A 115,343-nucleotide genomic window follows, 5' to 3' on the forward strand; every position below is an offset into this window, starting at 1 on the left:
ACGCTTTAGTTTTTCCTTACTTGGTTGTTATATTGTATGTCAATGATCTTTTCTTCTTTCGCTTTTTAACGAAGCAATCTTTCTGTCAGTGTCGCTCCGTATTTGCGAGTGCAAAAGTAAAACTTTATTTCGTAATGACCAAATGTTTTGAAAGAAAATTTTAAAGTTTTTTAAGTAACCTTAATTCTTCCTAAACCTCAATCCCTCTACTCCTGCGCTCCCTGTAATTGGGACTGCAAAGATAGAAACTTTATTTTAACTCGCAATCTTTTTTAATAAAAAATTTAAAAGTTTTTTTTCGTCTTTATCTTAGTAGATCTTAATGTTTATGCTTATCTAAAAGCTCTTCTGCGCTTACTGAATCCCTTTCGTTTTTCAGTGGGGCAAAGATAACAACATTATACAACGCAAAACAAGTAAACTTAACATAATGTTCACGTCAGTATAGCGATTGTGCATAACTTAGTTTATTAACAAGCTGATTTAATAATATTTATATAATTACTAACACTTATCCACAATGGTGGAATTGTTTTTTGAAAGGTATAGAATCTTGTTTTGAGGAGATATAAAGGGGGTTTTATACACACATATATATATAAAATGTACTGTTAATTCTTATATCTACTATTATATATGAAATTGGCTTTTGTAAGTTTTGGCTAAAGCCAATAGAAAATACTTTATTTAAGTAAACGGGCTAAAGCCCGTTTCTATTGATGCCTTCTATTCGTTGGTTAATAATAAATAGTGCTTGTCTTTTAGATAAGGCGCTGGTGAGATCCTTACAGGATGACAAAGATTGCGTAGAGAGAGATAGGAAATAAAGAGACTATATAATATATAAGGAGAAGGATTATTATGAAAGATTCTAGGATAGATTATAAAAATGGCTAAAGGGAAGTTTTATTATTTTCCCACAGATGGCACGGATTTGCACGGATGAAGAGGAATAGCTGATGCCGGGAGATAACCACCCCGTCAAAAATTCTTTGAATTTTTGACACCCCTCCAAAGGAGGGGAATGATGGAGGTCGTTCCTTAGGGATAATTATTAATACCATTAATTAACTCCACCCTATTACCTATTACCTATTACCTATTACCTATTACCTATTACCTATTACCTATTACCTATTACCTATTACCTATTACCTATTACCTATTACCTATTACCTATTACTCATTGCTCATCATTTATAAATCTGGTCCTCTACCCTAGCCCCGATAGAAACGGTTACCCCGCAACAGGGTGCTTGCAAGTTTGAGGGTTGGAGCGGTGGGGAGCAAAGGCGTGAGGAGTATGAGTGGATAGCGGGAGAAAGCTCCTAAATAAGTTTGAGCGTCTTAGAGTGGAAGGTTTAAGTAAGAAAGCAACAAAAAGAAGGAATGGCGCTTCTAAAAAAGGGATAAGAAGAAGGCTTTACAAAAACGGGAATAAAAAAATTCCGTAAGAATCCATTATAATAAGGTCCTTACGGAATGATTGTAAAACCGAAGTTTATATTTTTAGTTCAGAACGTATGATGTTCCGTCTCTCCCATCTTTTAATTCGATACCTTCTGCAAGCAGTTTGTCTCTGATCTGGTCTGAAAGTTCGAAATTTTTGGATTTTCTTGCCTGGTTTCTCAACTCGATTAAAACTTTTAGGGTTTGATCCAATTTCTCATTGTTGTTCTCCTCTACAGTCTGTAATCCTAAAACATCAAAGATAAAGGCATTCAATGTTGACTTTAAGTCTTCAAGATCTGCTGTTGAAATCGTTTCTTTACCATCATTTAAAGCGAAAATATATTTTACAGCTTCAAATAAGTGAGCAATCAGGATTGGAGAGTTGAAATCATCTGTTAATGCATCATAACATTTGTTTTTCCACTCTGTAAGGCTGAATTCTGACTTTTTATTATCATCAGGAGTAATGGAGTTCAATACTTTCACAGCTTCCATCAATCTGATAAATCCTTTTTCACTGGCGATCATGGCATCATTGGAAATGTCTAAAACACTTCTGTAATGTGCCTGCAGAAAACAGAAACGTACAATTGACGGGTGGAAAGATTTTTCAAAGAAGTCATTATCACCTGTTACCAACTGCATTGGAAGGATATAATTTCCTGTAGACTTACTCATACGCTGAGAATTCATCGTCAACATATTGGCGTGCATCCAGTAATGTACCGGTGCAGCACCATTGCAAGCTTTCCCCTGAGCAATTTCACATTCGTGGTGAGGGAATTTCAAATCCATTCCTCCTCCGTGGATGTCAAAAGTTTCACCTAAATATTTAGTACTCATTGCAGTACATTCAAGGTGCCATCCCGGAAAACCTTCTCCCCAAGGAGAGTTCCATCTCATGATGTGAGCTGGAGATGCTTTTTTCCAAAGGGCAAAGTCCTGTGGATTCTTCTTTTCTCCTTGTCCGTCAAGATCGCGGGTATTGGCAAAAAGTTCTTCTATATTACGTTTTGAAAGTTCACCGTAGTTTAACCCTCTTTTATTGTATTCTAAAACATCAAAATATACGGAACCATTACTTTCGTAAGCGAAACCTGTATCTATTAGCTTTTGTGTAAGCTCAATCTGTTCTACAATATGGCCTGTAGCTGTAGGCTCAATATTGGGAGGAAGCAGATTAAACATCTCAAGAACTTTGTGAAAATCAACAGTGTACTTTTGCACAATTTCCATTGGCTCCAGCTTTTCAAGACGGGTTTGCTTAACGAATCTATCGTTATTTACATCTCCGTCATCGGTAAGGTGACCTGCGTCTGTAATGTTTCTTACATACCTTACTTTATACCCTAAATGCATCAGAGTACGGTAGATAAAATCGAAAGAAAGGAAAGTTCTTACATTTCCTAAATGCACATTGCTGTACACTGTAGGTCCGCAGACGTACATTCCTACGTTTCCTTCTAAAATGGGTTTGAATATTTCTTTTTCCGCTGTAAGCGAGTTGTATATTTTTAGTTGCATTTATTTTTTATTAAAAGATTCAATAGTTTTAAGATTCAAAAATTAGTTAAAATAAAGATCTGTCACAACAGATAATTGTTGTGATAAAAATTTTATGTGAAACTTTTTTAAATTTTATCATAATTAAATCGCTTTTAAATGATGCTGCAAATGATCTACGTAATCCTTAATAATAAACTCCAGGGTAAATCTCTGAAGTTCCGTTTTAGTAGTATCACAAGTTCTTTGCAACGCTTCATCGGGAATATTTTCTACAATGTGAACAACCTGGTAGTTCAAAGCTTTCCAAAGGTTGATTAACTCAGCTGTTGGAACGTTCTGATAGTTTTGGGTTTTTACCCAAGCGTTCTGATCGTATACGATATTCTCGTTCTCTTTATATTGAGTAACTACAAATCTACGGATATTTGTAAAAGCACTGTCACAAAGGTGCCCAATTATTTCTTTTTTGGACCATTTTTCTGCTGTAGCCTTGTAACTCCATTCTTCTTCAGAAATTGTCTGGAATCTCTGAAGTTCTTCATCTATAATATTTTTAAGGATCTGGTAGTTCATTGATGTTAATCTAGTTTTGCATGGCTTCCTACGTAATGTAAGAATTCCTGTCTTGTGATAGGGTTTGTCCTGAAAATTCCGCTTAGCTCTGCTGTAATGGTAGAACTTGCAGTGTCTTTAATTCCTCTGCAATTTACACAAAGGTGTTTTGCATCAATGATACAGGCTACATTTTTTGTTCCTAAAGCTTCTTTCAGAGCTTCTACGATCTGCATTGTCAGTCTTTCCTGAACCTGTGGTCTTTTTGCATAATAGTCCACAATTCTGTTAATCTTTGAAAGACCAATTACTTCTCCGTTTGAAATATAAGCAACGTGTGCTCTTCCTATAATCGGTAAAAAGTGGTGTTCACAAAAAGAATATACAGTGATATCTTTTTCCACCAACATCTGACGGTATTTATATTTATTGGAAAATGTAGAGATTCCTGGTTTGTTTTCCGGAAGAAGTCCACCGAAAATTTCGTTCACATACATTTTGGCAACACGCTTTGGTGAGTCTTTTAAAGAATCATCAGTCATATCCAGACCTAGCGTTTCCATAATCTCTCCAAAAAGCTCAGTAATTTTTTCAATTTTTTCCTGTGGCGATTTATCAAAAGCATCTTCCCTTATAGGCGTATGTTCTTTTCCAGTGAAAATATCATCGTCGTTATCAGTAAAATCAACCATTTTTATTTAATTTGCAGCAAAAATACGGATAATATTGTTTCATTTATTATCTTTTATAACCTACTCTGATTAAAACTATATGATTATTGTCGAAGAAGTACAGAACAAAGACCACAAAAGGGAATTCCTGGAATTTCCCGCACAGCTTTATCAACACGACAAAAATTATATCCGCCCTTTAGATAAGCACATTGAGGAGATTTTTGATCCTGAAAAAAATAAGTTCTTCAAGAGTGGAGAATGTAAAAGGTTCTTGTTTAAAAAAGCCCATAAAACGGTTGGAAAAGTAGCTGTTTTCATCAACAATTGTTATGAACAGAAGCAGCCTACCGGTGGTTTTGGGTTTTTCGACTGTATTCATGATCAGGAAACAGCCAATTTCATTTTTGACCATTGTAAAAACTGGCTTCAGGAAAGAGGGATGGAAGCCATGGATGGACCCATCAATTTCGGAGAACGGGATAAGTTCTGGGGACTTTTGATTGAGGGTTTCATAGAACCTTTGTATGGGATGAACTATAATTTCCCTTATTACAAAGACCTCTTTGAGAATTATGGGTTGAAGATTTATTTTGAACAGCTTTGTTTTACCAGACCAGTGTTTGCAGAAGTTTCACGTATTTTCACCATTGCTCATGAGAAAAACAGGAGAAATCCGGCTATTTCTGCCCAACCTATGAAAAAGAATAACCTTCCAAAGTTCGCCAAAGACTTTACAGAGGTTTATAATAAGGCATGGGCAGCCCACGGTGAAGGAAAGCAACTGGAAGAAGCCAAGGTTCTTAAAATGTTCAATACCATGAAGCCTATTATGAATGAACATATCTCTTGGTTTGTATATGAAAATGATAAACCTATCGCCATGTGGATCAACCTTCCGGACCTCAACCAGTGGTTTAAATACCTCAACGGAAAGTTTGGAGTTTGGGAAAAGCTTAAGTTTTTATTCTTAAAACGATTTAAGAAGAATGAAAAAATGGTTGGTCTTGTTTTCGGAGTGGTACCTGAATGGCAGAGAAAAGGGATTGACGGGTATATGATCTGGGAAGGTACACAACATTTGAGAAAACATACCGATTTTACAATTACTGAGCTTCAGTGGATTGGTGATTTTAATCCGAAAATGATTAAGATTGCGGAAACGCTTGATACTTCTGTGACGAGGAAGCTTGCTACTTACCGATATTTATTTGATCGGAATAAAGAGTTTGAAAGGCATACCATTCTTTAGTAAGGAAGATGGATGCGGGAGGCTGGGAGTTATTGATGTTGTTGATTAACTAAAGATTCAGTTTATTTTTTTGGAAGCCTGATATTATTTGACGCAAAGTTTTTTATTAGCTTGCTGTTGTATTTTTGAGGGAGCGAAGGTGGAATCAACTTTGTTGATTCTTTCTAAGCGGGTGGGTAGCTTTCGGCTTTTTTGTTTGGTTTTTATCTTTAAGAAAAATTGTATGTACATGGTATTAAAATAAAAACCCTGCCGTTTAAAGCAGGGGTCCTTCATTTTTGGTACTTTTATTAGAATAGCTCACCGGCTACTTTTTTTATGTTATCACTTTTTCCCATTGAGTAAAAGTGTAGAACTGGAACTCCGAAGTCCAGCAGTTCTTTGCATTGGGCGATGGCCCATTCGATTCCAATCTGCTTGACTGCTTCATTATTTTTTGCATTCTCTACTTCATTGATTAGCTCTTCCGGAAGATCTATTTTGAATACCTGAGGAAGAATTTTCAGGTGTTTCTTAGTGGCAATCGGCTTGATTCCCGGAATGATTGGAACGGTAATTCCTATTTCTCTTGCTTTCTGAACGAATTCAATATACTTTTTATTGTCAAAGAACATTTGGGTAACTATGTAATCTGCTCCTGCATCTACTTTTTGCTTCAGCCATTTCAGGTCATAATTCATAGAAGGAGCTTCCATATGTTTCTCAGGATAGCCTGCTACTCCGATGCAGAATTTATTAAGTTCATCACAAACCTGTTCTTCGTTATGAAGATATTTTCCTCTTCCAAGGTTATTAATCTGACCCACAAGATCCATTGCACTGGCATGGCCGCCCTGAGTAGGTTCGAAATACTGATGTCCTTTCATTGCATCTCCTCTTAATGCCATTACATTATCGATCCCCAAGTACATACAGTCTACCAAAAGATATTCTGTCTCTTCTTTGGTAAAACCTCCACATAATAAGTGTGGTACTGTATCTACATTATATTTATGCTGAATGGCTGCACAAATTCCCAGAGTTCCGGGACGCATTCTTGTGATACGGCGCTCCATCAGCCCATTTCCTTTATCAAGGTAGATGTATTCTTCTCTTGAAGTAGTAACATCAATGAATGGTGGTTTGAACTCCATCAACGGGTCTATATTCGTGTATAGGTCTTCAATACCAATTCCCTTTTGTGGTGGAACAACTTCTAAGGAGAATAAAGTTTTTCCATTTGCGTTTTTAATGTGCTCTGTTATCTTCATATCAATTTTAATCTGCTAAATTTGGTGACAACCATTTTTGCGCTTCCTGGATGCTACAACTTCTTCTGTCAGCATAATCCTTAAGCTGGTCTTCTGTAATTTTTCCTAATCCGAAATATTTGGCATGCGGGCTTCCGAAATAATATCCTGAAACGGATGCTGTTGGGAACATCGCCAAACTTTCCGTAAGATATACTCCTATATTTTCTTCTACTTTTAAAAGATCCCAGATGGTATTCTTTTCCAAATGGTCAGGACAAGCCGGATATCCTGGTGCGGGACGGATTCCTTTATATTTTTCTGCTATTAATTCTTCATTGCTTAATTCTTCCTGAACGGCATAGCCCCAATATTCTGTTCTTACTTTTTTATGTAAAAATTCTGCATAAGCTTCTGCAAAACGGTCTGCCAGTGCTTTTACCATGATGGCATTATAATCATCATGGGCTTTTTCATATTCTTCTGCCAATTCATCAGTTCCGAAACCTGTGGTCACACAAAATGCTCCCATGTAGTCTGTCTTCCCTGAGCTTTGTGGAGCAATGAAGTCGCTTAATGCCAGATAATCTTTTCCTTTTGATCTTTGAGCCTGCTGTCTTAGGGTTAAAAACTTAGCCTGCTCATTATTATTTTCATCAAAAATCAGAATATCATCGGATTCGTTTGAGTTGGCTTTGAAAATTCCGAAGATTGCTTTTGCGGTTAACAGCTTTTCGTCTAAGATTCTCTTTAAAATAACCTGTGCATCTTTGAACAGTTCTTTTGCCTGCACTCCTACCACCTCATCTTCTAAGATATTTGGATATTTCCCGTGAAGATCCCAGCTTCTGAAGAATGGAGACCAGTCGATGAAAGGTAATAGCTCTCTCAGGTCCTGGTTTTCAATTACAGTGATCCCTAAGTTATTCGGAGTGAAGATCTCTTCGTTTTTCCAGTCTATTTTAAACTTACTTTCTCTTGCTTCTTCAATGGAAACATAATCTTTATCAACCTGTCTGTTCAGGAACTTTTCTCTGAAATCTGAGTAATCATTCTTCAGATCAGAAACATATTCTTTATTTCTGTCTCCTAATAATGAGCTTACCACGTTTACGGCTCTTGAAGCATCATTAACGTGAACAACGGCATTCTTATATTTTAAATCGATTTTCACTGCAGTGTGTGCCTTTGAAGTAGTTGCACCACCAATTAATAAAGGAAAATCTAAGTTCTGTCTTTCTAATTCTGAAGCGATGTACACCATTTCATCTAAACTTGGTGTAATCAGCCCGCTTAATCCGATAACGTCCACTTTTTCTGCAATGGCAGTCTGAATAATTTTTTCAGCCGGAACCATTACGCCAAGGTCAACGATTTCATAGTTGTTACAACCTAAAACTACACTTACAATGTTCTTTCCAATATCGTGAACATCTCCTTTTACGGTAGCCATTAGGATTTTTCCATTTGCAGGTCTTGAACCATCTTTTTCAGCTTCAATATAAGGCTGTAAATAGGCTACGGCTTTTTTCATTACCCTTGCAGATTTTACTACCTGTGGCAGGAACATTTTTCCGCTTCCGAATAAGTCTCCTACTACTCCCATACCCGTCATCAGATTAATTTCGATAACGTGAAGTGGCCTTTCGGCTAATTGTCTGGCTTCTTCTACATCTTCTTCGATAAAACGGTCAATTCCTTTTACCAGAGCGTAGGTAATTCTTTCCTGTAATGGGTTGTTTCTCCATTCCAAGTCTTCAGTCTTTTCTTTTTTGACTGATTTATGCTTTTCGGAATAATCCAGAAGTCTTTCTGTAGCATCTTCTCTCTTATCAAGGATTACGTCTTCTACAAGCTCCAGCAATTCTTTATTAATCTCATCATAAACCTCCAGCATAGCAGGGTTTACAATACCGATATTCATTCCGGCTTGGATAGCATGATAAAGAAATACAGAGTGCATTGCTTCTCTTACGGTATCATTTCCACGGAATGAGAAAGAAACGTTGCTTACTCCTCCACTTACTGATGCATACGGAAGATTTTGTCTTACCCAACGTGTAGCTTCAATAAAATCGATAGCATTTTTTCTGTGCTCATCCATTCCTGTTGCTACCGGGAAGATATTTAAGTCGAAAATGATATCTTCTGCTGGAAAACCGATCTGATTCACCAGAATATCATAAGATCGTTTTGAAATTTCAATTCTTCGTTCAAGATTGTCTGCTTGCCCTACCTCATCAAACGCCATGACAATTACGGCTGCTCCATATCTTTTGATAGCTTTGGCGTGCTTGATAAATTCCTCTTCCCCTTCTTTTAAGCTGATGGAATTTACCACACATTTCCCTTGTGCCACCTGAAGACCAGCTTCCAGAATTTCCCATTTGGATGAGTCTACCATTATTGGGATTCTTGCGATATCCGGTTCTGAGGCGATTAAGTTCAGAAATTTAATCATCGATGCTTTTCCATCAATCAAACCATCATCAAAGTTAACATCCAAAATCTGGGCTCCTCCTTCTACCTGATGGCGGGCAATATCTAATGCTTCAGAGAATTTCTCCTCCTTGATAAGTCTTAAAAACTTTTTGGAACCGGCAACATTGGTTCTTTCACCAACGTTGATGAAATTACTTTCCGGCGTTATGATAAGAGGCTCGAGGCCTGATAATCTTAAATATTTCATTTTATTCTTCTAAAATATAGTAGGCATTATTTGCATTCTGCCTTAATAAATCCCTGTGCTTGCCTAAAGCGGTGAACAGCGGGAATCTTTTATATGCCAAGCCATGCTCTTTAGCAAATTCTTCTATCTCTTCTGTGATCTCATTGTAATACATATAACTGTAATTGGGGAAAAGGTGATGAGCCACATGGAAATTAAAATTCCCCAGTACATTTCTTACCAACCAGTTATTTTCTTTTAAATCATTGGTCACTTCCAATTGATGACGCAGCCAACTGAATGGAAGCCCATTATCTTTATTCAATCTTGGAAAAGCATTATCAGGTAGCGGATGGAGAGGCAATAAAACGAACAGTGCAAAAATGCTTGCTGCAATCACCTGTAAAAACCAAGCTCCTAAAGCCAGACCGATTGATACTTTAAAGAACACAACAGGAACTACAATCTGATAAAAAAAGTAAAACAGCTTATAGCTCACCATTTTTACTTTCTCCACAACAGGTATTCTTCCCTGGGTTTTCAAGATCACTCTTTCTTTATCGAAGAAGTCTCTAAAATCTCTTATGAACATCCAATTGAATAAATACAACGGATATACTAAAAAGAAAAACCTATGCTGATACTTCTGTACTCCTTTTGCCTTAATCCAAGGCACTATTAATAGCAAACCACTCTGCTCAATATCGGTATCCCAGCCATCCACATTCGGATAGGCATGATGACTTGCGATATGTCTTTTCTTCCAGATATAGGAATTAGCTCCTATGAAATCAAAAATGTGCAGCACTATACCATTCAGTCTTTTACTTTTAAAGATGTTGTTATGGGCTGCTTCGTGGATCAGATTTAAATAAATTAAAACCAAAGAAATTCCCATTAAAATAAAACTCAGGATATAGACCCAATGTTTTTCTGCATTAAGGACTGCGAAGAAATATAAACCTACATAGATCAATGGAAGAATCACCGCTTTGATCTGAATATAAATATCCCTGTTTTCAGAAATAGCTTCTACCCGTTGGTTCACTTTCTTTCTCAGTTCATTAAATAACCTGGCATCATCTGAATCTTTTAAGTAACTCGGCTTTTCCATTATAATTAAATTTTGTGGTTTACTTAAAGATAATATTTATAACCCAGCCTACATTCTTGATTTTAATTAAAAAAATCTATCTAATCACACAAATTCTTTCAATTTTCTTGGATCATATTTTTCTACCAGCTCAGCAATCGCCTTGATATGTTCCGGAGTTGTCCCACAACATCCGCCGATAATATTGATCAATCCTTTCTCTACATATTCTTTGATCTGTCTTGCCATATCTTCAGGAGTCTCATCATATTTTCCAAAAGCATTCGGTAATCCGGCATTCGGATACGCTGAAACATAGAATTCTGAATTATGAGCGAGTGTTTCCAAATATGGGGTTAACTGATCTGCTCCTAAAGCGCAGTTAAAACCAACGCTTAATAAGTTCAGATGGGAAACAGAAATCAAAAAGGCTTCTGCAGTCTGCCCGCTCAATGTTCTTCCTGAAGCATCGGTAATGGTTCCTGAAACCATGATCGGAATTTTTATTCCTCTTTCATCCTGAAGTTCATCAATGGCGAATAAAGCTGCTTTTGCATTCAAGGTATCAAAAATGGTTTCTACTAAAAGAATATCTGAACCTCCATCTAATAATGCTTCACATTGTTGCTTATAAGCCACTCTCAGTTCCTCAAAAGTGATGGCTCTGTATCCTGGATCATTCACATCTGGACTCAAGCTTGCTGTTCTGTTGGTTGGACCAATTGATCCTGCTACGAATCTCGGTTTATCCGGATTTTTTGCGGTATATTCATCACAGGCTTTTCTGGCAATTTTTGCAGACTCATAGTTCAGCTCATACACCAATTCTTCCATGTGATAATCTGCCATTGCGATGGTAGTTCCGGAGAATGTATTCGTTTCAATAATATCTGCTCCTGCTTCCAGGTATTTCTTGTGAACTTCTTCAATGGCATGAGGCTGTGTCAAAGAAAGCAGGTCATTGTTTCCTTTTACAGGATGTTCCCAGTCTTTGAAACGCTCGCCACGGTAATCTTCTTCTTCAAACTTATAGCGTTGAAGCATGGTTCCCATAGCGCCATCCAGCACCAGGATGCGTTCTTTGAGGGCTTTGTTTAGTGATTCTATATTTGTCATCTCTTTTATAGTTGTTAAGTGAGACTGATAGGTTTTGGGTTGATAGGACTTCGTTCTATCTTGGGTTAAATCGCCCCGTTGGGCTCTTTGGGTTAATCTAAGGCTTGTTTTAGGTCTGCGATGATGTCGTCTACGTTTTCTAAGCCTACTGAGCAACGAACTAATCCTGCTGTAATTCCTACTTCGTTTCTTTCTTCGTCTGACAGTTTGGAGTGCGTTGTAGATGCCGGGTGGGTTACAATCGTTCTTGTATCCCCTAAGTTTGCAGAAAGAGAGCACATTTGAATCTTATCTAGGAAGCTTCTTCCTCCTTCTATTCCACCTTTTATTTCAAAAGCAACAATGTTTCCACCGAGCTTCATCTGTTTTTTGGCTACTTCATAGTTCGGATGGGATTTCAGGAACGGATATTTTACCAGTTCTACATTAGGATGGCTTTCTAAAAATTCTGCTACTTTCAATGCATTTTCGCAGTGTTTTTCCACACGAATTGCTAATGTCTCCAAGCTTTTTGATAATACCCATGCATTAAAAGGAGACAACGCAGGTCCTGTATTTCTTGCGAAAAGGTAAATTTCTCTAATCAGGTCTTCTTTTCCTACTGCAATTCCACCTAATACTCTTCCCTGTCCGTCAATCAACTTCGTTGCAGAATGTACAACAACATCTGCACCATATTTAATAGGTTGCTGAAGATAAGGCGTTGCAAAACAGTTATCTACAATAAAGATCAAATTATGTTTCTTAGCAATCTGCCCGAAAAACTCCAGATCCAGAATTTCAATGGCCGGATTGGTAGGGGTTTCAAGATATAGGATCTTTGTATTCGGTTTTATATATTTTTCCACATTCTCTGCATCTTCTGCTTTGAAATAGGTCGTTTCAATATTCCATTTCGGGAAATACTTTGTGAACAAAGTGTGAGTAGATCCGAAAACTGACTGGCAGCTCACGATATGATCTCCGGCACTTAATAATGCTGCAAATGTAGAGTAGATAGCTGCCATTCCTGTTGCAAAAGCATATCCAGCTTCTGCACCTTCCATTTTTGCAATCTTTTCTGTAAACTCAGAGACATTCGGGTTAGAGAAACGGCTGTACAGGTTTTTAGGTTTTTCTTCAGCAAAACTGGCTCTCATATCTTCAGCATCCTGAAAAATAAAGCTGGATGTAAGATATAGTGGCGTGGAGTGCTCGTCAAACTGAGATCTCTCAGTCTGGGTTCTTATTGCTGATGTTTCGAAATTTTCCATATAGTTTTAATTTGTCAATTTACCAATGTATCAATCTAACAGTGTAATAATGATATTCTTTGCTTTGCTCAGAATGGCAATAACCAATATTGGCAAACTGTTACATTGCTAGATTGTTACATTAATTTTATTTTGTTTCACTTAGTCTTAAAATATCACCGAATACACCTCTTGCAGTCACCTGTGCTCCGGCTCCGGCTCCCATAATTACGATTGGGTTTTCACCGTAACTTTCTGTGTAGATCTCAAAAATAGAATCTGAACCTTTCAACTGTCCTAATGCTGAACTTCCTGGTACAGAAACCAGTTTTACATCAAGCTGCCCTTTTTCTTCCTGTAAATTTCCGTGAAGATCTCCTACGTAACGTAATACATGACCAGGCTCCTGACTATCTTTAATTTTTTGATATTCCTCATCCAATTCTTCTAATCTTGAAAGGAATTCTGATTTTGAAACTGACAATAAGTTTTCCGGAACCAGATTTTGGATGTTGATATCTTCAAATTCATTGATTAAGTCTAATTCTCTAGCTAAAATCAATAGCTTTCTCGCTACGTCATTTCCTGATAGGTCTTCTCTTGGATCCGGTTCTGTGTATCCTTTCTCTAAAGCTTCGTTTACAATTGTTGAGAATTTATCATCTCTCAAAGAGAAATTGTTGAAAACATAACTTAATGTTCCAGAGAAAACTCCTTTAATTCTTGTGATATTTTCTCCTGAAAGGTGTAATAATTTAATAGTATCAATTAATGGAAGACCCGCTCCTACATTGGTTTCATACAGATAACGTCTGTTATTTTTACTCAACGTATATCTTAGTTTTCTATATTCTTCGATGGGAAGGGTGTTGAAAATTTTGTTGGAAGAAACCAGATCAAATCCATTTTCTGCTAAAGCATGGTAGTTCTTCACAAAATCTTTGCTTGCTGTGTTATCTACAACAATCAGGTTCTCCAGTTGGTTTTCATTAGAGAAATTAATTAACTCTTCAACATTGGATGGCTGCTCTGCTGTTAAAACCTCATCAGACCAGTTCGCATCAAAACCTTTTTTGTTGAAAGCAATTTTCTTTGAATTGGCTACAGCAACTACTTTAAGATCTATTTTTTTACGTCTTTTGATTTCTTCTGAAGATTCAAGAACCTGCTCAATTAATGTTTTCCCTACATTTCCATGGCCAATAATTGCAAGATGAACGGTCTTTGGCTTTTTGAAGATCTCAGATTCTATGATGTTTCTTGTTTTTTCATCTTGTGAAGAAGTGACTACGATATTGACTCTGTTATCACCTGCAACTTTGTTCAAAAGCAATGGAAAAACATTGTTTCTCGCTAGCTCTGCAAAAACTTTATTGGAATCTTCTGCTACAAAACCGATCACAGAAACATTGTTGATACTATATATTTGGGATACTTTTCCTGATTTTCTTTCTCCTTCAAATTCATCAATAAGACAAGCTACTGCTTTCTCCGCATCATTTTCGTGAACTAAAATAGAAATTCCGTTTTCTATGGCTTGCTGAGAGATTACTCCCACGCTGATACGCGCTAAAGTAAGCGCTTTAAAAATTCGTCCGTCAATTCCGATTTCCCCTAAGAAATCTTCTCCTTCAAATTTGACAATTGATCTGTTCTTTAAAAATTTTATTTCGTTAGCATTTTTCATGACTCTATAAAATGTTTTTTATGATATTATTTAATTGTTGATATTCCATTAGGAAGGCATCATGCCCGTGTATAGATTGGATCTCGTGATATGAGATATTCTCCTTTTTCTTTTTCAGCTTTTCAAAACACATTCGGATTTCAGAAGCTGGGAAGAATAAATCTGTATCTACGGAGATCATGTGCATTCGTGCCTCTATCCTCTCCAGAGCTGTTTCATCAGTATTTATATTCATCAGCAAATGATTCATCAGTTTGTATGCCTGTAAACTAAATCTTTCGTTTAATGCATTGCCGTGATAAATCAGCCAGTCTTCTGAGTCCAGACGTTGTTTATCCTGATTGTATTTATTTTGAAATCTGTCGTTAAGTGATTCCGGAGTTCTATAACACAGCATGGCATGGATTCTCGCTTTCTGTAAAGGTTCATCTTTATCATTCAATAAAAATTTCTGAACCACACATTGTGCATGAAGCCAATCATGGGTTCTGTAATCACAGGCAATAGGAATAAAAATTTCTGCCAGTTTGGGTTGTTTTACTAACATTTCCCATGCAATTCCTCCTCCGAGAGAACCTCCAATAATGGCGTATAGGTTTGTAATATGTAAAGCTTCCAGTCCTTTCAGAAATATATTGGCTATATCTGAAGGAGTGAAGTCTTCATAGTCTTCAATTAAAAAATGATCGTATCCGTTTCCGGGAATGTTGAAACACAGAACAGTGTATTTATTCGTATCCACAATCTGATTTTCGCCCACCAATTGTTTCCACCAGCCTTTTTCTCCGGATACGTTTGAATTTCCGGTAAGGGCATGGTTGATTAAAATAATTGGGGCTGTAAACAGGTCTTTCCCGAAAAGCTCATAGCTTAACGAGATATTGTATTCCTTGTGGGAATTGGTTTGATACGAAAGATTAATATAGTTTAGTTCTGTTTTCAATTCTATTAAATTTTAATACAATTGAAAATGCCACAGGAAATGGCTGAAAAGAACTTCAGTAAGTTATCTGTCCAAAATTACTTTGGTAGAACGTAGCACCTTCTTTGCTTGCGCAAAGGGTTGCTAAGGTTTCATAGGGTCTAATCCCTCAACCTTTCTTGATAACATTTTCAATATTTGAATGAACGAATGGTGCAAAGGTAGTTCTTTTCTTTTAAAATCAAAAAAAAATTAATTTAATATTTAAAAAAGCCCTTAAACACAAGTCTTTCAAAGGCATATTAATTATTATTCAGATAAAATGAATTGGAATTATTTTACAAAAAAACTAACTTCGTATTGAAAAATGATGAAATATGATCGCCGAAAAAGAAAGATTACAAGATACCAAATGGAAAAACTGGGGACCTTATGTAAGCAACCGGCAATGGGGAAATGTACGGGAAGACTATAGCCCGGACGGGAATGCATGGAACTTCACCAATCATAATAATGCAGAAAGCTATACCTACCGTTGGGGAGAAGAAGGTATTGCTGGAATTTCTGATGTAAAGCAGCTGTTCTGCTTTGCTCTTTCGTTCTGGAATAAAAGAGATAAAATCGTTAAGGAGCGTTTCTTTGGATTGAGTAACCCTCAGGGAAACCATGGTGAAGATATTAAGGAAATTTTCTACTATCTGGATAATACGCCTACTCATAGTTATATGAAAATGGTTTACAAATATCCGATCAATGAATTTCCTTACGATGAACTTGTTGCCGTAAACGGAAGCCGCAGTAAACAGGAACCGGAATATGAGATTTTTGATACCGGAGTCTTTGATAATGATTCTTATTTTGATATTTTCATTGAATACTGTAAAGCGGACCACAATGATATTCTGGTAAGAGTAACCGTTTGTAACCGAAGTCAACAGGATGCACCAATAGTAGTAGCACCCACCGCATGGTTTCGAAATAACTGGAAATGGGGTTACAATACCTATAAAGCTGAAATGAATGTTTCTCACGACGGAAGCATCAATATTGGGCATGACAGTATTTCTATTAAGAAGTTTTATTCAAGAAATAAAAATGCCCAAAGTGTTTTCTGTGAGAATGAAACCAATAATCCAAAGCTGTATGGAACTCCGCAAGCAGAAAACACATATTATAAAGACGGGATTAATGACTATATTATTTACAGCAGCAATACTGTAAATCCTGAGCAAAAGGGAACTAAAGCTTCTTTTTTAATTGATGAAGTCATCGGATCCGGAGAATCATCAACTTTTGAATTCAGATTGTGTCCTCATGAAAGTGATGAGCCTTTTGAAAATTTTGATGAGATTTTTAATAACAGACAAGCTGAAGCAGAGGAGTTTTATAATGAAATTCAAAATGATACGACCAATGAGGATGAAAGGAATGTTCAAAGACAGGCTTTTGCCGGACTTCTTTGGAATAAACAGTTTTATCATTACAATATCGGAAAATGGCTGAAAGGCGATCCGAACTTTGAAGCTCCGAGAAACTTTCATAATTATGTAAGAAATACAGAATGGAATCATCTTCACAATAAGGATATCATCTCCATGCCTGATAAATGGGAATATCCATGGTATGCAACCTGGGACCTTGCTTTTCACTGTGTCCCTTTATCCATTATTGATGCTGAATTTGCCAAAGGACAGCTTTTACTTTTGACTAAAGAATGGTATATGCATCCTAACGGACAGCTGCCAGCCTATGAATGGAATATGAGTGATGTGAATCCTCCTGTACATGCATGGTCTTGCTTCAGAGTTTTTAAAATTGATGAAAAAAGCAACGGAAAACCTGATTTATTATTCCTTGAAAAAGTCTTCCAAAAGCTTCTTCTGAATTTCACCTGGTGGGTGAACCGAAAGGATAAAAATGGTAAAAATATTTTCGGAGGTGGTTTCCTTGGGTTAGATAATATCGGGGCTTTTGACCGAAACACAGTTTTAGAAGATGGACAACATTTGGAACAGGCTGATGGAACAAGCTGGATGGCTATGTATGCTCTGAACATGATGCGAATTGCTATGGAACTGGCTCAGTATTATCAGGTTTATGAAGATATGGCCATCAAATTCTTTGAGCATTACCTTTATATCGCAGAAGCCATGGAAAATCTGGGTGAAGGAACAAAAGGTCTATGGAACGAGGAAGACGGATTTTTCTATGATGTTCTCCAGCTTGGAAACGGAAACAGTGTTTCTTTACGATTAAGAAGTATTGTAGGATTAATTCCTCTTTTTGCAGTGGAAATTGTAGATCACAGACTTCTGGAAAAGATGCCGAACTTTAAAACCAGAATGGAATGGATCTTAAAAAATAAGCCTGAACTTACCAAACTGGTTTCTCACTGGGATGAGGAAGGGCATGGCAGAAAACACCTGATGAGTATTCTCCGCAAGAACAGATTAACAAAAGTATTATCAAGAATGCTTGATGAAAAGGAATTTTTAAGTTCCTATGGAATCCGGGCCATGTCTAAGATATATGAAGAAAATCCTTTTGTATTTTCTGTTCATGGTCATGAAAATGTTGTCTATTATACTCCTGCGGAAAGTGACAGCAGAATGTTCGGCGGAAACAGTAACTGGCGTGGACCCATCTGGTTTCCTATCAATTTCCTGATCGTAGAAAGTTTACAGCGTTTCCATTATTACTACGGAAACAGCTTGAAAGTTGAATTGCCAACCGGAAGTGGTGAAAAGAAAAACCTTGATGAAGTGGCTCAGAATATAAGTAAAAGACTTTGTTCTATTTTCTTAAAGGATGAACACGGACAACGTGCCTTCAATGGCGGGAATCCGAAGTTCAATTATGATGAACATTTCAGAGACTATATTACTTTCTTTGAATACTTCCATGGTGACAACGGGCGCGGTGTAGGTGCATCTCACCAAACGGGTTGGACGGCTACTGTAGCAAAACTGATAAAACCAAGACTTACCTTCTAATGAGCAATCAGTAATAGGTAATGAGTAATAAAAAAACCGGATGTTTCATCCGGTTTCTTTTTTGTACACTATCTTTTTTTGCCACTAATGCACGAATAATATAATTGATGAATGGTATGCAACCATGAATTTCATGCCTAAATGGTTTAAAAATCTCTTACCACATAGATACATAAGCATTATGCAAATAAAATTATTCGTGAATTCGTGGCAGAATAAAAAATGAGGCTTTTAAGCCTCATGTATCATTTTAAATTTTTTCTCCGTTCACATATACTTCGTATCCGATTTCTACGTTGGGTTCTAACGTTTTTGATACTGAACAGTATTTTTCAAAAGATAGTTCTGCTGCCTTTAAAGCTTTCTTAGGATCAATTTCTCCTTCTAACAGAAATTTCACTTTAATGGATTTGAAAGGTTTTGCATCATCTACCTGTACTCTCTCCCCTTCTACTTCTGCCTGGAAACTTTTAATTTCCTGACGCTGCTTCTTCAAAATAGAAACTACGTCTATTCCGCTGCATCCTGCTACTGCCATCAATACGCTTTCCATTGGAGAAACTCCTTTTGCGCCCGGCTGTGAAGTATTGTCTAAAAGGATAGAATTGCCCTGTCCGTTTGTACATTCAAATAAAAAATCGTCGTTGATTCTATTAAGTGTTATTTTCATTGTTGCTTATTATTCTTGCAAAATTATAAAATTCCTCTGGCTTTTATCTCCAAATATTTATTGATAACGTCGATATTCAAATTCTCAGGAAGGGTATATACTGTATAAATTCCGTATTTACGGAGTTCCTGAATAATCAGTTTCTTTTCAAATTCAAATTTTTCGGCCACAATTTCATCATAAATTTCCTGCATACTTTCAGGATTCTTGTTAATGAGGGTCTGTAGCTCCGAATTTTTGAAGAAAACCACTACCAGTAGGTGATTTTTAGCAATTCCGCGCAGATATTTTAACTGGCGGTTTAGTCCATCCAGCGTTTCAAAATTGGTAAATAGCAGAATTAAACTTCTCTGATTGATGGAGTATTTTATATCCTGATACAATCGGTTGAAATCACTTTCAAAAAAATCTGTTTTAATATTATAAAGTGATTCTGATATTTTCTTCAGCTGTCCTGATTTATTCTCGGCGGCAATTTTATTTTCAGCTTTTTTGGAAAAGGTCATCATTCCTGCTCTATCTCCTTTCCTTAAAATAATATGAGACAAAGCCATGGTTGCATTGATGGAGTAATCCAAAAGACTTAACCCTTTAAAAGGCATCTTCATGGTTCTTCCTTTATCAATCAGCATAAAAATACGCTGTGATTTTTCATCCTGGAATTGGTTTACCATTAAACGATTGGCTTTGGATGTTGCTTTCCAGTTGATGGTTCTGATATCATCTCCGGGAACATATTCTTTAATCTGTTCAAATTCCATGGTATGTCCCAACTTTCTCACCTTTTTAATTCCGCCCAACAGAAATTCGCTTTGCAAAGCCATCAGCTCATATTTTCTAAGATGAATAAATGATGGATAAGAGGGTAACATGGCATCTTTCTGAAAACTGAATCTTTTCGAAACAAATCCTAATGGTGATGAAACATAAATGTTCAGCCCTCCGAAATGATATTCTCCTCTTTCCTTAGGTTCTAAACTATATTGAAAGAAAGTATTGGCGCCTGCATTAATAGACTTTTCAATTAAAAAATCTCTTTTCTGGAACTGAAACGGTATCTCATCAATGATCTTAGTGGAGATCTTAAAGTTGTAATTATTTTTAATATCAATTTTTACAAAATTTTCATCGCCATTGGACAATTTTTCCGGTAATATCCTTTGTGCCTGTAGCGCATTTTTTTGATTAAAGATCAGTAAATAATCCACCATCACAGCAAGAAAACAAATCAAAAGAGCAATGTGGCCAACCCACATCAACACTGGAAAGAAAAATGCCAGCACATACAGTATCCCCACTCCAATGAGTGTAAAGAAGAAACGGGTATTGATGTATAAGTTTTTCATTGTTTAGGTTGCAGGTTATAGGAATTAGTGATTATCACCCTATCTCTTATTTCTACCATCTATCTTGGGATCTCTATTCCTTCTAAAATCTGTCGGATAATTTCATCTGCAGTAAGTCCTTCCATTTCTCTTTCCGGAGAAACGATCACTCTGTGTCTTAATACTGCATAGCTTGCTTCCTTAATATCTTCAGGAGTTACGAAGTCTCTTCCTCTTAATGCAGCAAAAGCTTTGGAAGCAGTAAGAAGTGCTAATGAAGCTCTAGGTGAAGCTCCCAGATACAGGAATTGGTTTTCTCTGGTATTGATGATAATCTTAGCAATATATTCCATCAGATGAGTTTCTACAATGATTTCTTTAACCAAATGTTGATAACTCTTCAGTTGTTCTGCCGTAATAACATGATTTACCCCTTCTGTTTTATCTTCTTTTTTACTTTCGTGCTGATTTTTAATGATCGCAATTTCCTGCTCAAGGTTAGGATAGCCTACATTAATTTTGAATAAGAAACGGTCTAGCTGCGCTTCAGGAAGCCTGTACGTTCCTTCATGCTCTATCGGGTTTTGAGTAGCTACCACCAGGAATGGTTCCTCCATAATGTAGCGGGTACCATCCATTGTGATCTGCCTTTCCTCCATCACTTCAAATAATGCGGCCTGAGTTTTTGCCGGAGACCTGTTGATCTCATCAATTAATATAAAGTTGGAGAAAATGGGACCTTTTTTAAATTCAAATTCAGAATTTTTAACACTGAATACTGAAGTTCCAAGGATATCTGAAGGCATTAAATCCGGTGTAAACTGAATTCTACTGAAGCCTACATCAATAGTTTTTGCTAATAGTTTTGCAGTAATAGTTTTTGCTACTCCCGGGACACCTTCAATTAAAACGTGACCGTTTGAAAGTAATGCAGCCAGAAGGTGTTCTATCATGTTCTCTTGCCCCACAATTACTTTTCCTATTTCTGCTTTTACCTTATCCAGGCTTGCACGAAGCTCTATCATATCAATTCTTGACTGAAATTGATCTTCGTTTTTATTTAGATTGATAGAAGGTTGATTTTCTATGTTTGGGTTATCTGGATTTTCCATAATTTTTATTTTTTGGTTGGATAGGACTTCGTTCTATCTTTGGCTAAATCGTCCCTTTGGGACTCTTATTTTAATATCTCGTCTAGAAGTTTATTGATTTTTGCCAGATCTTCTTTCATTACACTTGCGTATGGATCTTGTGCCTTTCTGATAAGATGAATTGCGTCATTAATCATTTCAATAGGCTTTCCTGTTTTCAGCTGTAGCTTCTTGGCAAATTCTTCGTCTATATTTTGAGTGTCAATCAAAAGATCCATTCTTACTTTATTCAGGAAATATTGGGCTTTTTTGGCCATCATATCATGAAAATCACCTTCCTGAAGATAAAGATTTCCGATGCTTTTCACAAAATCTAGTGAAGTATTTCTCAATGGTTCTATCACAGGTACAATTCTCTGTTTTCTTTTTGCATTAAAGAAAATAAAGAGGATGAGTCCCCCCAGAAATACCCACCAAGCATATTTCAAGGCTGGATTCCCCAATACGAATCTCATAAAGAAACTTGAAGCTTTGGTATTACTTTCCACAAACCAAATGGTTTCACGATCCGGAAGATAAGAGAAGACATCCTGTGTATATCTTACATTTCCGGGTTTCAACAGGTAATAGTTGGTCAAGAAAAGTGGCTCACTATGAACATAGAAGTTTCCTTTTCCGAATTTTACTTTGATAAAGTTAGCCTGATCCGTATTTTTATTCTCTACCGTTTTCCCAAGCACTTCAACTCCAGGTTTGATAAATGAAAATCCTCTTCCTGATGGAAACTTATCCAACTGAATGAAGTCATTCTTATATTTTTTATCTGTAAACTTCAGCACATTCTCTTCTTCAAAAGAAATTTCTGAATCATAAAACCCTATACTGTCTGAAACTTCTTTAGGCATACGGCTTATCACCAGCATGGCTTCAGATCCTTTTGATACCTGATCTATAATTTTCTTCCAGGATTCTGTATCAATCTCAGTTTCTATAACCACAATATTGTGGTTTTCTTTTTTATGTTGGTTATAATATTCGTAAGGAGCCTGATTGATCTTCTTCAGATTATTTTTAAAAAGATCTTTAGCTTCGTTATCAAAAACAAATAGGCCAAACGGTGACTTTTTGTTGACATCAAAGTTTTTACGCCAGTCAGTCGTCTCTTTTTTATTTACTTCAAGCAACGCCAAAATAACCATCACAACGATGAAGATCACAGCATATATTCTGAAAGTCTTATTCATGGTTAATTAGGTTATGGTTTAAATGCCTGGAATTGATTTTTAAATTTCTGATAGCTCTGTTCATCAATATTGAACTCTCCGTACCATACATAATCGAAGATATAGGACAGATCAAAGAATTCATTTTTAAGATGGACTGCTCTTAATTCTGCTACATAATCTTTATTGGTCTTTTCAGGATTCCAGTTAATCAGTTTTTTATCACTTAATTTTTTAAGAATGAATAAGAATTGATAGCGAACGGCAGAACGATAATCTCCTGCATGTTCAAATTTTGCAATACTTTCAGGGAAGTTGATTTCATGGATATTTTCATGAAGTTCTTCTACATTCAGGTTCATCTTCTTGTTCTTTTTACCGAAAATAAAATTCCCGTCTTTTCCAAGAATATACTTAATGATAATATACAAAAGAAAGCCTACCAAAATAATTGCGAAAAGTCTTACAAGTGCTACCGTTACTTTGGAAGATTTTTCAAAGACCGTTTTTCCAAAAATACTTCTGAAAATTTGGTCTATTTTTCTCATCAGTTTCTCCCAAAAGGATTCTCTGGGTTTTGACACGCTATAATCAAATTCATTTCCTTTATATCTTGACGGAACGTTCTTCTTAAATTCTTTAGGATATACTGTATTTTCCGAAACCGGGTTCTTTGCCAGCACAGAATCTGCCCGCAGCATATTATGATAATGCCCGGTTGTATACAGTGAATCTGTCATATAATCATCGTCCTGAGCTTTCACAAAGCTTAGGGAGCAGATTAATACTATGAAAAAAAGAATCTTATTCATTAATTCCGATCGTATCTATTTCTTCCAGTTCTACTTTCTGATGAAGATCTGTTCTGCTGTCGTAATACATCAATCCAGAGTTCACATACAACAGATTGGAAAGGAAAAATGAAAGCAGCATTGATATTCCATAGAAAACAAAAAATGCAATCCCAAAAGCCCCTGTGAAAGGGTTTTGCTCAAAATTTCCATCAGGTGTGGTTGTAAGTACTGAACCATAGAAAAAGATCATCGGAATATAAGTAAATACAGAACTCACCATAGACATTATAATAAACATCACAAAAGCAGCCCCCCAATATTTCCAGTAAGGAGATTTTTCGCTCCCGTTAGGATAAGAAAACTGTGAACGGATAGAGTAGCTTAAACTTTCTATAAATCCTCTGTTTGAATTAAAATAATCATACATCAGAAATGTAATCACATTAAATAATGTAGGATAAACAATCATGACAAGAAAAATCCCGATAAGGATAAAAATCAGAAGATAGGAGAACCCTATAAGAAATAATGATAAAGGGATTACAATAAATGTCATCCCAAGACATAATTTAGCAATTCTGCCTATATTTTCTTTAAAATCACCTAAAATCTCATCTGTCTTTATATTCTTTGCTCCATTAGCAATTCTTTTCAGATAAAAGACCGGATAAAGGTAATTGATAATCGCCAGAATCATAAAAAGCAGAAATGTAAGCACTCCTACCCCTATCAGCATTCCGGCATTCTCTGAGAAGTACCTTTCAAAGTAATAGGTATCTCCTCCCATATTGGATCCGAAAATTTGAGAAAAAAGTTCTTTATATCCGAAAATAAAAACCGTTACCATTAAAATCAACAGCAAACCATTGATCAGGATGTAGTTTTTAAAGTAATTCTTTCCATATAATTTGAAAAAGTTGAAACTGTCACTGATGAAAGTTCCAAAGTCTCTTTTTTTATAAAATTGTATCATTGATGTGTTTATTAGTTTTTTTATAAACAATGGAAGGGTATATAAAATAATAAAAACCTATCATTGCCAGTGAACCGAAAATAATAATCAAATTCAAAATCAGGGGCATCCTCAATGCATGCCTTGTTACGTATCCTTCTATAATCCCTGCACAAATAGTAAAGGGAACAGTACTTAAAAATATTTTAAATGAGTCTTTAAATCCTTTTTTAAAAGAATTAAACCTTGAAAATGTTCTCGGAAATAAAATAGAAGCCCCCAGAATTAATCCGCACATGGCTTCCACTACCATCGCAAAGATCTCAAAAACACCATGCAGCCATATTCCTCTTGCGCTGTCCTTCAAAGCTCCATAGTCGTAGAAAAAATATTGAAATGCTCCCAGCATAACACTGTTTGAAAGTAACGCAAACAATGTTCCTACCCCCCCAAAGATTCCAAAAATATAGAGTTTAGCACCTACCTGAATATTATTGAAAATAATCCCAATAGTACTTCCCCATGTGGAACCACTTTCGTACACTGCAACAGCATTTCCTTTTTTGATATTCTCAATCGTTTCATTCATATATGCTTCTCCATTGGGTATTGCAACCGCTAAGAAGGTTTTATCATAAATGGCAGAAAGTACCCCTATTAAAGTAAATAAAATGAAAAAAGCAAAAGCATACATAAGGTATCTCCGATACTGATGCATCAGCAATGGAACTTCTGTTTTGAAAAAATAAACGAATCTGTTCTCCTCTACTCTTTTTGTTTTATAAATCTTCTGGAAAATCTGAGCAGACAAGTGATTCAGGTAAACAGTAGTATTACTTTTGGGATAATACGTCTGGGCAAAAGAAAGATCATTGATCAGATTGATATACAACGAAGACAGGTCATCAGGATTTTTTTTAATTTTCCCTTGAATAACCTGTTCTATTCCCAACCATTTTTCTTTATTTTGTTTAATGAAATAAACTTCTCTCATAATTGTTAAGGCTAAAATAATAAAAAATATGTCTCAAATTGCGATAAATACCTCACAAAATGTAAATATTAATTTTACCATTGCAGGCGTAGGAGAAAGAATGCTTGCCTTCATTATCGACCTTCTGATCAGGATTGCTTATGTAGTGATTATCCTGTATTTGTTCTTTAATATTTTCGATTTAGGGTATCTATTAGACGGTCTTGATGAATGGTCTATAAAAGCAGTGTATATCATTCTTACCTTTCCTACTTATATTTATCCTCTTGTTCTGGAAAGCCTGATGGAAGGCCAGACTCCCGGAAAAAAACTTATGAAAATAAAAGTAGTAAAAATTGATGGCTACCAGGCAAGTTTTGCTGATTATATGATCCGCTGGGTTTTCAGGATTGTAGATGTTTCATTTGCCGGAGTGATAGGGTTTATTTCGATGATTGTTTCCAAAAACAACCAGCGTCTGGGAGATATTGCTTCCGGAACTGCAGTGATTTCTTTAAAAAACAACATCAACATTTCCCATACAATCCTTGAGAATATTAATGAAGACTATATCCCTTCTTTTCCTCAGGTAATTGCTTTGAGTGATAACGATATGAGAATAATCAAAGATAATTATACTAAAGCCGTAAAAATGGATGACCGCCAGATTATCAATAAGCTTTCTAACAAGATTAAAAGTATTCTGAAACTGGAAATAGACCCGACAAAAATGACGGAAAAACAGTTTATTAATGTAATTATTAAAGACTATAACTATTACACCGGAAAGGATAATTAAGAGACGATTGAAACGAATACGTTATATCAGTCCTTATAATTTTCGTATCTTTATTAGCAATAAAGCACTTTATCATGAAATTTGAAAACAACAGATCCGGAAACGGCGGAGTTCTTACCCTTAATAATGAGATAAAAGAAGTAGGAAGATTAACCTATACTATTTTCCCGGAAGATCAAAAACTGATTATCTCTTTTGTTTTGGTACATCCTGAGTTTGAAGGAAGAGGAATGGGAAAATATCTGGTAGAAGAAGCCATTAAGTTTGCAAGGGAAAATAACTGGAACGTTTATCCTCACTGTTCTTATGCCAGAGCTGTCATGATGAGAATGAAAGATGTAGAGGATATTTTCTTAAAGAGCTAAGACATCCTTCACTAAAATTTCTTCAATATTATCCGGATAATCTACTTTCAGATGATGATCCGAAGCCACCCACTCCATAATTTCCTGCAGGTTTAGTACCTTGGAATTTGGAATTCCCATCTTATCGAGAGCACAAGCATTACATTCCTGTTCATACTGGTTATGAATAGGAATTACAAATAGTTTTTTATCCATAAAAAGTGCTTCAGCAGGAGTTTCGAAACCGGCATTGCACAGAATACCATCACATCCTTCAAAATATTTCAGATATTGAGTTTCATCAATAGGAAATACTTCAACATTTTTCACTTTAACCTGTACTTTACTGTATTTTGAAAACACTTTCCATTCTACCGGAATTTTCCTAAGAACTTTAATTATATTTTCATCTGCGAAACTTGGAAGATAAACAAGATAATAGCCTTGTTTGTATGGATTAAGATTTCTGATCTTTCTTCGGATAACAGGTTTTTTGATCTGTGGATGATAATTTTCAAAATGGAAACCAATCTTTCTTTCGCTGGGAACATAATATTTTAAAATCATTTCTCCCAGAAAATCTTTCTTTTCAGGCTTAGGGGTTTCTGCAAAACTCATAGATGCCTGATGACTCAGTTCAATCATGGGCAGTTTCTTTAATTTTGAAGCCCAGCCTGTCAATGGTTCATAATCATTAATGATTAAATCGTATTGAGAAAGTTCTAAACTTCTTATTGTTTTTGCTGCATCAATGAATTTATTGTCTGTAAATGTTTTTCGGTAGGATAAACCGCCTGTTTTGTTATAAAGAAGGGAAATACCTCTATGCTGGAAATTAATATCAAAATCAGCCTTTAATTGCGATTGATGTCCACTGATGAGGGTATCCACCGAAGCATACTTTTTAAGTATCGGAATAATCTCCTGTGCCCTGGCCACATGTCCGTTTCCGGTACCCTGAAATGCATACAAAATTTTCATTAAGTAAAATTAGTTACAATTTTTAAAAGTTCAGAATTATCCATCTCCTGGATTTCTTCTGCTTCATCATCTTTTAATAAATGTTTATGATCATCATAATAAAAGATCTTCCATTCCTTATCATGATATTCCAATGCTGACAGATTTTCAATCCAATCCCCGGAATTTAAATATGTACAGGATCCTTTTTTATTAACAACCTCCCGAATCTGTGGTTGGTGAATGTGTCCGCAAACAACATAATCATATTGGTTATCAATAGCCAGTTCAGAAGCAGTGAGTTCAAAGTCACCAATGTACTTTACCGCTTTCTTCACATTATTTTTAATTTTTTTTGAAAATGAATATTTTTCTTTACCCATTTTCTCCAAAAACCAATTCACTACATTATTGATGATAATTAAAAGGTCGTATCCCTTGCCGCCAAGTTTGGCGATCCATTTGGAATGCTGGACTGATGCATCGAAAACATCTCCGTGAAAGATCCAGGTTTTCTTCTGGTCAATAGTCAGGCAGATTTTATTACATACTTTAAGTTTTCCCAATTCGAAATCGGTAAACTTACGGAACATTTCATCATGATTTCCTGTAATATAATAGACATCTGTATTCTTGGTAGCAAATGAAAGGATCTTTCTGATCACTTTCAAATGAGGTTTAGGGAAGTAAGACTTTTTGAATTGCCAGATATCAATGATATCACCATTCAAAACCAAAGTTTTAGGCTGAATAGAATTGAGGTATCTCAGCAATTCCTTAGCCTTACATCCATAAGTTCCCAAATGAACATCCGATATGACAACTAACTCTACGTTTCTTTTCATCCGTATATTTTTCAGCTTTTTAATTTGCCGGACGGAACGCCTATTATTTCCGAATCGAAAATATGCTAAGGCATTTCATAGTTTTTTACAAAGAAACTAATTGAAAGTTAACTGTATATGAATGCTATATTATTTTTTATAGAGAGTTCATGAGCTCTTCTGTGATTTCCATGTTGTGGTAAACGTTTTGCACATCATCGTCATCCTCGAAGCGCTCAAGCATTTTCATATTTGCTTTGAACTGTTCTACATTCACCTCCTTAGTATTGTTTGGAATTCTTTGTAGTTCAGCACTCTTCGCTTCAATTCCAAGCTCATCTAATTTGTGAGATAAAGAACCGAAATCTTCAAAAGCAGTAGTAATCATTACTTCTTCTTCATCTTTTTCTACATCTTCAGCTCCACCATCAATCATTTCCATTTCAAAATCATCCCACTCCATTTTCACTTGCGCTAAATCGATTGTAAAAATTCCTTTTCTGTCGAAGATAAATGCAAGTTCACCATTTTTACCAAGGTTTCCGTCAAACTTGTTGAAAACAGCTCTTACGTTAGCTACCGTTCTTGTAGTGTTATTTGTAGTACATTCTACAAAGAAAGCAACACCTCCCTGTCCGTATCCTTCGTAAGTAATTTCTTCATAGTTTTCAGCATCTGCACCACTTGCTTTTTTAATTGCTCTTTCTACGTTATCTTTAGGCATGTTTGCCCCTTTAGCGTTTTGGATACATCTTCTCAATGCCGGGTTAGCTTCCGGATCTGTTCCGCCAGCTTTTACTGCCAATGCAATATCCTTACCTATTTTAGAGAAAGTTTTGGCCATTTTATCCCATCTGGCCATTTTAGAAGCTTTTCTATATTCAAATGCTCTTCCCATTTTTAAATTTTAAATTTTCAACAAAATTACTCAAAAGTCAACAAAAAAAAATACCTCCAAAAAAATTGGAGGTATTCATTATTTAGAAAAATTAATTATTTTTTCTTTTTAGCAACAGCTTTTTTCTTAGCTGGAGCTTTTTTAGTTGCTTTTTTAGCAGTAGCTTTCTTAACTGGAGCATCAGCGTAGTCTTTCTTAGCGATAGCATTCCACTCAGCTTCGTTTTCGATAGCTTTAACAACTACTTTTCTGTCTACTTGTCTTTCAGCATCTGTAGCTTTAGCAGAAACTGTAGCTTTAGTAGCACCTACACCAACAGATTTAAGAGCGTTAGCATCTACACCTCTTGAATCTAAAGCAGCAACTACAGAAGCAGCTCTTTCTCTAGATAATTTCAAGTTGTAAGCAGCAGCACCTTTAGCATCAGTTCTACCTTCTAATAGATAGTTACCTCCGTCTTTCTTGATGATAGTAGCAGCAGCATCTAAAGCATCTTTAGATTCAGCTTTGATAGTAGCTTTGTTGAAATCGAAGTAAACGCTCTTCAATTTAGTTTCAACATCGATAGCAGTTTGACCTTTTGGTTTAGGACATCCGTTGTATTCTGGAAGACCTGGAACAGTAGGACAAGCATCGTCTTTATCAAGGATACCGTCACCGTCTGTATCTGGCCAAGGACAACCTTTGTTTTCAGCAGGACCTGCTACTGTAGGACAAGCATCGTCTTTGTCGATAACACCATCACCGTCAGTATCTGGCCAAGGGCAACCGTTGTTTTCAACTGGACCAGCTACATCTGGACATTGATCGTCTTTATCTGGAACTCCGTCACCGTCAGTATCAGGACATCCTTGGAATTCAGGTAAACCTGGAGTATCTGGACAAAGATCATCTTTATCTAGGATACCATCCTTATCTCTATCTCTGTTTCCGAATCTGAATAAGATAGAAGCAGAAGCTTGCCAGAAGTTAGCAACAGTAGATTTATCACCTGGAGTTGATACATAATCTCCTTGGATACCAAGACCGAAGTTTTTAGTTACCCAGAAGTTAGCACCAGCACCTGTAGCTACTGCAAAGTGGTTAGCTTTACCGTTCTCGTTACCGTCTTTTCCGTTTGGTACGTTAGCGTCTAATACATTTCCATTAGCATCAAGACCATTCTTAGGGAATGATTGTCCTGTATAGTCATGTCTTAGGTAGTTAGCACCAACTCTTAAATATGGATCAAACCAAGATTCTTCGTTCCATAAAAGACCTGCACCGTGAGCCTGGAAACCTAGACCTGTCATTAGGAAAAATTCTTTCCCCATGTTGAATCTTTTGTTTTCAACATTTCCAACAGAAGTTTGCCAGTCAATTACTAAACCTTTACCAACGTTTCTAGCAACTGTTAACTTAGATAATGGAGGTGTAATAGAATAGCTGTTCATATTGAACAGATTCTTCGTTAAATTTTTCGCAGAGAACGTATTACTGAAACCTGCACGTGCAGCTACATGGTTTTCAGCGTGAGCACCAACTCCGATCAACCACGGATTGTTGGTAGTCTGTGCGAAAACAGTAGAGGCAACAGTAAGCGCCAATGCTGAAATTCCTAATTTTAGATTTTTCATAGAATTAAATGATTAAATAATTGATAATGCAAAATAAATATAATTTTTCTTTATATACAAAGTTTTTCAAATGATTTTTAACTTTTCTTTAATATTCTGTCCAGGTTCCGCTTATTTTCTCTATCTTTAATGGCCTCTCTTTTATCGAAAAGCTTTTTCCCTCTACCCAGTGCTATCAGCACTTTTGCTTTCCCTCGATCAGTGATATATAATTTCAAAGGTATAATCGTGTTCCCTGCATCTTTTAACTTTTTTTCAAGTTTTTGCAATTCTTTTTTGTGCAAGAGCAATTTTCGTTCCCTTTTTGTTTTATGGTTGTAAAAAGTTCCCAATTTATACTCATCAATCATCATGTTGATGATGTATAACTCCCCATCAATAAACTGACAGAAGGATTCTGTGATGGATGCTTTGGAAGAACGTAAAGATTTTATTTCTGTACCCGTCAAAACCATTCCGGCTTCGTATTCTTCAAGAATTTCATATTCAAAACGGGCTCTCCTATTTAATATATTAACTGTTTTCTCAATCTTCATCATTTTAAAATTTCGTTAATGAAATATATAAAAAATACCATACATTTAAAAACTTGACTATTATATTATTACAAAATACCCAAATTCTTTTCGTATTTTTGCGCCAAATTTACAAAACTATATGTTAACAGTATCTAACTTATCTTTACAATTCGGGAAAAGAGTTCTTTTTGACGAGGTAAATATTATGTTTACCAAAGGAAACTGCTACGGGATTATCGGAGCAAACGGGGCGGGAAAGTCTACATTCCTTAAAATATTAACAGGAAAGCAGGATCCTACAACAGGTCACGTATCTCTGGAACCAGGGAAGAGAATGTCTGTTTTAGAGCAGGATCACTTTGCTTTTGATCAGTATACTGTTCTTGAAGCTGTATTAAGAGGTAATAAAAAATTATTTGAGATAAAGGAGGAAATGGATGCGTTATACGCAAAAGAAGATTTCTCCGATGAAGACGGAATTAAAGCAGGCGAACTAGGTGTAATCTATGATGAAATGGGAGGATGGACTGCAGAATCTGATGCACAAACCATGCTTTCAAATGTAGGTATCAAAGATGACATGCATTGGCAAATGATGAGTGAACTTGAGAACAAGGACAAAGTAAAAGTTCTTTTGGCTCAGGCTCTTTTTGGTAATCCTGATGTATTGATTCTGGATGAACCTACCAATGACCTTGATATTGACACCATCTCTTGGTTAGAGGATTTCCTTGCTGATTATGAAAACACAGTTATCGTAGTATCTCACGACCGTCACTTCTTAGACACGGTTTGTACGCACATCGGTGACTTAGATTATGCTAAACTTAACCTTTATACGGGTAACTACTCTTTCTGGTACCAGGCATCTCAATTAGCGACAAGACAAAGAGCTCAGGCTAACAAGAAAGCTGAAGAAAAGAAAAAAGAACTTCAGGATTTCATTGCCAGATTCAGCTCTAACGTTGCTAAGGCTAAACAGGCTACTGCAAGAAAGAAAATGATCGACAAATTAAATATTGACGATATTAAACCTTCTTCAAGAAGGTATCCGGCTATCATTTTTGAAATGGAAAGAGAAGCAGGAGACCAGATCCTTGATGTAAAAGGTCTTGAAAAAACGAAAGACGGAGAATTATTATTCTCTAATGTTGACTTAAACCTTAAAAAGGGAGATAAAGTAGCAGTACTTTCTAAAAACTCTTTAGCAATCACTGAATTCTTTGAAATTCTGGCTGGAAATGTTGAAGCAGATAAAGGAACTGTTGCTTGGGGAGTTACTACAAACCAGTCTCACATGCCTTTAGATAACACTAATTTCTTCCAGGAAGATTTAAGCCTAGTTGATTGGTTAAGACAATTCACTAAAAACGATGAAGAGCGTCACGAAGAATTCGTAAGAGGATTCTTAGGAAGAATGTTATTCTCTGGTGATGAAGCGTTGAAATCTTGTAAAGTACTTTCCGGAGGTGAAAAAATGAGATGTATGTTCAGTAGAATGATGCTTCAGAAAGCTAACGTTCTTTTATTAGATGAGCCTACCAACCACTTAGACCTTGAAAGTATTACAACTTTGAACAACTCATTGTCTAACTTCAAAGGAAATCTTTTACTGGCTTCTCATGACCACGAAATGTTGTCAACTGTCTGTAACAGAATCATCGAATTGACTCCTAACGGAATCATTGACAGAGAGATGACCTACGACGAGTACCTTGCTGATAAAAAAGTAAAAGAATTAAGAGAAAAAATGTATTCTTAATCATTAAAGCTTTTATCTATAAAAACAAATAGCTACTCTTTTCAGGGTAGCTATTTTCATAGAAACACTTAAAGAAGCTTATTAACTTTTAATAAACTTATGGCTAGAGAATGTTCCATCCGCATTTTTTATTGAAAGAATATACACTCCTTTGATTAACTTGGAAACATCTATTTTTTGATCAATTTTATCGTGTGATAAAATTATTTTACCTGAAGCATCATATATTTTGGCTTCTGTGATTTTCTTTTTACTTCTTATGTGTAAATAGTCTGATGCCGGATTAGGATAAATATTCACATTATTATTTTGAAATTCATCATCCTGAGTACTTAAATTAGATTGTGTAACCGAAATATTATCCAATATAATCGCTCCGGACATATTAACATTAGCAGCAGGTGTATAATTATGGAATCCAAAATAATAAACACCCGTAGATATGGGAGTAACTGTAAACGTTGCATTTGTTGCTGATGTTACATTTACATCAGGGTAGTCAGCAATAATATTGATCATAGATGTATCAACAGGTGATTCACCATATGCTACCTTTAAGCTTTGTGGACTTTGATAATTAGCATAAATAAAGCTGAATGTATAGCTTATTCCTGCCTGCAAATTCACACCTTGTGTATAAAACCAAGTATCAGCATCAGCCATATCATACGAACTGTTAAAAACAGCATTAGAATCAAATCCAGGAACAATACCAGTAATATCAGACACTCCCCAGTTTCCTAAAAAACTTATTGACTGCATTGAAGTACACGCAGGAATAGTATAATTATTCACAGCATTAAAATCCTCTAAATAAGGCACATCTACAGTACTGCAAGCCGTTGTAAAATTAACCAAAGAACTCCAATCACTTATACTTCCGCCGCCGCAATTATTTCTTACCCAGACATAGTATGAAGTATTCGGAGAAAGACCTGGAATATTTGTTGATACCCCCGTAATCCCAGTAATTGTAGGCACAGTTGAAAAGATTGGAGGCGTATTGGTTGTACTCCTATAGATTTCATAAGAAGAGCTTCCTGGTACCGGGCTCCATGAAATGGAAGCAGAATTTGAAGTTACATTCGACGAAGTTACATTATCTGGCGTTACACAACTGTTTGCAGCCAGATAAGAAAAACCAAGCACATTCAATATTTCTGATCCTGATGAAGTTTTAGTTACTTTAACGTTTGCAATATTTTTAGTCTGATTAGCCACACTTATTGGCAAAGTAATCTCATACAATCGTGGATTAAATGTATCATTTTCAATATTATCATTAATACGGCTTACTCTACCAATTCCCTTTATTGCAGTGGGACTTCCCCAGTACCAGTCATTCACAGAATTATCAACAAAAGTTTGAGATGTACCGTCTGTAAAAGTGACCAGGATATCTGCTGTAGAAAAACCACTTCCTGTTGTAGCTAACATATAAAGCTTTGAAGCCGCCGGTGTAGAATTAAAAGATAAAGTCCCAAAATCATTAGCGTTTAAAAGTCTTAAAGAATTATTGCTACTATAAGATGCTAATTGAAACGTAAGTCCTGGTGTATTTTCAGAATTGATTAATCCATTAGCCGGAAGTCCTGATGTAGGACTAACTCCTGAAGCATTGACAAAATCTGTTGACATAAATACAAATCCGTTAGCCGGATCATCTATACTTTGAGTTGTACTTGATGAAGCAACACCCGCACCATTTGCAATCAAATCTTCGTTATAGCCACTTGTAATATTTAAAGGTTGATAGTTTTGGGCATTGATTTTACTGCAAAGAAAAGCAGCCATGAAGCCCAATAGGCAAAATGTAATTTTTTTATTCATTATTTATATTTTTATGCAATACAAATATAAATTTAAAAACCAAATAAACAACATTTTAACTATTATTAACACATTAAAATCAATAAAACATAATAAAAATAATATTATAATAATCAATATTTTAAATATTCCGAATCTGATATTTTATATTTTAATTAATATTTTTTTCTTTTTTCTTGATTTACCTTATTTAAAAAAATTACAGGTTTTATAATTCTATTTATCAAACAGTTATATATATTGAACAAAAAAAATACCTCAAAGCAATGTTTTGAGGTATTTTCGTTTAAACAATAAATAAAATAATTATTTTGTAAGTTTTGTTGTGGGTAGAGCTACAGTCCCGGGATCTTTCCATAAACCGTCTTTTTCTGCTCTCTTTTTGATTGCCTGAGCTCTTTTTTCACTGTCCGGGTGAGAGTTGAACATTTTTTCAAAACCGGATTGTGCACTTCCTTCTGATAATAAGGCTAGTTTTTTGAAAGCACTATAAGCTCCTACAACATCATATTTGTTAGCTTTCATAAAATCATAAGAATAAGTATCTGCTTCAGACTCCTGTTTTTTGCTGTGAGAAGCATCTAAAAATGCATTCGCCATTTTCCCTATCTGACTGTCATTAAGAGTTGCTACCGTACCAGACGCTGATGAAGCGGCATCTAATGCTGCTGCTTTTAAATAAGCAGATTTCATGGCATCTTTTGTATCCTGATTTTTAACGTGACCGATTTCGTGACCAATTACTGCCAATAGCTCATTATCCGTCATAATATCCATCAGAGAAGAGAATACACGAACACTTCCGTCTGCACAGGCAAAAGCATTAATATCTTTTACTTTATATACTTTATAGTTTAAATTCAGACCGTCTTGTGTTTTGTGCTTCCCAAACAGTTTATTCAATCTTACTGTGTACGGATCTTTCGGTCCTGCTACAGGATTGTTTTTATCCATCCAATCTACAGATTCTTTGGATAATTTGATGGCATCTTCATTTGTAAAAGTTAAAGCTTTTGCACCCTTTGTAACAACCCCGGCAGCTTTTCCGAGATTAAATTGTGCATTCATCGAACTCATTGCGCCTAAAATGGTAAGGCATACGATAATTTTTTTCATAGTCATTTAAATTTGGAGCACGAAGGTAATCAATTTTTAACAATTTTTAAATCAAAACTTCGTTCCCCATCCCATTAAAATGCTATTTTTTTTCCTTATTTTTGTGAACATGAGTCAAAAATGGATTTATAAGCCCGAACCTGATGAGGAAATTGTGGACGGACTAAGTTCGTCACTTGGTTTTGGTACTTTTGAATCTAAACTTCTCGTTCTAAGAGGAATTGACAATTATCAGAAGGCGAGAGAATTTTTCAAACCAAACCTTAACGATATACACAGTCCGTTTTTAATGGCAGATATGCAAAAAGCTGTTGAGCGTATTGCCACTGCAATTGAAAATGGCGAAAAAATATTGGTATATGGAGATTATGATGTGGATGGAACCACAGCAGTGGCTTTAATGTACCTTTATCTCAGCAAAATTGTTGAGAAAAAATACCTGGATTATTATATCCCGGACAGAAACTCTGAAGGATACGGAATTTCTACTGAGGGAATTGATTTTGCTAAAGAGAATGGTTTTTCATTAATCATTGCTCTGGATTGCGGAATCAAGGCTCTGGATATGATCAATTACGCTTCTGGCCTTGAAATAGATTTTATTATCTGTGATCACCACCTTCCCGGTGAAGAAATCCCTAATGCAGCCGCTGTACTTGACCCTAAAAGAAGTGACTGCCGTTACCCATTCAAAGAACTTTCCGGATGTGGTGTAGGTTTTAAACTTTGCCAGGGACTGAATACTATTTACAAACTTCCGGATGCCGAATTGTTTGAACTTACGGATCTTCTGGCTATATCTATCGCTGCTGATATCGTTTCGATGACCGGTGAAAACAGGGTTCTTGCTAAAATGGGACTGAAAACCCTCAGAAAAACAAGAAACCTTGGGTTAAGATTATTAATTCCGGAGGATAAACTGTCTCATTTTGAAATTTCAAATATTGTTTTTGAAATTGCTCCTAAAATAAATGCTGCAGGAAGAATTTCCCATGGAAAAGCAGCCGTAGAGCTTATGGTTTCTGAAAACCTGAAGCATGCTAACCAGATTGTGAGTGATATCATGAACCTCAACGATGAAAGACGTGAGCTGGATATGAACTCTACCCTTTCTGCTTTGAACCAGATTATAGAATCTCAGCAGGAAACGAAACATACTACCATTGTTTATCATCCTGAGTGGAACAAAGGGGTAATCGGAATTGTGGCTTCAAGACTTATTGAAACCTATTATAAACCTACCCTGGTATTTACAGACGGAAATAATGGTGAAATGGTGGCTTCAGCGAGATCGGTTTCAGATTTTGATGTTCATGAAGCACTTGATATGTGTTCAGAATACTTCCTTAAATTCGGTGGGCATCATGCTGCAGCCGGATTATCAATGGAAAAGGAAAAGTTTGAAGCTTTCAAAGTAAAGTTTGAACAGATTGTTTCTGAAAAAATCCAGAATCACCAAAAGGAACCTTCCATTACAATTGATTCTGAAATTAAAGTTGATGACATCAACAGAGAGTTTATTAATTTCCACCGAAAACTGGCTCCTTTCGGACCTCAGAATATGAAGCCTATCTTCACTCTATCCGATCAGAAACTTTCGGGTTATGTAAAAACAATGGGGAAAGATAATAATCACCTGAAGTTTTATATTAAACAGGAAACCACAGGAAGAAATATTGAATGTGTTGGCTTTAAGCTGGGACAGTTTGTAGAAGATTTTAAAAATAAAAATTTTGATCTTGCTTTTACTCTGGAAGAAAATCACTGGAAAGGCAACGTGACTCATTATCTTAATATTAAAGATGTAAAATTTAGAGAGTAAGTAAGGTTGCAGGTAAAATCAGAACCAACAGGAAATTCTATCAATCTAAAAAACTTAATTTCCTTATTTATATTCTAAAGTACTGTCTCACCTATTATCAGCTACCTACTACCTAACAAAAATGAAAAAAATCGGCCTATTTTTCGGTTCTTTTAACCCGATCCATATCGGGCACCTTATTCTGGCAAACTATATCCTGGAAAATACGGATATGGACGAACTGTGGTTTGTAGTAAGTCCGCAAAATCCTTTTAAAGACAAAAAATCTTTACTGAAAGACCACAACCGGTTGGATATGGTACAGCTTGCAGTAAAAAACTATCCCAATATGCGTGCTTCCAATGTAGAATTTTCTCTCCCGAAGCCAAGCTATACTATTGATACGCTTACTTATCTTCATGAAAAATATCCTGATTATTCTTTCAGCCTGATTATGGGAGAAGATAATCTGGGCAGCCTTCACAAATGGAAAAATGCTGATGCTCTGATTAAAAATCACCATATCATTGTTTACCCAAGGGTATTTGAAGGAGAAAAGAAAGATTCTGAATATCTTCAACATGAAAATATCTCTATGATAAAAGCCCCGGTGATTGAACTTTCTGCCACCGAAATCCGTAATATGATCAAAGAGGAAAAGAATGTAAGACCTATGCTACCACCTGAAGTTTTTGAATATTTGGATGGTAGTAATTTTTATAAGTAATTTTGCAAAATCAGAAATCAGAGGTTAGAAATTGAAAACTAAAGTCTTTTAGCTTTTAACGCTCTATTTATACTACAAAAAATGGATTTCATCGAAAAATTTTTCTCAAAATATTCCCAGGAAAAGCTCATCAAATGGTTTAAACAGATTTGTCTTGCAGAGGCAATTTCATGTGTTTTATTGTATTGTGTGGCGATGATCTGGATTCGATACGATGAAAACCTATATTCTATTATTTTCATTAGCGTAATTGGTAGCTTACATGGATTATTTTTCACCATTTATCTTTTACTCTGCATTCCCGCCAGAAAAATTTACAATTGGGATGATGAAGATTTTGTGTTCGCTTTATTAGCTGCGTTTTTCCCTTTTGCTACGGTATGGGTAGATAAAAAACTGGCTCAATTCGATAGAGAATAAAATCATTTTTCATAAAATTTCACATTTTGCTGTAACAAAATTATTGTTACAGTTGTCTTATTATACAGAAAGGTCAAGCAATTCATTTTTTAAACATAATTTTTATTAACTGAAAATCAATAAGTTAAAATTAATTACAAATATTTTTCAGTACTTTGTATTGCATGATACTAAATTTATTATATATCTTTGTAATGTAAAATAACAAACCATACAAGCTATTAATTAAAAAATAATAATCATGAAAACTCAAATTCTCATTGCAGCACTATTCTTCAGCGGACTTATTACCGCTCAGCAGAAAAAAGATAGTTTGAAAGTAAATGCTATTGAGTCCGTCAATATCAAGAAACAGGTTTTCAAAAAACAGGGAGACCGTCTTGTTTACGATGTAGCAGCCTCTCCTATTGCAAAAGGTACCAATACTTTTAACCTTTTGAAACAAACTCCCATGATTTCAAGCATTGATGGTAAAACATTAAAGATTCTTGGAAAATCGGATGCAATTATTTACATCAATAATAAAAAAAGCAATATGGATGCTGAGGCTTTAATTGAAATGCTGAAGTCTACTCCATCAGAAGATATCCAGAAAATTGAAGTCATTACGGTTCCCGGAAGTGAGTTCCAGGTGGAATCTAAGGAAGGGGTTATCAATATTGTGATGAAGAAGAACAAAAATAATGGCTACAATGGGACTTTGAAAATGCAGAATGAGCAGGCTTATTATAACAACCCTAATGCAGGGGGATCTTTTAACTTCAGACAGGGAAAATGGTCGGGAAATTCTAATTTCAGAATGGGCAGCTGGACAGAAAGACAAAGATATACGCTTTCTAACGGAGATCCAACCTTCAGAAATGAGTCTTATGGTTTCAATGATGATCCAAATAAAAACTTCGGTGGTGGATTTAATATTGATTATGAAATCAGCAAGAAGCAAAGTTTGGGACTTTCTTATAATATGAGATACAATAAGAGTTTCAATTCTATTCTGGATATGACGAACTGGCAAAACGGAAAATTATCTGACAGAACAGTGAACCATGAAGATGCCCAGACCAGAAATCATTCTTTCAATTTAAATTATGAAATAAAGACAGATTCTATAGGCAGCAAACTTACTTCTAATGTTTCTTATTTATGGTTTAACAGGGATAAAGTAAGTTTTAATGAGAGTATCCCACTAGGTCTTGATCCTTCGAGTGAAGAGTATAAAAAGGGATATTCAGCTTTACAACAGTCTGTACCACAAATCATCAACAATTATGCTGCTAACATAGACTTCCTGAAAAAAACAACCAAAGGAGCAACATGGTTAATGGGAGTAAGTTATAATTATACTAATACAGATAATGATACTCAACAGGATAAATTAATTGGTGGTGAATTTGTAATGGATCCAAAACAAACCAATCATTTTATATACAAAGAAAACATTTTAGGTATTTACCTGAACTATGAGAGAAAGCTGACTGAAAAGTTATCCGGAAAGATTGGAGCCCGATATGAAATGACAAGAAGTACCGGAGATATCCTTGGAAAAACAGGATTTGAAAGAAATTACAATAACCTGCTTCCTTATCTGAACTTAAACTATGCAATCAACTCAGATCACAATTTAAGTTACACTTTCTCCAGCAGAATCAGAAGACCAAGATTCTGGGAACTGAATCCATCCAGAACGTATTTTACTCCAACCAATTATACTCAGAATAATCCATTTGTGCTTGCTGCTAAGTTCTATAATCAGGAGTTGAACTATATGTTCAAAAATGCATTCTATGCCAATTTGAGTTATACAATGGTAGATGATGCCGCAGCTTCTGACCTGCTTCCTTTACAGGGAATATTAACCACTCCACAAAAGGATGAAAATGGTAATTACATATACGATGGAGCAGGTAATATGCTTATGGATAAAATAAGATTTCTGAGATACATCAGAACCAATTACGGTAAGAATAGAGAAATCGCTTTAACGCTTGGAATGAATAAATCCTGGTTTAAAGATATCTGGACCACTAACTATTCTGTAAACCTGGCTTACAATACTTACACCGGTGGAGTATGGCAAGACCCTACTTCTCAGCTGGGACCATATGAAAGTGAAGAACTGGAACCTTATATCGTAGATGTTAAAAACTACAATATGTCTGCAACCCTTAATAATACTATCCGTCTTTCTTCTAAAAAGGACTGGTTTTTAGGAGTTAACTACTATTTCGGAAGCAAAGTAGCGATGGAAGGCGGAACAGTAGGAGTAAGACAAAGCTTTGATATCAGTGTGAAAAAAATTATTGGTGACTGGACCATCGTTGCAGAGGGTAATGATTTATTTAATCAGAGTTTCTACAGAGTTAACGGAATACAACCTAACGGGAAATACAATAATATCACCAACTTCAATTATCCACGATTAATAAGCATTGGAGTAACCTACAATTTCGGAAATCAGAAACTTAAAAAAGCAAGGGAAATGAAATCAGCGAATGATGCTGTAAAATCAAGAACCTAATCTATAAAAACTTCACGCTCTAACCACTCTAAAAAAACAAACATGAAACGTATACTTTTGTCAATAGCTGTCATATTCGGGACTTGTGCTTTTGCTCAGGAAAAGAAATCTGACTCAACGAAGACTAAAAATATAGAAGGTGTTACCATTACAAAACAGGTTTTTAAAAAACAAAGTGACCGTCTGGTATATGATGTTGCTGCTTCTCCTATTGCGAAAGGAAATACTACTTTCGACATTCTGAAACAGACTCCATTATTGTCTTCAACAGATGATAAAACCTTAAAGATTGCAGGAAAGAATAATGTATTAATCTACATCAACGGAAGGAAATCCAATATGGATGCAGAATCTCTGGCTCAGTTCCTGAAAAATACACCGGCAGAAAACATTCAGAAAATTGAAGTGATTACGGTTCCCGGAAGTGAATACCAGGTGGAATCTTCGGATGGGATTATCAACATCGTTTTAAAGAAAAAAATGAGTGATGGTCTTAACGGAAACATGAGATTTTCTAATACCCAAGCTAAATACAACGGCAGCCAAGCTAGCTTCTCTGCCAACTACAGAAAAGATAAACTGGGAATAAGTGCCAGCCTTAGTGGCGGAGAGAATATTGAAGCTCAGACTTACACTCTGAAAAATAGCAGTGACAATTCATCCAATGAATCTACCGGTGATATTGATGATCCAAATAAGAATATTGGGGGCTATCTGAATATAGATTATCAATTAAATGATAAAAGTAACTTAGCATTATCCTGGAATACATGGGCTAATAAGAGTTATAATTCTACAGTAAATCTTTTCAATACGATTATTACTCCAAAAAATGACACAAAATATACCTGGTCTAAAAACAAAGAGGATTCAAGAAGTTACAATAATTCACTGAACTTAAATTACGAATTAAAAACTGATTCTTTAGGGAGTAAATTGAATGTAAATGCATCTTATCTGAACTATAAAAAATTCCAGTATATCAATAATATGACATACAACTCTAATATCAATAGAGAGGTATTAGGATGGAGTACACAATTGATACAGGATCTTCCACAAGTCATCAATAATTTCTCAGGAATGGTAGATTACATTCAGAAATTCAAGAATGATCTGACCATTTCTGTGGGTGGGAATTATAATAAAACTAAAACAGACAACGATACGAAAAATGATTCGTATATTTTTGATACACCACCCATATTTGATCCTAGGCCTAATCATTTTGTCTATAATGAAAACATTTACGGATTTTATATTACTGCTGAGAAGAAGTTCTCGGATAAATTCTCAGGAAAACTGGGAACAAGGTATGAAATTACCAACAGTTTAGGAACATCAGATAATCCCCCTTCAGATGCAGAAGCTCTTAAAAGAATTGAAAGAAATTACAATAATTTACTTCCTTACCTAAGTCTTAATTATTCGATCAATGATAAAAATAATATCTCTTATTCATTTTCAAGCAGAATGAGAAGACCCAGCTTTTGGGAATTAAATCCAGTAAAAAATAAACTGACAGATAATAATTATACTCAAAACAACCCTTTCGTAAAAGCTTCCTCCACTTATAATCAGGAACTGATGTATATGTATAAGAATTCTTATTTTGTTGTTTTAAACCATTCTTATATTAAAGATGCTATTACTCAGGTTCCTTTACAGGGATATCCTGTGAAACCAAATGGAGATGTGGGCCAAGATCTTGCCTTAAGATATATCAGAACGAATTTTGGAGACCGTCAGGAAATGTCTGCAATGGTGGGAATCCAAAAATCATTCTTTAAACAGTACTGGACTACTAATTTTAGCATTGGTGTTCAACATAACAGAAATAACGGAAGTCTAGATATGGATCCTACTACTGGAGATCGTTTCAAAAATGAGCTTGGAGAATTTGTAACTTATGTAAATGATATAAAATCTACCAGTCTTTTGATTCAAACTAATAATACCATCCGTCTTGATAAGGCTAAAACATGGTTCCTTGGGGTAAACTTCTTCTACATAGACAAACAACAGATAGAACTGGGTATGCTACGAAGTTTATCAAGTTTAGATCTTAGTATCAAGAAAAACTGGAACGACTGGACGTTTGCCCTGAATGTAAATGATGTTTTAAGAACCAATATTGTAGTAATTGATGATTATCAAAGCAATGGAAACTACAATTATGTTCATCAGAACAGATATCAGAGAAATATTACATTAAGTCTTACTTACAACTTCGGAAATAAAAAACTGAAAAAAGTAAGAGATATTGAAGGGGCTTCCGATTCTATCAAGAGCAGAACAAGATAAAAACTATCTTTCTTCATATTCAATCAAATTATTTTGTACACAAACCTGTTGAAAAGTCAACAGGTTTTTTATCTTTAATTGTATGAAAAAGAGTTTAGTATTTGTCATCTGCTTTATTTCCTTTTTGTTGATCGGATGTAAAGAGAGTAAATTCAATCTTGGAAATAATATCCGCTTTAATAAAGAGGAAAATATTCATTATGGAGATAATCCGGAACAGGTTATGGATCTTTACATACCCGACAAAAAAGCATCTGAAGAAAAAGAAGTTTTCATCATTATTCATGGAGGTGGCTGGCGCAGCGGAAATAAGTCTCAGCTTACCTTCTTTACGCTTTCTATGATGCAAAAGTTTCCGGATCATGTTTTTGTCAACATGAATTACAGACTGGCTTCTGCTACCCAGTATGCTCTACCCAATCAGACGGATGATATTAAAAAGGTTATTACTTTTCTGAAAAAGAAACTCAACTATAAGCCTAGGTTTATTCTTATGGGAAATAGTGCCGGTGGGCATTTATCAATGCTTTATGCTTATCATTTTGATGCTGATAAAGATGTGAAGGCAGTGATCAATATCGTAGGCCCTGCTGACCTTTCGGATGAAGGTTTCAAGAACTATGAAGAATATTCTTTTGTAGAAAAGCATCTGATTGATGCTAAAACTCTGCCTGTAAAAACCTCAGCAATCAGTTTCGTAAGTCCGGTACATTGGATTAATATCACTTCTTCCCCTACTCTTTCCTACTACGGGAATACCGACCGTGTGGTTCCTTTAAGTCAAAATAAAATCCTGGATTCTATACTGAGCAAAAACAATGTCATTCATGAATCTTATGAGTTTAACGGCGGTCATTTGGATTGGGATAAGCAACCCAATAATACTTTTCTTATTGATAAAATTGAAACTTTTCTTAAAAAGACAGACAAAAAATAACACGTTCTGATGGTTCAAAACGTGCTATACTTTTATTTTTTGATTTACTCAGATTTTGCAACAGTTGTTCTTTCTGAAACCCCATTGGAATTGAATGCTTCAATCTGAAAATAGTAAGCATCTGTTCTGTCTGCACCGGTAAAGAAATATTCATTCTTTCCATATACCATAATGCTTCCGTACATTTTATCAGGAGATTTCCCCCAGTAAATTACATAACCGTCAGCTTCAGGATTCTGCTGCCATTTCATCCAGATACTTCTTCTTTCACCATATTTTTTAGGATCCGCTCTTAAAGGTACAAACCCTTCTACTTTGGCAGGCTGTTTTCCAGCTCCTTTTCCAAATACTCTGAAACCGCTTAATGCAAATTTTCCGGTAGGCATTTTAAGGTTTTCCATTTTAAGGAAACGGGCTTTTGCAGGCTGTTCAAGTTCAATATAATCGTGAGGAACATCTTTTGTATTCTTGCTTTTGTCCACAATTACACTCCATTTTTTCCCGTCATTGGAACCATAGATTTTATATTGATGCATTTTTCCTAAGGTTTTCCCCATGAACTCAGCATCCTGATCGGCATAATTAATCTGAATGGCATTGATGGTAGAAACTTCCCCCAGATCAGTCTGAAACCATTCTCCTGAATTTCCTGTTTTAGCACTCCAATAAGTCTTGATGTCTTCGTCTACAGCATAATTAGGCTGGTAGCTTCCTAAAGTAGAGGAAACCTGCACCGGTTTATTATAATTCAGTAACATCCATCCGGCAAAAAGACCTTTTGTAAAATCTTTACCCTGTGCATATTGTGGAAGGTAAGTTGGATAATCTCCGTAAGCCGTATTGCAGTACATCACATCATCTTTATCAAAACCTGCCGGCCAGATTCCCAGTCTTCTTTCAAAGTTATTTTTGGTAGAAATAAAAATTGTGGATACATGCCACCAGTTTTTATAATTGTCTTCAAAAGTTGCCCCATGCCCCGCTCCTCTCGCAAAACCGCCCGGTTTGTAAGAGAATGGATTATGCTGCTGGTACTCGAAACCTTCCAAAGGACTTTTGCTTACATATACTCCGTCGGAATATCCACTGAATTCTGTTGCCGGAGCCCCATACTGCATATAATACTTCCCGTTATGTTTCGTCATCCAGGCTCCTTCTACAAAAGGCTGAAGAAAAACATTATCATTGTATTCCCCGAAACGTTCCCAACCATGATCTTCAGGCTTCAGTTTAATAATGGGTTTTACAAAACCTTCGGACTGAAGGTTTTTCACTTTCACTTCTGTTCCCAACAAAGGCCATTCATTACTTGAACCCCAATACAGGTATAATTTGTTCTTATCTTCATCATAATGGAATGCAGGATCCCATGCACCTACTTTTAAAGTATCTACCGCAATCTTCCAGTCATCTTTAGTTGGGTTTGTGCTTTTCCAGATCGGAAAATCCTGCTCCCAGGTAGAACCATAGACATACAGTGTATCTTTCATCGCCCAGACAGCCGGAGCATTAAGATCATGAATGTATTTATTGTCTCTGAGGAATTTTCTCTTTACAAACTTCCAGTCCAGCATATCATCACTGTACCAGTATCCTTCCTGATTGGTAGAGAAAAGAAACAGCTTATTCTTGAAATTAACAATTACAGGATCTGCTGTAGCACGATGTTTTCCCTGTTTTGAAAAAACTTCAAAAGGAGTATAACCATAATCAATATTAATAGGGTTGCAAAAAGTTTTCTGCTGAGCCCCTACCATTATTCCAAGAAAAATGGCTAGTGACAGAATATATTGTCTCATTTTTAGATTTTAAAGATTGAGACAAAGTTAGCTAACTTTTTTTGGTTTTCTCCAAATAAAACCGTCCAGAAGATAATGGGTAAGCTGCGGAACAACTAATAGCGGAACCAGAAATTGAAGCAGATTTTCGGAAACCGCCAGGTCCAGGGAAAAGTGTTCATTCCACACCAATGTTTCCCACAGAAATTCTTCCAATAAAGCTAAACCTAAAATGATTCCAACAAATAAAAAGATTCCTGAAAATGGTTTAAATACCTGCATCCAATTAAGCTGTTGTTGATCTTTCTGTTTGATCTCACGGATATAGATTAAAGCTATATAGGGAATGCCATGAGAGACAACATTCAGGAAAGTAAAAAGAAGATCATTATTAAAATATACAATCCCAAAATACCAGGACAGATAAGTTCCTGTGATGAGTGCTGTTTTAGGTATATTAACAGTCTTAGCTTTTATAACTTGAATGATCGTTTTTACAATCCAAATGATCAGAATTGCAAAATATGTTACACTAATGAAAGGAAGATAATTGGGAAGATTCTTAAACAAGTCGAATTCATGATCCACAAACCATGTAAAGGCACGTGGAGTCTGAAACCAGTACAGCATTGGAAAAATAGTGGCTGCATACACCGCAACCTCATCTATTTTCTTGCTCCAGTTATTCGGTTCAAAACGGGCATAAATTCTCATAAAACCGTACTGCTGACGGATAAAGTGAAAAACAGCAATGAGTGCCAGCACAGACCAGAATGCTAAACTACCTAACTGAAATAAGGCTATTCCTAAACACCAGCTCAGAACAGGTACTCCAAAATACAGCAATTTTCTACTCTGCACTTCAGATTTTACAAAATAGGTTTTAAACAAAGTGGAATACACATGGGCAACATCTACAAAAACAATCAGGAGAAGCCATGTATAAAAGGAATAATGATTTTCCAGCCCCTGAATCTGTTTCTGAAAAAGAAAAATAACCAGCAATACCAGAAAAGGTGGTGATAAAATAAACCACCAGTCTGTTTTCGCATTATGTATCCAGGGTTGCTTCATAAATTGATACTTATTATAACATCTTATCAGTTAAAATAAATTTATAACATTTGTTGTGCTGTTCTTGTTCCCTGATAAAAGGCCTCTTCAAAAATAGAAATTCCTGAGAGATCAGAATGGGCAAAGAATATTTTCTCCCTAACAGGTTCTTTAGCCATTTTTGCTTTTTCGCCAAAAATCTGATCCGGTGTGGGAGCAATCATGGCATGTCCTATTTTATGAAACTGCATTTCAAGGATAAAATCTTCAATTAATGGATGGGCTTTCTTCATATCTTCTAAAACTAAATTTTTAAGTTCAGCTTCTTTCATGGAATACAGCTTCTTTCTGGCTTTTTTACAATCATTTGTAGAGAAACTTTTATAGTAAGTAATCACTTTTTCTCCCATGATTTGGTTGATATTCTGATGCTGATCGAAAATATACCCTAATCCGGAAGATCCGTAGATTATGTTATCCCAAGCAAGCTCTTCATCTCCTCCGAATTCATTCTTCAGAGTAATCGTAGTTAAAAGCCAGGGAACATAATGAAATGATGACGCTTTTCTATTGCTGAAAATTCTTTCATTCACAAACTGCGGCGTAGCCATTAAAACTTTATCAGCAATGATCTTTCTGGTTTTCTTCTGAGAATTGTCAAAACTTAAAACCTCGACCTTATCAGTAACATTTATATCAAAAACTAAATTCTTAGTTAAATTTTTATCTTTTGAATACTTTGAAAGATAATGAGTTAATCTTGCATTCCCTTCCGGCCATGTGAATACCTGATCTTTATATTTTTTACTCCAGTTGTTTTTTCTTCCCGCAAAATAATGAATCCCGGCCCATGCGGAAACGTAGTCAATTCCTAATCCGAAGTCATCTCTACAGGAATAATCCAATAGCCAAAGTAATTCTTCAGACTTGAAATCATGTTGTTGAAGCCAATCTTTAAAAACAACTTTCTCAAAATTGAGAACCTCATCTTCTCTGCTGGAATCATGAACAGGAATAGCAAACCAATAGTTTCCCTGAGTATCTTTCTTTTCACGGAAAGCATCCATCATTTTAAAGAATCTGTCAAACTCTTTCTGTACTTCTGCAGAAATTCCTTTTTGGGGAACAATATCATTCTGCCATGCGTTTTTATAGAACAGTCTTTCCTGCTGTGGAAAAGTCATCTGATACTCATCCAAAACAGGTTCTCCATCTTCTTCAATGCTCTGGCAGATGCCACATTCTGTAAGAAACTCAATAATCTCTGTATTTTCTTTATTGGGTAAAGGCAGATAATGAGCTCCCAGTGGGAATTTTGAAAACTTATTCTGTCCATTGGAAGAATTTCCTCCTACATGATTTTCCATTTCCAGTAAAAGGTAATCATCTTCATTGTGCTGACTGAAAAACCTACAGGCAGAAAGCCCAGAGATCCCACCACCTATCACAAGATACTTAGTGTGGATAACTTCGGAAAATTGTGGAAAATCCTTCGCCCATAACTTATGCCCCAAAACATGGTTGGTTCCTGTTATTTTCAGTAACAGGAATTTAACCTTCTTTCCGCAATATTGTAGAAAAGGAAGCATCAGCCCACCTAACACTATTGTTTTCAGGAAATCTTTTCTACTGAACTTTCCCCCACTCTTCATCGAAATAACGAACTAATATCTGGTTATCCAGACGGTTAACTTCTACTTCATTCACTTTCATATCTTTACTGAAATATGATATTTTTGAAAAATCATAATCATAGTATTTCAGATTGGGAAGTCTTCTGTATATTTTATTATTCACCGGTTCAAAGGAAGCCATAGAAAAGCCCCATTCTCCAAATGAAGGAACGTAAGTGTGATATGCTGATGTAAACGGAAAAATCTGATTTAAGGTTTTCTCTATGCACCAGAAAGATTTCGGAGCAAAATATGGAGAAGTGGTTTGTACTACAATTTTAGTATCCGGAGTTGTTAATCTTTCAAGCTCTTTATAAAACTGCAGAGAATAAAGTTTCCCCAAACTGTAATTGGATGGATCCGGAAAGTCTATAATGATGACATCAAACTTCTTTTTATTCTCTTTTACCCAGATGTAAGCATCTTTATTGACCACTTCCACCTTAGGATTGGAAAAAGAGCTTTGATTCAGCCTTCGCATGGTTTCATTGGTTTTGAAGAAGTCTGTCATCTCTCCATCCAGATCAACAAGCTGAATCTTTTTCACCTCTTTATATTTCAGGACTTCACGTGCGGCAAAACCATCACCACCTCCCAGAATCAATACATTATCAATATTTTTAGCCATCGACATTGCAGGATGTACCAATGCTTCATGATAACGATACTCATCTGTTGAGGAAAACTGCAGGTTATTGTTCAGGTAAAGCCTGAATTCTCTGTTATTTCTTGTTAAAACAATTCTCTGATAAGGAGAACTCTTTGTAAACACAACATTTTCCCCGTAAAGCTTCTCTTCAGAATAAGACAGTATCTTATCTGAAAAAATGAAAAGCCCAACCAACAAAATAAATGCGGCGATTGATTTTATTTTTAACGAGAAAGGTTTTGATAATTCTTTCTTAAGATAAAAGCACAGGAATATAGCAATAGAAATATTGATAAGTCCGAAGAATAAAGGTGTTTTTACAATTCCCAGCTGCGGAATTAATACCAAAGGAAAAAGAATAGATGCCAGTAATGCCCCAATATAATCGAAGGCGAATACATTTGAAACTAAATCTTTAAACTGAACTCTATCCTTCAGAATATTCATTAAAAGCGGAATTTCCACTCCTACCAAACATCCTGTAAAAAAGACAAAAAGGTAAAGTACACTTTCAAAATGGGCCAGTGTATTAAATAAGACAAACAGTACTACTGAGCTTACCCCGCCCACAATTCCGACCAGAATTTCAATTTCTACGAATTTATCAATAAGGTTTCCCTTAATGAATTTGGCCAGATAGGAACCTACTCCCATAGAAAACAGGTAGACACCAATAATAAAGGAAAACTGCTTCACAGAATCTCCTAAAAGATAACTCGCCAATGCTCCGGCTACCAACTCATAAATCAATCCACATGTCGCAATGACAAATACAGAAAACAGTAAAAGCAGCTCAAGAGGAATCCTCTTCTTATCCATGAATTGCTGCGCTTATAATCATTGAAATTCCGATGATAAATGCTCCGAACACAATAGCCAATGCTATATTTTTATTCTGAGCAATCTCATGCCATGTTTTTTCCGGAGTAAGTTTTTCAATGATGAAATAGCATACAAGCAGAATAGCGATTCCTAAAAATGAGTAAAGAACCGAGTTTAATATTGGTAAGAAATTAATATTGTCCATAGTTTTTAATTTTTATTTGTGATAGTATCTGTAAAATCCTGCTCTGGAATGGCTTTTTGTAGTTCCATCGCGATATTTCTCTGTTTTCGCACAGTCACAGAATTGATTTCCGGTAAATGTAAGATAAACAAACAGGCTCATAAAAAGTCCTCCGATTGACAGTAACAGCCAGTTGCTTTTGATATAATGAGTTAATCTTTCCATTGTTTAATTATTAGCGTAAGGTGAATTAGAACTGTTATTCCATTTTCCATATTCAAAAGTACGTTTCATCCAATGGCTCCCTACAACAAATATGATGAGACAAACCAGAACAATTCCAAAGTTCCAGAAGGAAACCGGAAGCCACGTTGCTTTAATATTAACGGCTGGGTTTTTATCGTAACTTTCAGGATAGCCATACTCCTGAGGCATATTGAGAAGTATAGAATCTAATTTTCCTGTTTCTTTTGTAGTATTCTGAAGGCCTGTTCTTAATATAATATCTTTTGTAAGAGCTTCTATATCATTATAGGTACTGACTGTTTGATTTTTATCGTTTTTGAGAAAAAAACTTCCGGTATCATTTTTAACAATTGAGAAGTCTGAATTTGCTGGTCTGTAACCGGATTTAAACGGATCTTTGGCTCCTCCCTCTTTCTCGGCAGAAATCAGAAAATGATAAGTCCCTCCAGGAATACCGCATAAGTTAAATTCTTCGGTCTGGCTTCCTTCGCTCCAGCTTTCTCCGTCTTCATATCCTGAATACTGTTCAATATCTTTAGAAGCATAAATAACTTCATTGGTTTTCTCATTCACAAGGCTAAGCCCAACATTAGCCCAGGAGTTATCCACATTAGAAGAGGCATATACCTGTAGCGGCGCAGATCCACCTGAAAGGGTAAAGCTTTTACTCACCACTTCCTTATCTGTAACATCTGTAAAATTGATTCTCTGTTCAAAAATTGTCTGATTACTTCTGGAAGTCACTACATACAGCTGCAAAATACAGATCAATAAAGCCGTAATGGCCATGATATTGGTACATTGCTTAACATTAAAGTAAAACGGCTGAACAATTCCGGTTCCGGTGCGGTAAGGCATCTCTGTAGCGCCAAATGCTTTTTTGATTTCAAATCTTGAAATATGGTTTCCTTTGAAAAACTGGACGGATTTTCCGTATTCCTCACGGGAAATCATTTCAGTGCCGTTTACATATTCTTTATAAGTAGCCAGTCCAAACTGCAATTTATCTTCAAAAAAACCGGTAGCAGCATACACTGTACAAGGGGTAGTTTCGAACCATCTGTAATTCTTTCCATTTGCCTCAGCATAATATTTGAATTCTTTAAAAGCAAAATCTACCGGGCGGAGAAGAACCCAATGCCCATCACTTTCACTGAGATAAACATTGTTTCCAGCGCGGTCTTTTAATGAATATTCCCGCCAAAAGGTATCTGAACCATATTTTTTAATAACAATATTAATCACCCAGTACTCGGTTCCATAGAGTATTCCTTTGCGCCCAACTTCCAAAACAACGTTTTCCACAGGTTTTTTAACAATCTTTCTTTGGGTAGACTGCCCTATGGTAACAAGATTGTTACAATGGCTGCAGATAAATTCTTCAATGGCAAAATCTATGGCCATTTCGTTGTTGTTAGCCCCGCAATGAGGACAGATTTGATCCATTTTTATCTGTAAATTTTGTGTTTCTGAATGGTATTAGCTTTAAAATACTGAACAACCTCATCTGCAATCTGCTCTACTTTTGCCGTGTTGTCCTGAGTATAGTTACAAAGAAAAACATCAAAAGTAAGCTGTTTAAATTCCGGCCACGTATGAATACAGAGATGAGATTCTTTAAGACATACTGCCGAAGTGAAACTCTGATTTTCAAAAACATGATTGGTAATTCCTACAATCTCTACTTCTTTTGTTTTCAGTATATTTTCTGTAAAGGCAAGAAAACCTGTGCTGTCTAATAACAAATCTTCTGACTCTGTTTCCAAAGTCAGAAGAATATGTAAACCTTTATTTGATAATGGGTTCAATTAATTTTTTTCGTAAATATATTATTTTTTTGGTAGAAAAACTTCTGCAAGCATACATCTTGCACTTCCCCCTCCATTTACTTCAATGGTATTTAAATCTGAGTAAATAATTCCACAATACTTTTCAATGGCTGCTACCTGCTCCGGATTTAAAGACTGATAAGCAGTCTGGCTCATCACAAGGAATTTCTCCCCTTCTTTATTCTGAACCTGAAGCATATTTCCTGCAAACTGCTGCATTTGCTCTTCTGAAATTTCAACGATTTCCTTTCCTGAATTCTTGATGGTTTCAATTACCTTTTCTCTTTCCAGCCCATCATCAATACAGTCAAGGCAAATGACTACAAATTTATCAGCTACACACATCATAACATTAGTGTGATAAATAGGAAGTCTTTCTGTACCTACTGTCTGATAAGAATGGAACACTACTGGTGTAAAACCATATTTTGCACAGAATTCTCTGAATAAATTCTCATCCAGTCTCAAAGAAACAGAACCATAAGCAATCTTATTATCATGATCGAAGATCATACTTCCTGTTCCTTCAAGGAAATGACCTTGGGTTTCAGGAAATGACCAGTCGTCAATTTCAGTAATATCAAATCCCTGACCTTTGATGCTCTCAAGAATATCATCTCTTCTTTCCACTCTTCTGTTGGAAGCGAACATCGGATATAAAACCACTTTCCCGTCTTTATGGAAACTTACCCAGTTATTTGGGAAGATAGAATCTGGTGTATGAGGATCCAATGTATCTTTAATGGTAATAACATTAATTCCTTTCTCTCTCAGCTTCCCAACAAAGGTATTGAACTCAGCCAAAGCTTTTGACTGGATATCAGAACCTGTCTGTTCTACCTGAAAATAATTGTTTTTTGCAGTTTCTGCGTTGTAACCGAATGCAATCGGTTCTATCATTAATACTGTATCTGTTGTTTGCATTTCTTTTTTGAATTAAAAATTTAAAAGATTGAAAGATTTTCTCTCACTCTAAAACTCTCCTACCCTATAACTCTACAACTCAACTACTCTCTTACAAGTGGCATTGTAGAACATCTCAGCAGTCCACCCATTTTAGAGATTTCTCTGTAAGGAATTTCTTCTACCGTCATTCCCCACTCGTTTCTTAAATGGTTGTTCATTCTTGTAAATGCTTTGTCGGAAACTACTACGTCCGGAGAAATAGAGAAAATATTCGGGAACATTTCAAACATTTCTTCATCATTGATGTGGAAGCAGTTTTCTTCTCCGAAGATATCAATGATAAGACGGTAATCACTTTCGTCTACAAATCCGTTTTTGTAGATAATACATTTATCTTCTCCTACCGGATTGAAAGTACAGTCAAGGTGTAAGATTCCTTCAAAAGGTACTTTATCGTTTTTCTTCAGTTCAAGATCAATGATTCTTTTCTTCGGAAAATACTCTTTTAAAATTTCAATGGCATACTCGTTGGTTCTTGCCGTTTTATAGTTTCTGTAATCTTCGCTGAAGCAGGTTCCGATGAAAATAAAATCATTCCATACAATCACATCTCCACCTTCGATATGTGCGGTTTCAGGAAGATTGATGATCTTTCTCCATGCTACTTTTTCAAAAACACTTTTGTATGCTTCCTGCTCGTCTGCTCTGTCTGCAATTACGTTGGAGATGATCATCTTATCATCAATTACAAAAGCAACGTCTCTTGAAAAGACCTGGTTGTAATCTTCAATAATGCTTGGACGAAGTACTTCAACGTTATACTTTTTTAATACCGCTTCAAAAGCGTTCATTTCATTGATAATATCCTCTTCTTTAGGATAAATGTTGTGTTCGATTGAGTAATACGACTTCGCGTCATAACTTTCCTCTAGCGTGGGAATAGCTCCCAGTGAATTAGGCTGGCCCAGAACTACTGATCTCAGCCTACCCGTTTCGTTTTTAATGTTTAGTCTCATAAAGATTTATGCAATACTACAAATATAAGTAAAGGTCTCTATCTAGAAAATTTTTGGATTATTTTATCCCTGAAAATTGGCCTTCTCAGGCGTCTTCTTTTAGCGAAATTCTCCCCCTATCCAACAAACCGTAGTATAAAGCATATAAAAACGTCTACAACCTACTACATTTCATCTACATAAAAACGAAAAAATAGATTTTTTTACAATTCAACATCCTACATTAGTGATATAATTTTCGCGAAATTATATATGCTAAAACTTTATTATTAACATCAAAAAAACAAAGTCATGAACAAGAAAAACCCTGTGCTGAAAAATGCACGAAAATTAGAAAGAGACCAGCAGAAATCTATTATCGGAGGTGAATTCACTGGTCCCAGAAAATGCTGTGAATATGATGATGTAACCGGAGCATGCTTCCTCTGGGTATGTAACAGATGTGGTTGTCCATAAAATATTGAGAAAGCCGTTTCATGAATTTTGAGACGGCTTTTTTAATGAGCCTACATCAAATTATATGTACAAGGGTTTTTGTAACAGGAACTTTCAATTTCACCTTTCTGAGTCGTACTCTACCTTCTTTATTTTATGATAAAAAATTGTTGAAATTCTATTTAATACAATACAACTTATTAAATTTCACACACATAATAATAAAAAATTCTTTTTTAAACAAAATAAAATCATATATTAGTGATATAATTTATCATTAAATTATATTGTTTAAAACTTAACTATCAACATCAAAAAATCAAAATCATGAACAAGAAAAATCCTGTGCTAAAAAACGCACAAAAATTAGGAAGAGAGCAACAAAAATCAGTAGTAGGTGGAATAGGAATCTCAACAGGCAAAAGATGCTGTGAATGGGGTCCGTCAGGAAATTGCACGCTCTATACTTGTGATAGATGTCAATGTCCATAAAAAATCAGAACTTAACTATCTATTAACATCAAAAACAACAAAATCATGAACAAGAAAAATCCTGTGCTGAAAAATGCACAAAAATTAGGAAGAGAGCAACAAAAATCGGTAATCGGTGGAATAAACAGAGAAAGATACTGCTGCGAGTGGAATGAAGATGGAAGTTGCAGAATCTGGACATGTGGTAACTGTGTTTGCCCATAAGAATATTAAACCTGCTTTTGAAAAGCAGGTTTTCTTTTATCTGGCTCTATTTTCTTCTTCTGTTTTCTGAATTTCTTTAACCTGATATTTTGAGCTTCCAAAGGTATAGCTCAATGAAAAAACAGTCTGCTGCTATCCCACCAATGGGTAAATCGGTTATCCATAATCTGTTTATGCCTGAATTCTAAACTTTGGTCATTGGAATCAAAGATATTGTTATAACCAATCTTTGTATTCAGCTTATTATCTAACCAGGATTTTTGAACAGAAAGATCTACCGTATAACGCGGCTTAATAATATAAAGACTATTCCCTGTTTTAGATTCATAATTGGCAAATAGATTAATTGTATATCCTTCAGGCAATGTAAAAACCTGATTGACTCTTACCTCATAATTATAGATATCCAGTGCAAAAACCTCATCCAAATAAGGTCTGAATTCATAATTGTAATACCCTGTAATTTGGCTGGTAGTATTCCACCATTTTGTAATTCTGATAGGAAAACTAGTTTCCAAAGCTGCAAACTTTCTATAGGGAAGATTGGTTCCCAGATATTCCAGCACATTGGTTTCCGGATTATATATCGGATAGCGGGTCATCACCTCTTTTTCTTTTCCAATACTCAAACTTGTCACCCAGTTTTTATGACGATAGGTGATCTTAAACTGGCTTGTGAATGAAGGCTGCAGATAAGGATTTCCTATCCAATAATTCAAAGGGCTAAAATAGAAACGGAACGGATTAAGTTGAGAGAAAATTGGTCTTGTCATTTTTCTGCTGTAGGAAAAAGAAAGTTCATTTGATTTATTAAATGTATAATTCGCACTAAAGGATGGCAACCACTCCAAATAGTTTCTTGAAACAATAGAATCAGCAGTAACGGCATTAGAAATACTGTTTGTATTTTCAAATCTTATCCCTGCATTCATCTGAAGCTTTCCAAATTTCTGCTTATAAGCCAGATAACCTGCAAAAATTTTCTCTTTATAGGAAAACACATTGCTTCTTGACGGATCAAATTCAAATTGCCTAGTGACGGATAAGGTATCATATCTGATATTGTTATAGGTATCAGAATAACTGTATTTAATCCCTGCTTCAATATCTGCATTTCTAATTTTTTGTGAAACATCAATTTGAGCAGTATAAATATCAATTTTATTAAAAAGATCGGATTTCCAATGGGATAAAAGACTGGCCGTAGATTGATTTCTATTAATAAAATCATCTTTTTGTGTGTTTCTAACCGCAAGATAGTTTCCTATAAAGCTGAATCTGAATCCTTTGTTTTGAAAAGAATAATCAGTTGCTATCCCATAATTATTCTGCGAATTGTCTGAAGGGTTTTCACTTAAAGAATGAGAAACCAGCTGTGTTTCAAATTTGTCAGTAGTATATAATGATCCTGAACGGATGTAATCATTATTCCGAAAATTTCCTCTTATATGTAAGCTAAGCCTGTTATGATCATTCAATCTGAAATCTGCTCCTGTTAGGATATTGTAAACTGTACCTTTATTTTTTTGGTAGGTATTGGTACGCATGACATTGGTATTAGCCAAACGCTGCAAAGCATTATAACGATAAGTGGAAATACCATCATTATATCCTCCCTGAAGGGTATAAACAACTTTTCCGGTATTATAGGAAAGGTTTAAAGAATTTTCTCTGGAATTGAATCTATTAACATAAATATTTCCATTGTAATTTCCTTTCCATCCAAGATTGGTATTCTTTTTTAGTTTAATATCAATAATCCCTTTAAATTCTGCATCATATTTTGAGGAAGGATTGGAATTCACTTCCAAAGATTCTACCATTTCAGGAGATAATGACCGTAAATAAGCCTGCAATTCCTGAACACTCATCACAACTGGTCTTCCGTCAATAAAAATAGCAGGAGATATTCTGCCACCAATAAAAATTCCGTCTTCCTGATCAACAGTTCCCCCAGGTGTTTTTCTCAACACTTCAAGCAGATTGATGGACGTTTTAAAATCTTTATTTCCGGAAACAGCCATTACCATATTTCCATCATTCAGCTTTATATTTCTTGAAGCAGACTGAATAACGACTTCTGAAATATTTGTAGTGATAGATTTTGTTCCGGCCAAAGAATCCGAAGGTTTTGCTTTTATAATCTCCTGTGCATTTCCAAAAACTGACAGCAATAATAACAACAGGAAAAACCATAATTTGATCATCATAAATTTTATATTTTATGAGATCAAAAGTATCGGCTTAAAGCAAAAATTGGGTTTTGAAGTTTAAATTCCGCAGTACGAAATTATAAATTAAGACTGTGAATCCTTGATTCAGACGGGGTTTGTACCTGTTTATACAAAAGAGGTGTTGTATTCTTTATCTTCTTGAAAGTTGAGAAGAATGTAGACTTAGAATTAAATCCTACTTCATATCCAATCTCTTCAATTTTTAAATAAGACCCATTATTTATTTTTTCACAGGCTTCATTGATTCTGTACTCATTGATATAAGTAGAAAAACTCTTGGCTAAATTATCATTCAGCAACTGAGAAAGCTGATGGGCTGACATATTCATTTTAGAAGCTAAATCACTTAATTTCAAATTCGGATTTCTATAAAGTTCTTCTGAGTTCATCAATCTTTCCAATTTAGAAACAAAACTATCAGCCTGTTCTTCTGAAATCTTTTTATTAGAGTACCTGCTATTAGTTTCTTTTACCGGAATATGTTGATATTTTCTATTGAATAAAATTAAAAAATTAGCATACAGAACGAATGAAAAAACCAAACTTCCCCCAGCACAATAAATCTGTACCCAACCTGTAGCAATCAATTGATAAGCTAAAAATATAATAACATTACTCACGAGAACCGGAAGAACAAATTTATTCGGACTTACAATATTCTGTTTTGAAAAAATATAGTATTGGTACACAGTAAGAAATACAAATACCGACCAAGCCGTATAAATAAAAGTACCAAAATAACGGTCCCAGGTCACCGGAAAAAATAAATACAGCAATCCAACAACTCCCAAAATAAGTGTCATTATTCCGAATGTTTTCAAGCAGGTCTTCACATCAAACTGATCATTCTGAAAGGAAGATTTAACGTAATAATACAGCGCAGGTCCTGTAAAAAATAATGCAGGCATCCCCAAATGCTGAATAACCCTAGGTAAATCCGGATAAAAATAAATACATACAGAAATTCCTACCCGTAAACTGAACATCAGGAGAAGAATTCCCAGAAAAAAATCGGGAAGATTTTTCAACTTTTTGATACATAACAGATAAATTCCCAATAAGAGCCCATTGAAAGCCCCCACTGCGCTGAAGAAAAAAAGTATCTGTTGTCCGAAGGTCATCGTTTTTTGTTTTAATTTTTAACACGAATATAATCAACCAGCCCTATGTCTTCATTATAATAGAATGATTTCCCATATATTTTACCAATAAACATCGGCTATTTAATTATAATTATGTACTGAGTAAATTTAATGAATTATTGGATTGAATTTCAGATAGATTGATATTTTTTGTAAAATCAGGATGGAATGTTTTTTTAGGTTTTGGCTAAAGCCCGTCTCTATTGAATGATAAGCTTTGTGGATACTATTGTGGATAAAATGGTTCGGTAATTTGTTTTTTAATCTCCCACAGATCGCGCAGATTTTCACAGATGCTAATTTATTTTGTTAGAAATATTGTTTGCATAGGACTTTCATTAGCTATAAAGCTAATCCTATTACTTATTATTCATTGCTTATTACTCATACCCTAGCCCCGATAGAAACGGTTACCCCGCAGTCTGCACTGGAGAGGCTTGGCGCGAGGAGTATGAGTGGATAGCGGGAAATAGCTCCTCATCATTAAAAAACAAAAAATCCCAAAGCAAGCCTTGGGATTTTGATATGGTATAAGCAAATATTATCTGCTTGCGATATCGATATAGTTTCTTTCCTGAGCACCTTGGTAAACCTGTCTTGGTCTTCCGATTGGGTCTCCTTTCAATCTCATTTCTTTCCACTGAGAAATCCATCCTGGAAGTCTTCCTAATGCAAACATTACAGTGAACATTTCTGTAGGAATTCCTAACGCTCTGTAGATGATACCTGAATAGAAGTCTACATTTGGATATAGTTTTCTTTCTACGAAGTACTCATCTTCAAGTGCTACTCTTTCTAACTGCATTGCAATGTCAAGAGCTTTATCCTGGATCCCTAATGCTTTAAGGATATCATCAGCAGCTTTCTTGATAATTTTCGCTCTTGGGTCGAAGTTTTTGTACACTCTGTGTCCGAATCCCATTAGACGGAAGCTATCTCCTTTATCTTTAGCTTTAGCAACATATTTAGATACGTCACCACCATCTTTTTCGATAAGCTCAAGCATTTCGATTACAGCCTGGTTAGCACCACCGTGAAGTGGCCCCCAAAGAGCTGATACCCCAGCAGAGATAGAAGCGAAAAGACCTGTGTGAGCAGAACCTACCATTCTTACTGTAGAAGTAGAACAGTTTTGCTCGTGGTCAGCGTGAAGGATTAATAATTTATCTAATGCATTTACAACTACCGGATCGATTTCGAAATCTGCATTTGGTAATCTGAATGCCATTTTGTAGAAGTTTTCTACGTAGTTTAGGTTGTTATCCCCGTGGTTTAATGGTAAACCTTGAGTTTTTCTGTAAGTCCAAGCACAAAGGTGAGAGAACTTAGCGATCATAAGCTCAGCAGCATGATCCATTTCTTCTTTAGAGTTTACGTTAACTGCCTTTGGGTTGAAAGCTGTTAAAGCAGAAGTCATAGAAGATAAAACTCCCATAGGGTGAGCAGAACGAGGGAAAACATCGATGATTTTTTCATCTCGTCTGCAATGAAGTTATATTTTTTAATATTGTTGTCGAAAGAAGTAAATTGATCCTGAGTAGGTAATTCTCCATGTAATAAAAGATACATTACTTCTGTGAAGTTAGATTTCTCAGCAATTTGCTCAATTGGATAACCTCTGTAGAATAATTCTCCTTTATCTCCGTCTAAGTAAGTGATGTCGCTAATAGTAGCTCCTGTATTTTTGTAACCTAAATCCAGAGTGATCAAACCTGTCTGGTCTCTTAATTTTGAAATATCAATCCCTCTGTCTCCGATAGTACTATCCACGATTGGATATTCATATGAATTACCGTCGTAATTCAATATTACTTTGTTGTCTGACATTATTTATTTATTTTTTTTAAATATACCACTTTCCATAAAATACGGCAAACAAAAATTATCGCTTGCCGTTATTTATAAATTCGATTATCTTTTAATTTTAAATGCTTCTAAGCCTGGGAAAATTGCAGTTTCACCAAGAGCTTCTTCAATTCTCAATAACTGGTTGTATTTTGCCATTCTGTCTGATCTTGAAGCTGAACCTGTTTTGATTTGACCACAGTTCATAGCTACTGCTAAATCAGCGATGGTAGAATCTTCAGTTTCTCCTGATCTATGAGACATTACGGAAGTGAACTTGTTGTTCTGAGCCATCTGTACTGCTGCCATTGTTTCAGAAAGTGAACCGATCTGGTTTACTTTTACAAGGATTGAATTCGCAATTCCTTCTTTTACTCCTCTTGATAATCTGTCAACATTTGTTACAAATAAGTCATCCCCTACTAGCTGTACTCTGTCACCGATTTTATCAGTTAACATTTTCCATCCTTCCCAGTCATCTTCCTGCATACCATCTTCGATAGAGATGATTGGATATTTAGCTGCTAATTCAGCAAGGTAAGAAACCTGCTCTTCTCTTGATCTGTGAGCTCCTTTATCTCCTTCGAATTTTCTGTAGTCGTAAGTTCCGTCTTTATAGAATTCTGAAGCAGCACAGTCTAATGCCAACATAATGTCGTCACCTGGCTTATAACCTGCTTTTTCGATCGCCTGAAGTAATGTATCCAAAGCATCTTCAGTTCCGTTGAAAGTTGGAGCAAAACCTCCTTCGTCTCCTACTGCTGTAGAAAGACCTCTTCCTTTAAGGATAGATTTAAGGTTGTGGAAAATTTCTGTTCCTTTTCTCAATGCGTGAGAGAAAGAATCAGCTTTTACCGGCATAATCATGAATTCCTGGAATGCGATAGGCGCATCTGAGTGAGAACCACCGTTGATTACGTTCATCATTGGAACAGGAAGGGTGTTTGCATTTACACCACCTACATATTTGTATAGAGGCATTCCCAGTTCTGCAGCTGCAGCTCTTGCTACTGCTAAAGAAACTCCAAGGATAGCATTAGCACCAAGATTTCCTTTGTTAGGCGTTCCATCAAGGTCACGCATAATCTGATCGATATAGTTTTGTTCAAAAACCGGCTGACCAACTAAATTCTCTGCAATTACTTCTTTTACATTTTCAACAGCTTTCAAAACTCCCTTTCCCTGGTATTCTGAACCTCCGTCACGTAATTCTACAGCCTCATGTTCTCCTGTAGATGCTCCTGAAGGAACAGCTGCACGACCCATAGCACCGTTTTCTGTAAATACATCCACTTCAATGGTAGGATTACCTCTGGAATCTAAAATTTGTCTTGCTTCTATGTAAGAAATTGCACTCATTTTTTATTTTTTTTAGTTTAGACAAATTTAATCAAAATTTAACTTTTTGGGGTAGTTCAGGGTGATCTTTTTGAAATAATTAGCCGTTAAATTTTAGTTAATTTATATTATGATAAACTGGAAAAGCTGTTTGTTATAAATTAGAATTTTAATGGGTGAATTTATCTATAAAAACTCTCTGATATTAATAAATACCAGAGAGTAAAAATTGGGTTTAAATATTGTCTTTAAATCATTATTTCCATTAAAAGCTTTATCAAATAAAAATACTTGGTTTTTAGCTAGCTCATAATTGAAACTATATATACAAATAGAATGAATCAAGCTCAGAGCTTTCATCCTATTTCTAATAAAATGTAATATGATGGGTAAATAATGAAGCTTCTCCCTCAGTCTTCACTTCAGAAATATGAGTATCATTGTAAATAACTCTTCCTGACTGTCTGATCTTTACAGTCAAAATAGTTTTATTACATTCTCTACCTGTATCCTGTATAAACGATTCTATACTCAAGACCTGCCCAATCAGGTCATTGCATGTTCCTATTAAAATATTGTCAATAGATCCTTTTATAAATCTACTTTCCTGATTCGTTCTCAAAACCTTAAGAGTAGCAGATCCCAGCTGTCCCTCACCACCAAAATAAATGGAAACCGTAATCTGAGATTCATCATCAGGAAGTCTTATATTTTTGGCAGTAACATACCTGCCATCGTTTTCCTGTATATCTGATGAAACACTACTCATCTGTAATTCCATGATTTTGAGATTAAGTAATTGAGATTGGGTATTTATAATTCTTGTGAGTTGATCTTTTCTAGTTCTCATAATCGTAGTTTTTTCATTTCTTAAACTATTTTCTAGGTGATGGAGATAAAAGACCAGCTAAAGCACCTATAGCACCTGATGAGATTGTAGCAAAAATGGTTACCAATTGACTATCCGGTTTACCGTCACTCCAAAAGGAAAGAAGAATAAGCCCTGCTATGATGGCAATAATGGTCAATCCCAGCATAATAACAATAATCCTGTAAATCCAGTAATCTGTATCTTTTGGATTTCTAATCTCCATATTCTTAATTGCTTCTACAGGGTTTATTTTAAATTTCTCCTGAAGGTAACTACTGCTTTTCAACGCAGCTTCCAAATCTTCAATGCTGTCATTAATTAGAGTTTTCATGGCTATCAGTTTTATTAGCTCAAAGTTCACTCTAAAAAACATATCTGTCAATTACACAAAAGGGTGATTATATAAGCAAAAAGCACCATTAAAAATGATGCTTTCAATAATAAAAGTGAATAGTAATTACAGTGTTACTTCAAAGGTCAGCTTAGTTCCGGAGCTTGTAGATAAGATCTTACACTCTCCTTCTACTTCGATCATCCTTCTTTTCATATTCCGAAGTCCATTTCCCCCTGATTGGCTGTCAGGAATACCTATCCCATTATCTTCTATAGTTATTAAGAATTGATTTTCGTTTTGGGAAAAGGACAGTTTTAGAGTATTTGCCTGACTATGTTTATATACGTTATTAATAGCTTCTTTTAAGCATAAAAAAAGATTACGCCTCATTTCTGTAGACATGGGAGTCTGAGAAATAATATTTCCGCATTCTGGATGAAGTACCACTTTTGTTTTCTTTAAAAAACTTCCTGCATACAGTATAGCATAATCAACAAAGCTTCCTAATGTATCATTTCCGGAGTTCAGGCTCCAAAGCATTTCTCTCATGGAGATATTCATTTCTTCTGAAGTTTTCAGCAATTCATCAATATCACTCTGAAGTTCATTGTCTTCAATCTTATATTTTAGAAATTCCGCCTGAAGTTTTAATGCAGAAATACCAGCACCAAGATCATCATGCATATCGTGGGAAATACGTTCTCTCTCTTTCTCAATAGATTTTTGTTGTTCGAGTTCTTTTTGGAGAAGCTGATTTTGGTGTTCAGATTCTTTGAGCTGTTGTTCTTTTAAGTATAGAAGTTGTTTACGATTATACATTAGCACTACCAGTATAATAAATGCAACAAAAAGCATCATCACAACTATAGCCATGATATAAACCTGCTTTATTTGGGCTGGTAATTCATTCATAATTTGCAAAATAATCCTTTAAAGAAAATAAAATATGAAGCAATCGTTACCCATTGAAATATTATATTAATACTTTTTAAAAACTCAAAGTCTTCTTTTTCAAATAAATTCATTGGAACCAATCTAAAAAGAAAAAAAACAGCCCAAAGCAACAGTGAGACACTTACCCAAAAGAACTGTTTTTCCATTAAACTCACCTGGCTATTAATTTTAAATTCATTAAAAAGCCAAACAAGTCCAAGTATTATAAAAATAAAAGCCATCATAATTCCTAAACTAATAGAATATCCATTCTCTGGATATAAATATATTCCTATACCTAAAACTATAATATTTAAGCTCCATTTAACTAAATATTTTCTCCTATCAAGTAATTCTTTTAGATAAACATTTACAAAAAAAAGAGAGTATAAGATAGCTGACGTAGTATAGATTTTTATTCCTATCCACTTATAACTGAAAAATAATTCATAACATAGTACCAATAGGAAATAAATCCAAAAATAATTCTGCCTTGCTCTCTCATTATAACATGAAACAGCAAGACAAAGAATTAATAAACAATTATATATAATATCTTGTACCATAACTTAACATCCACCTGGCGGGCATAAATGATAGGTGTCAAAATAATATCTCATATCAGGATGGTACACATTATCCTTTACATCTCCAAAATTCATAACCAATGTTACTCTTTTAAAGAAATCATTTTGGGTTTTATCTAAATTAATTGCTGTAATTAAATATATCTTAGGATTAACTTTACCTACTTCAAATTTTTGAAATTCAGCAAAATGCGATTTATTAATCATTATTTTTGTAGGACAAGTATATTTATTAGGATTCTCTCCAATATCCAACTTAGGTTTTGACCTATTTTCAAAAGTTCCTTGTACAGCTCCAAAATCTTTCATTACAACTCCACCATTTACATTATCAATACAATAATATTCTCCATCTGAACTATTTTTATAAGCAACATCTAAACAAAATATTGTAGGGTCATAAATACTTGGACGCTCTACAATAAAAAGATCAATTACATCATTTTTTTCTTTTAATAAGAAATGAATTAAGTCAGGAGTAAGTTTAAAAATTTTCTGTAGATATGAAAAACTCTGAACATTAAATAATTTAATTGCGGCTTCTCCTAGGTCAGATGACATAGGTCCAGAATCTTGCTTTTCATCTTGTTGATAAAAATTTAACAGTTTATATACATCTTCATTTGTTTTCTTTTTGTCGCTTGTAACCTTAGATAATGAGGCACTAAAATTGGAAATAGCAATAAGATCATTACTTCCTAAAGATTCAAGATCCTCAAATATGTGATTAATGATAGATCTTCTTTTTTCTAATGATTCCATGATTTCTTAGTTTTTAAAATGGTTAAATTTATTAATAGCCTCCACTTTATTACTGACGTGGAGTTTTCTGTAAATATTACCCACATGCTTTTTCACAGTATCTATGCTGATACACTTTTTATCCGCAATCTCTTTGTAAAGAAGTCCCTGTGATAGCAGTTCAAGAATTTCCTTTTCCCGTTCTGTAAGTTCATCGAAGCCTTTAATCTCTGGAAGTTTTTTTTCGAAATGCTGCAATACTCTTCTGGCAATCGAAAAACTCATTGGTGCCCCACCATTATAAACATCCCGGATTGAAGAGAGTATTTTATCCATACTTTCACCCTTCACAAGATATCCCATCGCTCCAGCTTTTAAAGAATTAAAGATCTTTTCATCATCTTCAAAACTTGTACACATAATGAAATGGGTTTGCGGCATTTCCTTTTTGAGCCTTTCAATGATTTCAGTACCCAGCATATCCTGTAACTGAATATCCATCATAACAACATCGGGAGAAATATCGGGAAGGTTTTTCAAGGCATCATTCCCATCAAAGAACTGAGCCACTACTTTCATATCCTTTTGGTAATTGATTACCTTCTTCAACGCATTGTTGTAGTTCTTTTCGTCTTCTACTATGGCAATGGAAATGCTCATGTTTTTATTATTTGAAGCAAAGTTCATCAGAAAAAAGATCGGAGTCAATTACACTTTTGTGTAATCTTAAGATTTGAGTTGATAGTTATGGTTCGTTTTTATTCCTATTAAAATTAATTATTTTTCCATTTCAACATCAGATTTTTTCAATAAATTTTAACAAATACAAAAAGTCATTGTATTGGTAATGATTCTGTTACTTATTACCAGATATAACTCTTATCCGGTTACAAGAAAAAAGGAAAATTATTTGTGTAAAAACAGCAAAAAATCATCATATTGTAAGGCATGATTTTTGTAAAATTAAAGGGTAAAAATCATATTGAATATCAAATAATATAATCATGAAAAAAAGTCTTTTAGCACTTGGTGCTGTTCTTACATTAACTGTGATCAGCTGCAAAAAAAGTGAAAGCGGAAATAAGAGTATCATTAAAACAGACAGCTCAGAAACAGTAGTTACGGATAACAATGGAAAAATTGATTCTGTAACGCAGAGTTCATCAACAGTTAATGTCAACGGACAAAAAACTGAAAAAACGGATTTTGTATATAAAGCGACTGATGGAACATTGGTAAAAGTAATATTCAAAAATGATCCGAAAGAAAGTACAGTTGCTATTACCAGCAACAAAAAAACATTCACCCTTACTAAAGCAGAAACTAAAGGAGATGAAACCATCTATAAGAAAGATGATATGACAGTAAGAGTAAAAGGTGACAGTCTTCACCTTGAGCAGGGTAATAATATTATTGAACTAAAAAGAACAAAAATATAAAATCAAGCCGTTCCTGTTGGAGCGGTTTTTTATTCTTTACACTGAACGTTCACTATAACTACATAATAAAAAAACCATCCGGAATCCGGATGGTTTTCTATTTATATCTGAATGAATATTATTCTTCAGTTTTTTCTTCAGTAGTATCAGCTTTAGCTTCTTCTACTTTTTCTTCTACAACTGGAGCGTCAGCAACAACTGCTGCTTTAGCTGGTGTAGATCTTCTGCTTCTTCTTGTAGCTTTTTTCTCCTCAGCATTTGGGTTGTAAAGCTCGTTGAAATCTACTAATTCGATAAGAGCCATATCAGCAGCATCACCTGGTCTGAAACCTGTCTTAATGATTCTTGTATAACCACCGTTTCTTTCAGCGATTTTAGGAGCTACAGTTCTGAATAATTCAGCAACCGCAAATTTATTTTGAAGGTAAGAGAATACTACTCTTCTGTTGTGTGTAGTATCTTCTTTTGCTTTTGTTAATAGAGGCTCAACATATACTCTTAAAGCTTTAGCTTTAGCTACAGTAGTGTTGATTCTTTTATGCTCAATTAGAGAACAAGCCATATTAGAAAGTAAAGCACTTCTGTGAGAAGCTGTTCTTCCTAAGTGATTGAATTTTTTACCGTGTCTCATTATTAATTATTTATCAGCGTCTAACTTATATTTTGCAACGTCGAAACCGAAGTTAAGACCTTTTGAATGCACTAATTCTTCTAGTTCTGTCAAAGATTTTTTACCAAAATTTCTGAATTTCATCAAATCAGACTTACTGTAAGAAACCAGTTCTCCAAGAGTTTCTACTTCAGCTGCTTTCAGACAGTTAAGGGCTCTTACAGAAAGATCCATATCTGCTAATTTAGACTTAAGTAGTTGTCTTGTGTGAAGAGTTTCCTCATCATATTGGATAGATGCTTTTACAGCTTCAGTTTCAAGAGTGATTCTCTCATCAGAGAATAACATGAAGTGATAAATTAATATCTTAGAAGCTTCTGTTAAAGCATTCTGAGGGCTGATAGACCCGTCAGTTTCTATATCTAATACAAGTTTTTCGTAGTCTGTTTTTTGCTCTACACGATAATTTTCAATGCTGTACTGTACTTTCTTGATCGGCGTGAAAATAGAGTCAATAGCAATAGTACCTACAGGTGCATTGTTTGACTTATTTTGTTCAGAAGGAACATATCCTCTACCTTTTCAATATTGAAAGTAATTTCGAAAGTTACATCAGTATTTAGGTTACAAATCATTAAATCCGGGTTTAAAACCTCGAATCCGTTGATCGATTTTCCTAAATCTCCAGCAGTAATAATCGTTTGACCTGAAACTTTAGCAACAACCTGCTCGTTAGCCTGGCCTTCTGCTGAAGCTTTTAATCTTACCTGCTTTAGGTTAAGAATAATTTCGGTAACGTCTTCGATTACTCCTGGAATAGTTGAAAATTCGTGCTCTACACCTTCTATTTTGATAGATGAAATAGCGTATCCTTCCAGAGAAGAAAGCAACACTCTTCTCAAAGCATTACCGATTGTAAGCCCGAAACCTGGTTCTAAAGGTCTGAATTCAAATTGACCTTTAAATTCATCAGAGTTAAGTAAAATTACTTTATCGGGTTTTATGAATTGTAAAATTGCCATATTATTGGGTTGAGCAAAAATTTGATTAAAAAATTATTTAGAGTAAAGTTCGACGATAAGGTTCTCCTTGATGTCTTCCGGAATTTGGATTCTTTCAGGAGCAGAAATGAAGGTACCTTCTTTCTTCTCATCGTTGAATTGTAACCACTCATAGTTTGACTTAGAAGCCAATGCATTGGTAACAACATCAAGAGACTTAGACTTTTCTCTTACAGCGATTACATCACCAGCTTTTACCAAGTAAGAAGGGATATTAAGAATCTCTCCGTTCACAGTGATGTGTCTGTGAGAAACTAATTGTCTAGCTCCAGATCTAGTTTTAGCAAAACCTAATCTGTATACTACGTTATCCAATCTTGATTCACAAAGTTGTAATAGAACTTCCCCTGTTACACCTTTACTTCTGTGTGCTTTTTCAAATAAGTTAGCAAACTGTCTTTCTAAAATACCGTAAGTATATTTAGCTTTTTGTTTTTCAGCTAACTGAACTGCATATTCTGATTTTTTAGCACCTCTTCTTTTGTTAGGACCGTGTTGTCCTGGCGGTTGGTTTTTTCTCTTTTCGAAGTTTTTATCATCTCCGTAGATTGCAGCACCAAACTTTCTAGCAATCTTAGTTTTAGGTCCAATATATCTTGCCATAATGGGTAAATTCTAAAAATTAAACTCTTCTTCTTTTTGGTGGTCTACATCCGTTGTGTGGCATTGGAGTCACGTCAACGATTTCTGAAACTTCAATTCCTGAATTGTGGATAGATCTGATAGCAGATTCTCTACCTGCACCAGGACCTTTCACAAACACCTTTACTCTTCTTAAACCAGCTTCGTGAGCTACAGCAGAGCAATTTTCAGCTGCCATCTGAGCAGCAAATGGAGTATTCTTTTTAGAACCTCTGAATCCCATTTTACCGGCAGAAGCCCAAGAGATAACCTCTCCGTTTTTATTTGTTAAAGAAATGATGATGTTATTGAAAGAAGCCTGAATATGTGCTTCACCAATAGCTTCAACTTTTACTTTTCTCTTCTTAACTACTTTAGTTTGTTTTGCCATAATTCCTAACGATTATTTACTAGCTTTTTTCTTGTTAGCAACAGTTTTTCTCTTTCCTTTTCTGGTTCTAGAGTTGTTTTTCGTTCTCTGGCCTCTTAAAGGTAATCCAAGTCTGTGACGTATTCCTCGTTGGCATCCTATGTCCATCAATCTCTTGATGTTCAATTGCACTTCAGATCTTAATTCTCCTTCTACTTTTACGTTTTCTAGGATGTAAGTTCTGATGGCAGCCAATTCATCGTCATTCCATTCGTTGACTTTTTTGTCTTCGCTGATACCGGCAGCTTTAAGGATTTCAGAAGAAGTACTTCTTCCAACACCATAAATGTAAGTTAAACCGATAACTCCTCTTTTGTTTTTTGGTAAATCAATACCTGCAATTCTCGCCATAATTTAATTAACCTTGTCTTTGTTTAAATTTTGGGTTCTTCTTGTTGATTACGAACAGTACACCTTTTCTGCGTACGATTTTGCAATCAGCGCTTCTTTTTTTAATTGATGCTCTTACTTTCATTTTGATAGTATTTATTTTTTACAAATGCCAAATGGAATGTGTATTCCATTTGGCTAAATGTTTTAATATCTAAATGTGATTCTCCCTTTTGTTAAATCATAAGGAGACATTTCTAGTTTTACCTTATCACCAGGTAAAAGTTTAATATAGTGCATTCGCATTTTACCAGAAATATGAGCAATAAGTATATGCCCATTCTCTAGTTCTACACGGAACTGAGCGTTCGAAAGTGCTTCCGTTATAACGCCGTCTTGTTCAATATGTTTTTGTTTTGCCATAAATTAATATCCAGTCGTTCTAGACAGTTTAGATTGCATTAATCCATCATAATGATGGTTCAGCAGATATGTATTAATCTGTTGAACTGTATCTAAAATTACACCTACCATAATTAATAGTGACGTTCCCCCGAAAAATAGGGCAAACGCATCTGTCTGAACAAAGCTTCCATGCACAATTGCTGGAAGGACTGCAAAGATAGATAAAAAAATTGCACCTGGCAAGGTAATTTTTGATAAAATATCATCTAAGTAATCTGCTGTCTCTTTTCCGGGTCTTACTTTCGGTACTAAACCACCATTTCTCTTCAAATCATCAGCCATTTGGTTTACCGGAATTGTAATTGCAGTATAGAAAAACGAGAAGATAATAATTAATAGCGCAAACAATACATTGTACTGCCAGCTAAAAACATTCTTGAAACCTGCAAGAAAAGTGTTAGACTCATCGAATTTTGTTAATAATCCTGGTACGAACATCAATGCCTGAGCAAAGATAATCGGCATTACACCAGCAGCATTTACTTTCAATGGAATCCACTGTCTTGCGCCCTGCATAAGATTCTTGTTTACACCTCCTCTTGCTTGAGCTCTGCTTACATACTGAATTGGAATTTTTCTAACAGCCACTGATAAAATCACTGCTAAAAGAACTACCAACATCCAGAATAATACTTCAATAAGGATCATGATAGATCCCATTCCTCCTTTTCCGTTCTGCACGGCCATCTCCTGTACGAATGCCTCAGGTAATCTTGAAAGAATCCCCACCATAATAAGGATAGAGATACCATTTCCGATTCCCTTATCGGTAATCTTTTCACCTAACCACATTGCAAATACTGAACCACCTACCAGGATAACAATACTTGGTAACCAGAACATAATTGAATTTGGTTCTACAAAATATGCAGATTGGAACTGAGCATACGGTAAGAATAATTGAGTAATAGAAGTTAAATAAGAAGGTGCCTGTACCAGACAAACCCCAATCGTTAACCATCTTGTAATTTGGTTCAATGTATTTCTACCTGACTCTCCATCTTTCTGAAGCTTCTGAAGATAAGGAATAGCCATCCCCATCAACTGAACAATAATAGAAGCAGAAATATAAGGCATGATTCCTAACGCCATTACAGAAGCGTGGCTGAAAGCCCCCCCCGTAAACGACGAAAGCAAGCCAAGGAGACCTGCTCCTTGCTTGTTACCGCCTTGATTTTTATAATGCTCTAAGAGATCTCCCACCTCTGCAAGATTAATTGCGGGAAGTGAGATATAAGATGCGAATCTATACACAAGGATAATACCTAAAGTAAAGAGAATTTTATCTCTAAGTTCTTTAAGACTCCAAATATTTTTAAGTGTTTGTATAAATTCTTTCATTAGTAAGTATTATAAGGTAATTGCTTTTCCACCTGCTTTAGCAATAAGCTCTTCAGCAGATTTCGTGAATTTATCAGCAGAAATTGAAACCGCAGATTTCAATTCTCCTCTACCCATAATTTTCACTAATTCGTTTTTAGAAACGATTCCGTTTGCTACTAAAACTTCTTTCGTGATATCTCCAGTGATGGATTTGTTCTCGATTAAAGTTTGGATAGTATCAAGGTTAACCCCTCTAAACTCTTTTCTGTTTACGTTTTTGAATCCGAATTTAGGTAGTCTTCTTTGTAAAGGCATCTGTCCACCTTCGAAACCGATCTTCTGAGAATAACCAGCTCTAGCTTTCTGACCTTTGTGCCCTTTTGTTGAAGTACCTCCTTTTCCAGTACCCTGACCTCTACCAATTCTCTTTGAGTTGAAAGTAGATCCTGCAGCTGGTTGTATGTTATTTAAATTCATTTTAATTTCTCTTTTATAAAATTATTTTTGAACTTCTAGTAAGTGACCTACAGCAGCGATCATTCCTAAGATAGAAGGAGTAGCTTCGTGCTCTACAACTTGGTGAAGTTTTTTTAATCCTAATGCTTCAAGCGTTCTCTTTTGGGTTTTTGTTCTACCAATAGCGCTTCTTACTTGCTTTACTTTAATTGTTGCCATTGTTTTAATTATTAACCGTTAAACACTTTACTTAGAGAAACTCCTCTCATTCTAGCAATCTCTTCAGGTCTTCTGATATCTAATAACGCTTTGAAAGTAGCTTTCACTACGTTGTGAGGGTTAGAAGATCCTTTAGATTTTGAAAGGATATCGTGAATACCAGCTGATTCCAATACCGCTCTTACCGCACCACCTGCAATAAGTCCTGTACCGTGAGAAGCAGGTCTTAAGAAGATATCTGCACCACCGTATCTAGCAGTAGTTTGGTGAGGAATAGTGTGGTTCATTACTGGAACTTTAACAAGGTTTTTCTTAGCGTCTTCAACTGCTTTAGCAATTGCAGAAGCAACCTCTTTAGATTTTCCTAAACCAAAACCGATAACTCCTTCTTCGTTTCCTACTACAACAATAGCAGAAAATCCGAAAGCTCTACCTCCTTTAGTTACTTTTGTTACTCTGTTAACAGCTACGAGACGATCTTTTAATTCTAATCCTCCCGGTTTTACTCTTTCTATATTATCTAGTCCTAACATATTTTCCGAAATTTAATGATTAGAATTTAAGTCCACCTTCTCTCGCACCATCAGCTAGAGCTTTTACTCTACCGTGATATACGAAACCGTTTCTGTCAAATACAATACTTTCGATTCCTGCAGCGATAGCTTTAGCAGCGATAGCTTTACCAACAGCAGCAGAAATTTCAGTCTTAGTACCTTTAGCGTCTACACCTTTTTCTCTTGAAGAAGCTGATGCTAAAGTTTTACCATTTTTATCGTCGATTAACTGAGCGTAAATTTCCTTATTACTTTTGTATACAGATAATCTTGGCAATTCAGAAGATCCAGAGATTTTCCCTCTTACTCTTCTTTTGATTCTTATTCTTTTTTCTAATTTACTTAATGCCATAATACTTATAATTTATTAAGCAGATTTACCAGCTTTACGTCTAACAATTTCTCCTACGAATCTTACACCTTTTCCTTTGTATGGTTCAGGCTTTCTGAAAGAACGGATCTTTGCAGCTACCATTCCTAGAAGTTGGTTGTCGTGAGACGTTAAAGTAATAATTGGGTTTTTACCTTTTTCAGTCAATGTATCAACTTTTACTTCGCTTGGAAGTTCTAATACGATACCGTGAGAGAATCCTAAAGCTAACTCAAGTTTTTGACCTGCGTGTGAAGCTCTATATCCTACCCCTACTAGTTCTAGTTTCTTTTCGAAACCATTTGAAACACCAACAATCATGTTGTTGATTAACGCTCTGTATAAACCGTGAAGCGCTTTGTGTTGCTTAGAATCAGATGGTCTGTTTACGTTAAGTTCACCATCTTTCTGTTCTACAGTAATTCCTGCTGTAAGCTCCTGAGAAAGTTCTCCTTTAGCTCCTTTTACAGTTACTACACCGTTATTTTCAGTGATTGTAACTCCAGCTGGAATTGTTATAATTGCTTTACCAATTCTTGACATTTTCCTCTGATTAAAAATTAATAAACATAGCAGATTACTTCACCGCCTACTTTCTCTTCTCTAGCTTTCTTGTCAGTCATTACTCCTTTAGAAGTAGAGATGATAGAAATACCCAAACCGTTTAGTACTCTTGGAAGTTCAGTAGAACCTTTGTACTGTCTTAAACCTGGTCTTGAAGCTCTTTGGATAGACTTAATAGCAGGTTTGTTAGTTTGCTTATCGTACTTTAAAGCGATTTTGATCACTCCTTGAACAGCGTTATCTTCAAACTTGTAGTTTAAGATATACCCTTGATCAAATAGGATCTTAGTAATCTCCTTTTTGATTTTCGATGCAGGAATTTCCACCACTTTGTGGCCTGCGCTTTGTGCGTTCCTTACTCTAGTTAGGAAATCTGAAATTGGATCTGTTACCATTTTTCTTTTATAAATTATTGGTTAAAGAACAATCAGTTTTGAAAAGACTTGAAGAGAACAATATCAGACTTCAGAAATCTTCGGTCTGATATTGTTATTCTTTAGTATCTCGACAACTTAATTGTCCCGATTTTTAATTAGTAATAATTACCAACTAGCTTTTCTTACACCTGGGATAAGACCGTTGTTAGCCATTTCTCTGAAAGTTACTCTGGAAATACCAAACGTTCTCATGTATCCTCTTGGTCTACCTGTTAGTTTACATCTGTTGTGTAATCTTACAGGAGAAGCATTCTTAGGCAATTTTTGAAGTCCTTCGTAATCACCAGCTTCTTTAAGAGCTTGTCTTTTAGCAGCGTATTTAGCAACTAGTGCTTCTCTTTTGCGCTCACGCGCTTTCATTGATTCTTTAGCCATTTCTTAGTTCTTTTTAAATGGTAAACCGAAGTGAGTTAATAATGCTTTAGCTTCTTTATCTGTTTTCGCAGTAGTTACGAAAGTGATGTCCATCCCTTGGATTTTTTTCACTTTGTCAATTACGATCTCAGGGAAGATAATTTGCTCAGTAATACCTAAGTTGTAGTTACCTCTACCATCGAAACCATCTGCTTTGATACCAGAGAAATCTCTGATACGTGGTAAAGCAGAAGAAGTAAGTCTGTCTAAGAACTCATACATTCTTTGAGCTCTCAAAGTTACTTTAGCACCTACAGGCATACCTTTTCTAAGTTTGAATGCAGCTTCATCTTTCTTAGAGATAGTACCTACTGCTTTCTGACCTGTGATGTTTGTAAGTTCTTCTACAGCATAATCGATAATTTTCTTATCTGCAGTAGCGTCTCCTAAACCTTGTGATACAACGATTTTCTCTAATCTAGGTACTTGCATGATTGACTTGTACCCGAATTCTTCCATCATTGCAGGAACAATTGTCTCTTTGTATATTTTTTTGGGTCTTGCTATAAATTCCATGTTAATTCAAATTATAAAGTTTCACCCGTTTTTTTGTTGATTCTTACTTTCTTATCTCCTTCGATTTTGTAACCGATTTTGATTGCTTTTCCGTCTTTACCAACTAAAGCTACGTTTGAGATATGAATAGAAGCTTCTTTTTCAACGATTCCTCCTTGAGGATTAGAAGCTGAAGGCTTAACGTGCTTTTTGATGATGTTAAGTCCTGCAACAATTACTCTAGGGTCTCTTCCTTCTTTCTTGATCACTTCAATAACTTCACCAGTCTTACCTTTGATATCTTTCTTACCAGTAGTAATGATTACGTTATCTCCTCTTTTTATTTTTAACTTTGACATTTCTTTAAAAAATTTTAAAAATTAAAGTACTTCAGGAGCTAATGAAATGATTTTCATATATTCTTTGTCTCTCAACTCACGAGCAACCGGTCCGAAAACACGTGTTCCTCTCATTTCTCCCGCTGCGTTTAGTAATACACAAGCATTGTCGTCGAATTTGATGTATGAACCATCTTTTCTTCTTACTGCTTTTTTAGTTCTTACTACTACAGCTTTAGATACCTGACCTTTTTTTGCGTTTCCTGATGGTGTAGAATCTTTGATCGTAACAACGATTTTATCACCAACTGAAGCATATCTTCTTCTGGTTCCTCCCAGAACTCTAATAACTAGTACTTCTTTAGCACCTGTGTTATCAGCAACTTTTAATCTTGATTCTGTTTGTAACATTATTACTTAGCTTTTTCAATGATTCTTACTAATCTCCATCTCTTGCTCTTGCTTAAAGGTCTAGTTTCTTGGATAAGAACTGTATCACCTTCTGCGCATTCGTTGTTCTCGTCGTGTGCAGTATATTTTTTCGTTTTCAAAACGAATTTACCGTACATCGGGTGCTTTACTCTTGTAGTCTCGCTAACAACAATAGTTTTTTCCATTTTATTGCTGGAAACCACTCCGATTCTTTCTTTTCTTAAATTTCTATCCATTGTAAAATGAAATTATTGTTTGTTAGTTAACTCAGTATTTAGTCTAGCGATTGTTTTTCTCAAATCTCTGATTTGAATCGGGTTTTCAATTGGGCTGATTGCATGAGCTAATTTCAATTTAGAATATTGAGCTTTTGCTTCAGTTAATTGAGCTTGAATGTCACCCGCGCTTAAATTTTTAATATCAGCTTTTTTCATTGTATTCAAAGATTAAAGAGGTTTAACAAAATCGTTAGCAACGATGAATTTAGTAACTACTGGTAATTTTTGTGCAGCAAGTCTAAGAGCTTCTTTCGCAACTTCGTAAGGAACTCCACCTACTTCGAACATAATTTTACCTGGTTTTACTACAGCTACCCAGTATTCAACAGCACCCTTACCTTTACCCATACGTACTTCCGCTGGTTTCTTAGTAATTGGCTTATCTGGGAAGATTTTGATCCATAGTTGACCTTCTCTCTTCATATATCTTGTCGCAGCAATACGAGCAGCTTCAATTTGTCTTGCAGTGATCCAAGCCCCCTCAGTTGCTTTGATCCCAAAAGTTCCGTAAGCAAGTTGACTACCTCTCTGGGCATTCCCCTTCATCTTCATCTTGTGAACTCTACGGAATTTGGTTCTTTTTGGTTGTAACATAATTTCTAAATTTTAGATTTTAGATTTTAGATTTTAGATTTTTTTTAATTTTAAAAAAGTAACGGTAATTTAAAATTCAAAATTTCTAATCTAAAATTTTAATTATTATTGTTATTGTTGTTGTTTTTTCTAGGTCTTCTGTTGTCTCTGTCTCCTCCTCTGTTTCCTCTGTCTGACTGACCTCCTTTTTTCTGTTGTCCCACTAGTGGAGAAAGTTCTCTTTTACCGTAAACTTCACCTTTCATGATCCAAACTTTTACCCCTAGTCTACCGTAAGTAGTGTGAGCTTCTGCCCAGTGGTAATCGATATCAGCTCTGAAAGTTGACAATGGAATTCTTCCTTCTTTGAAAGATTCTGATCTTGCCATTTCAGCTCCGTTCAATCTACCAGAGATTTGAACTTTGATACCTTCAGCACCCATTCTCATAGTACTTGCCATTGCCATTTTAACAGCTCTTCTGTAAGAAATTCTGTTTTCAATTTGCTTAGAAATACTATCAGCAACTAGTACAGCATCTAATTCAGGTCTTTTGATTTCGAAGATGTTGATTTGAATATCCTTACCTGTAAGTTTCTTCAATTCTTCTTTCAATTTATCAACTTCCTGACCTCCTTTACCGATGATAAGTCCCGGTCTAGCAGTAGTGATTGTAACTGTTACTAATTTAAGTGTTCTTTCAATATAGATTTTTGAAATACCACCTTTAGATAATCTAGCCTCAAGGTATCTTCTGATTTTGTAGTCTTCAGCGATTCTGTCTCCATAATCGTTTCCACCAAACCAGTTAGAATCCCATCCTCTGATGATACCTAATCTATTACCAATTGGATTTGTCTTCTGTCCCATACCTTGATTAATTTTCTTTTGTACCTAAGATTAATGTAACGTGGTTAGATCTTTTTCTGATTCTATACCCTCTACCTTGTGGAGCTGGTCTTAGTCTCTTCAATTGTCTTGCACTATCCACGAAGATTTCTTTAACGATAAGGTTTGCTTCTTCAATATCAGCACCTTCGTTTTTTGCCTGCCAGTTTGCCATAGCAGAAAGAAGTAATTTCTCTAACTTGTTAGATGCGTCCTTCTTTGAATATTTTAGGATATAAAGAGCTTTATCTACCTGTTCTCCTCTAATGATATCAACTACTAATCTCATTTTTCTTGGAGAAGATGGGCAATTATTTAATGAAGCTTTTACAACGTCTTTGTTAGCTTCTTTTCTTGCGATTGAACTATCTTGTTTTCTTGATCCCATGATTATCTGCTTCCTTTGTTTTTGTTACCACCATGACCTCTGAAAGATCTTGTTGGAGAAAATTCGCCTAACTTGTGACCAACCATGTTTTCTGTAACGTAAACTGGGATAAAAGATTTCCCGTTGTGTACAGCAATAGTTTGTCCTACGAAGTCCGGAGAGATCATAGATGCTCTAGACCAAGTTTTGATAACTGTCTTCTTACCAGACTCTATATTTGCCTGAACCTTCTTATCTAAAGTATGATGAATGAACGGTCCTTTCTTAAGTGATCTTGCCATAATTATTTTCTTTTAGATACGATGTAACGGTTAGACACTTTGTTTTTCTTTCTAGTTTTGTAACCTTTAGACGGCATACCGTTTCTAGATCTTGGGTGACCTCCTGAAGAACGTCCTTCACCACCTCCCATTGGGTGATCTACTGGGTTCATTACAACCGCTCTTGTTCTTGGTCTTCTACCTAACCATCTGCTTCTACCAGCCTTACCTGATACAGTTAATTGGTGGTCAGAGTTAGAAACTGATCCAATCATTGCATAACATTCAGTAAGGATCATTCTTGATTCTCCTGAAGGCAATTTGATGATTGCATATTTTCCATCTCTAGAAGTTAATTGAGCTGAAGAACCAGCACTTCTTGCTAAAATTGCACCTTGACCAGGCTTCATTTCAACACAAGAAATTACAGTACCTAAAGGAATGTTTTTCAACTTCATTGCGTTACCTACATTTGGCTCTACGCTGTCACCAGAAATTACTTTCTGATCAACTTTGATACCGTTTGGAGCGATGATATATCTCTTCTCTCCATCAGCATATTCTAATAAAGCGATAAATGCAGTTCTGTTTGGATCGTATTCTACAGATTTTACAGTTGCTTCAACGTTTGCTTTGTTTCTTTTGAAGTCAATAATTCTGTATTTCTTTTTGTGTCCACCTCCGGTGTAACGCATGGTCATTTTACCTGTATTGTTACGTCCACCTGACTTTTTAATACCAACAACTAGAGATTTCTCTGGTTTGTTAGTAGTAATTTCCTCAAAATTGTTTACAATTCTGAATCTCTGTCCCGGGGTGATAGGTTTTAATTTTCTAACAGACATTACTATTATTTATAATTAATAATTAATTTACAGCAAAAATATCGATAACCTCACCTTCAGCAAGTTTGATTACCGCTTTTTTCAATTTATTTGTCTTTCCTACTTGAAGACCTTTTTTAGTGTATTTTGAAGAAACCTTCGGAGCATAAATCATTGTGTTAACGTCTGCTACTTTTACACCGTAAGCTGCTTCAACAGCCTTTTTGATCTCGATCTTATTCGCCTTAGGGTTAACTAAGAAAGAATAAGTACCTCTTAAATCTGTAAGGTAGTTAGCCTTTTCTGAAATAACTGGTTTAATAATAACTGACATGACTTATTTCTTTAAATTTTCCTGGAATTTTTCAACTGCACCTTCGAAGAAAATGATCTCACCAGCGTTAACTAAATCGTAAGAACTAATTTCGTTGAAGTTCATTACTTTAGCTTTAGGTAAGTTTCTTGAAGATAAATACACATTCTTGTTAGCTTCAGGAAGAACGAATAAAGATTTTTTACCGTTAAGTTCCAATGCATTTAATACATTGATGAAATCTTTAGTCTTAGGAGCAGCAAAGCTCATATCTTCTAAAACTTTAATGCTGTTATCTCTCATTTTTTGAGATAAAACAGATTTTTTAGCCAATCTCTTAAGAGCTTTGTTCAATTTGAATCTGTAGTCTCTTGGTTTTGGTCCGAATACTCTACCTCCACCTCTGAAAGTTGGAGATTTAATATCACCATATCTAGCAGATCCAGATCCTTTTTGCTTCTTAAGCTTTTTAGTAGAAGCAGTAATTTCGCTTCTTTCTTTTGCTTTATGAGTTCCTTGTCTTTGTGCAGCAAGGTACTGTTTAACTTCTAAGTAAACCGCGTGCTGATTTGGCTCAATTCCGAATACTGTTTCGTCTAGAGTTACTTTTCTTCCGGTCTCTTTTCCTGATGTATTTAATACTACTAGTTCCATTTTCTGATAATTACATAAGAATTTTTAGCTCCCGGAACAGCACCTTTTACTACTAAAAGATTTTGTTCTTGATCAACTTTTAACACTTGAAGGTTTTGAACAGTTACCTGCTTACCTCCCATTCTTCCAGCCATTCTCATCCCTTTGAATACTCTTGAAGGGTCAGATCCAGCACCGATAGAACCTGGAGCTCTAAGTCTGTTGTGCTGACCATGAGTTGCCTGCATTACACCTCCAAATCCGTGTCTTTTAACAACACCTTGGAAACCTTTACCTTTTGAAGTTCCTGTTACGTCTACATATTCACCTTCGATGAATAGTTGAACATTTACTTCTTCTCCTACTTTAGCATCTGAGAATCCATCGTGGAATTCTACTAATTTAGCTTTAGGAGCAGAACCAGCCTTTTTAAAGTGGCCAGCTAACGCTTTACCAACGTTCTTCTCACTCTTGTCATCGAAACCTAATTGAACAGCTGAATAACCGTCAACTTCTAAGGTTCTGACCTGTAAAATCGAGCATGGACCAGCTTGAATAACTGTACAAGGAATGTTTTTCCCTTCTTCGTTAAACAAAGATGTCATACCGATTTTTTTACCAATAATACCTGACATTGTTTATATTATAATAAAATTTATCCTTTATTTTTTTCCATTTTTCGGAAGTCTGAAGTGATTTCTACTTTTGATATAGGCACACTACGCTCCTAAAATGAGTGTGCAAATTTATGAATAATTTTGTAACCGACAAATATTTTGAGTAAAATATTTTGATTTTTAATCATTTAGATCATTTTCAGAAAAAATAACCGGTTCACAAAAATGAATCCAATATAAAAAACACACATTTCCTTCTCATTGTTCATTCCGGCAATTCAAAGCCAACACCTATCAACAAAAAAAATGCCATAACTATAGGATAATGAAACATTTCACAATTTTCTTTATAAAATTCCATTCCTGGATTTTCAAACAAAAACAAGAAACATCTTATCTCTCCTTTCCAGAAAATTAAACAATATCATTAGAACCCATCATAAAAAAAATAAAAGCCTCATGATTGATCATGGGCTCGATATTTCACACCTATTATTATATAGATTTAAAAGAATTGACAGGGTTATTTCATCACATTTACTCCTATTTCTTCCAGTCTGGCTTCATCTTCGGCAGCAATTCCATCATCTGTAATCAAATAATCTACCTGATCCAATGAGGCAATTTTACCAAAACCTTTTTTATTTAATTTTGAAGAATCTGCCAAAACTACAGTCTTATCTGCACATTCAATCATGACCTGATTAAGATGCGCTTCCGCTGCATTGGAAGTACTGATCCCAAATTCAAGATCAATCCCGTCTACTCCCAGGAAAAGTTTATTGCAGGAAAATTGTTTAAGAATTCCTTCAGAAATAGACCCTACAATTGAGGTTGAACTCTTCCTCACCTCTCCGCCTAATTGAATAACATTAATATTAGGATTATTACAAAGTTCAATGGCAACCCTTAGTGAAGAGGTCAAAACAGTAAGCGGACCAAAATTCATCAGCATCCTGGCAAGATAATGCATCGTAGTTCCTGATGCCAATATGATACAGTCATTTTCCTGAATCAATGGAAGTGCCGCCTTAGCGATTGACTGCTTTGCTTCTACATTGATATTTTCTTTTTCTCCTACATTCTTTTCGTAAGCATATCTTACCTGCTTACTTGCTCCCCCGTGATTTCTGAAAAGAAGCCCTAAACTTTCGAGATAATTCAGATCCTTTCGAATCGTAACCGAAGAAACATTTAGTTTTTCGCACAGATCCTGAACAAGAACATGACCTTTCTCTTCGAGTTCTTTTAATATTTCATCTTGCCTTGGAATTAGCTTTTCCATTTTATTCGTTTCCTCAAAATTACTGTATTTTTTTAACATTTTAAAATTTCATTTATTTTCTTTTTGCTTTCATTTTTAATTTATATATTTGAAAACGAAACATAAACGAAACATTTATGAAACGAAACGAAGAACTCAGTAAATTAACCGATGTAAAAGAATGGGACTTTATAGTCATAGGAGGAGGAGCCAGTGGTTTAGGTTCAGCATTAGACGCAGTAAGCAGAGGATTCAAAACTTTATTGCTTGAATCTCATGATTTTGCGAAAGCAACTTCCAGCAGAAGTACCAAACTGGTACATGGCGGAGTAAGATATTTAGCACAGGGAGACGTAGGTTTGGTGAAAGAGGCTTTGAAAGAAAGAGGTCTTTTAGCCAAAAATGCAGCACATATTGTAAAGAATCAATCTTTCATTATTCCTAATTATACCTGGTGGGGTGGAATCTATTATAAGATAGGTCTGTCTGTATATGATTTCCTTGCCGGAAAATTAAGTTTGGGTAAAACGAAATATATCAGCAAATCAAAAACCATTGAAAAGCTGCCTACTATTGAACAAAATCACTTAGCAAGTGGTGTTGTTTACCAGGACGGACAGTTTGATGATGCAAGACTTGCGGTTAACTTAACCCAAACCATTATTGAAAAAGGAGGAAGTGCAGTAAACTATGTAAAGGTTGTTAATCTTCTGAAGAATGATAAGGATAAAGTAATTGGAGTGGTTGCTGAAGACCAGATCTCCAAACAGCAATATCAGATTCATGCAAAAGTAGTTATCAATGCTACCGGTGTTTTCACCAATGACATCCTTAATATGAATAACCCTAAACATGGTAAACTTGTAGTACCAAGCCAGGGTATTCACCTTGTATTGGATAAATCATTCCTGAAAAGTGATGATGCCATCATGATTCCTAAAACTTCTGACGGAAGAGTTTTATTTGTTGTGCCTTGGCATGACAGAGCTTTGGTAGGAACTACAGATACTCTTTTGGAAAACGAAAGTTTCGAACCCCGTGCTTTGGAGGAAGAAATCAACTTTGTTTTAAATACAGCAAGACAATATCTTTCTAAAAAACCAACCCGTGATGATGTAAAATCTGTTTTTGCCGGACTTCGTCCTCTTGCCGCGCCAAAAGATGGAAGTAAGAGTACTAAAGAAGTTTCCCGAAGCCACAAGGTTATTGCTTCCGATACAGGATTAATCTCCATCATTGGCGGAAAATGGACAACTTACCGTAAAATGGCTGAAGACACCATTGACAAAGCGATGGAAGTTCACAAGCTTGGTAATACGACTTCTAAAACAGAACACATGTCTATTCATGGAAATGTAAAACCTGAACAGGTAGACAGAACCAATCATTTATATGTATACGGATCTGATATTCCTTCAATAAAGGCTTTACAGGAAAGCAATCCACGTTTTTCACAGAAAATACACCCTGACCATCCATTCACTGTAGCCGAAGTAGTTTGGGCGGCAAGAAATGAAATGGCAGAAACCATTGAAGATGTTCTGGCTAGAAGAGCTCGTTTGTTATTCCTTGATGCAAGAGCAGCTATAGACAGCGCCCACAATGTTGCAAGAATCATTGCGGAAGAAAAAGGATATTCTGAAGAATGGGCTCAGCAGCAGGAAAATGAATTTATTGAATTGGCAAAAGGATATTTACTGACTCCTTACTCACCTAAAGTTATCAACCTTAATTAATCACCATATGAATGAAAAGTTAATCCTCGCTTTAGATCAGGGAACTACTTCCTCCAGAGCGATTCTATTCAACCATAGCGGAGAGATCAAATATGTATCTCAAAAAGACTTCAGACAAATCTTCCCTACTCCGGGTTGGGTAGAGCATGATCCTAATGAGATCTGGTCATCACAAATCTCCGTTGCTGCAGAAATTATAGCCAAAGCAGGCATTTCCGGACTGGAAGTAGCTGCTATTGGGATTACAAATCAACGTGAAACTACAATTGTTTGGGATAAAGAATCCGGAGAGCCTATTTATAATGCTATTGTATGGCAGGACCGAAGAACCTCCAAATATTGTGACGAACTGAAAGAACAAGGTCATGCAGAAAAAATCAGAGAAAAAACAGGTCTTGTATTGGACGCTTACTTCTCTGCAACCAAATTAAAATGGATCCTGGACAATGTTGATGGGGCAAGAGAAAAAGCGGAAGCCGGAAAATTATGTTTCGGAACTGTGGATACCTGGCTTGTATGGAAGCTAACCCGTGGGAAAATGTTCATCACGGATGTTTCGAATGCCAGCAGAACTATGCTTTTGAATATTCATACATTGGAATGGGATAATGATCTACTGGAACTATTCAATATTCCGAAAGCAATTCTTCCTGAAGTAAAACAAAGCAGTGAAGTATACGGTGAAACAGCTACTACTCTGTTCTCTACCAAAATTCCAATTGCTGGAATTGCCGGAGACCAGCAGGCGGCTTTGTTCGGACAGATGTGTACTTCTCCGGGAATGGTAAAAAACACTTATGGAACAGGATGTTTCTTATTAATGAATACCGGAAAAGAGGCTGTTACTTCTAAAAACAATCTTCTTACTACTGTAGCATGGAAAATCAACGGAGAGGTTAATTATGCACTGGAAGGAAGCGTATTTGTAGGAGGTGCAGCTATTCAATGGTTAAGAGATGGTCTTAAACTTATTCATTCTTCAGATGAAGTGAATGACTTGGCATCTTCCGTGGAAGATAACGGTGGGGTTTACTTTGTTCCGGCTCTTACAGGTTTAGGTGCTCCGCACTGGGATCAGTATGCTCGTGGAACTATTGTAGGAATCACTCGTGGTACCACTGATGGGCATATTGCAAGAGCAACCTTAGAAGGCATTGCATTCCAGGTGTATGATATTGTAAAATCTATGGAGGCTGATTCAGGGAGAGCGAGTCTTGAATTGAGAGTAGATGGTGGAGCTTCGGCAAGCAATCTATTGATGCAGATTCAGTCTGACCTTTTCGGATTTAAAATTACAAGACCTAGAACATTAGAAACAACAGCTTTAGGAGCAGCTTATTTAGCAGGACTTGCTGTTGGCTACTGGAAAAGTATTGATGAAATACAGGCTCAGTGGATTGTAGATAAAGATTTCCACCCTCAATTGGAAAGGGAAAAAGTAGATGCTATGGTTCACTCATGGAACAAAGCAGTGTCTCGTGCTCAAAGCTGGATAGAAGATTAATTCACTGACCTTAAAAATACACATATGACTCCATTTATCGCAGAAGTGATCGGAACGATGCTTCTCATTTTGTTAGGCAACGGCGTTGTAGCTAATGTTGTCTTGAAGGATACCAAAGGAAATAATTCCGGATGGATTGTTATTACCACTGCTTGGGCGCTAGCCGTTTTCGTAGGGGTAACCGTTGCCGGGCCTGTAAGTGGAGCTCACTTAAATCCGGCTGTTACTATTGGTTTGGCTGCTGCAGGGAAATTTGCATGGGATTTAGTCCCATCTTACATCGCAGCTCAGATGATTGGAGGAATGTTGGGAGCTTTTTTGGTGTGGTTATTCCATAAAGATCATTTTGCCATTACGGAAGATGAAGGAGCAAAACTGGCTTGTTTCAGTACCGGTCCTGCCATCAGAAAAGTTTCGTCTAATCTTATCAGCGAGGTTATCGGAACATTCGTTTTGGTATTTGTTATTTTTCACTTTTCGGATCCTAGTATTAATGTACAGGCAGATCCTAATGCAAAAGTAGGATTAGGTTCTATAGGAGCCATTCCTGTAACATTTCTTGTATGGGTAATTGGGCTTTCTTTAGGAGGAACTACCGGGTATGCCATTAACCCTGCCAGAGATCTTGCTCCAAGAATCATGCACGCTATTCTTCCGGTAAAAGGAAGCAGCGACTGGGGCTATGCTTGGATTCCTGTGATAGGCCCTGTTATAGGTGCTGTTATCGCTGCATTATTATTTATAACCTTAAAATAAAAATACAGATGATGAAAATATTAAAAGGGATCTTCCTTCTTGCTTTAGGTACAGGAAGGTTATTTTCTCAGGAAAGCGGTGAAGCTAAGGAAACCAAAGAAGGAAGGCTGGATTTCACAGCCAATATTCAGAACAACCACTTGTGGAGAGGTTTGATTATTACAGATAAACCTGTTGTAATGGGAAATCTTTCCTATGCTCTGGATGCGGAAAAGAAATGGAAAGTCGGGATTTGGGGAGCTTCTGCTCTTGCAGATGATAAGGATAATACGCATTATAAAGAGATCAATTACTATGTTCAATATTCCAACGGTCGTTTTTATATTGGATTATGGGATCTTTATAATTCACGAAACATCAATACTGCTGTTGCTGCGGATGATATCTTCAGTTATTCACAAAGAAGAACAGCTCATATTATTGATTTAAGAACCAATTATACTTTCGGACCTTCATTCCCGATCAATATTGAAGCAGACATTATGTTGTATGGAGGTGCTAATGCAGGAGAAGTAATTCTGGAACCAGATGGAAGCTATAAAAAGAACAGATATTCTACCTATGTTCAGGCTAGTTATCCTGTAATCAGCGGACAGAAAGTAAATCTGGATGCTTTTGTAGGTGCAGGATTTTCATTGAATGGAAATACCTTTCTCTATGGAAATGGAAAAAACAATTTCGATATCGTGAATGTTGGAGTAAAAGCAGGAAAAGTTCTTAAAATTACGGAACATTACAGTTTACCTATTTCTATGATGGCTATGTGGAATCCTTCTAATAAATATGCGAGGATTCAGCTGGCTGCGACTGTTTTTTAATTTAAGTTTTAATCAAATTATATTGAAGCCACTCTTTTTGGAGTGGTTTTTTGTTTGGTTAAAATTACCGGGATTCCACTATTTATGAGTTCAGCAGATATTTTTACCTTTGAAAAAAAGAATATGAAAAAAATTTTCAGTTTAATCATTCTATGCATTAGTATTTTTAGTCTGGCGCAAGTAAAAGTTCCTTTTGTAGGACATAGAAGTTTTGATATTTTGAAAGGCTATAGCGGGACAGGAACTCCACATTATTATTTGGATGTCAAGAAAAATGGAGATGTTCATTTTGGATATGTTCAGGTAAATCAAGCGAATGGCAAGGAAACAAAAGAAGAAGTAAATGCAGGAAAATATGCAGCCAATAAAGTAATGAAAGTAGAATTTAAAAAATACGAAGAAACATTTCTATTAAAATTTGATAAGGACAGAATTTATCTTACTGATGAAAAAGGAAATATCAAAACCCTTGAAGGCTGCTGTTCTGCCAGAGAAAGTATAGATCATGAAACTTGTAGTTGCGAAAGTGAATTATACAAATAATCACATATTGCTATTCCTTTAGAGGAATTTTAATATCATAAGAATACAGGATCATCTGGATTTCACCGTTTACGATCTGTATAAATATCTTTATTTTTAAAAGATCAATCATCTATCATTAAGTATGAAAATCCTAAATATCTTATGGGTCTTACTTTTTATTGTTTCATGCAGTAAAAAAGAGAACCATCCTTACACATTTTATTACTGGAAAACGAATCTGAAACTGAATCGGGAAGAAAAGAAGGTTTTAGACCAGGCAACTGTTCCTTATTTATATACAAGATTTTTTGATGTTGATAAAGCAGGTGGAAAGTTTCAACCGATTGCTGTTATTACAAAAGATCAGAGTTTTCAGACTGACAAGCAGATTGTACCTACTGTTTTTATCACCAATCAGACTATGCTTGCCATTTCTCAGGAAGAAATAAAATTCCTTGCAGAGAGTATTCATCATTTGGTCCTAAAAAAAGCGGAAGAATATCATTTAAAAATAAACAATGAGATTCAGATTGACTGTGACTGGACTGCCGGTACACGGGATGATTATTTTAAATTTCTAAAGGAACTGAAAAGAATTTCAGGCAAACAGATCACATGTACACTACGTCTTCATCAGGTTAAAGATAAGAAACAAACTGGGGTTCCTCCGGTGGATAAAGTTTATCTGATGTGCTACTCTACTTCTTCCCCATTGGAAAAATCTGATAAAAATTCTATCCTGGATGTAAATATTCTGAAAAGCTACCTTTCAAAAATGGAAGACTATCCTATCAAAAAAGTTGAAGTTGCTCTTCCTATTTATTCATGGGGAATTATCACAAATCATCTGGACAAACATAAACTCATCAATGCTTTGTCTAAAAAGGATCTTGAAAATCCTAACTTTAAAAAGATCTCTGAATATGAAGCTGAAGTTCAGAGAGACGGATTTTATTTCGGAAGTTATCTCAATAAAGGTTTTACCATAAAGGTAGAAGAAATTTCTAAGGAACATCTGGATGATGTAACTCATTTTCTTCAGAAAAAAATCCCGCATTTTAATATTATTTATTATCAATTAGATAGTAAATTTGTGTTAGATCGAAAATTTTAAATCTATTAAAGATTAAGACAAAGAATAGATAATCAACATTTTACTCTATTTTCTGTCCGCACTATTTATTACAAAAAACTATATAAAAACTAAAAACACTACAAACCCTATGAAAAAGTATATTCTTTCACTTGCGGTTGTATCTCTTTTCTATACGAATTCCAACGCCTGCGCTTGGTCTGATCCGGATTATGAATACTTCAACCTTTTTACACAGAGCATCATTAAGGATAAATCTTATCTTCCTTTCCTTCATACATATTCCACAAGATTCTTTGGTGATTATAATCCATCACTGATTCCTGATGATAATATTGAAACATGGAAAAAGTATTTTAACAATCAGCTTAATTATGCCGAGACCCAGAACCTTGTGTATAAAGTAAGCATGAATGACCTGAATGCTCTTAAAAACGGAACTCCTACTAACCCGCTTTTACAAAAACTGGGAACTGGGTTTTACCAGAAATACAAAGAAGGAATTGATTATTTGATTGAGGCCAAATATCTGGAACCTTTCATGAGCATCAATTATGTTGAAAATGAAAACTCATTTTATTATAACAGGGATGAGAACAGGAAAAATGCAACCTCTCTTGACTATAATAAAACAATTGCAGCTCTAACATCTTTATATAATGCCGCCAGAAATCCTGAAATCAAGCAGCGTTACGGATATCAGCTTGTACGCTTGAATCACTATACCAGAAACTATGATTCTGCACTACAGGCTTTCAAAAGTTATATTGAACCTATTAAATTAAAGGGTACGGTATATTATATGGCTCTGGATCAATTGGCTGGAGCTCAAAGAGGATTGGAAATGAATGCTGATGCCAACTGGAACTTCTTCCAGGTATTTATGAATAGGAAAGACCGTAAGGAATCTTCTTTTGTTTCTATGAAACTTTCGGATACAGCTTCTTTCAGTAATATTATGAAGAGAGCCAGTACAAATGAAGAAAAGAACATGGCTTATTTCCTTTTAGGATATGAAGATTTTAACAACCCGATTCCTATTATGGATAAAATGTTTGACATCAATCCTGATTCTGAAATACTGAAGGTAATGGCGGTAAGAAGTATCAATGAACTTGAAAGAAGTTACCTTCCAATTTATTATTACACTTCTGATGCGTTTGGCAGAGTATCCGTTTATAGAGGAAATACAGAAAACAATGCTTCCAAAGACACCACTTCTGATAAAAAAACAACGGAAGTAAAAGAGGTGAAAGAAGAGAAGATATCTTTCTGGCAGAAAATCGTAAGATTCTTCAAAAATCTTTTTGGCGGTTCTAAATCTGATGCATCCGGTGATGGTAATAAAGCAGACCAGAGTGATGATGAGTTATTGAATAATCCTAACAGAATTCCTTTTTACACTACCGGATACAGCGGCTATGATGATAACACAAAGGACTATCTTAATGACCTTGAAAAGTTCACTTCAAAAGCTAAAGAGAAATCTAAAGATGAGTATTGGCAGATTGCAGATGCTTACCTTAAGTTTTTAAAGAAAGACTATAAAGAAAGTACAGAAATCCTGAACGAAATCAAGACCACCAACCCTGAATATCTAGAAGAAATTAAAAGGATGAAGGTTCTGAATGATATTGTTTCCCAACCTAAAGTTGATGCAGCCTTTGAAGATCATCTGATGAAGGATTATGCCGAATATTTTGTAGAAAAAGAGGTAAAAAAGGATACAGCTAACGTGAACAGTGATTATGACTATTATGGAAATGCACCTAGCACGGCAGAATTCTTAAAAGATGTAATGGCCAACCGTTATTTCCTTCAGGGAGAAGATGGAAAATCATTCCTGATGAATAATAAACTGTCTGATCTGCAATATAATCCCAACTCAAGTCTGGTAAAAAGTGTTGAAGCGTTTTACAGGAAGCCTAATAAAACTCAGTTTGAACAGCAGATTATTGCTAAAAATATGGACAGTGTAGGAAGTGTTGACGCTTTCTTCAGTACCATCTATGGTGACAGGGCTATGAGACTTGCGGATTTTGAAAAGGCTAAATCCTATTATGAAAAGGTTCAGAAATTTGGTGGAATTCCAAGAGAAAATTATGACTGGACTGAAAAGGACGGACAAAAAATCACTCCAAAACAATATGCTTCTTCTGAATATAATGGCTTTAATAATATCCCTAGTCTTGTTTTCGGGCATAATGTATGGGAAAGTTACCAAAGTCCTGATGCTGAATCTATGAAATCTGAAGGTTATACTGAATTCCCTTTCATCAAAGATAATATGAATAAACTGGAACTTACTGATGTTCTGATCCAGCTTAAAAAAATTGGAAATGGTAAAGATGAAAAGGCGGCAAGAGCTAATCAGCTTATCGGAAATCTATTGTACAACACTTCCATTTTAGGATACTACCGTCATTTGTTTGTTATGGATATTGATAACAGCAATGGTGGAAAATATTATTTCTGGAATAATGATAAAGGCAACCCTTACAAGTATTACTATAAAAACTTCCTTGATACTTCTTATATTGAACCTGATAATTTTGATTTAGCCATCAACTATTATCAAAAAGCTCTTAAGCTCTCTAACAATAAGGAAGAAAAGGCAAGAATTCTATTCCAGATGGCAAGTGCCGAGCAGGGTAAATATTATCAGTATGAAGCCAAGGCTCCAAAAGATTTCGATTACTCTGATCCAAAATGGTCTGAAAAAGAAGATGCCCGTCAAAAAGAAATGGACAATCTGAAAAATCAGAAGTACAGAACCTATTTTGCACAGCTTAAGGCACAGTATTCGGATGCTGAAACCACAAAAAACCTGATGGGAAGCTGCAGTTATTTCAGCTATTTCATGAGATAAAAATTACTTATAAAAAAACCTCTGAGCTCTCAGAGGTTTTTTATTTTGTAGTATTATTTTTTGATAAACTTAGTTCTATTGTTTATATCCTTACCATTAACTGTAATAAAATAAACTCCTTTTACCAAACTGCTTACATTAATTCTTCCATCATCTATCGTTCCTTTTGATATCAATTGCCCCGGAGCATTAAATATTTCATAAGTAGCGTTTGACGGTACATTCTTTACATTAAGTATATCTTCAACAGGATTTGGATAAATATGAACTTTTTTCACATTATTCGCAGCCTCAGAAACAGCCAGCATATTGGAAGATACAGTAGCCTTCTTCACTGCATAAAAGACATTCCCAATTGCAGAGACTCTTAGATGAATATTTTTCCCGGCTAAATCTGTCGGAATGAAAACACTTGCAGAACCATTATTTGGAACCGATGCAGCCAAATTATTCCATGTTGTTCCATTATCATCTGTATAATCAATTTTCACATTGGCAACGTTGTATGGAGAAGCTGTTGTTCCCGACACCGTCCATGTAATAGTAGAATTGGTATTAGAAGTAAGGGATGTTGTATTTACAGTGAATGCAGCAGCAGAACCTACAACAACGGTCTGTGTTGCATAAGCTGACTGCGCCTCTCCACCCGGTTTATTATCTCTTACTGTTACCCTGAAATTGGTGGTTCTTGCTACTGTACTTGCAGCCTCAAAATCGTTGGTATTCTTTACAGCACCACCCAAAACAGTTGAAAGTTTAGGGAAATATCTTGTAGGATTTGTTGTAGGTACCCAAGACCTGAAATTTGCTCCCGAAGTTGTATTCCCAATATTAGATTTGGTTACTCCACCCGTTAAACTACTTGAATTCACCTGCTCCCAGCAATAAGTCAAGGCATCTCCATCCGGATCTGTTGCTGATGCTGTCAGTACAAATGCTGTAGATTTCGGAATTGTATAAGTAGTAGGCATTGCTGTTACCACTGGAGGATTATTCGTAATTGGAGTTTCTACATCAACAGTCACAGCTGCAAGATTAGCCTGTATTTGATCAATACTTACACTATGAAAATATGCATCTGAATGTGGCTGAACTGACATTGTTCCCCAAAGTCCTGCATATCCCATAATCGAACTTCCAGTACCAGGCTCAACATAAGTATTGGACCCGGTTTGCTCAACTCGACTAAATGTGTGGTTATCCCCAAGCTGGTGCCCCATCTCATGAGCTACAAAATCAATATCAAAATTATCTCCCATTGGAATATTATCTGCAGGAGAGGTAAAACCACTTCCTTTATAATTATCTGGAGTTATATAAGCATAATAACTTCCTCCGGCATCCTGACAGTCACTTTGTGCAGCAGTATAAGAGGTAGTCGCAACATCATTGCTTCCTATACAGCCAATACAACCTGCGTTACCACCACCTCCTGTTGCTCCAAACAAATGTCCTATATCAAAACTTTCATCGGTAACACCATAGTTTCCACCATGTAAAGTATTCATTAATTCATAATTCCATTTACACATGAAATCGGAAGTACTGTAAGGGTCAGTAGCAGCATTTGTAAAGATAAGGTTAGGTGCATTAATGGCATTAACATGTATATTAAACTCTCTTTCAAACACTCCATTTACTCTTGATAAAGTAGCATTGACCTGTGTAAGAGCTCCAGCTACACCACCAAAATAAGCTGTATATTCTCCTGTTACAGACATTGCCAGTCTAAGCGTGTGAAAAGTTTTGTTATTTGCTTTAGCCGTAGATCCAGAATTCATTATTTTCTGAAGATTCGCTACAGACTCTTTACTTTCTTTAGTATTACAGGTAAATGCATGGCCACTCTTGTTGGTTTTTCCATGTATAGAATAATAGGATTTATCAGCAGTGGCCGGTTCTATAAATTCATACTTCCCATCAGGAGCTATCATCATAGACTGAAAGTCATTAGGAGCAACGCTAAAACGGATGTACTTTGAAGGATCATCTATACCAATTCCTACATAAGAGCCAAGTTGATACTGTTTTGCCAAAGCTTCATCCATGACAGGAAAGCTATTCACTGTAAATCTTTCGATCTTACCTTCAAGGTTGGGAATATTTATTGTAACCGGAGCCCCTTCTCCTACTTTAGGAGCTCGTAAAAGTTGTGTTCTGATATGGTCTATATCAAGCTGATAATAAACAGAACGGTCGCTTTTTTTTATAATTTTCTGTTGCGGCTCAGCCCTATTCCATTGTGCACTTACCGATACTGTGAAAAGTAGTAAGGGTAAACAAAATAATTTTATTTTCATTTAAATACATTTTATTTAACAAATATATATGCTAAATAAAACAAATACACAAAACAAGTGCACATAAATGAAATATCAATGTAAATAAATGAAAATATCACATTTATTTTAAAAACTAAACTATAATATTTAAAAATAATAGAAAATTTTTAACTAAAAACCAGATCACTTTTTCTGTTCCTGCCTCTGCAGCCATTCCTCATGTTTCCTTTTGAAGAATTCATACTTGTAATCCTGGTTTCTCTGGGCGGCATCTATGGAGTGAGAAGTATGAATGTCTGTATCTTTTTTAGCAAACTGTGCCAGATTTTCGTAGTAATGATGAAGCTGGTCCAGCTCCGGTTCTGTAAGGTCTTCGATATCTACAATCCGGTTACTTGCTTTTTCATGAGCAGCGATGAGTTCGTTAAGTTTAATCTGTATGGCTTTGGAATCTTTATTCTGAGCTTTTTGGATTAGGAAAACCATGAGAAAGGTAATAATAGTAGTTCCGGTATTGATGACCAGTTGCCAGGTTTCTGAATAATTGAAAAAAGGCCCTGTAACAGCCCATGCCACCACCACAAATGTTGCCCCAATAAAAGCATACTGACTTCCTGTAAATTTTACGGCCCAGTTTGAAAATTTTTCAAAGAGATTGTTATTCTTGTGATCCATAGGTCAGATTATTTTATAATAAATGTATAAAATTAACCCGAACAATCTTCCGTCACCTCTTATATTTTTACTCTCCCCTACTTCGTCTTTTTAAACCTGTGCCACCATATCAAAAATCCGGTAACAGGTAAAGAACATCCAATCAGCGAAACTACAAAATAAAGAATAATACTTGGCAGCCCCATAATTTCTCCTGTGTGCAATGGTTTGGCTAATGCAGTAAACTGTTTATTCAATGGTTTGTCTGAAAACAGCTCTTTGGTTTTAAAGTTGCCGGTTTTATCAAAAGTAACTTCATCCGGAAGCATCATACCCAGAAAATTTTGAGTATTGGTTTTGATAACAACATATCTCGGGTTGTCCTTATTAGGAAGCTCTATACTGGTAACAGCAGAATAAGGAAGATGCTGATCTGCCAGCTGTAAAATTCTGTCAATGGAAGCGGATTCGGAATCTTTAAGATTTTTCTTTTCATCCTGTTTCTGAAGCATATCTTCCAATAAGCCACCGAATGCATCATCACCATTGTCTTTATCTTTTGAAATATTATCTATTGATGATCCTCCTAAACTTACAATAAGTGTATTTTTCACCCATGGATAAGTTACATACAATCCAGTAACAGCTATAAAAAATAGCATCAGGAAGGTATAAAAACCAAGGGTATTGTGTAGATCATAATTTACACGCTGGAATTTTGCTTTAAACATTACGGTTAAACCCTGTTTCAGAAACTTCAGTTTTTGGGCAGCCAAAGAACCAACCCTGAAATCAATAATACACAGAACATCAATACTCCGGCTCCCAGGATTTGACGCCCCACATTTCCCATCATCAGATTTCTATGAATATCCAGAACTATTTCAAAAAAGCGACTGGATCCTACTACAGGCTGGCCTAAAATTTCCCCTGTATATTGATTATAATAAGTGCTTTTGTCTAACTGATTTTCACGGTACCCTATTACATAACTTCGTCCTTTATCAGACGGTATCAACAATGAGGTTAATTCTTTATTTTCCTTCAATAATTCTGCCTGGATAAGATCCGGATTCTTCACATGAGTGGAAGTCATAGTGATGTACACTTTATCTCTGTTCGTAAAATCTATAATCTGATTCTTGAAAGCATAAAGGCATCCGCTAAGACATACTACAAAAATAATAACACATGATAAAAGCCCAAGCCAAAGATGAATGATCCACATTAGGTATTTAATGACAGATTCATTCTTTCTTCTTTTCCGATAAAGGCTTTTAAACAGTGTTTTCATTTTGGGTATTATAACAAAAAACATTAAGATGATTGAGCCATCTTAATGTTTACAAAATTAATTTGATATGAATAAATTAAAAAGTCAATACAAATTTGGGAAAGGATTCCGTAGTACTTCCTCCTTACTAAATTGGTATTAATATCGTTTACTTTCTTCCTTTGAACTGGATATCTTTTACAATCTCCTCAAACTTCGTATAATGTTCCGGAGTTAATGCTTTTTGAATAGCAGCTTTTCTCTGCCCATCAAATTTTTCCCAGTATTCTTTAGCAAGATCATTATTTCCATGATATACATCGTGAGCATCGCTGAATGCTTTTTCAAAGGCATCGTTTGCAGCGTTTACCACTTTGAATTCATCTTCTGAAAGCTGAGCTTCAGCTTTTATCTTTTCCAATAAAGCATTGTCATACCTTGGTCTTTTTCTGGCATTTTCATCAACGAATTTGTTGAACTGTTCCATTTGAGGACCATCCAATATTTTAGCCATTTCAAGAGACTGTTGTGTTCTCAGTTCTTCTCCTTTGATTCCCAATGCCACACGGTCCATATTCCCGCCCTGAGCTTTTGCAGCCTGAAAGTTCTGCTCCTGCAGCTGTTGATATTTTGCAGTGATTTCGTCGAAACTTTTAACCTGATCCGGAGTTAGCTGTACTTCGGTCTTGAATTGGTTATAATCAATCCCTTTCTTCTTATCTCCTGAACATGAAACAACCAACAAAGTTGCAAATGCTACTGCAATGGTTTTAATATAAGTACTTTTCATTGATATTTTATTTTAAGGTTTTTGAAATTTTTAGAAGAAATAGTTTGCTCCAAACTGATATCTGATACCATCGATTCTGAAACCAAAGTTATTAGCCGGATCTGTTGTATCATTACGGATATCCTTGTCTAAAAGATTGTACACTCCAAATGTGAAACGCACATGCTTGTTCAGTCTGTACACTGTTCCTAAGTCTAATAAGAAATAAGATGGAATTGGGAATTCCTGTGCTCTACCTCTGCTTACTCCCGGCTGGCTTTCGCTTCTGTAGTTTCCTCTTGACCAGAATTCAAAACTGTCATTTGCTTTCCATGAAAGGTTTACGTTGGCCATATGCTTAGGAATTCTGGCATATGGTTTATTGTACAATGCTGGAATTTCATCAGATTTAATTTTAGTATCTGTATAAGTATAGTTTGCTTTTAATACGATATCCTTAGATACATTTACTCCAAGGTTCGCTTCAAGTCCCATACTGTTTGCTTTACCAAGATTTTCTCTTGTTGAGATAAAATCATAGATATGATTGTATAAAGCTTCAAACTGTTTACATTCTTCGCTGTTGTTACATTTTCTAACTTCAACCAGTTTGTTTTTAAAGTCTGTGTTAAATCCTGTTACACTCAGGTTAATCACTTTCTTATTATCTTCAAACATTACTGTTAACTCCTGGTTAAAACTTTTTTCCGGTTTAAGATCTTTGTTTCCGATGATTACTCCATCCTGAGTTCCACCTCCTGTTACCTGTCCCCATCCTGGATTTACAGCTCTAAGACCTGGTGCTTTATATCCCCATGAAGCCCCACCTTTGAAAGTGAAATTGTCTGTAGCACTCCATACTAAATATCCTCTTGGTGTAAAGTTGGCACCATAGTTTTCATCATTGTCTAAACGTGCTCCCGTAACCAGGTGTAGTTTGTTAACCAGTTTCCAGTTTCCTTCTGCAAATGCAGACCAGTTCCAACGTGTCAGTTTGGTTACTACTTCTCCGTTTTCAGACTTCATTTTATTTCCTAAGTCATTCAGTCTTTCATATCTGTATTCTGCTCCAAAACTGATCACATGATCTTTAATATTGAAATTATTAAGACTGTAAGCCGCTAACGTTTCATATCTCATATCCCTGTTTGGGTTGTTGGTATTGTCATACTGGATATAAGAGTTTGTATGGAAGTTTGAATAGTCTCCTTTATGACTTAATGCCAATACATTTCTCTCGTAATTATTACGTGAGCTTTTTGCTTTAGGTCCCAAGGAATATCCTGGATTCTGGTTTCTTTCCTGACGGTTATAATCGTAGCTAAGCTTAAAAGTATTGTTTGTATTGGGAGTAAGGCTGAATTCTGTACCAAAAGCTTTGATTACTCTTTCGGTAAACCCACCTACAAATTTATCTTCATTTCTGTCTGAATAGCTTCCTGTAACTTTCATCTGAAGGAGGTTTTTCACTAAAGAACCGGCAGCATATCCATCAATCTGGTAAGTATTTCCTGATTCTTTATGCACCTGCTGGATTAAACTTGTTCCAACAGATCCTCTCCAACCGTCACTCAGTTTTTTAGTGATGATGTTGATAACTCCACCCATTGCATCTGAACCGTACAGTGAAGACATTGGTCCTTTTACTACTTCAATTCTTTCAATGGTTTCCAATGGTGGCATCCATCCCTGTTCAATACCAGGGCCATCAGAATTAGGTCTTGTCTCTCTGGTATTAATTCTTTTACCGTCAATTAAAACTAGTGTCTGTCCAGATTCTGCACCTCTTATTGAAAAATCACTTGTACTTCCTCCTCCTGTCACAAAAACACCTGGTACGTCCTGCAATGCATCTGTAATATCTCTATAGGCTCTTTTTTTAAGATCTGCCTGAGTAATTACAGAAATGGTAGCCGGTGTGTCCTTAATTTTCTGTGCATACCCAGAACCCGTTATTACTACTTCATTAATATGGTTACTTTTTAACGTGTCCTTAGTTTTTTGACCGCTCATAAAAGCAGATCCTAAAACAAGCAAGGAAAAAGATACTGTTCTAAACATCAATAATTTTTTGCAAAATTATTATTTTTAATAATTCTAAATAAATAAACCAAGGTGAGATATGTCACCTTACGAATACCATCAATATGAAATCAATAATCTCGTTATAATTATGATAAAAATATTCTAACACAGCTGTGTGATTATTGAGGATAGGCTCTTGCTGCCAAACAATGATTATCAATAATAAAAAGCAAAAAAAATCAAATTTATTCTAGCATGAATTTGATTTAAATGGCCTGTATCCTATTGTAAAAAGCGATTAATGGGAATAAAAAATCCGTCCCTAAAAAGGAACGGATTTGTATAATCATTGCAAAGTATGCAGTTATCACACTTTAATTTCAACGTCTACACCTGAAGGAAGTTCTAATTTCATTAGAGCATCAACAGTTTTAGAAGAAGAAGAGTAGATATCCATTAGTCTCTTGTGAGCTGATAATTGGAACTGCTCTCTTGCTTTTTTGTTTACGTGCGGAGATCTCAACACTGTGAAGATTCTCTTATTCGTTGGCAATGGAATTGGACCGTTTACAACAGCACCAGTAGCCTTTACCGTTTTTACGATTTTCTCAGCAGACTTGTCTACCAAGTTGTAATCGTAAGATTTTAGTTTTATTCTGATTCTTTGTGACATTTCTTTAATTTAAAAATTAACCTTTTGCTTTAGCTATGATATCTTCAGCAACGTTTTGTGGAGTAGCTTGGTACTTCTCTAATTCCATAGAAGAAGTAGCTCTTCCTGATGAAAGTGTTCTTAGAGTAGTAACATATCCAAACATTTCAGAAAGTGGAACTGAACCTTTGATTACAACAGCACCGTTCTTTTCTTCCTGACCACTGATAGTACCTCTTCTCTTGTTAAGGTCACCAATGATGTTACCCATATATTCTTCTGGAGTTACAACTTCCAGTTTCATAATAGGCTCCATAATTACTGGTTTAGCAGCTTTACCAGCTTCTTTAAATCCTAACTTAGCAGCCATTTCGAAAGAAAGAGCGTCAGAATCCACCGCGTGGAAAGATCCATCTTTAAGAGTAACTTTAATACCTTCAACTTCGAAACCAGCCAATGGACCGTTCTTCATTGCAGCTTTAAATCCTTTTTCAATTGCAGGAACAAATTCTCTAGGAACGTTACCACCTTTGATCTCATTGATGAATTCTAAACCAACTTTACCTTCGTCTGCAGGTCCTAGTTCAAATACAATGTCAGCAAATTTACCTTTACCTCCAGATTGCTTTTTGTAAACCTCTCTGTGGTTGGCAACTCTTGTTAAGTTTTCTTTGTACTCTACCTGAGGTTGTCCTTGGTTTACTTCAACTTTGAACTCTCTCTTCATACGGTCTACAATGATATCTAAGTGAAGCTCACCCATACCAGAGATGATCGTTTGTCCAGAAGCCTCGTCAGTTCTAACAGTAAACGTTGGATCTTCTTCAGCCAATTTAGCTAGAGCGTTACCCATTTTATCTTGGTCAGCTTTAGTTTTAGGCTCAACAGCGATACCAATTACTGGATCAGGGAAAACCATCGATTCAAGAACGATTGGGTTTTTCTCGTCACACATTGTATCACCAGTTTTGATAGACTTGAATCCTACAGCAGCACCAATATCACCAGCTTCAATATATTCTACTGGGTTTTGCTTGTTAGCGTGCATCTGATAGATTCTAGAGATTCTTTCTTTATCTCCTGAACGAGTGTTCAAGATATAAGAACCAGCATCTAGTCTTCCAGAGTATGCTCTGAAGAATGCTAATCTTCCCACGAATGGGTCAGTAGCAATCTTAAATGCTAGAGCAGAGAAAGGCTCATCTACAGATGGCTTTCTTGTAATTTCAGCGTCTGTTCTTGGGTCAGTACCTTTGATATCATCTTTATCCAATGGAGAAGGCAAGTATTTACATACTGCATCCAACATAAACTGTACTCCTTTGTTCTTGAATGAAGAACCACAAGTCATTGGGATAATAGATAAATCGATAGTAGCAGCTCTCAATGCAGCATTGATTTCTTCTTCTGTAATTGAATCCGGATCTTCGAAGAATTTCTCCATCAAAGTTTCGTCATATTCAGAAACAGCTTCTACTAATTTCTCTCTGTATTCAAGAACTTCATCTTTCATGTCTTCAGGAATTGGAACTACCTCGAAAGTAGCACCTTGTCCAGCTTCATCCCAGATGATCGCTCTATTTTTAATTAAGTCTACAACTCCTTTGAAATCTTCTTCAGCACCGATTGGTAAAACGATTGGAACTGCGTTAGATCCTAACATGTCTTTAACCTGGTTTACCACGTTAAGGAAGTCAGCACCTTGTCTGTCCATTTTGTTTACGAATCCCATTCTAGCAACTTTGTAGTTGTCAGCAAGTCTCCAGTTTGTTTCAGACTGAGGCTCTACTCCATCTACTGCTGAGAATAAGAATACCAATCCATCTAATACTCTTAAAGATCTGTTTACTTCTACAGTGAAGTCAACGTGTCCCGGTGTATCAATGATGTTGAAGTGGTAAGGCTTAGTATCTGCAAGAGGCTTTCCTTGGTCTGTTGGAAAGTTCCAAGAACAAGTAGTTGCAGCAGAAGTAATAGTAATACCTCTTTCTGCTTCCTGCTCCATCCAGTCCATTGTAGAAGCACCATCGTGAACCTCTCCAATTTTGTGGTTTACTCCTGTATAGAATAAAATCCTTTCAGTAGTGGTAGTCTTACCCGCATCAATGTGAGCAGCAATACCAATGTTTCTTGTAAATTTAAGATCTCTACCCATTTCAGATTAGAATTTAAAGTGTGAGAAAGCTTTGTTAGCTTCCGCCATTTTGTGAGTATCAGATTTCTTTTTGAAAGCAGCACCTTCTTCTCTTGAAGCAGCTACAACTTCATTAGCTAATTTCAAAGCCATAGACTTATCATTTCTCTTTTTAGAGTAGCTAATTAACCATTTCATTGCCATAGAAATTTTTCTATCAGCTCTGATTGGCATAGGGATCTGGAAGTTAGCTCCACCTACTCTTCTAGAACGTACTTCTACGTGAGGCATAACGTTTGTTAATGCATCTTTCCAGATTTCAAGGGCTGTTTTCTCAGTTTCTCCTTTTTTAGTTTCTACGATATCTAATGCATCATAGAAAATTTTGAATGCGATAGACTTCTTACCGTCTAGCATTAAGTTGTTTACGAATCTCGTTACCAATTGATCATTAAATTTCGGATCTGGTAACAACGGTCTTTTTTTCGCTTTTGTCTTTCTCATTGCTTTTGTACCTTATTTAATGATTATTTTTTCTTTCCTTTTGCAGGAGCTGCAGCAGCTTGTCCTGGTTTAGGTCTCTTAGCTCCGTACTTAGATCTTCTCTGAGTTCTTCCATTTACACCAGCTGTGTCTAATGCACCTCTTACGATGTGGTAACGTACTCCCGGTAGGTCTTTCACCCTTCCGCCTCTAACCAATACTATCGAGTGCTCTTGAAGATTATGTCCTTCGCCCGGGATATAGGCGTTAACTTCTTTACCGTTTGAAAGTCTTACCCTTGCTACTTTTCTAAGTGCAGAGTTAGGTTTCTTAGGTGTAGTAGTATATACTCTCGTACATACTCCACGTCTTTGTGGACAAGAATCAAGGGCAGCCGATTTGCTCTTCTTGGCAAGCGTGGCTCTTCCTTTTCTTACTAATTGTTGAATAGTAGGCATTTAATTGCTTTTTATTTTAGGGTGCAAAAATAATAATATTTTTTTAATTGACAAGCAGTTATGTAATTTTATTTTGCAAGATTTTTTCTTCATTTATTTCCAAAACTACCGAAAACCTCCACTACTTTTATGTTATTGAATTGTTTTAAGTAATGGAGGTTAACATCAAAAAATCAAAATTTTATTTAAAGGCATCCTTTATTATTTTTCCTTTCATATATTGTGCAGGAACTCCTAAAAGTTCTGCCATTGTACTTGCGATATCGATCTGCTCATAATTTCCTGTGCTGATGGTTGCATTCTTTTTAAAATCCGGGCCCATAGCAAAAAACTCAATGTGTCTGCATCCTGCACAATCGTCTCCATGTTCTGCAAAGCCTCCTTTAGCATCTATATGTCTTCCGTGGTCGTTAGAAACAATAAGAGTGGTTTTATCTTTATAAGCTGGCAGCGACTGGATATAATCCCAGATTTCTTTAATAGAAGCATCTGTAGTCTTAATGGCTTTGATGTATTCATCCCATTTATTGGCATGACCATAAGAATCTACATCTTTAAGGTTGATGACCATAACATTCGGACTGTATTTTGCCATAACCTCTTTAGTCTTTGTCATCGTTACCAGATCATCACGGTATCCCGATCCGTTTCCGCTTACACCACAATCTACACTTGGCTGGTATTTTCCTTTCCAGTCTGCCAGCTTACAATCGTTTAAAACTTCAAGTTTATCTTTAGAGGCAATAACCCATGCTTTAGTTTTATCTGCTCCTGTGAATTTCAGCCACTGCTGCATTACGGATGGAAAACCTGGTAATTCAGTACCATTATTTTTAATATTTTCATACACTCCTGAGCACATGGCACTATGTCCCGGGTTTGTATTTGTTGTTCCGTTGTTTTTAAAATTACTGATAAATACACCCTGGTTCAATAAACTTACCCTGTTAGGAATATTCTCTTTACTGGCGGCTTCCCAGGTTTCAGAAATACGGGGTCCATCCACAACGAGAAGAACTACATTTTTAGTTTGGTATTTAGCCTCCGGTTTCGTAGGCTGAGTTGGTGTGAGTGTTTGTGCATCTGTATCATTGCTACTGCATGAGAACATGAATAATGACAGCATAGAATACAGGAAAAACTTCTTCATTGCTTTTTTACTTTATATTAGATTTCGAGTGCAAAGCTAGAAAACACAATCTCCGGATTCATTAACTAATTGTTATCTATTCCTTAAGAAATTAAGACGAAAATCAACCATGAGAGAAATAAAAAAATCTGAAAAGAAGTTTAGATTCGTATTTATTCTATTATTGTAACAATAACATTTTTATTCCATTTAAATTTTCTGATATTTTGCTTCAGTTCTTCCAAATTCTTAGTGTTTATAGAGTATATGGAAACTTCTGTTCTTGCCACTGTTATCTTATCTTCAATTTTTAAAGTAGCTGCTTTTTTCCAGTAAGAAGGAACATATCCCTGTAACCAACCTTCATACACAACTGCAATATCGTATTGATGATCTATGCAATATTTACTGAGAAAGTTCCCAAAGCTTTGATCAAATCCTTTTTTATTTTCATTAAAATGAATTGTTTCTACAGACCCAAGACCTGCGATATCTAATAAATGAATGTCTGTATAATAACAAACTGCTCCAATGTCATTAGCAACTACTTTGGATGTATTATAAAACTGATGCAGAAACTTGGCAGACTGTACCTGCTGTTCATAAATATTCTTCCCGCCATTGTTCATAATAGGATGAGCAACCCAACATTTGTAGATCATCAGGAAAACATTCGCTGCAATCAACAGACTCACTAGTTTTTCTTTCCTTATATAACTTCTGAAACTGAAGAACAATTCTTTACATTTTGGGATCAATACCATAGAAAAACCTGTAAGGATATAGGCTTCATACCTTAAATGTCCTTTTAAATCTGCAAACATAGAGTGGCAGATCATCAGCAGAGAGAATACAATTAATAAAAAATGATCTCTCAATATTTCTTTAAGTGTTTTCACTCTAAAATCCCTGTAGATAAACACGGCACATAGCAAAAGAGGAAAGATTCCTATTTTATAAAAACTGATATTCAGCAAAAGATTATCCAGTAAAATAACCTTCAGCTGGCTTGTCATATTGACATCAAAACTTAATTTTGTTCCTTTTACCACAACAGAATTGGGAAAAAAATAACCGTCCTGCTGATAATTAAAAGCACAAAATGTGATAATTGGAATGAATCCCAACAATAGCACCAATAATCCTTCTTTCCATCTTCTAAGAATACTTAACATAAAAGCTAGAATTACAAAGTAAAACATACTTTCAAAACGGATTAACCCCATTAAAAGCAAGGTAAAGTAAAAGCCCAATATGGCACGCTTGCTATGTTTATAACGGGAAAAGCAAAGGATATTAACCGCAAACAGGAATACCTGAAAAACATGTTCCATCCCTGAAAGAATATTCAAAGGGAGTACAATAAAGAAGGCCGTAAAAAGTGTGGCTATAATTGTTTTCTTAACTTCTTTAAAAATTTCAGCATAATATTTAGAGAAAACATAAAGAATTCCGATGCTAAAAAGAGTATTGAAGTATAATGGAATCTGATCATTGTTTCCAAAAACTTTAATCAATACACTTAATATATAAGTAAATAATGGAGATGAAGACGTAGAGGAAAACTGATACTTCGTCATTCCCCATACTTCATACAGCGCAAAATTCTTTGCCATTGCAAGATGAATGTAAGCATCATCCAGGAGATAGACGTAGTGCCCGTCTGTTTTCAGAATAGAACTGATGTAATACAACAGACAAACTGAGAAAAAAAAGATACCGGACAGTAAAAAACTGCGCAAACCTATATTTCGGACTATTCCCATCTTAAAATTAAATATAATATGATAGATGACTGATAAAAGTCAGCCTATGATTTCACCACTCCCCTTCTTAATTACCGATAGAGCCTTCATCATTTGCAATATTAATACTTCCAAACTATTTTAAAAAATTTTCTTATAGTTATCATCTATTGATATCCCGGGCTATTCGGCATGATATTTCGTAACTTTGAGATATATAAAAGATAAACTTATGAAAAACGCAAGTATTATAGGCCTTAAAGAAGCCGACTGCAAAAAATAGCAGAAAAATTAAATGTACTTTTAGCCAACTATTCTGTATTTTATCAGAACACAAGAGGTTCTCACTGGAATATCAAAGGAGATCAGTTCTTTACCCTTCACCCGAAGTTTGAAGAACTTTACAATAGCTTAGTTTTAAAAATTGATGAAATTGCAGAAAGAATCCTGACCCTGGGGGCCACTCCTGCACACAACTACTCTGATTATTTAAAAGTAGCTACCATCAAAGAAAGCAAAGAAGTAACTGACGGCACTAAAAGTGTTGAACAGATTCTAAGCTCATTCAAAGTGGTGATTGATCTTCAGAGAGAACTTTTAGACATTACAGATCAGGCTGGTGATGAAGGTACCAACTCTCAAATGAGCGATTATATTACCGAACAGGAGAAAGAAGTTTGGATGTATAATTCCTATTTGGGGAAATAAACCGATAAGATCATCAAAATATTTCAAAAAAATCGCCTTACATTTAGGCGATTTTATTTTTAATTTTTATATTTGCGTTAAAATTACACATATTATGAATGACGTAAGACTAAACTCTATACTGGATAACGATTTCTATAAAATAACCATGCAGAATGCCGTGGTAAAACTTTTCCCTGGCTCTATTGTTAAATATGAATTCATCAACAGAGGAAAGCATCATTTTCCGGAAGGTTTTGATGTGGCTTTAAGAGAAGCCGTGAATAAAATGGCAGAGCTTAAGCTTACCAAGGATGAAAAGAAATTCATGGCAAGAACCTGTCCTTATATTGATCTTCCTTATCTGGATTTCCTGGAAGGGTACCATTATGATCCGTCTGAGGTAAAAATCCGTCAGGAAGGCGGAGATCTTTCTGTAATTGTTGAAGGTCTTTGGTACAGAACAATTCTTTGGGAAGTTCCTTTATTGGCATTAATCAGTGAACTTCATTATGAGATGAACCATATGGAGAGAGATTCTAATGAAGTGGTGATGAGCAAAACTATTGAGAAAGCGGATTCTTTGGGCCGACTTGGGGTAACATTTGCTGAGTTCGGAACCAGAAGAAGACATTCTTATAAGGTACAAAACCTGGTAATGGAAGCTTTAACACAGAAAAAGGACTCTACCTTTATTGGAAGTTCCAATGTACATTTTGCTATGAAATATGGAGTAAAACCAATTGGAACTCATGCCCATGAATGGTTTATGTTCCATGCTGCTGAATATGGTTTCAAAATGGCGAATGAGCTAGCTTTGGAGCATTGGGTAGATGTTTACAGAGGTGATCTGGGAGTTGCTCTTTCCGATACTTATACAACAGATGTCTTCTTCCAGCAGTTTGATAAGAAATTTGCGAAACTTTTTGATGGTGTGCGCCATGACAGTGGCGATGCCCTTGAGTTTGCTGATAAAACTATTGCCCATTATCAGAAAAATGGTATTAACCCAATGTTTAAATACATTATTTTCTCAGATGCTTTAAATCTTGAAAAGGTAGAGGAAATCACCAACTACTGCAGAGGAAAAATAGGAATCTCTTTTGGAATAGGAACAAACCTTACCAATGATGTAGGATTAAAGCCGATGAATATTGTGATGAAGCTTATCGGAGTTCAGGCTCCTAATAAGGAATGGATCCCAACCGTAAAACTGTCTGATGAGCATGGAAAATATACCGGTGATCCTAAGATGATTGAACTGGCTAAAGAATTTTTAAGAATAAAAGATTGATGTAACCTCATCAGGACAATTGCATATAACCTCGCGCCCGCCGAGGTTTTTTTGTATCATTCCATCATTGAAATCCAGCTCTCAGAAATCTATAAGGTTTTATTATATTTATCAAAACAAAACAATATGAAATCAATAACATTACTTATCACAGCCCTCCTCATATCTGCATTCTCTTTTGCACAGGAAAAGAAAACTGATAAACCCAAATTTAATCAGGAACTTGCCACTTCTTTAGGTGCAGATCAATATGGTATGAAGCCTTACACCATCGTCATGCTTACAACCGGTACAGCAAAAATTGAAGACAAAGCCAAAATGAGCTCTTTAATGAAAGGACACATGGAAAACATCGGCAAACTGGCCAATGAAGGAAAAATAGTAGTCGCCGGACCTTTCTTGGAAAAGAATAAGGAAAATTACCGCGGAATGTTTATTTTCAATACAAAATCTAAGGAAGAAGCTGAGCAATGGGTGAAAACAGATCCTGCAGTTCAGGCTGGAGTTTTCAGTTATGAGATCTTCCCCTGGTATGGTTCTGCAGCCTTACCTTTATATCTTAAGCATCATGATGAAATTTCAAAAGAAAATCCTTAAAAATAAAGTAAAATCCCTCAGCTGAGGGATTTTTTATGACTAATCGAAACAGATAAATGGCTTTCTTGGCGGATAGCAACAATAAGGGTTACTACAGAATGTATATCCGGCCGGACAGCCTCCATCTACAGGTGTTTCGCAAGCTGTTGCTGCACCTCCTAAAACTGTTTTCAGCTCTTTTCTGTTTAAGTTTTTTAAATTTTTCATAGTTATTCGGTTTAGTTTTAATTTCCTACTCTTTAAGATTTTCGGATTCCTCTTTTTATATCTCATTGAATGGAAATAAATATACGATTAATTATTTAATAAACTACATTTCAAACATTTATAAACAATATCAACAATAATATATCTTGTTTACATGAAATAATTTAATTATTTTAGCTTGTAACAAAATGAATTTACAATACTGATTGTAAGCATTTTATAACCATTATTAAAATAAAAATTAATTCCATGAAAAAAATGAACTTATCTAAACTTTCAAGAACAGAGCAGAAAGAAGTATTCGGAGGGGATTTACATTTACCAGAATGTCCAGGAGGCTGCCCAGGCGAAGGCATGATCCGATGCCCTGACGGCTCAACCACTATGACTAATTTTATATGTATGGGAGGAAGATGTGAACCCGCTGCAAGATGCAAACCATTGATTCTTGAACCATTTCCGGACCCGATTATCTTCACTCCATAATCTGGACAACAAAAAAAGTGAGCTTTCGGCTCACTTTTTATTATTAAAAACTTATTGAATATCGTTTCCTATTATATAACCGCTTGTGCCATATATTTTTCTAATCGCGTTATTATTAAATCTATATTTATTATATACAGCAAGATTTGGAATATATCTTAAAACATTGCCTTCTCTCATATATATCTTATTAGTATAGACATCCTGCTTCAGATCATTATCTGGTGTTAAATCAGCCCCACGTTCTACTGTTGCCAAATTACTTGGGCTAATCGTTGCAATTTCACCAGAAGCTATATTAAATAAACCATCAAGAGTCATAGAGCTTTGAATATATCTCAGTTTGTTTTCAAACATAAAAAAGATCTGATTAGTAACCGGATTTCTAACAAAATTACCGTTAACAAGGTTTGCACTGTTTGTATATGTTAATCTTACCTGATTATCAATTAAATACTGATCTATATAAGCTTTCATTTGAGCCTTTTTCACTGGATCTTTAATAAATTCATAAAGAGGAATCAAACCGTTATTTCCAAATTCTACCAGTACTGCATTAGCTGGTGTTGAGCTATTCTGCCAATTGGTAATATTAACCTTAGGATTCGTTATCTCAAGGTCTAAATCTCCCACAAGTCCCTTCGATGGATCTCCTCCTCTTGTTCTGAAAGATAATTTTCTTGAATAGTTTTTATTTGATTCTGAAGTTTCTACGTTGTTATCAACATCAGCATCAAATATATTTTTTACCCCAACTTTAACTCCAACTCTGGCTGCTTTCTCACGGTTTTGATTAGTGGTTTCAGACTGAAACATAGCATCTAACTTAGCACCTGTATAAATATCTATTGCAACGTGAGTTCCATAATCGTTTACAATCTGCTGAGGACTATTAGACTGTAAGTCATTCGTAAACTCCGGAGTCAAGTAATCAGATAGTAAAGCAGGAGTAGCATTAAATCTAAATCTCCTTTGCTTAATTAATAAATTATAGCTCCCATAAATGTATTTAGCATCAAATTTATTGCTGCTATTATTAACCACTGAAGAGCTAAAAGAAATTGAAATGAGTTTTTTAAATAAAGAGAATCCAGCTGTAGCACCCACTTTAGTAGATACCATTTTTGAATAAGCTTCTGCATGTTCTCCATATTCTTCAATAAATTCCTGAGAAAATACATTATCAGTAATCAATCTCCCAGCCTGTTCGTTTTTGAACTTTTCAATATCAATTACCTGATATCCTGAAGAGTTTGAATTGGCATATTCACCTGTTGCGTTATAACCATATCCCAAGACATCATAAGCACCATCACCAGCAAACTTTGCCGCGTTTTTTCTTGATCCATTATTTAAATCTGCAACTGAGGCAGAGTTCTCAAGTTCTTCCGTAGAACAGGAAGTTGCAAACAGTAAAATAATACTGCTAAAAAGTAAACTGAGTTTTTTCATGTTATAATTTTAAGTCTGTAAAACTAGCTCATTACGCCTAAAATCAAAATGACATAAATCATCTTTTAGGGAATTAATAAGCAAAAAACAAAATCATTTTACTAACCACTTATTTATCAATATCTTTAAATAAAAAAATCATGAAAACTATAGAAGAGGTCCTGAAAAAACTGGATGAAATCATCATCCGGTGCAAAGAAAACAAAAGTCCGGCTGGATATTTCGCCTGTACTTACCGCATTATGACGGCCCAGGTTTTAAAAGGAATTCAACAAAAGAAATTTGAAGATAATCCCCGAATGACAATGCTGGATATTGCTTTTGCACAACGCTACCTGGAAGCCTGGGAAAACTACAGTAATGGTAAAAAGTGTACTAATGCCTGGTATATTGCCTTTGAAGCCACTAAAAATAAAGATCTTCTGATCTTACAACATATTTTTCTGGGTATGAATGCTCACATCAATCTGGATCTGGGAATTTCCGCAGCTTCCATTATGCCTTACAGGAAAATTAATCCGTTAAAAAAAGATTTTGAGAATATTAATAATGTGATTGCTTCCATTAATCAGAAAGTACAGGATTCGCTAAACAAAATATGTTATCCGGTACAACTTATTGACCAGCTTTCCAACGGGAAAGATAATGTGATCCTCGATTTTGCAATTTCCAAAGCCAGAGATACTTCATGGGCAACAGCGGTGATTGCCTCCAATACCCCTAATTTTTTAAGAGAGCAGGTTATTAACATCGTAGATTATGCAGCAGCAAAAGTGGCTACACAAATTTTGAATCCAAAAATACTTACTCCTGCTCTGCTTAAAGAACTGAAGAAATGTGAAAGCAACGATATTGTGAAGAATATTGAAATTCTGGAATCAACAAAAACAGTTTAAACTAAAACAAAAAGGCCGGGATCTTCCTCACGGATCCCGACCTCATAATGAACAAATAAAAAGAAACTACATTGTTTCTTTATGCTTTTTACGATAAGCATAATAGAACACAATTGGCAATATGGTAAATGACAGCAGCATACAGATAATTAATCCACCTACAATCATAATGGCTAAAGGTTTTTGAATTTCAGAACCCATTCCATTAGACATGGCCGCCGGAAGAAGTCCCATGGATCCCATCAAGGCAATCATCACTACAGGACGGATTCTGCTTTTTACTCCTTCGGAAATGGATTCTTTAAGAGACATCCTATTCTGAAGATTTTCTTTCATCACTCCAATCAGAACAATCCCATCAATAGTAGCTACCCCGAAAAGGATAATAAAACCGATTCCTGCTGAGATTCCAAAGATGGTTCCCGTAAACCAAAGGGATAAAAATCCTCCAATGAAAGCAAAAGCCAATGTAATAGAAGAAATCAGTGTGTCTTTTACATTTCCAAAGTTGAAGTACAGGAGCATAAGAATAAGCACAAGTGAAATAGGAACCACCATAGCCAACTGCTTAGCTGCTCTTTCTTTACTTTCAAATTCACCAGCCCATGTCATTTTATGGTTTTTAGGAAGATTCACTTCTTTTTCTACTTTTTCCTTGGCTTCTTTAATAGTACTTCCAAGGTCACGTCCTTCAATATTGAATCCTACCCCAATATATCTGCTGTTTCCTTCACGATAAATAAACGATGGTCCGGTGTGGTAATCAATAGTTGCAATTTCCTTCAGTGGCACTTTCTTATTATCCTGAGTTGGGATCAGAATATTCCCCATTTTTTCAGGAGTATCACGGTATTCTTTTTCAAATCTGAGCATCACATCAAACATTCTTTCTTCTTCATAGAACTTGGTTGCAGCCTGACCACCAATTGTCATTTCAATGACAGCCTGTGCGTCTGCTGTGGAAACTCCATATTTTGCCATTTTGGAATCATGAAGTTGTATTCTGAGTTCCGGAAGTCCTATATTTTTAAAGACATTCACATCTGAAATTCCCGGAACTGTTCTGATGGAATTGGCAACTTGATTGGCATAATTTTCAAGCTGGAATAAGTCATTTCCGAATATTTTAATCACCAATGGCGCTTTTACTCCAGCTACATATTCTTCTACGTTATCCTGAATCGGCTGACTGAACCCAAAATTGATTCCCGGATATTTTTCAAGTGAAACTCTCATTTGTTCGAGAAGCTCTTCCTTGGAAATTTTCTTTTTCCATTCATTTTCCGGTTTCAGCTGAATGTTAAATTCAATATTAAAGAAACCTGTAGGGTCTGTTCCATCATTAGGACGACCGGTTTGAGTCATAACGAATTTCACTTCATCATACTTCATGAGAATCTCTTTCATCTCTTTAGTAAGCCTTACAGATTCATCCAGATTGACACTATTTGGTAGTGTGGCACGTACATAGATGGCTCCTTCATTCAGTTTTGGTAAGAATTCTGAACCATAATTTGAAAACCTCCATCCACATAAAGCCAGTAAAGCCACAAAACCAATCATGAACCCTTTTTTATGACGAACACTGAAATCATAAATTCTATAGATGTTCACTCTGAAGAATCTTGAAATAAAGTTTTCTTTTTCTTCAATATTCTTAGTTAATAAAAGCTTACACATGGCCGGAACATAGGTTAAACTTAAGATCAGTGAACCTAACAGTGCATACCCTAGTGTAAAGGCTAAAGGAGAGAACATTTTTCCTTCCACTTTCTGGAAAGAGAAAATAGGCATCAGAGCTACAATCAAAATCAATAAGGCAAAGAAAATATAGCTTGCCACACTTCCTGCACTTTTCTTGATGATTCCAAGTTTGGAAATCTTATTAAATCTCTTTAATCCAATCTTCTTGGCCTTTAATTCGAGGGCGACAAACACATGTTCCACGATGACGAGTGTTCCTTCCAATAGCAATCCAAAGTCTAATGCTCCCATGGAAATCAGGTTTGCCGGAAGCCCTTGAATTTTCAACATAATAATCGCGAAAAGGAAAGCTAACGGAATTACTGATGCCACGATAAATGTAGTTCTCCAATTGTAAAGGAAAATAAATACAATAATAGAAACCAGGATAACTCCTTCAATCAGGTTTTTAGAAACGGTATGAACGGTTGTATTCACCAGTTCTGTACGGTCAATAATCGGAACAATCTGAACATCTCCCGGTAATTCTCCGCCATTCAGCTGCTCTATTCTGTCTTTCAGTCTTGCAATTACCTCACTTGGATTTTCTCCACGAAGCATAATGACAATCCCTTCTACTACATCGTTTTCTTTATTGTATCCTACCTGTCCCAATCTCGGTTTTGCAGAAACTTTAACTTCAGCAACGTGCTTTACTAAAATAGGAGTAGAACCTTTTACTTCAATCTGAATATTTTCAATATCCTCTTTCTTTTCCAAAAGACCGATCCCCCGCACTACATAAGCCTGATCTCCTTTTGCCACTACATCTCCACCTACATTAATATTACTCTTTGAAACTGCTTCATACACATCCAGGGGGGAAAGGTCGTAATTGTGTAATTCTGTAGGATTAATTTTTATTTCATACGTTTTTTCTTCACCTCCAAAGCTTACCACATCCGCCACTCCGGGAACGGCCAGTAATTCTCTTTCAACAAGCCAATCCTGGATCGCTGTAACCTCTTTAATGGGTAATTTACTTTTAATGATATAGCGGTAAATTTCACCTGTAGCTCCTGACGGTGGCTCAATACTGTATTCTGCTCCTGCAGGAAGATCTACATTACCAAGCTTGTTGGAAGCATACTGCTGTGCATAAAAATCATTGACATGGTCATCAAAAATCACAGTAACCACTGATAATCCAAACAGGGAAATAGACCTTACCGAAGTTTTATTCGGAATGGCATTCATCTCCTTGGAAATAGGTAGTGTTACAAATTTCTCTATTTCTTCGGCACTTCTTCCAGGCCATTGGGTAATGACTCTTACTCTTGTATTGGTAACGTCCGGAAAAGCTTCAATGGGAGTGTGTATATAAGAATAGATTCCTCCAAGCAATAACATGAAAGTTCCTAAAAGAACAATCAGTGAGTTTTTTAAAGAGAAGGAAACTATATTCTGAACAAATTTTCGCATTACTTCTTAGAGGTGTTTAATTGGTTTTTCAGGTTCTCATAAATCAACAGTCCATTGGAAGCAATTACATTTTCACCTTGTTTTAAATTTCCTTCTACATATATATATTGACTGTTAGATGCTATTTCCGTAACAGGTCTTATTTCCAATTCACAGTCTTTTTTATATACCACTACATAACTCTGATTATTATCGAAGATCAAAGCTTTTGCAGGAATAGCCAACGCACTTTTGTTTTGAGCATTAACAGGTAAAACAACATCTGCTGACATTCCGGGTCTTAGCTTCATTCCGTTGTTATCCATAATGATCTTAGCTTTTAATACTCTTTCATTTTCATTAAAAACCTGAGAAATATTGTTAATCTTTCCTGAAAAACTGTCATCTGGGTAAGCTAAAGTCTTTACAACAACCGGCTGATCTACGTATACGTGTCTCATGTTGGTAGCATATACATTAGCCATCACCCAAACTTTATCCAGATTGGAAATGGTAAAAAGCTGGTCACCACCGGCAGTTACAGGCATTCCTTTAGAAATATTCTTATTGATCACATAACCATCTGCAGGCGCTTTAATCTGTAGTGTACTTCCACCAGCAGAATACAGCTGCATATTCTTTTGCGTTTTAGAAATATTAGACTGAAGAATGGTTACTTCAGCTCTTGCTTCCTGAAGATCTTTCTGAGAGGCAATATCATCTTTATACATTGCTTCTACAGAGACAAGCTTTCTTTTAGCCACGGCAAGTTGAGCCTGTAATGTCTGGGTGTCATCCTGCATTTCATTAACTGCCGTACTTTTTACAGAAGCCAGAATCTGTCCTTTTTTTACATAATCTCCAAGGGAAAAATAAGTATCGGTAACTACTCCATCCACAAGACTTACAAAAGGAACCGTTTTATCAGAGTTGCTTTCCACTTCTCCGGTAAGGGTGATACTTTCTTCAATGGGAAGCATTTCTACCTTGGCA

112 protein-coding genes, 3 pseudogenes and 1 riboswitch (1 of these 116 running past the window's edge) are annotated in these 115,343 nt (G+C 35.6%); of the genes and pseudogenes, 26 read left to right on the forward strand and 89 right to left on the reverse strand.

What is annotated here, in order from left to right:
- Nucleotides 1–1,509: 1,509 nt before the first annotated feature.
- The 3 genes from cysS to folE all read right to left on the reverse strand — a co-directional run bounded on the left by cysS (nt 1,510) and on the right by folE (nt 4,202).
- Nucleotides 1,510–2,976 carry a cysteine--tRNA ligase gene (gene cysS / locus BOQ64_RS08170; protein ID WP_129057664.1) on the reverse strand — a complete coding sequence of 489 codons (1,467 nt, stop codon included), beginning with the start codon at nt 2,974–2,976 and terminating at the stop codon, nt 1,510–1,512.
- A 123-nt stretch (nt 2,977–3,099) separates the two neighbouring features.
- On the reverse strand, nt 3,100–3,531 hold the full coding sequence (locus BOQ64_RS08175) for a DinB family protein (RefSeq protein WP_129057665.1): 432 nt from the start codon (nt 3,529–3,531) through the stop codon (nt 3,100–3,102).
- 5 nt (nt 3,532–3,536) lie between these two features.
- The gene (gene folE / locus BOQ64_RS08180) at nt 3,537–4,202 is read right to left on the reverse strand and encodes a GTP cyclohydrolase I FolE (protein ID WP_045490962.1); all 666 of its coding nucleotides are present in this window, start codon (nt 4,200–4,202) and stop codon (nt 3,537–3,539) included.
- A gap of 79 nt (nt 4,203–4,281) precedes the next feature.
- Here folE and BOQ64_RS08185 point away from each other — a divergent pair, with 79 nt between their 5' ends.
- Entirely contained in the window at nt 4,282–5,433 is a 1,152-nt protein-coding gene (locus BOQ64_RS08185) for a hypothetical protein (protein ID WP_129057666.1), read from the forward strand.
- Nucleotides 5,434–5,723: 290 nt separating this feature from the next.
- On the opposite strand, the gene metF is transcribed toward BOQ64_RS08185, so the two are convergent.
- The 7 genes from metF to BOQ64_RS24825 form a co-directional block, all read right to left on the reverse strand.
- Complete coding sequence (metF, locus tag BOQ64_RS08190) at nt 5,724–6,683, reverse strand: methylenetetrahydrofolate reductase [NAD(P)H] (protein WP_129057667.1); 960 nt, start codon at nt 6,681–6,683, stop codon at nt 5,724–5,726.
- Between the two features lie 7 nt (nt 6,684–6,690).
- Nucleotides 6,691–9,351: a methionine synthase gene (gene metH, locus BOQ64_RS08195; protein WP_129057668.1), complete on the reverse strand. Its 2,661-nt coding sequence runs from the start codon at nt 9,349–9,351 to the stop codon at nt 6,691–6,693.
- A gap of 1 nt (nt 9,352) precedes the next feature.
- A complete protein-coding gene (locus BOQ64_RS08200; RefSeq protein ID WP_129057669.1) occupies nt 9,353–10,444 on the reverse strand; it encodes a fatty acid desaturase family protein in 1,092 nt (363 codons plus the stop codon).
- Between the two features lie 84 nt (nt 10,445–10,528).
- A complete protein-coding gene (locus BOQ64_RS08205; protein ID WP_129057670.1) occupies nt 10,529–11,539 on the reverse strand; it encodes a homocysteine S-methyltransferase family protein in 1,011 nt (336 codons plus the stop codon).
- Nucleotides 11,540–11,631: 92 nt separating this feature from the next.
- On the reverse strand, nt 11,632–12,792 hold the full coding sequence (locus BOQ64_RS08210) for an O-succinylhomoserine sulfhydrylase (RefSeq protein ID WP_129057671.1): 1,161 nt from the start codon (nt 12,790–12,792) through the stop codon (nt 11,632–11,634).
- Between the two features lie 127 nt (nt 12,793–12,919).
- Nucleotides 12,920–14,458, reverse strand: a complete 1,539-nt coding sequence (locus tag BOQ64_RS24820) for an ACT domain-containing protein (RefSeq protein ID WP_129057672.1) — start codon at nt 14,456–14,458, stop codon at nt 12,920–12,922.
- A gap of 4 nt (nt 14,459–14,462) precedes the next feature.
- Nucleotides 14,463–15,401, reverse strand: a complete 939-nt coding sequence (locus BOQ64_RS24825; RefSeq protein ID WP_129057673.1) for an alpha/beta fold hydrolase — start codon at nt 15,399–15,401, stop codon at nt 14,463–14,465.
- A gap of 60 nt (nt 15,402–15,461) precedes the next feature.
- Nucleotides 15,462–15,569: riboswitch (SAM riboswitch) on the reverse strand.
- A 188-nt stretch (nt 15,570–15,757) separates the two neighbouring features.
- Between BOQ64_RS24825 and BOQ64_RS08225 the strand changes: the two genes are divergently transcribed.
- Nucleotides 15,758–18,373: an MGH1-like glycoside hydrolase domain-containing protein gene (locus BOQ64_RS08225; RefSeq protein ID WP_129057674.1), complete on the forward strand. Its 2,616-nt coding sequence runs from the start codon at nt 15,758–15,760 to the stop codon at nt 18,371–18,373.
- Between the two features lie 250 nt (nt 18,374–18,623).
- On the opposite strand, the gene BOQ64_RS08230 is transcribed toward BOQ64_RS08225, so the two are convergent.
- The 7 genes from BOQ64_RS08230 to BOQ64_RS08260 form a co-directional block, all read right to left on the reverse strand.
- On the reverse strand, nt 18,624–19,043 hold the full coding sequence (locus BOQ64_RS08230; protein WP_129057675.1) for an OsmC family protein: 420 nt from the start codon (nt 19,041–19,043) through the stop codon (nt 18,624–18,626).
- Nucleotides 19,044–19,066: 23 nt separating this feature from the next.
- On the reverse strand, nt 19,067–20,389 hold the full coding sequence (locus BOQ64_RS08235) for a DUF58 domain-containing protein (RefSeq protein WP_129057676.1): 1,323 nt from the start codon (nt 20,387–20,389) through the stop codon (nt 19,067–19,069).
- 59 nt (nt 20,390–20,448) lie between these two features.
- Complete coding sequence (locus tag BOQ64_RS08240; RefSeq protein WP_185147068.1) at nt 20,449–21,480, reverse strand: AAA family ATPase; 1,032 nt, start codon at nt 21,478–21,480, stop codon at nt 20,449–20,451.
- A gap of 65 nt (nt 21,481–21,545) precedes the next feature.
- A complete protein-coding gene (locus BOQ64_RS08245; RefSeq protein ID WP_129057677.1) occupies nt 21,546–22,703 on the reverse strand; it encodes a hypothetical protein in 1,158 nt (385 codons plus the stop codon).
- 11 nt (nt 22,704–22,714) lie between these two features.
- Nucleotides 22,715–23,494 (reverse strand): DUF4129 domain-containing protein, encoded by a 780-nt coding sequence (locus BOQ64_RS08250; protein ID WP_129057678.1) that lies wholly within the window; start codon nt 23,492–23,494, stop codon nt 22,715–22,717.
- Nucleotides 23,487–24,449 carry a DUF4013 domain-containing protein gene (locus tag BOQ64_RS08255; RefSeq protein WP_129057679.1) on the reverse strand — a complete coding sequence of 321 codons (963 nt, stop codon included), beginning with the start codon at nt 24,447–24,449 and terminating at the stop codon, nt 23,487–23,489. Before BOQ64_RS08255 ends, BOQ64_RS08250 begins: the two co-directional genes overlap by 8 nt.
- The gene (locus tag BOQ64_RS08260) at nt 24,433–25,422 is read right to left on the reverse strand and encodes a stage II sporulation protein M (protein ID WP_129057680.1); all 990 of its coding nucleotides are present in this window, start codon (nt 25,420–25,422) and stop codon (nt 24,433–24,435) included. The genes BOQ64_RS08255 and BOQ64_RS08260 overlap by 17 nt, the downstream gene beginning before the upstream one ends.
- A 28-nt stretch (nt 25,423–25,450) precedes the next feature.
- Between BOQ64_RS08260 and BOQ64_RS08265 the strand changes: the two genes are divergently transcribed.
- Nucleotides 25,451–26,200, forward strand: coding sequence for an RDD family protein (locus BOQ64_RS08265; protein WP_129057681.1), 750 nt, complete (start codon nt 25,451–25,453; stop codon nt 26,198–26,200).
- Between the two features lie 74 nt (nt 26,201–26,274).
- On the forward strand, nt 26,275–26,565 hold the full coding sequence (locus BOQ64_RS08270; protein WP_129057682.1) for a GNAT family N-acetyltransferase: 291 nt from the start codon (nt 26,275–26,277) through the stop codon (nt 26,563–26,565).
- Here the strand turns inward: BOQ64_RS08270 and BOQ64_RS08275 are convergent.
- The 5 genes from BOQ64_RS08275 to smpB form a co-directional block, all read right to left on the reverse strand.
- Entirely contained in the window at nt 26,554–27,525 is a 972-nt protein-coding gene (locus BOQ64_RS08275; protein ID WP_129057683.1) for a glycosyltransferase family protein, read from the reverse strand. The genes BOQ64_RS08270 and BOQ64_RS08275 overlap by 12 nt on opposite strands.
- Nucleotides 27,525–28,349 carry a UDP-2,3-diacylglucosamine diphosphatase gene (locus BOQ64_RS08280; protein ID WP_068940214.1) on the reverse strand — a complete coding sequence of 275 codons (825 nt, stop codon included), beginning with the start codon at nt 28,347–28,349 and terminating at the stop codon, nt 27,525–27,527. Before BOQ64_RS08280 ends, BOQ64_RS08275 begins: the two co-directional genes overlap by 1 nt.
- A 136-nt stretch (nt 28,350–28,485) precedes the next feature.
- Nucleotides 28,486–29,226 carry a YebC/PmpR family DNA-binding transcriptional regulator gene (locus BOQ64_RS08285; RefSeq protein ID WP_129057684.1) on the reverse strand — a complete coding sequence of 247 codons (741 nt, stop codon included), beginning with the start codon at nt 29,224–29,226 and terminating at the stop codon, nt 28,486–28,488.
- A 95-nt stretch (nt 29,227–29,321) separates the two neighbouring features.
- On the reverse strand, nt 29,322–30,842 hold the full coding sequence (locus tag BOQ64_RS08290; RefSeq protein ID WP_129057685.1) for an OmpA family protein: 1,521 nt from the start codon (nt 30,840–30,842) through the stop codon (nt 29,322–29,324).
- A gap of 77 nt (nt 30,843–30,919) precedes the next feature.
- Nucleotides 30,920–31,378 carry an SsrA-binding protein SmpB gene (gene smpB / locus BOQ64_RS08295; protein ID WP_041462062.1) on the reverse strand — a complete coding sequence of 153 codons (459 nt, stop codon included), beginning with the start codon at nt 31,376–31,378 and terminating at the stop codon, nt 30,920–30,922.
- Between the two features lie 121 nt (nt 31,379–31,499).
- Here smpB and BOQ64_RS08300 point away from each other — a divergent pair, with 121 nt between their 5' ends.
- Nucleotides 31,500–33,122: an ABC-F family ATP-binding cassette domain-containing protein gene (locus tag BOQ64_RS08300; protein WP_129057686.1), complete on the forward strand. Its 1,623-nt coding sequence runs from the start codon at nt 31,500–31,502 to the stop codon at nt 33,120–33,122.
- 81 nt (nt 33,123–33,203) lie between these two features.
- Here the strand turns inward: BOQ64_RS08300 and BOQ64_RS08305 are convergent, their stop codons facing one another.
- A complete protein-coding gene (locus BOQ64_RS08305) occupies nt 33,204–34,952 on the reverse strand; it encodes a T9SS type A sorting domain-containing protein (protein WP_129057687.1) in 1,749 nt (582 codons plus the stop codon).
- Between the two features lie 306 nt (nt 34,953–35,258).
- A complete protein-coding gene (locus BOQ64_RS08310) occupies nt 35,259–36,068 on the reverse strand; it encodes a M48 family metallopeptidase (RefSeq protein ID WP_129057688.1) in 810 nt (269 codons plus the stop codon).
- 109 nt (nt 36,069–36,177) lie between these two features.
- On the opposite strand from BOQ64_RS08310, the gene recJ reads away from it, so the two are divergent.
- The 6 genes from recJ to BOQ64_RS08340 all read left to right on the forward strand — a co-directional run bounded on the left by recJ (nt 36,178) and on the right by BOQ64_RS08340 (nt 44,775).
- Nucleotides 36,178–37,890, forward strand: a complete 1,713-nt coding sequence (gene recJ, locus BOQ64_RS08315) for a single-stranded-DNA-specific exonuclease RecJ (protein ID WP_129057689.1) — start codon at nt 36,178–36,180, stop codon at nt 37,888–37,890.
- 121 nt (nt 37,891–38,011) lie between these two features.
- Nucleotides 38,012–38,596 (forward strand): nicotinate (nicotinamide) nucleotide adenylyltransferase, encoded by a 585-nt coding sequence (gene nadD, locus BOQ64_RS08320; protein WP_129057690.1) that lies wholly within the window; start codon nt 38,012–38,014, stop codon nt 38,594–38,596.
- A gap of 81 nt (nt 38,597–38,677) precedes the next feature.
- Nucleotides 38,678–39,016 carry a DUF3817 domain-containing protein gene (locus tag BOQ64_RS08325; RefSeq protein ID WP_129057691.1) on the forward strand — a complete coding sequence of 113 codons (339 nt, stop codon included), beginning with the start codon at nt 38,678–38,680 and terminating at the stop codon, nt 39,014–39,016.
- A gap of 241 nt (nt 39,017–39,257) precedes the next feature.
- Complete coding sequence (locus BOQ64_RS08330) at nt 39,258–41,534, forward strand: outer membrane beta-barrel family protein (RefSeq protein ID WP_129057692.1); 2,277 nt, start codon at nt 39,258–39,260, stop codon at nt 41,532–41,534.
- A gap of 42 nt (nt 41,535–41,576) precedes the next feature.
- Nucleotides 41,577–43,838, forward strand: a complete 2,262-nt coding sequence (locus BOQ64_RS08335) for a TonB-dependent receptor domain-containing protein (protein ID WP_129057693.1) — start codon at nt 41,577–41,579, stop codon at nt 43,836–43,838.
- A gap of 82 nt (nt 43,839–43,920) precedes the next feature.
- Nucleotides 43,921–44,775 carry an alpha/beta hydrolase gene (locus tag BOQ64_RS08340; RefSeq protein WP_129057694.1) on the forward strand — a complete coding sequence of 285 codons (855 nt, stop codon included), beginning with the start codon at nt 43,921–43,923 and terminating at the stop codon, nt 44,773–44,775.
- A 44-nt stretch (nt 44,776–44,819) separates the two neighbouring features.
- Here the strand turns inward: BOQ64_RS08340 and BOQ64_RS08345 are convergent, their stop codons facing one another.
- The 10 genes from BOQ64_RS08345 to BOQ64_RS08390 form a co-directional block, all read right to left on the reverse strand.
- Nucleotides 44,820–46,574, reverse strand: a complete 1,755-nt coding sequence (locus BOQ64_RS08345; protein ID WP_129057695.1) for a discoidin domain-containing protein — start codon at nt 46,572–46,574, stop codon at nt 44,820–44,822.
- Nucleotides 46,575–46,601: 27 nt separating this feature from the next.
- On the reverse strand, nt 46,602–47,627 hold the full coding sequence (locus tag BOQ64_RS08350; RefSeq protein WP_129057696.1) for a hypothetical protein: 1,026 nt from the start codon (nt 47,625–47,627) through the stop codon (nt 46,602–46,604).
- 41 nt (nt 47,628–47,668) lie between these two features.
- Nucleotides 47,669–49,258 (reverse strand): NAD(P)/FAD-dependent oxidoreductase, encoded by a 1,590-nt coding sequence (locus BOQ64_RS08355; protein WP_129057697.1) that lies wholly within the window; start codon nt 49,256–49,258, stop codon nt 47,669–47,671.
- Entirely contained in the window at nt 49,233–50,747 is a 1,515-nt protein-coding gene (locus tag BOQ64_RS08360; RefSeq protein WP_129057698.1) for a polyamine aminopropyltransferase, read from the reverse strand. The genes BOQ64_RS08355 and BOQ64_RS08360 overlap by 26 nt, the downstream gene beginning before the upstream one ends.
- Entirely contained in the window at nt 50,740–50,955 is a 216-nt protein-coding gene (locus tag BOQ64_RS08365) for a DUF350 domain-containing protein (protein ID WP_045491052.1), read from the reverse strand. Before BOQ64_RS08365 ends, BOQ64_RS08360 begins: the two co-directional genes overlap by 8 nt.
- A 12-nt stretch (nt 50,956–50,967) precedes the next feature.
- The gene (locus BOQ64_RS08370) at nt 50,968–51,159 is read right to left on the reverse strand and encodes a hypothetical protein (protein WP_129057699.1); all 192 of its coding nucleotides are present in this window, start codon (nt 51,157–51,159) and stop codon (nt 50,968–50,970) included.
- Nucleotides 51,160–51,162: 3 nt separating this feature from the next.
- Nucleotides 51,163–52,626, reverse strand: coding sequence for a DUF4178 domain-containing protein (locus tag BOQ64_RS08375; RefSeq protein ID WP_129059681.1), 1,464 nt, complete (start codon nt 52,624–52,626; stop codon nt 51,163–51,165).
- Between the two features lie 2 nt (nt 52,627–52,628).
- Nucleotides 52,629–52,988 carry an S-adenosylmethionine decarboxylase family protein gene (locus tag BOQ64_RS08380; RefSeq protein ID WP_129057702.1) on the reverse strand — a complete coding sequence of 120 codons (360 nt, stop codon included), beginning with the start codon at nt 52,986–52,988 and terminating at the stop codon, nt 52,629–52,631.
- A gap of 21 nt (nt 52,989–53,009) precedes the next feature.
- Nucleotides 53,010–53,933: a citrulline utilization hydrolase CtlX gene (gene ctlX, locus BOQ64_RS08385; protein ID WP_129057703.1), complete on the reverse strand. Its 924-nt coding sequence runs from the start codon at nt 53,931–53,933 to the stop codon at nt 53,010–53,012.
- Nucleotides 53,934–54,016: 83 nt separating this feature from the next.
- Nucleotides 54,017–54,931 carry a dimethylarginine dimethylaminohydrolase family protein gene (locus tag BOQ64_RS08390; protein WP_129057704.1) on the reverse strand — a complete coding sequence of 305 codons (915 nt, stop codon included), beginning with the start codon at nt 54,929–54,931 and terminating at the stop codon, nt 54,017–54,019.
- A gap of 291 nt (nt 54,932–55,222) precedes the next feature.
- Between BOQ64_RS08390 and BOQ64_RS23060 the strand changes: the two genes are divergently transcribed.
- Both BOQ64_RS23060 and BOQ64_RS23065 read left to right on the forward strand, forming a co-directional pair.
- The gene (locus tag BOQ64_RS23060; RefSeq protein ID WP_164975779.1) at nt 55,223–55,387 is read left to right on the forward strand and encodes a hypothetical protein; all 165 of its coding nucleotides are present in this window, start codon (nt 55,223–55,225) and stop codon (nt 55,385–55,387) included.
- Between the two features lie 516 nt (nt 55,388–55,903).
- Complete coding sequence (locus BOQ64_RS23065) at nt 55,904–56,062, forward strand: hypothetical protein (protein WP_164464413.1); 159 nt, start codon at nt 55,904–55,906, stop codon at nt 56,060–56,062.
- A gap of 110 nt (nt 56,063–56,172) precedes the next feature.
- On the opposite strand, the gene BOQ64_RS08395 is transcribed toward BOQ64_RS23065, so the two are convergent.
- The 10 genes and pseudogenes from BOQ64_RS08395 to BOQ64_RS08440 all read right to left on the reverse strand — a co-directional run bounded on the left by BOQ64_RS08395 (nt 56,173) and on the right by BOQ64_RS08440 (nt 66,747).
- On the reverse strand, nt 56,173–58,272 hold the full coding sequence (locus BOQ64_RS08395) for a TonB-dependent receptor domain-containing protein (RefSeq protein WP_228448275.1): 2,100 nt from the start codon (nt 58,270–58,272) through the stop codon (nt 56,173–56,175).
- Between the two features lie 80 nt (nt 58,273–58,352).
- Nucleotides 58,353–59,417: a helix-turn-helix domain-containing protein gene (locus BOQ64_RS08400; RefSeq protein WP_129057705.1), complete on the reverse strand. Its 1,065-nt coding sequence runs from the start codon at nt 59,415–59,417 to the stop codon at nt 58,353–58,355.
- Nucleotides 59,418–59,979: 562 nt separating this feature from the next.
- Nucleotides 59,980–61,265 (reverse strand): annotated as a pseudogene (locus BOQ64_RS08405) (citrate synthase).
- Nucleotides 61,266–61,349: 84 nt separating this feature from the next.
- A complete protein-coding gene (eno, locus tag BOQ64_RS08410) occupies nt 61,350–62,642 on the reverse strand; it encodes a phosphopyruvate hydratase (RefSeq protein WP_047096803.1) in 1,293 nt (430 codons plus the stop codon).
- 346 nt (nt 62,643–62,988) lie between these two features.
- Nucleotides 62,989–63,471, reverse strand: coding sequence for a hypothetical protein (locus BOQ64_RS08415; protein ID WP_129057706.1), 483 nt, complete (start codon nt 63,469–63,471; stop codon nt 62,989–62,991).
- Nucleotides 63,472–63,496: 25 nt separating this feature from the next.
- Complete coding sequence (locus BOQ64_RS08420) at nt 63,497–63,823, reverse strand: hypothetical protein (RefSeq protein WP_129057707.1); 327 nt, start codon at nt 63,821–63,823, stop codon at nt 63,497–63,499.
- 126 nt (nt 63,824–63,949) lie between these two features.
- Complete coding sequence (locus tag BOQ64_RS08425; protein ID WP_129057708.1) at nt 63,950–64,738, reverse strand: sensor histidine kinase; 789 nt, start codon at nt 64,736–64,738, stop codon at nt 63,950–63,952.
- Nucleotides 64,735–65,325 carry a hypothetical protein gene (locus tag BOQ64_RS08430; RefSeq protein ID WP_129059682.1) on the reverse strand — a complete coding sequence of 197 codons (591 nt, stop codon included), beginning with the start codon at nt 65,323–65,325 and terminating at the stop codon, nt 64,735–64,737. Before BOQ64_RS08430 ends, BOQ64_RS08425 begins: the two co-directional genes overlap by 4 nt.
- 3 nt (nt 65,326–65,328) lie before the next feature.
- On the reverse strand, nt 65,329–66,108 hold the full coding sequence (locus tag BOQ64_RS08435; RefSeq protein WP_129059683.1) for a hypothetical protein: 780 nt from the start codon (nt 66,106–66,108) through the stop codon (nt 65,329–65,331).
- A gap of 6 nt (nt 66,109–66,114) precedes the next feature.
- A complete protein-coding gene (locus BOQ64_RS08440; RefSeq protein ID WP_129057712.1) occupies nt 66,115–66,747 on the reverse strand; it encodes a response regulator transcription factor in 633 nt (210 codons plus the stop codon).
- A 344-nt stretch (nt 66,748–67,091) separates the two neighbouring features.
- On the opposite strand from BOQ64_RS08440, the gene BOQ64_RS08445 reads away from it, so the two are divergent.
- On the forward strand, nt 67,092–67,526 hold the full coding sequence (locus BOQ64_RS08445; protein ID WP_129057713.1) for a hypothetical protein: 435 nt from the start codon (nt 67,092–67,094) through the stop codon (nt 67,524–67,526).
- A gap of 118 nt (nt 67,527–67,644) precedes the next feature.
- Here BOQ64_RS08445 and rplQ read toward each other — a convergent pair whose 3' ends face one another.
- The 29 genes and pseudogenes from rplQ to BOQ64_RS08590 all read right to left on the reverse strand — a co-directional run bounded on the left by rplQ (nt 67,645) and on the right by BOQ64_RS08590 (nt 82,703).
- The gene (gene rplQ / locus BOQ64_RS08450) at nt 67,645–68,157 is read right to left on the reverse strand and encodes a 50S ribosomal protein L17 (protein ID WP_105702140.1); all 513 of its coding nucleotides are present in this window, start codon (nt 68,155–68,157) and stop codon (nt 67,645–67,647) included.
- A gap of 6 nt (nt 68,158–68,163) precedes the next feature.
- Nucleotides 68,164–69,158, reverse strand: a pseudogene (locus tag BOQ64_RS08455) (DNA-directed RNA polymerase subunit alpha).
- Nucleotides 69,159–69,191: 33 nt separating this feature from the next.
- Nucleotides 69,192–69,800 (reverse strand): 30S ribosomal protein S4, encoded by a 609-nt coding sequence (gene rpsD / locus BOQ64_RS08460; protein ID WP_105702142.1) that lies wholly within the window; start codon nt 69,798–69,800, stop codon nt 69,192–69,194.
- Between the two features lie 19 nt (nt 69,801–69,819).
- Nucleotides 69,820–70,209 carry a 30S ribosomal protein S11 gene (rpsK, locus tag BOQ64_RS08465; protein ID WP_034694697.1) on the reverse strand — a complete coding sequence of 130 codons (390 nt, stop codon included), beginning with the start codon at nt 70,207–70,209 and terminating at the stop codon, nt 69,820–69,822.
- Nucleotides 70,210–70,221: 12 nt separating this feature from the next.
- The gene (gene rpsM / locus BOQ64_RS08470) at nt 70,222–70,599 is read right to left on the reverse strand and encodes a 30S ribosomal protein S13 (protein WP_034694696.1); all 378 of its coding nucleotides are present in this window, start codon (nt 70,597–70,599) and stop codon (nt 70,222–70,224) included.
- Nucleotides 70,600–70,606: 7 nt separating this feature from the next.
- Nucleotides 70,607–70,723: a 50S ribosomal protein L36 gene (gene rpmJ / locus BOQ64_RS08475; RefSeq protein ID WP_007839480.1), complete on the reverse strand. Its 117-nt coding sequence runs from the start codon at nt 70,721–70,723 to the stop codon at nt 70,607–70,609.
- Between the two features lie 62 nt (nt 70,724–70,785).
- Nucleotides 70,786–71,001 (reverse strand): translation initiation factor IF-1, encoded by a 216-nt coding sequence (gene infA / locus BOQ64_RS08480; protein ID WP_034684855.1) that lies wholly within the window; start codon nt 70,999–71,001, stop codon nt 70,786–70,788.
- Between the two features lie 3 nt (nt 71,002–71,004).
- Entirely contained in the window at nt 71,005–72,384 is a 1,380-nt protein-coding gene (gene secY, locus BOQ64_RS08485; protein WP_045491124.1) for a preprotein translocase subunit SecY, read from the reverse strand.
- A gap of 9 nt (nt 72,385–72,393) precedes the next feature.
- Nucleotides 72,394–72,843 carry a 50S ribosomal protein L15 gene (gene rplO, locus BOQ64_RS08490; protein WP_103246800.1) on the reverse strand — a complete coding sequence of 150 codons (450 nt, stop codon included), beginning with the start codon at nt 72,841–72,843 and terminating at the stop codon, nt 72,394–72,396.
- A gap of 21 nt (nt 72,844–72,864) precedes the next feature.
- Nucleotides 72,865–73,041 carry a 50S ribosomal protein L30 gene (gene rpmD / locus BOQ64_RS08495; RefSeq protein ID WP_027371710.1) on the reverse strand — a complete coding sequence of 59 codons (177 nt, stop codon included), beginning with the start codon at nt 73,039–73,041 and terminating at the stop codon, nt 72,865–72,867.
- An 11-nt stretch (nt 73,042–73,052) separates the two neighbouring features.
- A complete protein-coding gene (rpsE, locus tag BOQ64_RS08500) occupies nt 73,053–73,574 on the reverse strand; it encodes a 30S ribosomal protein S5 (RefSeq protein ID WP_042721505.1) in 522 nt (173 codons plus the stop codon).
- Between the two features lie 19 nt (nt 73,575–73,593).
- The gene (gene rplR / locus BOQ64_RS08505) at nt 73,594–73,947 is read right to left on the reverse strand and encodes a 50S ribosomal protein L18 (RefSeq protein ID WP_077413597.1); all 354 of its coding nucleotides are present in this window, start codon (nt 73,945–73,947) and stop codon (nt 73,594–73,596) included.
- 15 nt (nt 73,948–73,962) lie between these two features.
- Nucleotides 73,963–74,508: a 50S ribosomal protein L6 gene (rplF, locus tag BOQ64_RS08510; RefSeq protein WP_129057714.1), complete on the reverse strand. Its 546-nt coding sequence runs from the start codon at nt 74,506–74,508 to the stop codon at nt 73,963–73,965.
- Nucleotides 74,509–74,525: 17 nt separating this feature from the next.
- Nucleotides 74,526–74,924, reverse strand: coding sequence for a 30S ribosomal protein S8 (gene rpsH / locus BOQ64_RS08515; protein ID WP_034694686.1), 399 nt, complete (start codon nt 74,922–74,924; stop codon nt 74,526–74,528).
- A 147-nt stretch (nt 74,925–75,071) separates the two neighbouring features.
- Nucleotides 75,072–75,341: a 30S ribosomal protein S14 gene (gene rpsN, locus BOQ64_RS08520; RefSeq protein ID WP_002983233.1), complete on the reverse strand. Its 270-nt coding sequence runs from the start codon at nt 75,339–75,341 to the stop codon at nt 75,072–75,074.
- A gap of 3 nt (nt 75,342–75,344) precedes the next feature.
- On the reverse strand, nt 75,345–75,896 hold the full coding sequence (gene rplE, locus BOQ64_RS08525) for a 50S ribosomal protein L5 (RefSeq protein WP_105702144.1): 552 nt from the start codon (nt 75,894–75,896) through the stop codon (nt 75,345–75,347).
- Nucleotides 75,897–75,907: 11 nt separating this feature from the next.
- Nucleotides 75,908–76,234 carry a 50S ribosomal protein L24 gene (rplX, locus tag BOQ64_RS08530; protein ID WP_065395919.1) on the reverse strand — a complete coding sequence of 109 codons (327 nt, stop codon included), beginning with the start codon at nt 76,232–76,234 and terminating at the stop codon, nt 75,908–75,910.
- A 21-nt stretch (nt 76,235–76,255) separates the two neighbouring features.
- Nucleotides 76,256–76,624 (reverse strand): 50S ribosomal protein L14, encoded by a 369-nt coding sequence (rplN, locus tag BOQ64_RS08535; RefSeq protein WP_002983226.1) that lies wholly within the window; start codon nt 76,622–76,624, stop codon nt 76,256–76,258.
- A gap of 2 nt (nt 76,625–76,626) precedes the next feature.
- Nucleotides 76,627–76,881 carry a 30S ribosomal protein S17 gene (rpsQ, locus tag BOQ64_RS08540; RefSeq protein WP_065400323.1) on the reverse strand — a complete coding sequence of 85 codons (255 nt, stop codon included), beginning with the start codon at nt 76,879–76,881 and terminating at the stop codon, nt 76,627–76,629.
- A gap of 12 nt (nt 76,882–76,893) precedes the next feature.
- Nucleotides 76,894–77,079: a 50S ribosomal protein L29 gene (rpmC, locus tag BOQ64_RS08545; protein WP_027381309.1), complete on the reverse strand. Its 186-nt coding sequence runs from the start codon at nt 77,077–77,079 to the stop codon at nt 76,894–76,896.
- A 12-nt stretch (nt 77,080–77,091) separates the two neighbouring features.
- The gene (rplP, locus tag BOQ64_RS08550; RefSeq protein WP_002983219.1) at nt 77,092–77,517 is read right to left on the reverse strand and encodes a 50S ribosomal protein L16; all 426 of its coding nucleotides are present in this window, start codon (nt 77,515–77,517) and stop codon (nt 77,092–77,094) included.
- Nucleotides 77,518–77,615: 98 nt separating this feature from the next.
- Nucleotides 77,616–78,365 (reverse strand): 30S ribosomal protein S3, encoded by a 750-nt coding sequence (gene rpsC, locus BOQ64_RS08555; protein WP_034694675.1) that lies wholly within the window; start codon nt 78,363–78,365, stop codon nt 77,616–77,618.
- A 7-nt stretch (nt 78,366–78,372) separates the two neighbouring features.
- Nucleotides 78,373–78,771 carry a 50S ribosomal protein L22 gene (gene rplV, locus BOQ64_RS08560; protein ID WP_129057715.1) on the reverse strand — a complete coding sequence of 133 codons (399 nt, stop codon included), beginning with the start codon at nt 78,769–78,771 and terminating at the stop codon, nt 78,373–78,375.
- Nucleotides 78,772–78,773: 2 nt separating this feature from the next.
- The gene (gene rpsS, locus BOQ64_RS08565; RefSeq protein WP_002983209.1) at nt 78,774–79,052 is read right to left on the reverse strand and encodes a 30S ribosomal protein S19; all 279 of its coding nucleotides are present in this window, start codon (nt 79,050–79,052) and stop codon (nt 78,774–78,776) included.
- A 2-nt stretch (nt 79,053–79,054) separates the two neighbouring features.
- Nucleotides 79,055–79,876, reverse strand: coding sequence for a 50S ribosomal protein L2 (gene rplB / locus BOQ64_RS08570; protein ID WP_129057716.1), 822 nt, complete (start codon nt 79,874–79,876; stop codon nt 79,055–79,057).
- 22 nt (nt 79,877–79,898) lie between these two features.
- Entirely contained in the window at nt 79,899–80,189 is a 291-nt protein-coding gene (gene rplW / locus BOQ64_RS08575) for a 50S ribosomal protein L23 (RefSeq protein WP_045491154.1), read from the reverse strand.
- Nucleotides 80,190–80,192: 3 nt separating this feature from the next.
- The gene (gene rplD, locus BOQ64_RS08580) at nt 80,193–80,822 is read right to left on the reverse strand and encodes a 50S ribosomal protein L4 (protein ID WP_129057717.1); all 630 of its coding nucleotides are present in this window, start codon (nt 80,820–80,822) and stop codon (nt 80,193–80,195) included.
- Nucleotides 80,813–81,436 (reverse strand): 50S ribosomal protein L3, encoded by a 624-nt coding sequence (gene rplC, locus BOQ64_RS08585; protein ID WP_129057718.1) that lies wholly within the window; start codon nt 81,434–81,436, stop codon nt 80,813–80,815. The genes rplD and rplC overlap by 10 nt, the downstream gene beginning before the upstream one ends.
- Nucleotides 81,437–81,941: 505 nt before the next feature.
- Nucleotides 81,942–82,703, reverse strand: a complete 762-nt coding sequence (locus BOQ64_RS08590; RefSeq protein WP_129057719.1) for a DeoR/GlpR family DNA-binding transcription regulator — start codon at nt 82,701–82,703, stop codon at nt 81,942–81,944.
- A gap of 116 nt (nt 82,704–82,819) precedes the next feature.
- Here BOQ64_RS08590 and BOQ64_RS08595 point away from each other — a divergent pair, with 116 nt between their 5' ends.
- The 7 genes from BOQ64_RS08595 (at nt 82,820) to BOQ64_RS08625 (ending at nt 91,983) form a co-directional block, all read left to right on the forward strand.
- Nucleotides 82,820–84,418 carry a glycerol-3-phosphate dehydrogenase/oxidase gene (locus BOQ64_RS08595; protein ID WP_129057720.1) on the forward strand — a complete coding sequence of 533 codons (1,599 nt, stop codon included), beginning with the start codon at nt 82,820–82,822 and terminating at the stop codon, nt 84,416–84,418.
- A 7-nt stretch (nt 84,419–84,425) separates the two neighbouring features.
- Nucleotides 84,426–85,922, forward strand: coding sequence for a glycerol kinase GlpK (gene glpK, locus BOQ64_RS08600; RefSeq protein WP_129057721.1), 1,497 nt, complete (start codon nt 84,426–84,428; stop codon nt 85,920–85,922).
- A gap of 24 nt (nt 85,923–85,946) precedes the next feature.
- Nucleotides 85,947–86,678, forward strand: coding sequence for an MIP/aquaporin family protein (locus BOQ64_RS08605; protein WP_129057722.1), 732 nt, complete (start codon nt 85,947–85,949; stop codon nt 86,676–86,678).
- Between the two features lie 8 nt (nt 86,679–86,686).
- On the forward strand, nt 86,687–87,496 hold the full coding sequence (locus BOQ64_RS08610) for a hypothetical protein (protein ID WP_129057723.1): 810 nt from the start codon (nt 86,687–86,689) through the stop codon (nt 87,494–87,496).
- Nucleotides 87,497–87,619: 123 nt separating this feature from the next.
- The gene (locus tag BOQ64_RS08615) at nt 87,620–88,039 is read left to right on the forward strand and encodes a hypothetical protein (protein WP_129057724.1); all 420 of its coding nucleotides are present in this window, start codon (nt 87,620–87,622) and stop codon (nt 88,037–88,039) included.
- A 124-nt stretch (nt 88,040–88,163) separates the two neighbouring features.
- Entirely contained in the window at nt 88,164–89,135 is a 972-nt protein-coding gene (locus BOQ64_RS08620) for a hypothetical protein (protein WP_129057725.1), read from the forward strand.
- Nucleotides 89,136–89,244: 109 nt separating this feature from the next.
- The gene (locus BOQ64_RS08625) at nt 89,245–91,983 is read left to right on the forward strand and encodes a hypothetical protein (protein ID WP_129059684.1); all 2,739 of its coding nucleotides are present in this window, start codon (nt 89,245–89,247) and stop codon (nt 91,981–91,983) included.
- A 53-nt stretch (nt 91,984–92,036) separates the two neighbouring features.
- On the opposite strand, the gene BOQ64_RS08630 is transcribed toward BOQ64_RS08625, so the two are convergent.
- The 12 genes from BOQ64_RS08630 to BOQ64_RS08685 all read right to left on the reverse strand — a co-directional run bounded on the left by BOQ64_RS08630 (nt 92,037) and on the right by BOQ64_RS08685 (nt 105,536).
- The gene (locus BOQ64_RS08630; RefSeq protein ID WP_129057726.1) at nt 92,037–94,283 is read right to left on the reverse strand and encodes a zinc-dependent metalloprotease; all 2,247 of its coding nucleotides are present in this window, start codon (nt 94,281–94,283) and stop codon (nt 92,037–92,039) included.
- Between the two features lie 165 nt (nt 94,284–94,448).
- Complete coding sequence (locus BOQ64_RS08635; RefSeq protein WP_129057727.1) at nt 94,449–94,940, reverse strand: low affinity iron permease family protein; 492 nt, start codon at nt 94,938–94,940, stop codon at nt 94,449–94,451.
- A gap of 77 nt (nt 94,941–95,017) precedes the next feature.
- A complete protein-coding gene (locus BOQ64_RS24500) occupies nt 95,018–95,650 on the reverse strand; it encodes a PepSY-associated TM helix domain-containing protein (protein ID WP_129057728.1) in 633 nt (210 codons plus the stop codon).
- 26 nt (nt 95,651–95,676) lie between these two features.
- Nucleotides 95,677–96,213 carry a PepSY-associated TM helix domain-containing protein gene (locus BOQ64_RS24505; RefSeq protein ID WP_164975780.1) on the reverse strand — a complete coding sequence of 179 codons (537 nt, stop codon included), beginning with the start codon at nt 96,211–96,213 and terminating at the stop codon, nt 95,677–95,679.
- A 148-nt stretch (nt 96,214–96,361) separates the two neighbouring features.
- Nucleotides 96,362–96,982, reverse strand: coding sequence for a hypothetical protein (locus BOQ64_RS08650; protein WP_129057730.1), 621 nt, complete (start codon nt 96,980–96,982; stop codon nt 96,362–96,364).
- A 30-nt stretch (nt 96,983–97,012) separates the two neighbouring features.
- Nucleotides 97,013–98,974 (reverse strand): TonB-dependent receptor domain-containing protein, encoded by a 1,962-nt coding sequence (locus BOQ64_RS08655; protein WP_228448276.1) that lies wholly within the window; start codon nt 98,972–98,974, stop codon nt 97,013–97,015.
- A gap of 379 nt (nt 98,975–99,353) precedes the next feature.
- Nucleotides 99,354–99,659, reverse strand: coding sequence for a 30S ribosomal protein S10 (gene rpsJ, locus BOQ64_RS08660; protein ID WP_002661363.1), 306 nt, complete (start codon nt 99,657–99,659; stop codon nt 99,354–99,356).
- A 16-nt stretch (nt 99,660–99,675) separates the two neighbouring features.
- Nucleotides 99,676–101,793 (reverse strand): elongation factor G, encoded by a 2,118-nt coding sequence (gene fusA, locus BOQ64_RS08665; RefSeq protein WP_129057732.1) that lies wholly within the window; start codon nt 101,791–101,793, stop codon nt 99,676–99,678.
- Nucleotides 101,794–101,799: 6 nt separating this feature from the next.
- Complete coding sequence (rpsG, locus tag BOQ64_RS08670; RefSeq protein WP_034677991.1) at nt 101,800–102,276, reverse strand: 30S ribosomal protein S7; 477 nt, start codon at nt 102,274–102,276, stop codon at nt 101,800–101,802.
- Between the two features lie 23 nt (nt 102,277–102,299).
- Nucleotides 102,300–102,713, reverse strand: coding sequence for a 30S ribosomal protein S12 (rpsL, locus tag BOQ64_RS08675; RefSeq protein WP_002983146.1), 414 nt, complete (start codon nt 102,711–102,713; stop codon nt 102,300–102,302).
- 181 nt (nt 102,714–102,894) lie between these two features.
- Nucleotides 102,895–103,863 (reverse strand): alkaline phosphatase family protein, encoded by a 969-nt coding sequence (locus BOQ64_RS08680; RefSeq protein ID WP_129057733.1) that lies wholly within the window; start codon nt 103,861–103,863, stop codon nt 102,895–102,897.
- A gap of 152 nt (nt 103,864–104,015) precedes the next feature.
- The gene (locus BOQ64_RS08685) at nt 104,016–105,536 is read right to left on the reverse strand and encodes a hypothetical protein (RefSeq protein ID WP_129057734.1); all 1,521 of its coding nucleotides are present in this window, start codon (nt 105,534–105,536) and stop codon (nt 104,016–104,018) included.
- A gap of 283 nt (nt 105,537–105,819) precedes the next feature.
- Between BOQ64_RS08685 and BOQ64_RS08690 the strand changes: the two are divergent.
- The 3 genes and pseudogenes from BOQ64_RS08690 (at nt 105,820) to BOQ64_RS08700 (ending at nt 108,165) form a co-directional block, all read left to right on the forward strand.
- Nucleotides 105,820–106,295 (forward strand): annotated as a pseudogene (locus BOQ64_RS08690) (Dps family protein).
- A 94-nt stretch (nt 106,296–106,389) separates the two neighbouring features.
- The gene (gene pncB, locus BOQ64_RS08695) at nt 106,390–107,568 is read left to right on the forward strand and encodes a nicotinate phosphoribosyltransferase (protein ID WP_129057736.1); all 1,179 of its coding nucleotides are present in this window, start codon (nt 106,390–106,392) and stop codon (nt 107,566–107,568) included.
- 126 nt (nt 107,569–107,694) lie between these two features.
- A complete protein-coding gene (locus BOQ64_RS08700) occupies nt 107,695–108,165 on the forward strand; it encodes a YciI family protein (protein WP_129057737.1) in 471 nt (156 codons plus the stop codon).
- Nucleotides 108,166–108,204: 39 nt separating this feature from the next.
- Here BOQ64_RS08700 and BOQ64_RS23070 read toward each other — a convergent pair whose 3' ends face one another.
- Nucleotides 108,205–108,372 carry a bacteriocin-like protein gene (locus tag BOQ64_RS23070; protein WP_164975781.1) on the reverse strand — a complete coding sequence of 56 codons (168 nt, stop codon included), beginning with the start codon at nt 108,370–108,372 and terminating at the stop codon, nt 108,205–108,207.
- A gap of 258 nt (nt 108,373–108,630) precedes the next feature.
- Here BOQ64_RS23070 and BOQ64_RS08705 point away from each other — a divergent pair, with 258 nt between their 5' ends.
- Nucleotides 108,631–108,858 (forward strand): hypothetical protein, encoded by a 228-nt coding sequence (locus BOQ64_RS08705; protein ID WP_129057738.1) that lies wholly within the window; start codon nt 108,631–108,633, stop codon nt 108,856–108,858.
- A 51-nt stretch (nt 108,859–108,909) separates the two neighbouring features.
- Here the strand turns inward: BOQ64_RS08705 and BOQ64_RS08710 are convergent, their stop codons facing one another.
- The gene (locus BOQ64_RS08710) at nt 108,910–110,310 is read right to left on the reverse strand and encodes an MAC/perforin domain-containing protein (protein ID WP_129059686.1); all 1,401 of its coding nucleotides are present in this window, start codon (nt 110,308–110,310) and stop codon (nt 108,910–108,912) included.
- A gap of 140 nt (nt 110,311–110,450) precedes the next feature.
- On the opposite strand from BOQ64_RS08710, the gene BOQ64_RS08715 reads away from it, so the two are divergent.
- Nucleotides 110,451–111,206 carry a DUF5995 family protein gene (locus tag BOQ64_RS08715; protein ID WP_129057741.1) on the forward strand — a complete coding sequence of 252 codons (756 nt, stop codon included), beginning with the start codon at nt 110,451–110,453 and terminating at the stop codon, nt 111,204–111,206.
- Between the two features lie 66 nt (nt 111,207–111,272).
- On the opposite strand, the gene BOQ64_RS08720 is transcribed toward BOQ64_RS08715, so the two are convergent.
- Together BOQ64_RS08720 and BOQ64_RS08725 are read right to left on the reverse strand one after the other, a co-directional pair.
- Nucleotides 111,273–114,371: an efflux RND transporter permease subunit gene (locus BOQ64_RS08720; RefSeq protein ID WP_129057742.1), complete on the reverse strand. Its 3,099-nt coding sequence runs from the start codon at nt 114,369–114,371 to the stop codon at nt 111,273–111,275.
- Nucleotides 114,371–115,343, reverse strand: partial view of an efflux RND transporter periplasmic adaptor subunit gene (locus BOQ64_RS08725; RefSeq protein WP_228448277.1) — the 3' portion only. 137 nt of this gene lie beyond the right edge of the window; the window shows 973 of its 1,110 coding nt (coding positions 138–1,110); its start codon lies beyond the right edge, outside the window; its stop codon occupies nt 114,371–114,373. Before BOQ64_RS08725 ends, BOQ64_RS08720 begins: the two co-directional genes overlap by 1 nt.

Source organism: Chryseobacterium sp. CH25, from assembly GCF_004119455.1.
Taxonomy (GTDB): Bacteria; Bacteroidota; Bacteroidia; order Flavobacteriales; family Weeksellaceae; genus Chryseobacterium.

Coding starts and splice junctions, on each gene's coding strand:
- BOQ64_RS08350 (WP_129057696.1), bottom strand. CDS start 47,627: ATGAAGCAACCCTGGATACATAATGCGAAAACAGACTGGTGGTTTATT.
- BOQ64_RS08335 (WP_129057693.1), top strand. CDS start 41,577: ATGAAACGTATACTTTTGTCAATAGCTGTCATATTCGGGACTTGTGCT.
- rpsE (WP_042721505.1), bottom strand. CDS start 73,574: ATGTTAGGACTAGATAATATAGAAAGAGTAAAACCGGGAGGATTAGAA.
- glpK (WP_129057721.1), top strand. CDS start 84,426: ATGAATGAAAAGTTAATCCTCGCTTTAGATCAGGGAACTACTTCCTCC.
- BOQ64_RS08355 (WP_129057697.1), bottom strand. CDS start 49,258: ATGAAGAGTGGGGGAAAGTTCAGTAGAAAAGATTTCCTGAAAACAATA.
- BOQ64_RS08590 (WP_129057719.1), bottom strand. CDS start 82,703: ATGGAAAAGCTAATTCCAAGGCAAGATGAAATATTAAAAGAACTCGAA.
- BOQ64_RS08245 (WP_129057677.1), bottom strand. CDS start 22,703: ATGAATAAGACTTTCAGAATATATGCTGTGATCTTCATCGTTGTGATG.
- rpsL (WP_002983146.1), bottom strand. CDS start 102,713: ATGCCTACTATTCAACAATTAGTAAGAAAAGGAAGAGCCACGCTTGCC.
- BOQ64_RS08275 (WP_129057683.1), bottom strand. CDS start 27,525: ATGAAAATTTTGTATGCATTTCAGGGTACCGGAAACGGACATGTGGCC.
- recJ (WP_129057689.1), top strand. CDS start 36,178: ATGAGTCAAAAATGGATTTATAAGCCCGAACCTGATGAGGAAATTGTG.
- rpsJ (WP_002661363.1), bottom strand. CDS start 99,659: ATGTCACAAAGAATCAGAATAAAACTAAAATCTTACGATTACAACTTG.
- rplF (WP_129057714.1), bottom strand. CDS start 74,508: ATGTCAAGAATTGGTAAAGCAATTATAACAATTCCAGCTGGAGTTACA.
- metH (WP_129057668.1), bottom strand. CDS start 9,351: ATGAAATATTTAAGATTATCAGGCCTCGAGCCTCTTATCATAACGCCG.
- BOQ64_RS08235 (WP_129057676.1), bottom strand. CDS start 20,389: ATGAAAAACTTATACATCAATACCCGTTTCTTCTTTACACTCATTGGA.
- pncB (WP_129057736.1), top strand. CDS start 106,390: ATGAATGACGTAAGACTAAACTCTATACTGGATAACGATTTCTATAAA.
- rplC (WP_129057718.1), bottom strand. CDS start 81,436: ATGTCAGGTATTATTGGTAAAAAAATCGGTATGACATCTTTGTTTAAC.
- BOQ64_RS08230 (WP_129057675.1), bottom strand. CDS start 19,043: ATGAAAATAACACTTAATAGAATCAACGACGATTTTTTATTTGAATGT.
- BOQ64_RS08610 (WP_129057723.1), top strand. CDS start 86,687: ATGATGAAAATATTAAAAGGGATCTTCCTTCTTGCTTTAGGTACAGGA.
- BOQ64_RS08365 (WP_045491052.1), bottom strand. CDS start 50,955: ATGGACAATATTAATTTCTTACCAATATTAAACTCGGTTCTTTACTCA.
- BOQ64_RS08430 (WP_129059682.1), bottom strand. CDS start 65,325: ATGGTACAAGATATTATATATAATTGTTTATTAATTCTTTGTCTTGCT.
- BOQ64_RS08250 (WP_129057678.1), bottom strand. CDS start 23,494: ATGAATAAGATTCTTTTTTTCATAGTATTAATCTGCTCCCTAAGCTTT.
- BOQ64_RS08710 (WP_129059686.1), bottom strand. CDS start 110,310: ATGAAAAAACTCAGTTTACTTTTTAGCAGTATTATTTTACTGTTTGCA.
- BOQ64_RS08650 (WP_129057730.1), bottom strand. CDS start 96,982: ATGAAAAGTACTTATATTAAAACCATTGCAGTAGCATTTGCAACTTTG.
- BOQ64_RS08185 (WP_129057666.1), top strand. CDS start 4,282: ATGATTATTGTCGAAGAAGTACAGAACAAAGACCACAAAAGGGAATTC.
- metF (WP_129057667.1), bottom strand. CDS start 6,683: ATGAAGATAACAGAGCACATTAAAAACGCAAATGGAAAAACTTTATTC.
- fusA (WP_129057732.1), bottom strand. CDS start 101,793: ATGGGTAGAGATCTTAAATTTACAAGAAACATTGGTATTGCTGCTCAC.
- BOQ64_RS08605 (WP_129057722.1), top strand. CDS start 85,947: ATGACTCCATTTATCGCAGAAGTGATCGGAACGATGCTTCTCATTTTG.
- BOQ64_RS23060 (WP_164975779.1), top strand. CDS start 55,223: ATGAACAAGAAAAACCCTGTGCTGAAAAATGCACGAAAATTAGAAAGA.
- BOQ64_RS08620 (WP_129057725.1), top strand. CDS start 88,164: ATGAAAATCCTAAATATCTTATGGGTCTTACTTTTTATTGTTTCATGC.
- rpsK (WP_034694697.1), bottom strand. CDS start 70,209: ATGGCAAAACAAACTAAAGTAGTTAAGAAGAGAAAAGTAAAAGTTGAA.
- rplB (WP_129057716.1), bottom strand. CDS start 79,876: ATGTCTGTTAGAAAATTAAAACCTATCACCCCGGGACAGAGATTCAGA.
- BOQ64_RS24500 (WP_129057728.1), bottom strand. CDS start 95,650: ATGTTTAAAGCAAAATTCCAGCGTGTAAATTATGATCTACACAATACC.
- rpsD (WP_105702142.1), bottom strand. CDS start 69,800: ATGGCAAGATATATTGGACCTAAAACTAAGATTGCTAGAAAGTTTGGT.
- rpmC (WP_027381309.1), bottom strand. CDS start 77,079: ATGAAAAAAGCTGATATTAAAAATTTAAGCGCGGGTGACATTCAAGCT.
- BOQ64_RS08655 (WP_228448276.1), bottom strand. CDS start 98,974: ATGAGCGGTCAAAAAACTAAGGACACGTTAAAAAGTAACCATATTAAT.
- BOQ64_RS08415 (WP_129057706.1), bottom strand. CDS start 63,471: ATGAGAACTAGAAAAGATCAACTCACAAGAATTATAAATACCCAATCT.
- BOQ64_RS08400 (WP_129057705.1), bottom strand. CDS start 59,417: ATGACCTTCGGACAACAGATACTTTTTTTCTTCAGCGCAGTGGGGGCT.
- BOQ64_RS08205 (WP_129057670.1), bottom strand. CDS start 11,539: ATGACAAATATAGAATCACTAAACAAAGCCCTCAAAGAACGCATCCTG.
- secY (WP_045491124.1), bottom strand. CDS start 72,384: ATGAAAGAATTTATACAAACACTTAAAAATATTTGGAGTCTTAAAGAA.
- rplD (WP_129057717.1), bottom strand. CDS start 80,822: ATGGAACTAGTAGTATTAAATACATCAGGAAAAGAGACCGGAAGAAAA.
- BOQ64_RS08280 (WP_068940214.1), bottom strand. CDS start 28,349: ATGAAAAGAAACGTAGAGTTAGTTGTCATATCGGATGTTCATTTGGGA.
- BOQ64_RS24820 (WP_129057672.1), bottom strand. CDS start 14,458: ATGAAAAATGCTAACGAAATAAAATTTTTAAAGAACAGATCAATTGTC.
- infA (WP_034684855.1), bottom strand. CDS start 71,001: ATGGCAAAACAAAAACATATTGAACAAGACGGCGTTATAACGGAAGCA.
- BOQ64_RS08265 (WP_129057681.1), top strand. CDS start 25,451: ATGTCTCAAATTGCGATAAATACCTCACAAAATGTAAATATTAATTTT.
- BOQ64_RS08200 (WP_129057669.1), bottom strand. CDS start 10,444: ATGGAAAAGCCGAGTTACTTAAAAGATTCAGATGATGCCAGGTTATTT.
- BOQ64_RS08390 (WP_129057704.1), bottom strand. CDS start 54,931: ATGAGACTAAACATTAAAAACGAAACGGGTAGGCTGAGATCAGTAGTT.
- rpmJ (WP_007839480.1), bottom strand. CDS start 70,723: ATGAAAGTAAGAGCATCAATTAAAAAAAGAAGCGCTGATTGCAAAATC.
- ctlX (WP_129057703.1), bottom strand. CDS start 53,933: ATGCAAACAACAGATACAGTATTAATGATAGAACCGATTGCATTCGGT.
- BOQ64_RS08305 (WP_129057687.1), bottom strand. CDS start 34,952: ATGAATAAAAAAATTACATTTTGCCTATTGGGCTTCATGGCTGCTTTT.
- BOQ64_RS23065 (WP_164464413.1), top strand. CDS start 55,904: ATGAACAAGAAAAATCCTGTGCTGAAAAATGCACAAAAATTAGGAAGA.
- BOQ64_RS08635 (WP_129057727.1), bottom strand. CDS start 94,940: ATGGATCACAAGAATAACAATCTCTTTGAAAAATTTTCAAACTGGGCC.
- BOQ64_RS08375 (WP_129059681.1), bottom strand. CDS start 52,626: ATGGATCAAATCTGTCCTCATTGCGGGGCTAACAACAACGAAATGGCC.
- BOQ64_RS08435 (WP_129059683.1), bottom strand. CDS start 66,108: ATGGAATCATTAGAAAAAAGAAGATCTATCATTAATCACATATTTGAG.
- BOQ64_RS08290 (WP_129057685.1), bottom strand. CDS start 30,842: ATGAAAAATCTAAAATTAGGAATTTCAGCATTGGCGCTTACTGTTGCC.
- folE (WP_045490962.1), bottom strand. CDS start 4,202: ATGGTTGATTTTACTGATAACGACGATGATATTTTCACTGGAAAAGAA.
- rplP (WP_002983219.1), bottom strand. CDS start 77,517: ATGTTACAACCAAAAAGAACCAAATTCCGTAGAGTTCACAAGATGAAG.
- BOQ64_RS08705 (WP_129057738.1), top strand. CDS start 108,631: ATGAACTTATCTAAACTTTCAAGAACAGAGCAGAAAGAAGTATTCGGA.
- BOQ64_RS08340 (WP_129057694.1), top strand. CDS start 43,921: ATGAAAAAGAGTTTAGTATTTGTCATCTGCTTTATTTCCTTTTTGTTG.
- rpsM (WP_034694696.1), bottom strand. CDS start 70,599: ATGGCGAGAATTGCAGGTATTGATTTACCAAAAAACAAAAGAGGAGTT.
- rpsH (WP_034694686.1), bottom strand. CDS start 74,924: ATGGTAACAGATCCAATTTCAGATTTCCTAACTAGAGTAAGGAACGCA.
- BOQ64_RS08310 (WP_129057688.1), bottom strand. CDS start 36,068: ATGAAAAAAATTATCGTATGCCTTACCATTTTAGGCGCAATGAGTTCG.
- rpsC (WP_034694675.1), bottom strand. CDS start 78,365: ATGGGACAGAAGACAAATCCAATTGGTAATAGATTAGGTATCATCAGA.
- BOQ64_RS08445 (WP_129057713.1), top strand. CDS start 67,092: ATGAAAAAAAGTCTTTTAGCACTTGGTGCTGTTCTTACATTAACTGTG.
- BOQ64_RS08425 (WP_129057708.1), bottom strand. CDS start 64,738: ATGAATGAATTACCAGCCCAAATAAAGCAGGTTTATATCATGGCTATA.
- rpsS (WP_002983209.1), bottom strand. CDS start 79,052: ATGGCAAGATCACTTAAGAAAGGACCGTTCATTCATCATACTTTAGAT.
- BOQ64_RS08680 (WP_129057733.1), bottom strand. CDS start 103,863: ATGAAGAAGTTTTTCCTGTATTCTATGCTGTCATTATTCATGTTCTCA.
- nadD (WP_129057690.1), top strand. CDS start 38,012: ATGAAAAAAATCGGCCTATTTTTCGGTTCTTTTAACCCGATCCATATC.
- BOQ64_RS08440 (WP_129057712.1), bottom strand. CDS start 66,747: ATGAGCATTTCCATTGCCATAGTAGAAGACGAAAAGAACTACAACAAT.
- cysS (WP_129057664.1), bottom strand. CDS start 2,976: ATGCAACTAAAAATATACAACTCGCTTACAGCGGAAAAAGAAATATTC.
- BOQ64_RS24505 (WP_164975780.1), bottom strand. CDS start 96,213: ATGAAAACACTGTTTAAAAGCCTTTATCGGAAAAGAAGAAAGAATGAA.
- BOQ64_RS08225 (WP_129057674.1), top strand. CDS start 15,758: ATGATCGCCGAAAAAGAAAGATTACAAGATACCAAATGGAAAAACTGG.
- rplN (WP_002983226.1), bottom strand. CDS start 76,624: ATGTTACAAACAGAATCAAGATTAAAAGTTGCTGATAACACAGGTGCT.
- BOQ64_RS08325 (WP_129057691.1), top strand. CDS start 38,678: ATGGATTTCATCGAAAAATTTTTCTCAAAATATTCCCAGGAAAAGCTC.
- BOQ64_RS08175 (WP_129057665.1), bottom strand. CDS start 3,531: ATGAACTACCAGATCCTTAAAAATATTATAGATGAAGAACTTCAGAGA.
- smpB (WP_041462062.1), bottom strand. CDS start 31,378: ATGAAGATTGAGAAAACAGTTAATATATTAAATAGGAGAGCCCGTTTT.
- BOQ64_RS08285 (WP_129057684.1), bottom strand. CDS start 29,226: ATGGGAAGAGCATTTGAATATAGAAAAGCTTCTAAAATGGCCAGATGG.
- BOQ64_RS08270 (WP_129057682.1), top strand. CDS start 26,275: ATGAAATTTGAAAACAACAGATCCGGAAACGGCGGAGTTCTTACCCTT.
- BOQ64_RS08255 (WP_129057679.1), bottom strand. CDS start 24,449: ATGATACAATTTTATAAAAAAAGAGACTTTGGAACTTTCATCAGTGAC.
- rplE (WP_105702144.1), bottom strand. CDS start 75,896: ATGGAATTTATAGCAAGACCCAAAAAAATATACAAAGAGACAATTGTT.
- BOQ64_RS08300 (WP_129057686.1), top strand. CDS start 31,500: ATGTTAACAGTATCTAACTTATCTTTACAATTCGGGAAAAGAGTTCTT.
- rpsG (WP_034677991.1), bottom strand. CDS start 102,276: ATGAGAAAGACAAAAGCGAAAAAAAGACCGTTGTTACCAGATCCGAAA.
- BOQ64_RS08330 (WP_129057692.1), top strand. CDS start 39,258: ATGAAAACTCAAATTCTCATTGCAGCACTATTCTTCAGCGGACTTATT.
- BOQ64_RS08625 (WP_129059684.1), top strand. CDS start 89,245: ATGAAAAAGTATATTCTTTCACTTGCGGTTGTATCTCTTTTCTATACG.
- BOQ64_RS08420 (WP_129057707.1), bottom strand. CDS start 63,823: ATGAAAACTCTAATTAATGACAGCATTGAAGATTTGGAAGCTGCGTTG.
- BOQ64_RS08370 (WP_129057699.1), bottom strand. CDS start 51,159: ATGGAAAGATTAACTCATTATATCAAAAGCAACTGGCTGTTACTGTCA.
- rpsQ (WP_065400323.1), bottom strand. CDS start 76,881: ATGGATAGAAATTTAAGAAAAGAAAGAATCGGAGTGGTTTCCAGCAAT.
- BOQ64_RS08260 (WP_129057680.1), bottom strand. CDS start 25,422: ATGAGAGAAGTTTATTTCATTAAACAAAATAAAGAAAAATGGTTGGGA.
- rplO (WP_103246800.1), bottom strand. CDS start 72,843: ATGAATTTAAATAACATACAACCAGCTGCAGGATCTACTTTCAACTCA.
- rplX (WP_065395919.1), bottom strand. CDS start 76,234: ATGTCAAAGTTAAAAATAAAAAGAGGAGATAACGTAATCATTACTACT.
- rplR (WP_077413597.1), bottom strand. CDS start 73,947: ATGGCATTAAGTAAATTAGAAAAAAGAATAAGAATCAAAAGAAGAGTA.
- eno (WP_047096803.1), bottom strand. CDS start 62,642: ATGAGTGCAATTTCTTACATAGAAGCAAGACAAATTTTAGATTCCAGA.
- BOQ64_RS08720 (WP_129057742.1), bottom strand. CDS start 114,371: ATGCGAAAATTTGTTCAGAATATAGTTTCCTTCTCTTTAAAAAACTCA.
- BOQ64_RS08395 (WP_228448275.1), bottom strand. CDS start 58,272: ATGATGATCAAATTATGGTTTTTCCTGTTGTTATTATTGCTGTCAGTT.
- BOQ64_RS08715 (WP_129057741.1), top strand. CDS start 110,451: ATGAAAACTATAGAAGAGGTCCTGAAAAAACTGGATGAAATCATCATC.
- rplW (WP_045491154.1), bottom strand. CDS start 80,189: ATGTCAGTTATTATTAAACCAGTTATTTCAGAAAAGGCTAACTACCTT.
- BOQ64_RS08700 (WP_129057737.1), top strand. CDS start 107,695: ATGAAATCAATAACATTACTTATCACAGCCCTCCTCATATCTGCATTC.
- BOQ64_RS08360 (WP_129057698.1), bottom strand. CDS start 50,747: ATGGATAAGAAGAGGATTCCTCTTGAGCTGCTTTTACTGTTTTCTGTA.
- BOQ64_RS23070 (WP_164975781.1), bottom strand. CDS start 108,372: ATGAAAAATTTAAAAAACTTAAACAGAAAAGAGCTGAAAACAGTTTTA.
- BOQ64_RS08595 (WP_129057720.1), top strand. CDS start 82,820: ATGAAACGAAACGAAGAACTCAGTAAATTAACCGATGTAAAAGAATGG.
- BOQ64_RS08630 (WP_129057726.1), bottom strand. CDS start 94,283: ATGAAAATAAAATTATTTTGTTTACCCTTACTACTTTTCACAGTATCG.
- BOQ64_RS08240 (WP_185147068.1), bottom strand. CDS start 21,480: ATGGAAAATCCAGATAACCCAAACATAGAAAATCAACCTTCTATCAAT.
- rpsN (WP_002983233.1), bottom strand. CDS start 75,341: ATGGCTAAAGAATCAATGAAAGCGCGTGAGCGCAAAAGAGAAGCACTA.
- rpmD (WP_027371710.1), bottom strand. CDS start 73,041: ATGGCAACAATTAAAGTAAAGCAAGTAAGAAGCGCTATTGGTAGAACA.
- BOQ64_RS08210 (WP_129057671.1), bottom strand. CDS start 12,792: ATGGAAAATTTCGAAACATCAGCAATAAGAACCCAGACTGAGAGATCT.
- BOQ64_RS08345 (WP_129057695.1), bottom strand. CDS start 46,574: ATGAGACAATATATTCTGTCACTAGCCATTTTTCTTGGAATAATGGTA.
- rplQ (WP_105702140.1), bottom strand. CDS start 68,157: ATGAGACACGGTAAAAAATTCAATCACTTAGGAAGAACAGCTTCTCAC.
- BOQ64_RS08615 (WP_129057724.1), top strand. CDS start 87,620: ATGAAAAAAATTTTCAGTTTAATCATTCTATGCATTAGTATTTTTAGT.
- rplV (WP_129057715.1), bottom strand. CDS start 78,771: ATGGGATCAAGAAAACAAGATAGTTCAATCGCAAGAAAAGAAGCTAAC.